The 112,526-nt window shown below is 69.8% G+C and carries 106 protein-coding genes and 3 pseudogenes (1 of these 109 running past the window's edge); 60 read left to right on the top strand and 49 right to left on the bottom strand.

Annotated elements, in window-relative coordinates:
* A protein-coding gene (locus VG296_RS31900; RefSeq protein WP_325572237.1) for a sensor histidine kinase crosses the window boundary here: on the bottom strand, positions 1 to 349 show its beginning. The gene continues 1,301 nt to the left of window position 1, outside the view; 349 of the gene's 1,650 nt are visible here — the first part of the coding sequence; it begins with the start codon at positions 347 to 349; its stop codon lies off the left edge, out of view.
* 209 nt (positions 350 to 558) lie between these two features.
* Here VG296_RS31900 and VG296_RS31895 point away from each other — a divergent pair, with 209 nt between their 5' ends.
* From VG296_RS31895 to VG296_RS31885, 3 genes are all read left to right on the top strand, one after another.
* A complete protein-coding gene (locus VG296_RS31895; protein ID WP_325572236.1) occupies positions 559 to 1,392 on the top strand; it encodes an ABC transporter ATP-binding protein in 834 nt (277 codons plus the stop codon).
* Entirely contained in the window at positions 1,389 to 2,270 is an 882-nt protein-coding gene (locus VG296_RS31890) for an ABC transporter permease (protein WP_325572235.1), read from the top strand. The genes VG296_RS31895 and VG296_RS31890 overlap by 4 nt, the downstream gene beginning before the upstream one ends.
* 65 nt (positions 2,271 to 2,335) lie before the next feature.
* On the top strand, positions 2,336 to 3,415 hold the full coding sequence (locus VG296_RS31885; protein ID WP_325572234.1) for an ABC transporter substrate-binding protein: 1,080 nt from the start codon (positions 2,336 to 2,338) through the stop codon (positions 3,413 to 3,415).
* Positions 3,416 to 3,706: 291 nt separating this feature from the next.
* Here the strand turns inward: VG296_RS31885 and VG296_RS33350 are convergent.
* Positions 3,707 to 3,838, bottom strand: a pseudogene (locus VG296_RS33350) (alkaline phosphatase family protein); the annotation flags it as partial.
* Here VG296_RS33350 and VG296_RS31880 point away from each other — a divergent pair.
* A complete protein-coding gene (locus VG296_RS31880) occupies positions 3,795 to 3,950 on the top strand; it encodes a hypothetical protein (protein ID WP_325572233.1) in 156 nt (51 codons plus the stop codon). The pseudogene VG296_RS33350 and the gene VG296_RS31880 sit on opposite strands and share 44 nt — an antisense overlap.
* Here the strand turns inward: VG296_RS31880 and VG296_RS33345 are convergent.
* Together VG296_RS33345 and VG296_RS31870 are read right to left on the bottom strand one after the other, a co-directional pair.
* Positions 3,892 to 4,529, bottom strand: a pseudogene (locus tag VG296_RS33345) (alkaline phosphatase family protein). The gene VG296_RS31880 and the pseudogene VG296_RS33345 sit on opposite strands and share 59 nt — an antisense overlap.
* Before the next feature lie 359 nt (positions 4,530 to 4,888).
* The gene (locus VG296_RS31870) at positions 4,889 to 5,218 is read right to left on the bottom strand and encodes a hypothetical protein (protein ID WP_325572231.1); all 330 of its coding nucleotides are present in this window, start codon (positions 5,216 to 5,218) and stop codon (positions 4,889 to 4,891) included.
* A gap of 42 nt (positions 5,219 to 5,260) precedes the next feature.
* Between VG296_RS31870 and VG296_RS31865 the strand changes: the two genes are divergently transcribed.
* From VG296_RS31865 to VG296_RS31850, 4 genes are read left to right on the top strand one after another with little or no spacing between them, the layout of a single operon-like run.
* Positions 5,261 to 6,289, top strand: a complete 1,029-nt coding sequence (locus VG296_RS31865) for an FAD:protein FMN transferase (protein ID WP_325572230.1) — start codon at positions 5,261 to 5,263, stop codon at positions 6,287 to 6,289.
* On the top strand, positions 6,286 to 6,879 hold the full coding sequence (locus tag VG296_RS31860) for a ferric reductase-like transmembrane domain-containing protein (RefSeq protein WP_325572229.1): 594 nt from the start codon (positions 6,286 to 6,288) through the stop codon (positions 6,877 to 6,879). The genes VG296_RS31865 and VG296_RS31860 overlap by 4 nt, the downstream gene beginning before the upstream one ends.
* The gene (locus VG296_RS31855; protein ID WP_325572228.1) at positions 6,876 to 8,183 is read left to right on the top strand and encodes an NADH-ubiquinone oxidoreductase-F iron-sulfur binding region domain-containing protein; all 1,308 of its coding nucleotides are present in this window, start codon (positions 6,876 to 6,878) and stop codon (positions 8,181 to 8,183) included. Before VG296_RS31860 ends, VG296_RS31855 begins: the two co-directional genes overlap by 4 nt.
* 13 nt (positions 8,184 to 8,196) lie before the next feature.
* On the top strand, positions 8,197 to 8,424 hold the full coding sequence (locus tag VG296_RS31850; protein ID WP_325572227.1) for a ferredoxin: 228 nt from the start codon (positions 8,197 to 8,199) through the stop codon (positions 8,422 to 8,424).
* A gap of 25 nt (positions 8,425 to 8,449) precedes the next feature.
* Here VG296_RS31850 and VG296_RS31845 read toward each other — a convergent pair whose 3' ends face one another.
* Both VG296_RS31845 and VG296_RS31840 read right to left on the bottom strand, forming a co-directional pair.
* Positions 8,450 to 9,124 (bottom strand): hypothetical protein, encoded by a 675-nt coding sequence (locus tag VG296_RS31845; protein WP_325572226.1) that lies wholly within the window; start codon positions 9,122 to 9,124, stop codon positions 8,450 to 8,452.
* An 83-nt stretch (positions 9,125 to 9,207) separates the two neighbouring features.
* Positions 9,208 to 10,518, bottom strand: coding sequence for an ROK family protein (locus tag VG296_RS31840; protein WP_325572225.1), 1,311 nt, complete (start codon positions 10,516 to 10,518; stop codon positions 9,208 to 9,210).
* 182 nt (positions 10,519 to 10,700) lie between these two features.
* Between VG296_RS31840 and VG296_RS31835 the strand changes: the two genes are divergently transcribed.
* From VG296_RS31835 to VG296_RS31810, 6 genes are all read left to right on the top strand, one after another.
* On the top strand, positions 10,701 to 12,281 hold the full coding sequence (locus VG296_RS31835; RefSeq protein ID WP_325572224.1) for an MFS transporter: 1,581 nt from the start codon (positions 10,701 to 10,703) through the stop codon (positions 12,279 to 12,281).
* A gap of 81 nt (positions 12,282 to 12,362) precedes the next feature.
* Entirely contained in the window at positions 12,363 to 14,138 is a 1,776-nt protein-coding gene (locus VG296_RS31830) for a tannase/feruloyl esterase family alpha/beta hydrolase (protein WP_325572223.1), read from the top strand.
* Positions 14,139 to 14,251: 113 nt separating this feature from the next.
* On the top strand, positions 14,252 to 14,998 hold the full coding sequence (locus tag VG296_RS31825) for a PIG-L deacetylase family protein (RefSeq protein WP_325572222.1): 747 nt from the start codon (positions 14,252 to 14,254) through the stop codon (positions 14,996 to 14,998).
* The gene (locus VG296_RS31820; RefSeq protein ID WP_325572221.1) at positions 14,995 to 15,690 is read left to right on the top strand and encodes a 4-carboxy-4-hydroxy-2-oxoadipate aldolase/oxaloacetate decarboxylase; all 696 of its coding nucleotides are present in this window, start codon (positions 14,995 to 14,997) and stop codon (positions 15,688 to 15,690) included. Before VG296_RS31825 ends, VG296_RS31820 begins: the two co-directional genes overlap by 4 nt.
* Positions 15,683 to 16,708, top strand: a complete 1,026-nt coding sequence (locus VG296_RS31815; protein WP_325572220.1) for a PrpF domain-containing protein — start codon at positions 15,683 to 15,685, stop codon at positions 16,706 to 16,708. The genes VG296_RS31820 and VG296_RS31815 overlap by 8 nt, the downstream gene beginning before the upstream one ends.
* Before the next feature lie 27 nt (positions 16,709 to 16,735).
* Complete coding sequence (locus tag VG296_RS31810) at positions 16,736 to 17,689, top strand: VOC family protein (RefSeq protein ID WP_325572219.1); 954 nt, start codon at positions 16,736 to 16,738, stop codon at positions 17,687 to 17,689.
* A 42-nt stretch (positions 17,690 to 17,731) separates the two neighbouring features.
* Here VG296_RS31810 and VG296_RS31805 read toward each other — a convergent pair whose 3' ends face one another.
* The 3 genes from VG296_RS31805 to VG296_RS31795 all read right to left on the bottom strand — a co-directional run bounded on the left by VG296_RS31805 (position 17,732) and on the right by VG296_RS31795 (position 19,671).
* Positions 17,732 to 18,295, bottom strand: a complete 564-nt coding sequence (locus VG296_RS31805) for a DUF1062 domain-containing protein (protein WP_325572218.1) — start codon at positions 18,293 to 18,295, stop codon at positions 17,732 to 17,734.
* A gap of 189 nt (positions 18,296 to 18,484) precedes the next feature.
* Entirely contained in the window at positions 18,485 to 19,225 is a 741-nt protein-coding gene (locus tag VG296_RS31800; protein ID WP_325572217.1) for a VOC family protein, read from the bottom strand.
* Positions 19,226 to 19,278: 53 nt separating this feature from the next.
* A complete protein-coding gene (locus VG296_RS31795) occupies positions 19,279 to 19,671 on the bottom strand; it encodes a cupredoxin domain-containing protein (protein WP_325572216.1) in 393 nt (130 codons plus the stop codon).
* Between the two features lie 151 nt (positions 19,672 to 19,822).
* Between VG296_RS31795 and VG296_RS31790 the strand changes: the two genes are divergently transcribed.
* Complete coding sequence (locus tag VG296_RS31790) at positions 19,823 to 20,272, top strand: hypothetical protein (RefSeq protein WP_325572215.1); 450 nt, start codon at positions 19,823 to 19,825, stop codon at positions 20,270 to 20,272.
* Here VG296_RS31790 and VG296_RS31785 read toward each other — a convergent pair.
* The gene (locus VG296_RS31785; protein ID WP_325572214.1) at positions 20,199 to 21,935 is read right to left on the bottom strand and encodes a cholesterol oxidase substrate-binding domain-containing protein; all 1,737 of its coding nucleotides are present in this window, start codon (positions 21,933 to 21,935) and stop codon (positions 20,199 to 20,201) included. The genes VG296_RS31790 and VG296_RS31785 overlap by 74 nt on opposite strands.
* Before the next feature lie 257 nt (positions 21,936 to 22,192).
* On the opposite strand from VG296_RS31785, the gene VG296_RS31780 reads away from it, so the two are divergent.
* Together VG296_RS31780 and VG296_RS31775 are read left to right on the top strand one after the other, a co-directional pair.
* Positions 22,193 to 22,555, top strand: coding sequence for a hypothetical protein (locus VG296_RS31780; protein ID WP_325572213.1), 363 nt, complete (start codon positions 22,193 to 22,195; stop codon positions 22,553 to 22,555).
* A gap of 11 nt (positions 22,556 to 22,566) precedes the next feature.
* The gene (locus VG296_RS31775) at positions 22,567 to 22,761 is read left to right on the top strand and encodes a hypothetical protein (RefSeq protein WP_325572212.1); all 195 of its coding nucleotides are present in this window, start codon (positions 22,567 to 22,569) and stop codon (positions 22,759 to 22,761) included.
* Here VG296_RS31775 and VG296_RS31770 read toward each other — a convergent pair.
* The 6 genes from VG296_RS31770 to VG296_RS31745 form a co-directional block, all read right to left on the bottom strand.
* Positions 22,754 to 23,689: a carbohydrate kinase gene (locus VG296_RS31770; RefSeq protein WP_325572211.1), complete on the bottom strand. Its 936-nt coding sequence runs from the start codon at positions 23,687 to 23,689 to the stop codon at positions 22,754 to 22,756. The genes VG296_RS31775 and VG296_RS31770 overlap by 8 nt on opposite strands.
* Positions 23,686 to 25,167, bottom strand: a complete 1,482-nt coding sequence (locus VG296_RS31765) for a mannitol dehydrogenase family protein (RefSeq protein ID WP_325572210.1) — start codon at positions 25,165 to 25,167, stop codon at positions 23,686 to 23,688. The genes VG296_RS31770 and VG296_RS31765 overlap by 4 nt, the downstream gene beginning before the upstream one ends.
* Before the next feature lie 69 nt (positions 25,168 to 25,236).
* Positions 25,237 to 26,097, bottom strand: a complete 861-nt coding sequence (locus VG296_RS31760) for a carbohydrate ABC transporter permease (protein ID WP_325572209.1) — start codon at positions 26,095 to 26,097, stop codon at positions 25,237 to 25,239.
* A 1-nt stretch (position 26,098) separates the two neighbouring features.
* Positions 26,099 to 27,043, bottom strand: a complete 945-nt coding sequence (locus VG296_RS31755) for a sugar ABC transporter permease (protein ID WP_325572208.1) — start codon at positions 27,041 to 27,043, stop codon at positions 26,099 to 26,101.
* Between the two features lie 78 nt (positions 27,044 to 27,121).
* Positions 27,122 to 28,507, bottom strand: coding sequence for a sugar ABC transporter substrate-binding protein (locus tag VG296_RS31750; protein WP_325572207.1), 1,386 nt, complete (start codon positions 28,505 to 28,507; stop codon positions 27,122 to 27,124).
* A gap of 103 nt (positions 28,508 to 28,610) precedes the next feature.
* Positions 28,611 to 29,372, bottom strand: a complete 762-nt coding sequence (locus VG296_RS31745; protein WP_325572206.1) for a DeoR/GlpR family DNA-binding transcription regulator — start codon at positions 29,370 to 29,372, stop codon at positions 28,611 to 28,613.
* A gap of 289 nt (positions 29,373 to 29,661) precedes the next feature.
* Here VG296_RS31745 and VG296_RS31740 point away from each other — a divergent pair, with 289 nt between their 5' ends.
* A complete protein-coding gene (locus VG296_RS31740) occupies positions 29,662 to 30,651 on the top strand; it encodes a Gfo/Idh/MocA family oxidoreductase (RefSeq protein WP_325572205.1) in 990 nt (329 codons plus the stop codon).
* A gap of 37 nt (positions 30,652 to 30,688) precedes the next feature.
* Here VG296_RS31740 and VG296_RS31735 read toward each other — a convergent pair whose 3' ends face one another.
* Positions 30,689 to 32,167 carry an NAD(P)/FAD-dependent oxidoreductase gene (locus VG296_RS31735; RefSeq protein WP_325572204.1) on the bottom strand — a complete coding sequence of 493 codons (1,479 nt, stop codon included), beginning with the start codon at positions 32,165 to 32,167 and terminating at the stop codon, positions 30,689 to 30,691.
* 229 nt (positions 32,168 to 32,396) lie between these two features.
* Here VG296_RS31735 and VG296_RS31730 point away from each other — a divergent pair, with 229 nt between their 5' ends.
* Positions 32,397 to 33,554 carry an RICIN domain-containing protein gene (locus VG296_RS31730; protein ID WP_325572203.1) on the top strand — a complete coding sequence of 386 codons (1,158 nt, stop codon included), beginning with the start codon at positions 32,397 to 32,399 and terminating at the stop codon, positions 33,552 to 33,554.
* A 21-nt stretch (positions 33,555 to 33,575) separates the two neighbouring features.
* Here VG296_RS31730 and VG296_RS31725 read toward each other — a convergent pair whose 3' ends face one another.
* A complete protein-coding gene (locus VG296_RS31725; RefSeq protein ID WP_325572202.1) occupies positions 33,576 to 34,217 on the bottom strand; it encodes a dihydrofolate reductase family protein in 642 nt (213 codons plus the stop codon).
* Between the two features lie 135 nt (positions 34,218 to 34,352).
* Here VG296_RS31725 and VG296_RS31720 point away from each other — a divergent pair, with 135 nt between their 5' ends.
* The 7 genes from VG296_RS31720 to VG296_RS31690 all read left to right on the top strand — a co-directional run bounded on the left by VG296_RS31720 (position 34,353) and on the right by VG296_RS31690 (position 42,612).
* Positions 34,353 to 36,089, top strand: a complete 1,737-nt coding sequence (locus tag VG296_RS31720; RefSeq protein ID WP_325572201.1) for an acyclic terpene utilization AtuA family protein — start codon at positions 34,353 to 34,355, stop codon at positions 36,087 to 36,089.
* Entirely contained in the window at positions 36,086 to 37,681 is a 1,596-nt protein-coding gene (locus VG296_RS31715) for an acyl-CoA carboxylase subunit beta (protein ID WP_325572200.1), read from the top strand. The genes VG296_RS31720 and VG296_RS31715 overlap by 4 nt, the downstream gene beginning before the upstream one ends.
* Before the next feature lie 10 nt (positions 37,682 to 37,691).
* Positions 37,692 to 39,623, top strand: coding sequence for an acetyl/propionyl/methylcrotonyl-CoA carboxylase subunit alpha (locus VG296_RS31710; RefSeq protein WP_325572199.1), 1,932 nt, complete (start codon positions 37,692 to 37,694; stop codon positions 39,621 to 39,623).
* Positions 39,620 to 40,783 carry an acyl-CoA dehydrogenase family protein gene (locus VG296_RS31705; RefSeq protein WP_325572198.1) on the top strand — a complete coding sequence of 388 codons (1,164 nt, stop codon included), beginning with the start codon at positions 39,620 to 39,622 and terminating at the stop codon, positions 40,781 to 40,783. The genes VG296_RS31710 and VG296_RS31705 overlap by 4 nt, the downstream gene beginning before the upstream one ends.
* Before the next feature lie 8 nt (positions 40,784 to 40,791).
* The gene (locus VG296_RS31700) at positions 40,792 to 41,568 is read left to right on the top strand and encodes an enoyl-CoA hydratase family protein (RefSeq protein ID WP_325572197.1); all 777 of its coding nucleotides are present in this window, start codon (positions 40,792 to 40,794) and stop codon (positions 41,566 to 41,568) included.
* Positions 41,556 to 42,188 carry a TetR/AcrR family transcriptional regulator gene (locus VG296_RS31695; protein WP_325572196.1) on the top strand — a complete coding sequence of 211 codons (633 nt, stop codon included), beginning with the start codon at positions 41,556 to 41,558 and terminating at the stop codon, positions 42,186 to 42,188. The genes VG296_RS31700 and VG296_RS31695 overlap by 13 nt, the downstream gene beginning before the upstream one ends.
* Before the next feature lie 88 nt (positions 42,189 to 42,276).
* Complete coding sequence (locus VG296_RS31690) at positions 42,277 to 42,612, top strand: MFS transporter (RefSeq protein WP_325572195.1); 336 nt, start codon at positions 42,277 to 42,279, stop codon at positions 42,610 to 42,612.
* A gap of 16 nt (positions 42,613 to 42,628) precedes the next feature.
* Here VG296_RS31690 and VG296_RS31685 read toward each other — a convergent pair whose 3' ends face one another.
* Positions 42,629 to 43,216, bottom strand: coding sequence for a TetR/AcrR family transcriptional regulator (locus VG296_RS31685; RefSeq protein ID WP_325572194.1), 588 nt, complete (start codon positions 43,214 to 43,216; stop codon positions 42,629 to 42,631).
* A gap of 97 nt (positions 43,217 to 43,313) precedes the next feature.
* Between VG296_RS31685 and VG296_RS31680 the strand changes: the two genes are divergently transcribed.
* Positions 43,314 to 44,177 (top strand): class I SAM-dependent methyltransferase, encoded by an 864-nt coding sequence (locus VG296_RS31680; protein WP_325572193.1) that lies wholly within the window; start codon positions 43,314 to 43,316, stop codon positions 44,175 to 44,177.
* A 57-nt stretch (positions 44,178 to 44,234) separates the two neighbouring features.
* On the opposite strand, the gene VG296_RS31675 is transcribed toward VG296_RS31680, so the two are convergent.
* The 3 genes from VG296_RS31675 to VG296_RS31665 all read right to left on the bottom strand — a co-directional run bounded on the left by VG296_RS31675 (position 44,235) and on the right by VG296_RS31665 (position 47,198).
* On the bottom strand, positions 44,235 to 45,221 hold the full coding sequence (locus VG296_RS31675) for an LLM class F420-dependent oxidoreductase (protein ID WP_325572192.1): 987 nt from the start codon (positions 45,219 to 45,221) through the stop codon (positions 44,235 to 44,237).
* A gap of 281 nt (positions 45,222 to 45,502) precedes the next feature.
* Positions 45,503 to 46,315, bottom strand: coding sequence for an Fpg/Nei family DNA glycosylase (locus tag VG296_RS31670; protein WP_325572191.1), 813 nt, complete (start codon positions 46,313 to 46,315; stop codon positions 45,503 to 45,505).
* 7 nt (positions 46,316 to 46,322) lie between these two features.
* Entirely contained in the window at positions 46,323 to 47,198 is an 876-nt protein-coding gene (locus VG296_RS31665) for a LysR family transcriptional regulator (protein ID WP_325572190.1), read from the bottom strand.
* A 117-nt stretch (positions 47,199 to 47,315) separates the two neighbouring features.
* Here VG296_RS31665 and VG296_RS31660 point away from each other — a divergent pair, with 117 nt between their 5' ends.
* From VG296_RS31660 to VG296_RS31650, 3 genes are all read left to right on the top strand, one after another.
* Positions 47,316 to 48,176 carry an aldo/keto reductase gene (locus tag VG296_RS31660; protein ID WP_325572189.1) on the top strand — a complete coding sequence of 287 codons (861 nt, stop codon included), beginning with the start codon at positions 47,316 to 47,318 and terminating at the stop codon, positions 48,174 to 48,176.
* A gap of 62 nt (positions 48,177 to 48,238) precedes the next feature.
* Positions 48,239 to 49,483: an MFS transporter gene (locus VG296_RS31655; protein ID WP_325572188.1), complete on the top strand. Its 1,245-nt coding sequence runs from the start codon at positions 48,239 to 48,241 to the stop codon at positions 49,481 to 49,483.
* Between the two features lie 21 nt (positions 49,484 to 49,504).
* Positions 49,505 to 50,128 (top strand): GNAT family N-acetyltransferase, encoded by a 624-nt coding sequence (locus tag VG296_RS31650; RefSeq protein ID WP_325572187.1) that lies wholly within the window; start codon positions 49,505 to 49,507, stop codon positions 50,126 to 50,128.
* Between the two features lie 16 nt (positions 50,129 to 50,144).
* On the opposite strand, the gene VG296_RS31645 is transcribed toward VG296_RS31650, so the two are convergent.
* Positions 50,145 to 53,156: a putative bifunctional diguanylate cyclase/phosphodiesterase gene (locus VG296_RS31645; protein ID WP_325572186.1), complete on the bottom strand. Its 3,012-nt coding sequence runs from the start codon at positions 53,154 to 53,156 to the stop codon at positions 50,145 to 50,147.
* Between the two features lie 274 nt (positions 53,157 to 53,430).
* Here VG296_RS31645 and VG296_RS33105 point away from each other — a divergent pair.
* Positions 53,431 to 55,035: pseudogene (locus tag VG296_RS33105) on the top strand (FMN-binding glutamate synthase family protein).
* A 54-nt stretch (positions 55,036 to 55,089) separates the two neighbouring features.
* Here the strand turns inward: VG296_RS33105 and aspS are convergent.
* A complete protein-coding gene (aspS, locus tag VG296_RS31620; protein WP_325572184.1) occupies positions 55,090 to 56,412 on the bottom strand; it encodes an aspartate--tRNA(Asn) ligase in 1,323 nt (440 codons plus the stop codon).
* A gap of 385 nt (positions 56,413 to 56,797) precedes the next feature.
* Between aspS and VG296_RS31615 the strand changes: the two genes are divergently transcribed.
* Together VG296_RS31615 and VG296_RS31610 are read left to right on the top strand one after the other, a co-directional pair.
* Positions 56,798 to 57,325: a gluconokinase gene (locus VG296_RS31615; RefSeq protein WP_325572183.1), complete on the top strand. Its 528-nt coding sequence runs from the start codon at positions 56,798 to 56,800 to the stop codon at positions 57,323 to 57,325.
* Between the two features lie 91 nt (positions 57,326 to 57,416).
* Entirely contained in the window at positions 57,417 to 58,472 is a 1,056-nt protein-coding gene (locus VG296_RS31610) for a chitinase (RefSeq protein ID WP_325572182.1), read from the top strand.
* On the opposite strand, the gene VG296_RS31605 is transcribed toward VG296_RS31610, so the two are convergent.
* The 4 genes from VG296_RS31605 to VG296_RS31590 form a co-directional block, all read right to left on the bottom strand.
* Positions 58,459 to 59,085, bottom strand: a complete 627-nt coding sequence (locus tag VG296_RS31605) for a phosphatase PAP2 family protein (RefSeq protein ID WP_325572181.1) — start codon at positions 59,083 to 59,085, stop codon at positions 58,459 to 58,461. The two genes, VG296_RS31610 and VG296_RS31605, sit on opposite strands and share 14 nt — an antisense overlap.
* Before the next feature lie 82 nt (positions 59,086 to 59,167).
* Entirely contained in the window at positions 59,168 to 59,815 is a 648-nt protein-coding gene (locus VG296_RS31600) for a DedA family protein (RefSeq protein WP_325572180.1), read from the bottom strand.
* Positions 59,816 to 60,342: 527 nt separating this feature from the next.
* Positions 60,343 to 61,683: a M56 family metallopeptidase gene (locus VG296_RS31595; RefSeq protein ID WP_325572179.1), complete on the bottom strand. Its 1,341-nt coding sequence runs from the start codon at positions 61,681 to 61,683 to the stop codon at positions 60,343 to 60,345.
* Positions 61,684 to 61,687: 4 nt separating this feature from the next.
* Entirely contained in the window at positions 61,688 to 62,092 is a 405-nt protein-coding gene (locus VG296_RS31590) for a BlaI/MecI/CopY family transcriptional regulator (RefSeq protein WP_325572259.1), read from the bottom strand.
* Positions 62,093 to 62,687: 595 nt separating this feature from the next.
* Between VG296_RS31590 and VG296_RS31585 the strand changes: the two genes are divergently transcribed.
* A complete protein-coding gene (locus VG296_RS31585; RefSeq protein WP_325572178.1) occupies positions 62,688 to 63,332 on the top strand; it encodes a VWA domain-containing protein in 645 nt (214 codons plus the stop codon).
* A 354-nt stretch (positions 63,333 to 63,686) separates the two neighbouring features.
* Here the strand turns inward: VG296_RS31585 and VG296_RS31580 are convergent, their stop codons facing one another.
* Entirely contained in the window at positions 63,687 to 64,391 is a 705-nt protein-coding gene (locus VG296_RS31580) for a TetR family transcriptional regulator (protein WP_325572177.1), read from the bottom strand.
* Between the two features lie 143 nt (positions 64,392 to 64,534).
* Between VG296_RS31580 and VG296_RS31575 the strand changes: the two genes are divergently transcribed.
* From VG296_RS31575 to VG296_RS31565, 3 genes are all read left to right on the top strand, one after another.
* A complete protein-coding gene (locus VG296_RS31575) occupies positions 64,535 to 64,708 on the top strand; it encodes a hypothetical protein (RefSeq protein WP_325572176.1) in 174 nt (57 codons plus the stop codon).
* Positions 64,701 to 65,117 (top strand): hypothetical protein, encoded by a 417-nt coding sequence (locus tag VG296_RS31570; protein ID WP_325572175.1) that lies wholly within the window; start codon positions 64,701 to 64,703, stop codon positions 65,115 to 65,117. Before VG296_RS31575 ends, VG296_RS31570 begins: the two co-directional genes overlap by 8 nt.
* Before the next feature lie 114 nt (positions 65,118 to 65,231).
* Positions 65,232 to 66,584 (top strand): CaiB/BaiF CoA-transferase family protein, encoded by a 1,353-nt coding sequence (locus VG296_RS31565; RefSeq protein WP_325572174.1) that lies wholly within the window; start codon positions 65,232 to 65,234, stop codon positions 66,582 to 66,584.
* 535 nt (positions 66,585 to 67,119) lie between these two features.
* Here VG296_RS31565 and VG296_RS31560 read toward each other — a convergent pair.
* The 3 genes from VG296_RS31560 to VG296_RS31550 all read right to left on the bottom strand — a co-directional run bounded on the left by VG296_RS31560 (position 67,120) and on the right by VG296_RS31550 (position 70,085).
* Complete coding sequence (locus VG296_RS31560) at positions 67,120 to 67,755, bottom strand: hypothetical protein (protein ID WP_325572173.1); 636 nt, start codon at positions 67,753 to 67,755, stop codon at positions 67,120 to 67,122.
* Positions 67,756 to 67,857: 102 nt separating this feature from the next.
* A complete protein-coding gene (locus tag VG296_RS31555; protein WP_325572172.1) occupies positions 67,858 to 69,309 on the bottom strand; it encodes a hypothetical protein in 1,452 nt (483 codons plus the stop codon).
* A gap of 167 nt (positions 69,310 to 69,476) precedes the next feature.
* Positions 69,477 to 70,085 carry a hypothetical protein gene (locus tag VG296_RS31550; protein ID WP_325572171.1) on the bottom strand — a complete coding sequence of 203 codons (609 nt, stop codon included), beginning with the start codon at positions 70,083 to 70,085 and terminating at the stop codon, positions 69,477 to 69,479.
* Between the two features lie 169 nt (positions 70,086 to 70,254).
* Between VG296_RS31550 and VG296_RS31545 the strand changes: the two genes are divergently transcribed.
* The 4 genes from VG296_RS31545 (at position 70,255) to VG296_RS31530 (ending at position 74,649) form a co-directional block, all read left to right on the top strand.
* On the top strand, positions 70,255 to 71,145 hold the full coding sequence (locus VG296_RS31545) for an aminoglycoside phosphotransferase family protein (RefSeq protein WP_325572170.1): 891 nt from the start codon (positions 70,255 to 70,257) through the stop codon (positions 71,143 to 71,145).
* Positions 71,146 to 71,257: 112 nt separating this feature from the next.
* Positions 71,258 to 72,850 (top strand): MFS transporter, encoded by a 1,593-nt coding sequence (locus VG296_RS31540; RefSeq protein WP_325572169.1) that lies wholly within the window; start codon positions 71,258 to 71,260, stop codon positions 72,848 to 72,850.
* Positions 72,851 to 72,943: 93 nt separating this feature from the next.
* Positions 72,944 to 73,408: an SRPBCC family protein gene (locus tag VG296_RS31535; protein WP_325572168.1), complete on the top strand. Its 465-nt coding sequence runs from the start codon at positions 72,944 to 72,946 to the stop codon at positions 73,406 to 73,408.
* Between the two features lie 71 nt (positions 73,409 to 73,479).
* Complete coding sequence (locus VG296_RS31530; RefSeq protein ID WP_325572167.1) at positions 73,480 to 74,649, top strand: hypothetical protein; 1,170 nt, start codon at positions 73,480 to 73,482, stop codon at positions 74,647 to 74,649.
* A 302-nt stretch (positions 74,650 to 74,951) separates the two neighbouring features.
* On the opposite strand, the gene VG296_RS31525 is transcribed toward VG296_RS31530, so the two are convergent.
* From VG296_RS31525 to VG296_RS31510, 4 genes are all read right to left on the bottom strand, one after another.
* Entirely contained in the window at positions 74,952 to 75,776 is an 825-nt protein-coding gene (locus VG296_RS31525) for an FAD:protein FMN transferase (protein ID WP_325572166.1), read from the bottom strand.
* 9 nt (positions 75,777 to 75,785) lie between these two features.
* Positions 75,786 to 76,304, bottom strand: coding sequence for an FMN-binding protein (locus VG296_RS31520; protein ID WP_325572165.1), 519 nt, complete (start codon positions 76,302 to 76,304; stop codon positions 75,786 to 75,788).
* Positions 76,305 to 76,316: 12 nt separating this feature from the next.
* Entirely contained in the window at positions 76,317 to 77,711 is a 1,395-nt protein-coding gene (locus VG296_RS31515) for a ferredoxin reductase family protein (protein ID WP_325572164.1), read from the bottom strand.
* A 78-nt stretch (positions 77,712 to 77,789) separates the two neighbouring features.
* Positions 77,790 to 78,449, bottom strand: coding sequence for a MerR family transcriptional regulator (locus VG296_RS31510; RefSeq protein ID WP_325572163.1), 660 nt, complete (start codon positions 78,447 to 78,449; stop codon positions 77,790 to 77,792).
* A gap of 79 nt (positions 78,450 to 78,528) precedes the next feature.
* On the opposite strand from VG296_RS31510, the gene VG296_RS31505 reads away from it, so the two are divergent.
* Positions 78,529 to 79,014 (top strand): DUF4188 domain-containing protein, encoded by a 486-nt coding sequence (locus VG296_RS31505; protein ID WP_325572162.1) that lies wholly within the window; start codon positions 78,529 to 78,531, stop codon positions 79,012 to 79,014.
* Between the two features lie 49 nt (positions 79,015 to 79,063).
* On the opposite strand, the gene VG296_RS31500 is transcribed toward VG296_RS31505, so the two are convergent.
* Positions 79,064 to 79,270, bottom strand: a complete 207-nt coding sequence (locus tag VG296_RS31500) for a zinc ribbon domain-containing protein (RefSeq protein ID WP_325572161.1) — start codon at positions 79,268 to 79,270, stop codon at positions 79,064 to 79,066.
* An 83-nt stretch (positions 79,271 to 79,353) separates the two neighbouring features.
* Here VG296_RS31500 and VG296_RS31495 point away from each other — a divergent pair, with 83 nt between their 5' ends.
* From VG296_RS31495 to VG296_RS31465, 7 genes are all read left to right on the top strand, one after another.
* Positions 79,354 to 82,197, top strand: a complete 2,844-nt coding sequence (locus tag VG296_RS31495) for a Na+/H+ antiporter subunit A (protein WP_325572160.1) — start codon at positions 79,354 to 79,356, stop codon at positions 82,195 to 82,197.
* Complete coding sequence (locus VG296_RS31490; protein WP_325572159.1) at positions 82,194 to 82,772, top strand: NADH-quinone oxidoreductase subunit K; 579 nt, start codon at positions 82,194 to 82,196, stop codon at positions 82,770 to 82,772. The genes VG296_RS31495 and VG296_RS31490 overlap by 4 nt, the downstream gene beginning before the upstream one ends.
* A 73-nt stretch (positions 82,773 to 82,845) precedes the next feature.
* The gene (locus VG296_RS31485; protein ID WP_349259774.1) at positions 82,846 to 84,465 is read left to right on the top strand and encodes a Na+/H+ antiporter subunit D; all 1,620 of its coding nucleotides are present in this window, start codon (positions 82,846 to 82,848) and stop codon (positions 84,463 to 84,465) included.
* A complete protein-coding gene (locus VG296_RS31480) occupies positions 84,462 to 85,001 on the top strand; it encodes a Na+/H+ antiporter subunit E (protein WP_325572157.1) in 540 nt (179 codons plus the stop codon). Before VG296_RS31485 ends, VG296_RS31480 begins: the two co-directional genes overlap by 4 nt.
* Before the next feature lie 3 nt (positions 85,002 to 85,004).
* Positions 85,005 to 85,385: a monovalent cation/H+ antiporter complex subunit F gene (locus VG296_RS31475; RefSeq protein ID WP_325572156.1), complete on the top strand. Its 381-nt coding sequence runs from the start codon at positions 85,005 to 85,007 to the stop codon at positions 85,383 to 85,385.
* On the top strand, positions 85,382 to 85,669 hold the full coding sequence (gene mnhG / locus VG296_RS31470) for a monovalent cation/H(+) antiporter subunit G (protein ID WP_325572155.1): 288 nt from the start codon (positions 85,382 to 85,384) through the stop codon (positions 85,667 to 85,669). Before VG296_RS31475 ends, mnhG begins: the two co-directional genes overlap by 4 nt.
* Positions 85,670 to 85,741: 72 nt before the next feature.
* Entirely contained in the window at positions 85,742 to 86,593 is an 852-nt protein-coding gene (locus VG296_RS31465; protein WP_325572154.1) for a DMT family transporter, read from the top strand.
* A gap of 3 nt (positions 86,594 to 86,596) precedes the next feature.
* Here the strand turns inward: VG296_RS31465 and VG296_RS31460 are convergent, their stop codons facing one another.
* Positions 86,597 to 87,520: a Ku protein gene (locus tag VG296_RS31460; RefSeq protein ID WP_325572153.1), complete on the bottom strand. Its 924-nt coding sequence runs from the start codon at positions 87,518 to 87,520 to the stop codon at positions 86,597 to 86,599.
* Positions 87,521 to 87,658: 138 nt separating this feature from the next.
* Here VG296_RS31460 and ligD point away from each other — a divergent pair, with 138 nt between their 5' ends.
* Complete coding sequence (ligD, locus tag VG296_RS31455) at positions 87,659 to 88,528, top strand: non-homologous end-joining DNA ligase (protein ID WP_325572152.1); 870 nt, start codon at positions 87,659 to 87,661, stop codon at positions 88,526 to 88,528.
* 42 nt (positions 88,529 to 88,570) lie between these two features.
* On the opposite strand, the gene VG296_RS31450 is transcribed toward ligD, so the two are convergent.
* The 3 genes from VG296_RS31450 to VG296_RS31440 all read right to left on the bottom strand — a co-directional run bounded on the left by VG296_RS31450 (position 88,571) and on the right by VG296_RS31440 (position 90,970).
* Positions 88,571 to 88,969: a hypothetical protein gene (locus VG296_RS31450; RefSeq protein ID WP_325572151.1), complete on the bottom strand. Its 399-nt coding sequence runs from the start codon at positions 88,967 to 88,969 to the stop codon at positions 88,571 to 88,573.
* A gap of 43 nt (positions 88,970 to 89,012) precedes the next feature.
* A complete protein-coding gene (locus VG296_RS31445) occupies positions 89,013 to 90,059 on the bottom strand; it encodes a LacI family DNA-binding transcriptional regulator (protein WP_325572150.1) in 1,047 nt (348 codons plus the stop codon).
* An 89-nt stretch (positions 90,060 to 90,148) separates the two neighbouring features.
* Complete coding sequence (locus tag VG296_RS31440) at positions 90,149 to 90,970, bottom strand: thioesterase family protein (RefSeq protein WP_325572149.1); 822 nt, start codon at positions 90,968 to 90,970, stop codon at positions 90,149 to 90,151.
* 120 nt (positions 90,971 to 91,090) lie between these two features.
* Between VG296_RS31440 and ung the strand changes: the two genes are divergently transcribed.
* Positions 91,091 to 91,795 carry a uracil-DNA glycosylase gene (gene ung, locus VG296_RS31435; protein WP_325572148.1) on the top strand — a complete coding sequence of 235 codons (705 nt, stop codon included), beginning with the start codon at positions 91,091 to 91,093 and terminating at the stop codon, positions 91,793 to 91,795.
* A gap of 80 nt (positions 91,796 to 91,875) precedes the next feature.
* Positions 91,876 to 92,550 carry a DUF4232 domain-containing protein gene (locus VG296_RS31430; protein WP_325572147.1) on the top strand — a complete coding sequence of 225 codons (675 nt, stop codon included), beginning with the start codon at positions 91,876 to 91,878 and terminating at the stop codon, positions 92,548 to 92,550.
* A 40-nt stretch (positions 92,551 to 92,590) separates the two neighbouring features.
* On the opposite strand, the gene VG296_RS31425 is transcribed toward VG296_RS31430, so the two are convergent.
* A complete protein-coding gene (locus VG296_RS31425; protein WP_325572146.1) occupies positions 92,591 to 93,331 on the bottom strand; it encodes a VIT1/CCC1 transporter family protein in 741 nt (246 codons plus the stop codon).
* Between the two features lie 102 nt (positions 93,332 to 93,433).
* On the bottom strand, positions 93,434 to 93,838 hold the full coding sequence (locus VG296_RS31420) for a hypothetical protein (RefSeq protein WP_325572145.1): 405 nt from the start codon (positions 93,836 to 93,838) through the stop codon (positions 93,434 to 93,436).
* A gap of 57 nt (positions 93,839 to 93,895) precedes the next feature.
* Between VG296_RS31420 and galE the strand changes: the two genes are divergently transcribed.
* The 3 genes from galE to VG296_RS31405 all read left to right on the top strand — a co-directional run bounded on the left by galE (position 93,896) and on the right by VG296_RS31405 (position 99,692).
* Positions 93,896 to 94,912, top strand: coding sequence for a UDP-glucose 4-epimerase GalE (gene galE / locus VG296_RS31415; protein ID WP_325572144.1), 1,017 nt, complete (start codon positions 93,896 to 93,898; stop codon positions 94,910 to 94,912).
* Positions 94,913 to 94,975: 63 nt separating this feature from the next.
* Positions 94,976 to 98,512, top strand: a complete 3,537-nt coding sequence (locus tag VG296_RS31410) for a GH92 family glycosyl hydrolase (protein WP_325572143.1) — start codon at positions 94,976 to 94,978, stop codon at positions 98,510 to 98,512.
* Between the two features lie 103 nt (positions 98,513 to 98,615).
* Positions 98,616 to 99,692: an NAD-dependent protein deacetylase gene (locus tag VG296_RS31405; protein ID WP_325572142.1), complete on the top strand. Its 1,077-nt coding sequence runs from the start codon at positions 98,616 to 98,618 to the stop codon at positions 99,690 to 99,692.
* On the opposite strand, the gene VG296_RS31400 is transcribed toward VG296_RS31405, so the two are convergent.
* The 5 genes from VG296_RS31400 to VG296_RS31380 form a co-directional block, all read right to left on the bottom strand.
* Positions 99,679 to 100,293 (bottom strand): uridine kinase family protein, encoded by a 615-nt coding sequence (locus tag VG296_RS31400; protein WP_325572141.1) that lies wholly within the window; start codon positions 100,291 to 100,293, stop codon positions 99,679 to 99,681. The two genes, VG296_RS31405 and VG296_RS31400, sit on opposite strands and share 14 nt — an antisense overlap.
* 119 nt (positions 100,294 to 100,412) lie before the next feature.
* On the bottom strand, positions 100,413 to 101,081 hold the full coding sequence (locus tag VG296_RS31395) for a GntR family transcriptional regulator (RefSeq protein ID WP_349259778.1): 669 nt from the start codon (positions 101,079 to 101,081) through the stop codon (positions 100,413 to 100,415).
* A gap of 26 nt (positions 101,082 to 101,107) precedes the next feature.
* Positions 101,108 to 101,863 carry an aspartate/glutamate racemase family protein gene (locus VG296_RS31390; RefSeq protein ID WP_325572139.1) on the bottom strand — a complete coding sequence of 252 codons (756 nt, stop codon included), beginning with the start codon at positions 101,861 to 101,863 and terminating at the stop codon, positions 101,108 to 101,110.
* 154 nt (positions 101,864 to 102,017) lie between these two features.
* A complete protein-coding gene (locus VG296_RS31385) occupies positions 102,018 to 103,511 on the bottom strand; it encodes an MFS transporter (RefSeq protein ID WP_325572138.1) in 1,494 nt (497 codons plus the stop codon).
* A 117-nt stretch (positions 103,512 to 103,628) separates the two neighbouring features.
* Positions 103,629 to 104,264, bottom strand: coding sequence for a helix-turn-helix domain-containing protein (locus VG296_RS31380; RefSeq protein ID WP_325572137.1), 636 nt, complete (start codon positions 104,262 to 104,264; stop codon positions 103,629 to 103,631).
* Positions 104,265 to 104,512: 248 nt separating this feature from the next.
* On the opposite strand from VG296_RS31380, the gene VG296_RS31375 reads away from it, so the two are divergent.
* From VG296_RS31375 to VG296_RS31355, 5 genes are all read left to right on the top strand, one after another.
* On the top strand, positions 104,513 to 107,791 hold the full coding sequence (locus VG296_RS31375) for a GH92 family glycosyl hydrolase (RefSeq protein ID WP_325572136.1): 3,279 nt from the start codon (positions 104,513 to 104,515) through the stop codon (positions 107,789 to 107,791).
* Positions 107,792 to 107,993: 202 nt separating this feature from the next.
* Positions 107,994 to 108,197, top strand: a complete 204-nt coding sequence (locus VG296_RS31370) for a hypothetical protein (RefSeq protein ID WP_325572135.1) — start codon at positions 107,994 to 107,996, stop codon at positions 108,195 to 108,197.
* A gap of 156 nt (positions 108,198 to 108,353) precedes the next feature.
* Positions 108,354 to 109,745 carry an APC family permease gene (locus tag VG296_RS31365; protein WP_349259777.1) on the top strand — a complete coding sequence of 464 codons (1,392 nt, stop codon included), beginning with the start codon at positions 108,354 to 108,356 and terminating at the stop codon, positions 109,743 to 109,745.
* A gap of 18 nt (positions 109,746 to 109,763) precedes the next feature.
* A complete protein-coding gene (locus VG296_RS31360; RefSeq protein WP_325572258.1) occupies positions 109,764 to 110,450 on the top strand; it encodes a FadR/GntR family transcriptional regulator in 687 nt (228 codons plus the stop codon).
* A gap of 61 nt (positions 110,451 to 110,511) precedes the next feature.
* The gene (locus VG296_RS31355; protein WP_325572133.1) at positions 110,512 to 111,384 is read left to right on the top strand and encodes an alpha/beta hydrolase; all 873 of its coding nucleotides are present in this window, start codon (positions 110,512 to 110,514) and stop codon (positions 111,382 to 111,384) included.
* On the opposite strand, the gene VG296_RS31350 is transcribed toward VG296_RS31355, so the two are convergent.
* Complete coding sequence (locus tag VG296_RS31350; protein ID WP_325572132.1) at positions 111,335 to 112,321, bottom strand: LysR family transcriptional regulator; 987 nt, start codon at positions 112,319 to 112,321, stop codon at positions 111,335 to 111,337. The two genes, VG296_RS31355 and VG296_RS31350, sit on opposite strands and share 50 nt — an antisense overlap.
* Positions 112,322 to 112,526: the final 205 nt, after the last annotated feature.

The raw sequence follows: 112,526 nt of genomic DNA, 5'->3' as shown, positions 1-112,526 counted from the left end.
TGGGCTCGGTGACCCGCTGGCCGATCTCCGCGGGGTCCGGGTGCGAGTGCCGCACCCGGTTCATGTCGATGACCACGATGTAGGTCGCGCCGGTGTCGCGCTGCATCTGCGCGGCGATCTGCTGCACGAGGTTCCCGCACGGCTGCGCGCCCGGGGTGAGGCACTCGCGGATCTCGGGATCGGCGGCCGCGGCCTGCGCGACGGTGAGCGCACGGTCCTCGTACTGCACGTCCAGCTGCGCCCGCTGCTCCTTGGCGAACAGCGCGAAGCCCACCAGCATCGTCGCCACCAGGATCAAAACCTGGCCGATGAAGATCTGGCTGGACAGCCGCCGCATGCCTCGTCGCATATTCCGGATTCTGCGAGGTCGCCGCCCCTCAGGGCAAGGAATGCGGAGAAAACTGTTTCAAGCCGTTATCCGGTTCCTCTCGTGCACTCAATGCACAAAACCTTCGGGAACGCGGAAAACGCGGGTTACCGCCGAAAGCGAGACCGTCCGCGGCACGCTGCCTAGCGTGAGCCTCCCCAGATCAATGGAGAGAAGGAGGCGGGTCCACGATGGCAACGCAGCCCGTGACCGGCGTACCCGGCGCCCGGATCGAGATATCCGGGGTGGCGAAGAGGTTCCTCACCCCGAGCGGCGACGTCTTCACCGCGATCAAGGACGTCGACTTCGAGGTGGAACCGGGCCAGTTCTGCGCCGTCGTCGGACCGACCGGCTGCGGCAAGTCGACCACCCTGAGCCTGGTCTCCGGGCTCGACAAGCCCAGCGAGGGCGAGGTGCGCGTCGCGGGCAAGCCGGTCGACGGCATCGCCGAGGGCGTCAGCTTCATGTTCCAGGCCGACGCGCTGCTGCCCTGGAAGACCGTTCTCGGCAACGTCGCGCTCGGCCCGAGCTTCCGCGGCGTGAAGAAGAAGGAGGCCGAGGCGGCGGCCCGCGACTGGCTGCGCCGGGTGGGCCTGGCCGGCTTCGAGGACCGGCACCCGCACCAGCTGTCCGGCGGCATGCGCAAGCGCGTGGCGATGGCCGCGGCGCTGATCAACGAGCCGCGGATCCTGCTGATGGACGAGCCCTTCGGCGCCCTGGACGTGCAGACGAAGGCGATCATGCAGACCGAGCTGATCGGGCTGTGGGAGCAGATGCGCCCCTCGGTGCTCTTCATCACGCACGACCTCGAGGAGGCCGTCGCCCTCGCGGACCGCGTCGTCGTGATGACCTCGGGGCCCGGCACGGTCAAGTCGGTGTTCGACATCGACCTGCCCCGCCCGCGCGGCGCCATCCAGGACATCCGCTTCCAGCCGGAGTTCCTCGAGCTGCACCAGCAGATCTGGGAGTCGCTGCGCGAGGAAGTCGAACGCGCTTACGCCAAGACCGCAGGAGTAGCAGCATGAGCCAGAACACGGTCGTGGCCGACGCCGTCCCGTCCGCCGCGAAGAAGACCGCCGACTCCGGCCGCCGGGTCGCCAGGTCCCGCCGACTGAAGATCATCGGCGCCCAGATCGTCCTCGCCGTGCTCATCATCGGTTCCTGGCAGGTGCTGACCGCGACCAAGGTCGTCGACCCGTTCTTCTACGGCCAGCCCAGCGGCATCGCGAAGCAGCTGAAGAACTACTTCACCGAGGGCAACCAGGCGACCGAGTTCGGCTCGTACTACTCGCAGATCCTCACGACGATGCGCGAGGCGGTCCTCGGCTTCCTGCTCGGCACCGTCGGCGGCATCGTGATCGGCGTGGGCCTGGGCGTGAGCCCCTTCATGGCCAGGGTGATCGGCCCGTACATCAAGATCTTCAACGCGATCCCGCGTATCGTGCTCGGCTCGATCTTCCTGGTCGCGTTCGGCCTCGGCCAGACGCCGAAGATCCTGCTGGCCGCCGTGCTGGTCTTCTTCGTGGTCTTCTTCAACGCCTTCCAGGGCGTGCGCGAGGTGGATCGCAACGTCCTGAACAACGCGCGGGTGCTCGGCGCCTCGAAGCTGCGCATCGTCAAGGACGTCACCCTGCCGTCCGCGCTGACCTGGATCATCGCCAGCCTGCACACCGCCTTCGGCTTCGCCATCGTCGGCGCGATCGTCGGCGAGGTGCTCGGCGCGCAGAGCGGGCTCGGCCTGGTCATCAGCACCGCGCAGAACCAGTTCAACCCGGACGGGGTGTTCGCCACGATGTTCGTCATCGCGGTGATCACGCTGATCGTCGAGTTCCTGCTCACCCGCCTCGAGCGGCGCCTGCTGTCCTGGCGTCCGCCGTCCCAGTCCGAGGCCGTGGCGATCTGACCGCGGCCGCGGGTCCCGAGTTCCACCCCGTCAGTCAACGAAGACACGGAAAGGTTCTGTGAACCATGTTCAAGAAGACAGCCATCGGTGCCGTCACGGCCTCCCTGGTGCTGGCCGGCGGCCTCACCGCCTGCTCGAGCTCGAGCAGCGGCGGCTCAGGCGCCGGCTCGATGCCGACGGTGAGCCTCATGGTCGGCGGTATCGACAAGCAGATCTACCTGCCGTATGAGCTCGCCCAGCAGCTCGGCTTCTACAAGAAGTACGGCGTCAACATGGTGCTGAGCACCGAGACGCAGGGCGGCATCGGCGCCGAGGAGGCGATGGCCTCCGGCCAGGTCGACATGGCCGGAGCGTGGTACATCCACACCATCGACTTCCAGACCAAGGGCAAGTCGGTCGTGGACATCGCTCAGTTGTCCGGCGCGCCGGGCGAGCGGGAGATGTGCGCCACGAACAGCGGGATCCACTCGGCCGCGCAGTGGTCCGGCAAGACGCTCGGCGTGACCGACCTCGGTTCCGGCACGGACGAGCTGACCCAGCTGCTGGCCTCGAAGGGCGGCCTGACGACGAGCCAGTACAGCCGGGTCGCGGTGAACGACGGCGCCACCGCCATCGCCGCGCTCAAGACCGGCAAGACCCAGTGCCTGATGACGACTCAGCCGACCGTGCTGCAGATCGAGCAGCAGGGTCTCGGCTACTCGGCGATCGACCTCGCCACCTCGTCCGGCGCCACCGCCGCGCTCGGCGGCACGTGGCCCTCGGCCGGCGTGCTCGCCACCACCGCCTGGGTCAGCGCGCACCAGACCGAGGCGCAGGACGTGGTCGACGCGCTGGTCGCGACGATGCACTGGATCTCGAGCCACTCGGCCGCCGACATCGCGAACGCGCTGCCGCAGGCCTACACGCAGAGCAACGGCTTCACCAAGGCCGAGTACATCACGGCTCTGACCCAGGACAAGGCCCAGTTCATGCCCGACGGCATCATGCCCGCCGGCGGCCCGGAGACGGTGCTCGCGACGGAGAAGACGATCGGCGTGAACACCTCCAATGTGAAGATGAGCGAGACGTTCACCAACACCTACGCGGAGGCGGCGAACAAGCTCGAGGGCTTCAAGACCACGACCACCCCGGAGCCCGCCAGCTGACCTCTGGCCAGTTGATCGGCCCGCATCGACGATCCCCACCGGCACCCCGCCCGCCAGCGGAGTCGCCGGTGGGGATCTCAGCGTTTCCCGTCGCCTGAGCGGCGAAGTTGAAGCACTGGTCAGGTCACTGAGCTTCGCGTTGCCGTCGCGCGGCGGGAAGGCCTTGCCGCCGGTCGCGTTGTTCGTCGAGTGAGTGCTGGTGTCGAACTGGTGGTTGATCGACGCGAGCGTCGGCAGGGCGAAGACGCACTCGATGAACTTGAGCACCGAGCTGTGGTCGGAGAACGCGGTGTCCACGTAGTCCGGCTTGGCGTAGGCGGAGACGATGAGCATCGGCACGCTCATACCGGGCCCGTAGGCGTCGAGTTGCGGCGGGGCGATGTGGTCGAAGAAGCCGCCGCCCTCGTCGTACGTCACGAAGATGGCGGTGCTCGACCACGCGGCCGACTTCTGCACCGCGGAGATGATCGACTGGTTCAGCTCGTTGTTCGCGCCGCCGGTCGCCCAGTTCTTGAACAGGGCGAGAATCGAGTAATTCGAAGGGCAGTGGAAGTTGTAGTTCTTGAACGTGATGCTGTTCGACTCAGCCGGTTCGGGTAGGTCTCGCTGAGCACTCCGCAGAAGTAGTTCGCGCAGAGCGTGTTCTTCGGCAGCAGCGAGTAGTAGTACGGCAGGTCCGCGGCCTGGAAGTAACCGAGGGCGTTCTTGCCAATGGTCGTGTCGAAGCCATTCATCTTTCCTGATTCCACTCGCTGTGGATCGCGCTCCACGAGTGGTTGGGGTCGTAGCCGTTGCCGGTCAGGTTCGTGAAGTGGAACGGCTTGACCGTTCCGCCGCTGCCGTTCGGATTCGACCAGCCGGCGGGTATGCCGTATCCGGACGGCAGCTTCGAGTACTTGCCGAAATACGTGTCGAAGGAGCGGTTCTCCTGGCAGCACACGATGATGTGCTTGATGGGGGTCGAGCCGGCCTGCGGCTTCGTGCCGGAGGCGGTCAGCGCCGAGGCGACCGGTGCGCCGAGCATCGGGGCGCCGACCCCGGCCAGGCCGGCCGCGCCGACCTGCTGCAGGAACCTGCGACGTGAGTAGACCGACGGATTGTCGGGCTGGTTCATGGGTGAACTCCAGAATGATGAGATATGCATTGAGGCAGCACACGGAAACGCGGCTCCGCGCAACAATCGGCGAGCGAAGGGCGGCGTTCAGAACGTAGGCGGCACGGCAAATGGCGTCAAGCGCGATTTCCGGTCAGAGCACTGTCGTAATCCGGACAAGGCGCATATCGGAAGCCGAAGGATCATCTCATGGCAAAGCTTTGCGAAACGGCCGCCAGAATCGCGGTGCGTAGCCGGAGCCGTCTTAACTGTTTCCCTACAATTTCCGGCGCGAACCGCCGCGGCCGCGAGTCCGCCGACCTGAGAGCACGCATAGATCTCGGAAGTCAGCCGGAGACCAGGCTGCATTCATGATCTTCTCATCCGGCCCGTGCAGCTTTGGAGTCACAGATCGATAACTTCCCTTGACGGAGTTGAGTCATGGACGCAGAAGGCGCCGCCCGCTCGGTGCGGCACGGCAGGGCGCGGGCCGCGACGATCACGGCGATCGTGGCCGCGAGCGGGATCGCGGGATCGCTCGCCGTGGCCGCCACCGTGCCCAAAGCGACGCACAGCAGCAGTTCGTCCTCGTCGACGGGCTCGAGTTCGTCCAGCAGCACGCTCACCACCTCCTCGTCCACGCCGACGGCGAGCAGCAGCACGGGTTCGAGCTCGACTACTTCGGGCTCCGGTTCCTCGAGCGGTTCCAATTCCTCCTCAGGCAGCAGCGACGCGAATTCAGGGAGCTCGTGATGACCATTCAGACGGAACCCCTCGCCCCGGCCGGCGCGGAATGGCGCGCGCTCGGCTGCTCGGTACGGCTCGTCGTCGCCGATCCGGGCAAGCTCGACCTGTGCCGGACCCGGCTGACGGCCTGGCTCGACGCGGTGGACGGCGCGTGCAGCCGGTTCCGCCGCGACTCGGAGATCTCCACGGTCTGCCGCGCCACCGGGCCGGTGCAGATCAGCCCGCTGCTGGCCGACGCGCTCGCCGCGGCGATCCGGGCGGCCAGGCTGACCGACGGGCTCGTCGACCCGACCGTCGGCGCCGCGATGGCCGCGGTCGGCTACGACCGCGACTTCGAGCTGATGGAGCCGGACGGCGCCCCGATCCGGGTCACGCTGCGGCCGGTGCCGGGCTGGCACCTGGTCGACCTCGAGCGGCCCGCCGACGGCGTGTCAGGCCCCTGTATCCTGCGGCTGCGCGAGGGGATCACGCTGGACCTCGGCGCCACCGCCAAGGCCTGGGCCGCCGACAGCGCCGCCACCGAGCTCGCCAAGGTCGCCGAGTGCGGCGTGCTGGTGGCGCTCGGCGGGGACATCGCCGTGGCCGGTCAGCCGCCGCTGCGCTCGGACGGCGAGCGGTGCTGGCGGATCACGGTGCGCGACCGCACCGACGTGCGCACCGCGGCCGGCGTGGCCACCGAGGTGCCGCAGTCCCCGGCCGAGCTGGGGCCGGAGGCCGAGATCAGCATCACGGACGGCGGCCTGGCCACCTCCGGCATCGCGTCGCGGCGCTGGCTGCGCGGCGGGGACCTGCTGCACCACATCCTCGACCCGCGCACCGGCCTGCCGGCGGCGACGCCCTGGCGCACGGTCAGCGTGGCCGCGGGCAACTGCCTGGACGCGAACACCGCGTCCACGGCCGCGATCCTGCTCGGCGTGAAGGCCCCGGCCTGGCTGACCATGCACGGACTGCCCGCGCGGCTGGTGCCGGAGAACGGCGGGCCGATCGTCTACACGCCCGGCTGGCCGCGGGACGCCGAGGTGGCGTGGGCATGAACTCGACAGTGCTCTGGTACACCTCGCAGGGCACCGGCATCGTCACCCTGGTGCTCTACACGATGGTGATGCTGCTCGGCATCGCCGTCGTCGGCCAGGGACGGCTGCCCGGGCTGCCGCGCTTCAGCGTCGTGGCCCTGCACCGCTCGATCTCGCTGCTGTCCATGGTCTTCCTCGCGGTGCACATCGGCACCGCGATCCTCGACAGCTACGTGAACATCTCGGTGATCTCGACGTTCATCCCGTTCGCCTCGAGCTACGAGCCGCTGTGGATCGGCCTCGGCGCCGTGGCGGTCGACCTGATGATCGCGCTCGTCGTCACCAGCCTGCTGCGCGACCGGATCAGCCCGCGCTTCTGGCGGGTGGTGCACTGGCTCGCCTACGCGTTCTGGCCCATCGCGATCGCGCACTCGATCGGCCTCGGCGCCGGTAGCGGCGCGGTGATGACCGGCTGGCAGCTCTGGCTGACGATCGCCTGCGTGCTCGCCGTCCTCGGCGCGCTCGGCTGGCGCATCGCGGTCCAGATCGAGCGGTCCCGCCGTACCCCGGCCCAAGTTCTGCAGACCACGAGGAGCGGAGTCCGCGTATGACAGCCACCGACAACGCCACCGAGACCGTCGTGCCGCAGACTCGGCACGCCGAAGCAGGACTACTGCCGACGCACCCGCTGAATTCTGCCGAGCACCGTGCGTATTACGGCGCGCTGCCGGATCCGGGCCGGCTGCCGCTCGGCGAGCTCGCCGCGCTGCTCGGTCACGCCGGGGTCCGCGGCCGCGGCGGCGCCGGGTTCCCGCTGTACCGCAAGATCGTCTCGGTCTCCGGCGCGGCGCGGGCCCGCCGGATCGCCCCGACGATCATCGCCAACGGCTGCGAGGGAGAACCGGCCAGCCACAAGGACAAGCACCTGCTCTGGCTGGCCCCGCACCTGGTGCTGGACGGCCTGGTGCTGCTCGGCCGGGAGCTGCGGGCGACGCGCGCGATCCTGGCGGTCGAGGCGGGCGCGCCGAACGGCCGGGGCGACCTCGTGCGCCGGTTGCGCGATGCCGTGAAGGAGCGCGACGTGCGGCACGACGGCGTGAGTATCGAGCTCGCCGAGGTGCCCGGCCGGTTCATCGCGGGCGAGTCCGCGGCGCTCGTCTCGACGCTGAACGGCGGCCCGGGCATGCCTTCGTACACCGAGCACTCGGTGCGCGAGCGCGGCGTCGGCGGCGCCCCGACCCTCGTGCAGAACGTCGAGACGGTCGCCCAGGTGGCCCTGATCGCGCGGTACGGAGCCGACTGGTTTCGCGGCTACGGCACCGCGGCCGAACCCGGCCCGCAGCTGTTCACGGTCTACCCGGGCCGGAACCGTCCGCGCGTCGTGCACAGCGCCGCGGGCGCGCGGCTCTGGCCGCTGATCTCCGATGCCGAGCCGGTCGAGGCCGTGCTCATCGGCGGGTATCACGGTTCGTGGATCCCCGCGCCGCCGGCCCGGCAGGCTCGGCTGACGGAGGCGGAGCTCGGCGTGCCGCTCGGCGCCGGTCTGATCGCCGCGCTGCCCAACGATCGCTGCGGCCTGGCCGAGACCGCGCACCTCGTGCGCTATCTGGCGCTCGAATCCGCCGGCCAGTGCGGTCCGTGCCTCAACGGACTGCCGCGCATCGCCGCCGCGCTGGAGCAGCTCGCCGACCCGCGCCGGGCCGCGCGCGACCAAGGCCTCGTCGAGAGGCTGGAACGCTGGTGCGGCATGATCGAGGGCCGCGGCCTTTGCCACCACCCGGACGGCAGCGCCCGCCTCGTCCGCAGTGCCCTGATGACGTTCCGAACCGAGATCGCGGCGCATCGCGCGGGCCTGTGCACCGGGGGAGACCGGCGTCCCCTGCTGCCCACCCCGACCCGCGAGCTCGTCCACTGAGGGAGGGTGTCTGATGCGAAACAACGCTGCAGCGGACCTGGCTGTGGACTGGGCCGCCTGCCAGGGGCACGGCCTGTGCGCCGAACTGCTCCCTGACCACATCACGCTCGACGACTGGGGTTATCCGATCGTCTCCGGACCGGTCTCCGCGGCGGCCGCGAAACGGGCGCGCCGGGCGGTGGTCGACTGCCCCGCGCTGGCGCTCAAGCTGAGGGCCGCGGATCGGGTCGGCGGCTCGTGAAGACGGATGGTGGCCACGCGCGAGATCACCAGCCGCTCGAATTCTCCAATTGCACGCTGAGCTGGCCCCGGGCGAGGCCGACGTTCACGCACTCCTGGTGCCGATCCAGCAGCACGCCCTCGGTGCGGCAACTGGTGCCGCTCTGCCATCCGCGGGCCACCGCGTGCGCATCGAGTTCCGCGATGATCGTGGCTTGGTCCTGCCCTTGGGCGCCCGCGACATCGATCTCCCGGAGACACAGAACCGTAGATCCGCCGCTGCAGTGCTCGTCCAAGTTGTCGACGACGGTCAAGCCGGACGGCAGCGGAAGTATGTCCGACGCGGGCGGCGTCGTGGACGGCAGCCCGTTGACGCCGTACACGAGCGCGGCGCCGACCGCGGCCAGCGTGGTCACGCCGCAGAACGCGTAGCACAGCACCAGGCCGGCCGTGGTCCGCCGACCGGCATTGTGTCGGCGGTGGCTCACCGGTGGGTGGGCGTTCGAAACCACGCCGACGAGCAGCGTCGCCGACGTCGCGAGCGCCAGCAGGACGAGCAGCGTCACGCGGGCGCCAGGGAATATCCAGTGTGCGGCCACCGATATCTCGCCCAGGAGCAGGGCGGCCAACACTCCGGCGATCTTCCAGCCCAGGGCCCGTGCGCGCACGGTCAATGCCCAGCACGGTAATGCCAGGCCGAGAAACACCACGACCACCACCATGAGGGCAACTGTGCCGTACGCGACGCGTCCGTGACGAGAGTCGGAGCGTTACGGCTTTCTCAGCGTTGGGAACGGACGGCCCGTCAGCCGCCGTCCGCATCCACCAGCGGCACGCTCGTCGGGTCGTCGAGGACCGTCTCGCAGCCGTAGCGCAGCGCGCCCCGCAGTGTGGCGTCCTCGCCGAGCAGGTCGGTGCTGATGACCGGCTCGTCGGTGGGTGTGACGGCGCGTCGGCCGGCGAGGTGGCGCAGCACGTTCGGGACGAGCCAGTCCGACCACGCCGCGAGATGCCCGCCGAGCACGACCTGCTCCGGGTCGGCGACGCGGCAGACCGCGGTGAGCGCCGTGGCCAACGCGCGGGCCCCGGTCTCCAGGGCACGCACCGCCGCCGGGTCGCCGCCGCGCAGCCGCCGGTCGAACTCGACCCGGCCCCGCTCGAGGTCCGCGTCGTACTCGTCCGGGTCCAGGCCGGCCGCGACCAGCAGCGCCCGGACACCGAGATAGGTGACGAGGCAGCCGTGGTCGCCGCACTTGCACGCCGGTCCGTCGAACGAGACCGGGATGTGCCCGAACTCTCCGGCCATGCCGTGGCCGCCGGTCTGCACCGAGCCGTCCACCACGAGGCCGCCGCCGATTCCGGTCCGCACGACGCGAAGGTAGGCGAACACCTTCGGGACCCGTCCGGTGCGGTCCACCAGCGCGCGGTACTCGGCGAACGCGGCCATGTTCGCCTCGTTCACGATGCTGATCGGACAGCTCACGGTCGGGTCCTGGGCGCGCACCAGTGAGCGCAGGTCCACCCGCCGCCAGCCGAGCAGGATCGAGTCAGCCACGACCTCGTCCTCCACCACCGCCCCCGGCACGGCGATGACCACGCGCGCGAGCTGCGCCCGCTTCCGGTCTCCCGCGCCGCGGACCTCGTTCCACGCCTCGTGCACGATCTCCGCGATCGCCCGGACGACCGGCCGCGGATCGCCGAACGCGGCGCCGTGCTCCCGCTCGTCCCGCCACAGCACCGCCCCGCTCAGGTCCGTGCCGGCGCTGACCAGCCGAGACTGCGTCACCTGGATCGCGATCGTCAGCACCCTGCCGGGCGCGAGCTCGAGCAGCCGGCGCGGCCTGCCGCGCGCGCCCGAGGAGGCGAGGCCCACCTCGTGCACCAGGCCGCTGCCGATCAGTTCGGCGGTCAGCGCGGTGATCGACGCGTGCACCAGGCCGGTCGCCTCGGCCAGCTCGGTCCGGGCGCACGGGCCGAACGCGGCGATGTGCCGCAGCACCAGGGAGAGGTTGCGGCGGCGTACGTCGGCGGAGCCGGTCGGGCTGTTCACGCCGCCGATTGTGGCCGATCCCGGAGTCCCGGAGGGCGCACCGGGGCCGATCACAATATTTCTCATGTCGAAGAATATAACCCCAGGCTCCGCACCTGCGGCGCAGCGGGCCCTCATCCGGCCTTCAGAATCCGCAGGGCATGTTGCGTAACCGTAATTTTCCGAAGGTTGAAATAAATAGGCGGCCCGCCAATACTCAGTGGCACCGGCAGCCCCCGTGCCGGTCTCACAACGACGTGAAGGACCCCATGACGACGCAAATTCGTGCATCAGGCACCGATGGCGGCGCGCTGCGCGCGGGCACGATCGCCGCCGCCCTGTTCGCCGTCTGCCTCGCGCAGATCGGCCTGGCCATGCCGGCCACGCTCAACGGAACCTTCCAGACGGTCTTCAACCCGACAGGCTCCGAGCTGACCTGGATATCCGACTGCTCACTGCTGCCGATCACCGTGATGGAGCTGACCTTCGGCGTGCTCGGCGACCTGTTCGGCCGCAAGAGACTGCTGATGGGCGGCGCGTTCCTGCTCGCGATCGGCGAGCTGATCTCCGGCAGCGCCCCCGCCTCGAACGTGCACGTGCTCTGGATCGGCCAGATCGTCGCCGGCCTCGGCTGCGCCGCGCTGTTCCCGACCACGCTCGCCATGCTGGTCGCGGGCGAGCGCTCGCACGCCAAGCGCGCCCGGATGATCGCGATCTGGGCGGCGATCCTGTCCACGGGCAACTTCCTGGCCCCGCTGCTCGGCGGCATCACGGCCACGTACTTCAACTGGCGCATCGCGTTCTTCGTCGTGCTCGTGCTCGCCCTCGGCGACATGGTGATCACCGGCTTCGCCGCCCAGGACTCGCGTTCCCCGCAGGGCCGCTCGCTCGACCCGGCCGGTCAGACCACGATCGCGCTCGGCCTGTTCGGGCTGCTGTTCGGCGTGATCCAGGGCACCGCGGACGGCTGGGGCAACGCGATGGTCGTCGCCGCGTTCGTCTTCTCGGCGGTCATGCTCGTCTCGTTCGTCGTCATCGAACTGCGCGTGCCGAACCCGCTGCTGCGCGTGGACCTGTTCAAGAACCGCAACTTCGCGCTCGCCTCCGCGGTCACCGTCGTCGGCATGTTCGCCTTCCTCGGCACCGCCTACGCCATCAGCATCCGGATGGGTCCGATCCAGGGCCAGTCCTCGATGCGCACGGCCGTCGCCTTTCTCCTACTGAGCGGCATCGCGCTGCCGCTGCTGCCGCTGACGCACAAGCTGATGGCCGTGCTCGCGCCGCGCTGGGTGCTCGGCCTCGGCTTCGCGCTGATGGCCGCGGGCAACCTGTGGGCCGGGCAGCTGCCGATCGACGACGCGACGCTGACCGCGATCATCGTGCCGATGGGCCTCGTCGGCATCGGGTTCGCCTTCGCCGTCTCCGCGGTCACCGCGGCCGTCGTGGAGACCGTGCCGCACAGCCTGGCCGGTATGGCGAGCGCCACCACCAGCATGCTGCGCGATTTCGGCTTCACCCTCGGCCCGGCGGTGATCGGCGCCGTCGCCACCGCGAAGGCGACCGGCCTGCTCGGCTCCGGCCTGTCCGGCGCCAACCTGAGCGCCGCGGATTCCGGTCAGGCGCACGGGATCCTGTCCGGCGGCGGCCCGATCGCCGTGCTGCACGCGGACTCGAACACGACGGTCAAGGGCATCGCCCACTCGGCCCTCGGCACCGCGTACGGCCTCGGCTTCACCGTCGCGGGCATCGCGGCGCTGGTCTGCGCGGTCGTCGCCGTCACACTGCTGCGCGGCTCGGCCGAGGAGACCGCCGAGGAGTTCGACCCGGCCGCCGCGGCGGCCGCCGCGTAGCACCCGTCGCGGTCTCCCAGGCCCGGTGCAACGGGCCTGGGAGGTGTCCTCCTGCTCAACGATGTGCACCCAAGGAGAACCTTGAGTACTTTACCCGTGCCTGACCAGGCCCGCGCCCGTCGTCGGCCGACGCTCGCGGCGCTCACCGCCGCGCTGATGCCGGCCGTCGGCCTGTGGGCGAGCGGCTCCGCGGCGGCGAGCGGCTCGACCGCCTCGGCGAGCGCCGTCACCCCGGCGATCAGCTGCTCCAGCGCGAGCAGTATCAATGTGCTGGCGCTGTCCGGCGCCAACACCGAGATCACCTCGGCGACCGCGGTCGCGGCGTCCGCGAATCCGGCCGGCTCGTGGGCCGCCTGCGAGGTACAGGGCATCATCGCCCCGGAAACCCACTTCACCCTCTACTTGCCCACCAGCACCTACGCGGGCGAGTACCTCCAGGAGGGCTGCGGCGGCGGCTGCGGCAGCGTGAACGTCAGCACACCGACCGCCGCCGCGGGCTGCACCCAGTCGACCGACGGCAACTTCGCCGTCGCCGCGGACGACGAGGGCCACGAGGGCGGCGGCTTCAGCGTCATGGCCTTCCAGGACCCGGAGCTGCGTTCCGTGTTCGGTTACGAGTCGGAGCACCAGCTCGCGCTCGCTTCGAAGGCGATCATCAAGGCCTTCTACGGCAGCGCGCCGAAGGACTCGTACTACGACGGCTGCTCGGACGGCGGGCGTGAGGCCCTGATCGAGGCCCAGCGCTATCCGACCGACTTCAACGGCATCGTCGCCGGTTCGCCCGCCTCGATCCAGACCGAGCTCAATGCCTTCGAAGAGGCCTGGAACGCGCAGGCCGACACCGCGTCCGACGGCAGCCCGATCCTGACCTCCGCGGACCTGGCGCCGCTGCACAACGACGTCCTCCAGGCCTGCGGCGGCTCCACCGCCGTCACCCTCGGCTACCTCGCCGATCCGCTGGCCTGCGACTGGAACCCGGCGAGCATCGAGTGCACGTCGGGCCAGACCTCGACGTCGACCGACTTCTGCCTGACGGCGGCTCAGGTCGAGACCGTGGACAAGCTCTACAACGGAGTGCGCGACTCCGGCGGCGACCTGCTCTACCCGGGCTACGAGACCCGCGGCTCGGAGCTCAACTGGTCCGGTTGGATCGTGCCGAGCGGCAACCAGGAGTCCGCGGCCGTCGACGCCAACATCGCGACCACCGCGTGGCAGAGCTGGATCACCCCGACCGGCACTTTCGACGGCACCGCGAACTACATGGACGTCAAGTTCACCAAGGCCGAGTTCGACAAGATCACCTCGGCTGATGACGGCAACCTCGAGGCGACCGACCCGAACCTGACAGCGTTCGAGAAGGCCGGCGGCAAGCTGATCCTGTGGGCCGGTTACGCCGACCCCGCGATCAACCCGGTCGGCACCATCTCGTACTACCAGTCCGTGGTGAAGACCATGGGCGGTCTGAGCGCGACCGAGCAGTTCGCCAAGCTGTACCTGCTGCCCGGCGTCGCGCACTGCGGCGGCGGCCAGGGCCCGTCGAGCATGGACGCGCTCACCGCCGTCACGGGCTGGGTGACGAAGGGCGAGGTGCCTAGCAGCCTGCTGACGAGCGCGACCGACAGCAGCGGGACCGTCACGGCGACCCGTCCGGTCTACGCCTACCCGGACATCGCGGTGGACACCACCGGCGGCTCGATCTATTCGGCCTCCAGCTATACCCCCGAGGTCTCGAAGGCCGAGCAGAACCTGAACGTCTCCTGGCTCGGCAGCTTCCGCTCCGGCTACGAGACGGTCAGCGGCTGGGTGAACGGCCAGTGGGTCACCCGTCCGGCGAACCTGGACTCCGGACAGCGCTAAGGCCCGGTGACCAGGAACCATGACACGCGAGGCGATCAGGGCGAGGGAGATGGCACCGGGCCATCGCCGAGGACGCGGACCGGGAACTGGAGAGAAGGATGAGAGTAAAGAAGATGACACAGGACACGACGCGTGACCAGGGTGCGCTCCTGGTGGTGAGCGCACACGCGGGCGACTTCGTCTGGCGTTCCGCCGGCGCCATCGCGCTGGCCGCCGAGCGCGGGCAGCGGGCGAAGGTGGTCTGCCTGTCCTACGGCGAACGCGGTGAATCCGCGAAGGCGTGGCTGGCCGGGAAGAAGCTCGACGAGATCAAGCAGATCCGCCGAGCCGAGGCCGAGGCCGCCGCCGAGGCGCTCGGAGCCGAGGTCGAGTTCTTCGACGTCGGCGACTACCCGCTGGTGGAGACCCACGAGACCGTGGACCGGCTGGTGCGCGTCTATCGGGAACTGCAGCCCTCGGTCGTGCTCACGCACACCCTCGTCGACCCGTACAACGGAGACCACCCTGCCGCGGCCCGGATGGCCCTCCAGGCGCGGATCCTGGCCCAGGCCATCGGCTATGAGGCCCCCGGCGACCCGCTCGGCGCGCCCCCGGTCTTCTCCTTCGAGCCGCACCAGAGCGAACAGTGCGACTTCAAGCCGAACCTGCTTCTCGACATCACCCCGGTGTGGGAGCGCAAGCAGAAGGCGATGCAGTGCCTGTCCGCGCAGCAGCACATGTGGGACTACTACACGGATCTCGCGAAGCGCCGCGGCGTGCAGCTCAAGCGCAACGCGGGCCCGAACCTCGGCCTCGCGCACGACACCCGGGCCGAAGCCTTTTTCCGGCACTTCCCGCAGACGACCCAGGAGCTGTCGTGAAGAACGTCGTGGTTACCGGCGTCCCGCGTCCGCCGATCGAACAGCTCGACAAGCTCGCGAGCTTCGGCGTGGCGACCGTACACGAAGCGCTCGGTCGCACCGGGTATCTGGGCCCCGAGCTTCGGCCGATCCAGCGGGGCGCGCGGATCGCGGGCAGCGTGGTCACCGCGCTGGTCTGGCCCGGCGACAACCTGATGATCCACGCGGCCGTCGAACAGTGCGCGCCGGGCGACGTGCTGGTCGTCGCTCCCACATCCCCTTGCACTGACGGATATTTCGGCGAGCTGCTGGCCACCTCGCTGGCCGCGCACGGTGTACGCGGCCTGGTCATCGATGCCGGCGTGCGCGACACGGCCGAGCTGCGTGAGATGGGCTTCCCCGTCTGGTCGCGGCACGTCAGTGCGCAGGGCACGGTCAAGGCCACCGCGGGCGCCGTCAACGTCCCGGTCGTCATCGGCGGCCAGACGGTTCACGCCGGTTCGGTGGTTCTGGCCGACGACGACGGCGTTCTCATTTTCCCGGCTCGTGATCTCCCGCACGCCATCGAAGCCGCCAATGCACGCGAGGCCGAGGAACAGGCGACCCGCGAGGCCCTTGCCGCCGGTGGGCTGGGCCTCGATCGCTACAACCTGCGCGCGCTCCTCAAGAACCTCGGTGTCGAGTACGTGACATACGAGGAATACCATGAGTGAGGACTCCGGCATTCCCTGCATCCTGATGCGCGGCGGCACGTCTAAGGGCCCGTACTTCCTCGCGTCCGACCTCCCCTCCGACACGGCCGAGCGCGACGACGTGATCATGCGCGTCATGGGCACCCCCGATCCCCGGCAGATCAACGGGATCGGCGGCGCGCACCCGCTCACCAGCAAGGTTGCCGTCGTGTCGCCGTCATCGGATCCTGATACCGACGTCGACTATCTCTTCCTGCAGGTCGGCGTCGCGGAAGCCTTCGTCACCGACAAGCAGAACTGCGGAAACATGCTCGCCGGGGTCGGGCCCTTTGCCGTGGAGCGCGGCCTGGTCCCGGCGGTGGCCCCGCGAACGAGCGTGCGCATCCACCTCGTCAACACCGGCGAGTCGGCCACCGCTACCTTCTCGACCCCCGACGGAAGCGTCGACTACTGCGCACCGATCCTGCTGTCCTTCGCCTCTCCTGCCGAGATCCTCCCGACCGGCAACGTCGTGGACGTGCTCGACGGCCTCGACGCGACCTGCATCGACAACGGCATGCCGACCGTCGTGCTGCGCGCCGGCGACCTCGGCGTATCCGGGTACGAATCCCCGGCAGAGCTCGAAGCGAACGAGGCGCTGACCACACGGATCGCCGTCATCCGCCAGCAGGCACTTGCCCTGATGGGTATCGGCGACGCCCCGTCCCTCCCCAAGATCTCGCTGCTCGCCCCGCCGCGCGACGGCGGCACCGTGAGCACGCGCACGTTCATCCCCGTGCGCGTCCACGAGGCCATCGGTGTGCTCGGGGCCGTCAGCGTGGCCACCGCGCTGCTGATTCCCGGCGCTGTCGGCGCCGAGTTGGCGCGGCTGCCCGCCGAGCCGCGCGCCCCGCTGCGCCTGGAGCACCCGGCCGGCTCGGTCGACGTCTCGGTCGAGCTCGACCCCGCCGCTGACCGGCCGCGCACCCGCAACGCGGGGCTGGTGCGCACCGCACGCAAGCTCTTCGAGGGCACCGTCTTCCCCCGCCCCGCCGCGTGACCGAACGAAGAACAGGAACCAGCGCCCATGACTCCGTCCGCATTCCACGAGGTCGCACACCTCGGCCACGTCGAACTGCTCACCCCGGAACTCGAGGCGAGCCGGCGATTCTTCACCGAGATCATGGGTCTGCGCGAGTGCGCCCGCGAAGGCGACTCGGTATATCTGCGCACGTACGACGACTACGAGCACCACAGCCTGATCCTCACCGGACACGAGACCTCGGGCATCCGCACGACTGCCCTGCGCACGTGGAGCGCCGAGGCCCTCAAGCGCCGCGTCGCGGCCGTCGAGGAGGCGGGCCACGGCATCGGCTGGCGCGACGGCAAGTTCGGTATCGGCCAGACGTACGCCTTCCGCGACCCCGACGGCCACGAGTTCGAGCTCTACTGGGAATCCGAGCACTATCAGGCCCCTGACGCTTCGCGTCCCGCGCTGAAGAACCAGGCCGAGGCCAAGCCCGGGTACGGCGTCGGCGTGCGGCGGCTCGACCACGTCAACTACCTGGCCGGCGAGGTCGAGCCCAGCGGCGTCTTCCAGCGCGAGGTCCTCGGCGCGCGCACCAGCGAGCAGATCCGGATGAACGACGGCCGGATCAGCGCTCAGTGGCACCACTTCGCCAACAAGTCCTACGACCTCGTCTACACGGAGGACTGGACGGGCAATTGCGGCCGCCTGCACCACATCGCCTTCGCGACCGACACGCGTGAGGAGATCCTGCGCGCCGCCGACGTCTTCCTCGACGCGGGCGTGTTCATCGAGACCGGGCCGCACAAGCACGCGATCCAGCAGACCTTCTTCCTGTACGTCTACGAACCCGGCGGCAACCGGATCGAGCTGTGCAACCCCGTCTCCCGCCTGCTGCTCGCACCCGACTGGGAGACGGTGACCTGGACGGAGGCCGAGCGTGCGAAGGGCCAGGCCTGGGGCCTGAAGACCATCGAGTCCTTCCACACGCACGGCACTCCGCCGATCGCCTAGGCAGTCGCTCACGCGAACGCTCGGACGAGCGCTCAGGCAAGATCATCCGATGGTGAACTCGAAGTCCTGATGCGCCTTCGCGTCCACGGCCATCGGCAGGCGGAGGCGGCCCTCCGCGACCATGCGTCGTACGGCGCCGCGGCTCAGGCCGAGCCCGAGCATGAGCAGCCGTTCGACGCGGATCGGCGCGGGCAGCTCGAAGCCGATCAGTACCTTGAGCAGCGTCGCGTCGTCGGGGGAGTAGAACGGCATGTCCGTCTCGAGCGTCCAGGCGCCGGTCCAGTCGAGGCGGTATCCGTGATTCGAGGCGAGTGACGCGCTCATCGTCAGTTCGCGCACCACGGCCGGGTCGTTCACCTCGTACGCCAACCGGCGCGCGGGATCCATCGACTGCACGTGCACGCGTTCGTGCACGGGCACCTTCGACGTCCGCCCGCAGGCCGCGCAGCAGATCAGCAGCCAGACGTCGAGGAGCTTGCCGTTCGCGTTCATCCGAATCTTGCCGGACGGATGATGACGAGTGCTGGAGCAGTCCACGCACGGCCGCACGATTGCGGGCAGGCCGGACTCGCGCACGGCCCAAAGGGCCTTGCGGTCAGTATTCATGGATGTGTGAGATTTCAGGCTTGGATCGAAACGATGCACACGCGGGCGCGATCGCGGACGCGGAGCCGGGTCGACAGGCTCAGAGTTCGATCGCGCGACAAGTCACTGCTGGTACGTGGCAGGTTTTACAGATCCATGCGCCTCATCGTGGCCGAGGCGGCAACCGCCGGGCAACCGATTTTCAGCCGGTTACTTCAGCGAGCCGGTCCGCGGCTCGCGGGCGGTGAGGCAGTAGCGGGCGCCGGACGGGTCGCGCATCACGATCCAGTGCGGGCCCTCGGCCTCGAACGTGGCGCCGAGCTTCTCGTGCGCGCTACGCGTGGCCGCGCGGTCCTGGCAGGCGAAGTCGAGGTGGGCGTCCCCGGGACGGGTCGGCGAGTCGAGGCGCTGAAGCAGGATGCGCACGGGCACGTCGGACCTCGGCGGCTTGACCACGCGGAACTCCGGATGCACGCCGCCGAGCACCGGCCAGCCGGTCAGCCCACCCCAGAACTCGGCCGCGGCCTCGAACCGGTCAGGCGCGATGTCGAGGCAGACCTGGTCCAGCCGCGTGCCCTCGAAGACGTCCGGCCGCCGGGCCTCGCCGTGCCAGCGGACCGCGCAGAACAGGTGGCCCGAGGGCGCCGCGAGCACCACCAGGTCACCTTCGTCCAGTACGACGCTCGCACCGAGTTCGACGGCCCGGGACGCCAGCGCCTGGACGTCCTCGACGGCGAGATCGAGGTGCGCGCCGCCGGGCCCCTCGTCGACGCCCTGGATCTTGACGCAGGCATCGCGGTGCGACCGTACCGGAGGCGCCAGCGTGGCGAACTCGCCGCCCGGTCCGCGTCTCGTCGACAACGACGTCCCCGTGGCCGCCGTCCAGAACGCCGCGGCCTGCTCGAAGCGCTCCTTCGGCCGGTCGATGAACGCGTAGACCCAACGGATCATGCTCGGCTCTCCGTTCCCCTGGTGAGTCGAGCGTACCGCTGTCCCGTCGCGGCCTAGCTGACAGTCAGCGTCCCGTGCATGTACGTGTGGATCGTGCAGATGTAGGCGTAGGTGCCCGCCTTGCTGGGCGCGGTGAAGGTGACCGTGGCGCCCGAGCCGATGTCGCCGGTGTCGAACGCGACCGGCGACGAGGTCGACGTGAGCGTGTGCGTGACGGAGTCCCCGTTGGTGACCGTCACCTTCGTGCCCGGAGCGACGGTCAAGGTCGCGGGGCTGAAGCTGAAGTTCTTGATCATGACGGTGTCCGCCGAGGCCGCCGTGGCGCTGCCGGCCGAGGTGCCGGCGGCGGTGGCGGCCGGGGTGCCGGACGACGAGCCGGAGGTGCTGGACGAGCAGCCGGCGAGCAGCAGGGCCGAGGCGACCAGGGTCACGGCCAGACGGCGCATCGGGACCTCCGAGAAGTGGGTGCGAGATGTCGTCTCCGACCTTGGGCAACCAACGGCCTCGGTCCGTGTCCGGCTCGCCTGAGCGCCGCGATCTTTCACCTGATCGGCGGAACAAATGAGCCGAAACGGTGCCGCATCCGTCTAGGCGGACATGAACCTCGTCCGAAGCCTCCTGCGCATCATCGCCGCGGCCGGTCTGGCCGTCGACGCGTATGTGCACGCCGACCTGGCCGGTCAGTTCGACGGCAACGGCACGCACCTGACCCAGGGCACGCTGTTCCGCCTGCAGGCCGCCCTCGCCGCGCTGGCCGCGTTGTGGATCCTGCTGCGCGGGCGGCGGCCGTCCGCCGCGTTCGCGCTGCTCATCTCCGTCAGCGCGCTCGGCGCCGTGCTGCTCTACCGGTACGTCGACGTCGGCGCGCTCGGCCCGCTGCCGAACATGTACGAACCGATCTGGTACACGGAGAAGGTCGTCACCGCCGTCGCCGAAGGCGTCGCGGCCCTGGCCAGCGCCGCGCTGCTGGTGCTCAGCCCGTCATCAGCGCGTCCAGGAACGCATTCCCGTAGACACCATGCGGGTCTAGCGACTCGTATGCAGTGAGGGCCGCCTGCCAGCCGTCGTTCAAGGCGTGCCCGCCCTGGACCGCCGCCGGGATCACGTCGTGCAGGAACGTGGTGCTGGTCCACGCGCCGTCCGGGCCGTAGGCCCAGCCCTTCGACCACTCCGGGTGCAGCGTCGCGGTGGCGTCGTTGAACTCCTGGAGAAGGAACTGCTCGAAGGCCTCGTAGAACCGCGTCGACGACGGCGTGCCCGGGAGGGTGAGCAGGTCGAGCCAGACGGCGACGTCGTAGTCGCGGTCCGGGCGCGGGCGGACCGCGGAGAGGATGGCCTCGCGGGCGCCGGGCACCTCGCAGTCGGAGGCGTCATCGAGCCCCGTGACGCGCACTTCCCACGGACCGTTGATCGGGAAGTCGCCCTCGGCCTGATACTCGGCGAGCGTGCGCTTCAGGTAGGCGTACGTCTTGGAGACGACTTCCTGGATGTCGGCTCGCCTCGTCAGCACGGCGTATCCGTTCGCCGTCACGCGCAGGGTGGTCGGACGGACGTAGAGCTGCGTGTTCTTCGCCCAGCCCCACAGGTCCGCGCTGTCCGTCACGAGCAGTCCCGTCGGCACCGTTGCCGAGATGACCTGCGCGAACAGCGGCGTGACCCACGTGTCGCCGGCCACGATCAGCTTGAGCAGCTCCGAGGCGACCTCGGGGATCTCGTCGGAGAACGGGTAGTTGAACGGGACCGTCGTCTCGCGCGAGGCGGCGGGCCTTTCCGGGGCCACGCTCCAGAGCTTGAGCCAGGGCGACTGCGTGTAGGGAAACCAGATCGTCTCGATCCGGCCGCACCCTTCGACGAGCGCTGCGAAACTGTGCTCGCCCGCGTGCTCCGGGGGCGCGAACAGCGTGTCGGCGGTGACGTCGGTCCGGCTGACGCAGCGCAGCCGCCGGTTCGGGGCGACGCGCAGCGTGGCCTGGACGATCAGCGCCCGGCCGAGATGCACGAGGAGAGCACGCATCTCAGAGTCCGAACGGTCAAAGTCGCGCGCCACGTAAGCGCCCTGCGACTCGTCCCAGACGATCGCCGTGACCGAGGTGATCAGGTTGCTGATGGTGCCGAAGGTCTGGCCCGGCACGTTCGGCTCGCCGTTCACCCGGATGGCCGTGCCGTGGCCGTCGATCGCCAGCACGCCGCCGAGCGAGAGGTCGCCGGGGGCCGGGCACGAGGCGACGCCGTAGCCGTGTCGCTCCAGCTCGGTGAGCAGGGCCGTCATGGTGACGCCGGTCCGCGCGGTGACGGTGGTCGGGCCGTGCGCGTCGGCTGAGACCTCGACGGAGGCCATGTGCTCGGTCAGATCGATCAGGATGCTGTCTCGGGTGCCGCCGTTCGTGATCGTCAGCGGGGACCAGCCGTGCCGCATCCCGGTCGGCCGCACGCGGATTCCCCTGGCATGCGCCCAGTTGACGACCGAGACGACCTGCTCCACTGTCCGCGGCGAACAGGTGAGTACGTCGTCCGCGCGGATCTCCTCGGACCAGTTGCGATACGCCTGGGTATAGCAGTCCACGTTCGGCGGGACGTCGGCGTCGGCCGCGGCGGGTATCCGGAACGCGGTCTGCCAGCCGAGCGCCGCCAGCCCGGAGACCGCCGCGGCGCGCAGCACCGTCCGGCGCGGCAACGGTCCCGCGAAGTGAGGGTTCTGCGATGTGGGCATGGCACCAGGGTTGCCGCAGGGCCGCGCGCGGACCCGCGTTTTCAGCTTTCCTCACGCGAACGGGTGAACGGGCCCGATTTCGATCGGGTCGAATCTGAGAATCTTCATCCGTTCGGCCGTGCCTCCATTCGGGTCTGTTGCGGTTGGCACCCCGTCAGCCGCCGCCGAATGATGGACCTTGTGCGCGGGAGCTCCTCCTCCCGCGCCCCCATCGACTGTCGCGAAGCAGCACCCTCGCGAAGAAGGCAGGCGGACGGATGGACGAGAAGACCACCGGCTACTGGACGGTCGCGCTCGGCGCGGCCACGGCCTCCGGCACCTGGGAGGGATTCCGCGTCAGTCCGCTGCGTCGCACTGCCGAACTGCACGTCGACGGAGCGCTCACGGTCGGCGAGGAACAGCGGGCGAAGCCGGGCGACTACGCGCTCGTACTCACCCATCCCGGACTCGGCGGGGACCGCGTGATCGTGGCCGGCAACGGCGGCACGATCGAGTTCGGGCACGACGTCGTCGAGGTCCTCGGGCGCGAGGGCGGGGTCGGCGCGCTCTGGCTCACGGACCTGTCGACGGGCGCGAAGAGCGAACTGTGTCAACTGCCGAAGGCCCCACGTACTGTTTGAGGCGATTCACCGTGGTACTTTCCCTGCCCCTTCTTGCCATACTCGGCGGCCTGCTCATGTTCTTCATGCGCAGCGACGGCCTCCGGATCAGCCACATGCTCGTGGCGGCGATGGTCGGCGCCCAGGTCTCGACGACCGTGATCGCGGCGCAGCTCAACACCGTGATCACGACCGCGAACCACCTGCTCAGCACGATGTTCACGTAGATCCGAGAGCCGTCGCGGCCCCGAGGTAGGCGTCGACCTCCTCGGCCGACGGCGCGTAGGCTCCGGCCCTCGTGCAGGCCAGGGCCGCGACCGCGACGGCGAAGCGCAGCGTCTCCTCGAGGTGCTCGCACACCGCGTCGAGCCCCACGGCGTCGAGCCTCGTCAGCAGCGCGCCCATGGCCGCGTCACCGGCGCCGATCGTGTCGACGACCTCGACTCTCGGAGCCGGAACGTGGACGCGGCGCCCGCCGCGCAAGAGCCCGACCGCCCCTTCGGCCCCCAGCGTGAGCACGATCAGCGTCGGGGCGCCGAGTCCGCCGCCGTCCAGCCACCTGCGCGCCGTCTCCTCCGGAGCGACGTCCGGAAAGGCCATGCGCAGGTCCTCGTCGCTGGCCTTGACGACATCCGCCCGCCGGACGAGACGTTCGAGCCGGCGGACGGCGTCGGGCTGATGCCCGAGCACGATCGATCGCAGATTGACATCGAACGTCACCGTCCCCGGCGCGCGCTCGATCCAGCGCTCGGCGACGTCCGCGCCCGGCGGCCAGTACGCGGCGAGCGACCCGATGTGCCGGATCTCGCCGGCATCCGGCCCGGCCTCGGGCAGGTCCGTCGCGGCGAAGTCGGCGGCACCCCGCAACCAGAAGTCGTAGCTCGCGGAGCCGTCGGCGTCGATCCTCGTGAGGGCGAGAGCCGAGGACGCGTCGAGTTGAACCGCGTGCCTCAGATCGACTCCGGCATCGCTGAGTCGATTGCGGAACGCCGTCCCGAACGCGTCCGAGCCGAAGCGTGCCGCGAAGCTCACCTCGGCACCGAGCCGCGCGGCCGCCACCGCCGTGTTCGCCGGGCCGCCGCCGAGGGCCGTGTACATCAGGCCCGACTCGGCCGGGAGCAGGTCGGCGACGTTCTCCCCGGAGACGATGATCATCTGCCCGGCGCCGCCAGCTCGGCGAGCGTCTGCGCGACGCCCACGGTGTGAATGCCGTCCGCGATCCGCAGATACTCCTCGGTGAATCGCTCGTTCTGTGCGAGGTCCCCGAACAGGTGCGTGAGCTTGATCAGCGCCAGCGGGTCACGCGGATACTTCCGCGCCGCGGTACCGACCTCGTCGGCGAGCCGGTCCACGACCTCGATCGGATTCCCCTGCTCGTCCACGCCCTCCGCGTAGCGGGCCCAGCTCGCGACGATCGCGGTCGCGTGCGAGATCGGGCCGCCGGTGCCGAGGTTGTGCCGGATCACCGGAAGCACCCACTTGGGGATCCGGTCCGAGCTCTCGGCGCACAGCCGGGCGATCGTGTCCCGGATTCCCGGATTGGCGAAGCGTTCCAGCAGTTCCGACTTGTACGCGTCCAGGTCGACCCCCGGCACCGGGAGCAGCGTCGGCGTCGCCTCGGCGTCCATGTATTCGCGCGTGTACCGCGCGAGCCGGGGATCCGTCGCGGCCTCGTGGACGTAGCGATGTCCGAGCAGGTGCCCGAAGTACGCGATGGCCTGGTGGCTGGCGTTGAGGAGCCTGAGTTTCATCAGCTCGTACGGCGCGACGTCGTCGACCAGTTGCACGCCGACCTGTTCGAACCGTGGACGGCCGAGGCTGAAGTCGTCCTCCAGCACCCACTGCGTGAACGGCTCGCAGATCACGGGCCAGTTGTCCTCGATGCCGAGCTCACGGTGCAGCTGCTCGCGGTCCTCGTCGGTGGTCGCCGGCGTGATCCGGTCGACCATCGAGTCGGGGAAGTGCACGTGGTCTCTCATCCACTGCGCCAGTTCGGGATCGCGAAGCTCGGCGAACGCCGTGAACATCGCGCGTGCGACATGGCCGTTGGACTGGATGTTGTCGCAGGACATCACCGTGAACGGCGGGATCCCGAGGCGTCGGCGGCGATCGAGCGCCTCGACGACGTAGCCGAAGACCGTCGACGGCGTGGCGCCCGGCCGCAGGTCCGCCGCCACGCCGGGCTCGTCCGCGATGAACTCGTGGGTGGTCTGGTTGAAGTTGTACCCGCCCTCGGTGATGGTGAGCGAGACGATCCGGGTCTGCTCCCGCGTGAGCATCTCGAGGACGTGCTGCGGATTGTCGGGTGCGTAGAGGTAGTCGACGATCGAGCCGATCACCCGCGGCTCGAGGGTTCCGTCGGGGTGCTTGACGACGAGCGTGTACAGGCCCTGCTGCGGGATGAGCGCCTTGTGCATCGCGAGGTCGGCGGGCATGACGCCGACGCCGCAGATGCCCCAGTCCATCGCGTTCCCCTGATTCATCAGGGAGTCGAGGTACGCGGCCTGGTGCGCGCGGTGGAAGCCGCCGACGCCGAAGTGGACGATGCCGACCGTGACGGCCGAGCGGTCGTATCCGGGGCCGGACAGGACCGCCTGGAGGCCGTCGGGGTTGTCGGCGTGGTGCGAGAGCATGCGGAAGCCTCCCTGTGTTCGAGGGCTGAGAAGTGGTACGTGACGAGTTGCGGCGGCGCGGGGCGCCGGCTATTTCACGGCGCCCATGGACAGGCCGCGGACGAGCTTGTCCTGCGCGGCCCAGCCGGCGATCAGCACCGGTAGGCAGGCCACGGTCGCGGCCGCCGAGAGATGGGCGAGGAACTGTCCCTCGGGCGCGACGAAGCCGACCAGGTAGATGGGCACGGTCGCGCCGTTGGTCGTGGTGAGGTTCACCGCGAGGAAGAACTCGTTCCAGGAGAAGATGAAGCAGAGCAGCGCGGCCGCGGCCAGTCCCGGCGTGATCAGCGGGATGACGACCGAGCGCAGCTGGCGCGGCAGTTTGGCGCCGTCCACCTGCGCGGCCTCGATGACCGAGATCGGCACCTCGAGCAGGAACGAGCGCAGCATCCATACCGCGATCGGCAGGTTCATCGCCGAGTACAGCAGGATCAGCAGCCGTTGCGTGTCCAGGATGTTCAGGTCGCGGGCGAGGATGAACAGCGGGATGATCGCGCCGACGATCGGCAGCATCTTCGTCGAGATGAAGAAGAAAAGCACATCCCGCCACTTCCGGATCGGCCGGATCGCGAGCGCGTAGGCCGCCGGCAGCGCGAGGGCGATCACGATGATCGTGCTGCCCACCGAGATCAGGACGGAGTGTTCGAGGAAGCCGCGCAGCCCGGCCGTGCCCGGCGTGCCGTACCAGACCGACTGGTACTCGTAGAGCGTGGGACGGAAGACGAACTGCGGCGTCGGGGTGTTCGCGGAGGTCTCGGTCTTGAACCCGGTCAACGCCATCCAGAGCACCGGGAAGAAGAACACGAGGACGATGACCCAGGTCAGCAGGCCCAGTCCGAGCCGGGTGGCGAGCTTCGAGCGGCGGTCGGCGAATGTCAGCGGTGCTCTCATGTCAGCCTCGGCTCATCGCGTCGTCGCTGAAGATGGACGAGATCGTGCGTAGCGCCAGGGTCGCGATGATGATCGTGGCGACGACGACCACCACCGACATGGCCGAGGCACGGCCGATGTCATAGGCCTGGAAAGCCACCTGGTAGATGTAGTAGGGCAGGTTCGTGGTGTCCGTCGCCGGGCCGCCCTGGGTGATCAGGTAGATCGAGTCGAAGGCCTGCACGATGTAGATCGAGCCGAGCAGGATGCCGAGTTCGAGGTACATCCGCAGGTGCGGCAGCGTCAGCGCGCGGAAGATGCGCCACGCGCCCGCGCCGTCCACCCGCGCCGCCTCGAGGATCTCCTCGTTCTGACTCTGCAGGCCGGCCAGGATGATCAGCACCATGAACGGCGTCCACTGCCAGGTCAGGAACGTGATGATGGTCAGCTGCGAGTGCGTCCCGATCCAGTTCACGTTGTGCACGCCGAAGGGCTTGAGTACGTAGTTGAGCACGCCGAACGTCGTGTCCAGGATCGAGTACTTCCAGATCAGCGCGGCCGCCGCCGACATCACCAGGAACGGGCTGATGATCAGCGTCCGCAGCAGGCCGCGTCCGAACACGCGGCGGTTGAGCAGGATCGCGATCCCGAGTCCCAGCAGCACCGAGGCGATCACCGGCACGGCCGTGAATTCCAGCGTGTTGAGCGCGGCCGTGCGGAAGATCGGGTCCGAGAAGACTTCCCGGTAGTTGGCCACGGTCGGGAACTGCCGCGGACGGTTCGGGTAGTTCAGGTTGTACTTCTGGAAGCTGTACCAGAGTGTCAGCAGGAACGGGATCTGCGTGACGACGATCGTGAAGATCATCGCCGGGAGCAGCGGCAGGCGCTTGAGCCACGCGGCGCCGCGCCGTCTGCTTCGCGGTGGCGCCAGCGCGAGCTTGCGCGGCGCGGTGGTCAGGACAGTCACAAGCGGGCCTTTCGTTCGAAGAACGGAACCGAGGGACGCGCCGGGCGGGTAGTGCGGACCCGCCCGGCGCTGCTCGCGTCAGCTCTTGTAGCCCGCGTTGATCACGGCCTGCTGCGCGATCTGCTGGCTGGTGTTCAGTGCCGCCGACACCGATTCCTGCCCGTCGATCGCGGCGGTGATCTGCGCCGAGACCTGCTGACCGAAGTCCTCGAACTCGGGGATGCCGACGTACTGCACGCCGGGCACCGGCTGCGGGGCCACACCGGGCTGGCTGATGTTGACCGAGTCGATCTGCTGCAGCGTCAGGTTCGCGAACGCCCCGGCCGCCTTCTGGTACTCAGGGTTCTGGTACGTCGAGGTCCGGGTCCCGGGCGGCACCGCGGCCCAGCCGTTCTTCGAGGCGTCGTACGCGATGTACTGCTTCGAGGTGGCCCAGTTCATGAACTGCTCGGCCGCCGACTGGTGCTTCGACGAGGACTCCAGGGCCAGTGCCCAGGTCCACAGCCATCCGGAGGACTTGGTCAGGTCGACCGGCGCCGGCGCGAAGCCGACGTTCCCGTCGATCGGGCTGCCGGTCGCGTCCACCGTGGAGGCGCCGACCGTGGCGTCGTACCACATGGCGGCCTGGCCCTGCTCGAACAGGTTCAGGCACTGGTTGAAGCTGTCGTTGCCCGCGCCGGGCTCACCGTCCTGCTTGACCAGGTTGACGTAGAAGTTCACCGCGGCCTCGGTGGCCGGCGAGGTGAGCTTCGCGTTCCAGCTCTTGTCGAACCAGGCGCCGCCCATCGTGTTGATCACCGTGTCCAGCGAGGCGAGGTTGTCGCCCCAGCCGGTCAGGCCGCGCAGGCAGATGCCTGCCACGTTCTTCGACGGGCTGTTCGCCTTGGCCGCGAGCTGCGCGATCTGCGCCCAGGTCGGGTTGGCCGGCATGGTCAGCCCGTCCGCGGCGAAGATCTTCTTGTTGTACATCATGAACGAGGACTCGCCGTAGAACGGCAGCGCGTAGAGCTGGCCCTTCGTGCTGAGGGCGTCCTTGATCGGCGCGAGCAGGTCGTTGACGTCGTAGGAGGCGTCCTGGCCCACCTCGGTGTTCAGGCCGTCGATCCAGCCGTTGTCGGCCCACGACGCGATGTCGTTCGGGCCGATCATGACCACGTCGTACTGCCCGCCGTGCGCCGCGACGTCCTTCTCCACGTCGGCGCGCTCGGTGTTCTCGTCATAGGTGACGAACTTGACCTTGATCCCCGGATGTGAAGCCTCGAACCCGCCGGCGGTCAGGTTCTCGATCGTGGTCATCAACGGGTTCGCGGTGACCGCGACGGTGATCGTCTGGGTACCGCTGCTGGAACCTGATGACGAGCTGTTCGGATTCGAACACGCGCTCGCGGTGGCGGCGAGGAGCGCCGCGGCGGCTGCGGCCGCGGGCCAGACGCGACGATGACGCGTCGTGCTTGTTAGACTCATGACCTGTATTCCTCCAGCTGTAGGTTGCGTTCTTCACCAGGGCGTTCTGCGTCGTCGGGATACGGGGCGGTCGGTGGCAGCCGGCCGCCCATTCCTTTTCCCGTCAGGCTCGGGTCACATCGATGCCTTGCTCGTGGAGGTGCACGGCCTGCTCGGCGGGCAGGCCGTCGTCTGTGATGAAGCGTTCGAAGTCCTTCAGGCGCGCGAACTGGACGAACGAGTCGACGCCGTACTTGGAACTGTCCGCGATGAGGATCCTGCGTCGCGACACGCGCATCGCCATCGTCTTGACCGCGGCGACGGCGCTGTCCGGCACCGTGACCCCGCGGTCGAGGCTGATGCCGTTGCCGCCGATGAACGCCAGATCGAGCACCAGGGTCTCCAGCATCGAGACCGCCCAGTGGTCGACGGCGCCCAGGGTCTTCGCCCGGACGCGCCCGCCGACGACAAGAACCGTCAGTTCGGGGCGTTCGACCAGGGCCTTGGCGGTCGCCAGCGATGGGGTGACCACCGTGAGCGGCCGGTCCGGCGGCAGGTGCTCGCCGACCAGCGAGGGCAGAAAGCCCTCGTCGAGGTAGACGGACTCCGCGGACTTGACGTAGGTCACCGCGGCCGCGGCGATCCGGTTCTTCTGCGCCTGGTGCCGGGTGGATCGCACCGCCAGCGCGCTCTCGAAGCTCAGCCGCTCCACGGCCACCGCGCCGCCGTAGACCCGGCGCAGCAGGCCCTGGCGCTCCAGATCCTTCAGGTCCCGCCGGATCGTCTCCGGGGCGAGACCGAGTTCCTTCGAGGTCTGCGCGACATCCACCCGGCCGGTGCGCCGCGCGTTCTCGAGAAGCATCTGACGACGTTCGATCACGTACATGCCGAGCGACGCTCCCTTCCTCGCGAGCAGTCGAATGGGCGTATGGGCCGTGCGGTTTCCGGTCCGTTCTTGCCCGGATGAGGCGAGTTTCGTTCGGGTTACCGGCAGTCGCAATACGCCGACGGTCTCGGTCGGATAACGGAAGTGCCCGATTGCGCCCGTTCCGGCCCGGGGTGTGCCCAGGGAGTGCCCGTAATCCGATCGCGGCGGGCGCGGGGCTTACCCCGGCCGCCGGTGGCGCGATAGCCTTCCGGCGTATCGGGAGCGATCACAACGAAGGAGCAGAGCCGTGGCCGACCGAATCCGCTGGGGTATCGCCGGAACCGGCGGCATCGCCGCCCGCTTCGCCGAGGACCTCGGCCTGCTGCCCGATGCGGAGATCGTCGCCGTCGGCTCGCGCAGCCAGTCCGCCGCCGACGCGTTCGGCGACCGGTTCGGGGTCGCGCATCGGCACGTCGGCTATGCGGCGCTGGCCGCCGACCCCGAGGTCGACGCGATCTATGTCGCCGTGCCGCACTCCGGGCACTGCGAGGCGACGCTCGCCGCGATCGCCGGGGGGAAGGCCGTGCTGGTCGAGAAGCCCTTCTCGGTCAACGCCGCCGAGGCCGAGCGGATGATCGGCGCGGCCCGCGCGGCCGGGACCTTCCTCATGGAGGCCATGTGGGTGCGCTGGCTGCCGCACTTCCAGCTGGTGCGCACGCTGCTCGACGAGGGCAGGATCGGCCGCGTGCGGCAGGTCATCTCGGACCGCGGCGAGACGCTCAGCACGGACCCGCTGCACCGCATCAACAACCCGCTACTCGCCGGCGGCGCACTGCTCGACCTCGGCATCTACCCGGTCTCGTTCGCGTCGATGGCGGTCGGCGGTCGGGAACCCGAGGGAGTCGAGGCGGCGGCGCGCATGACGGAGACCGGCGTGGACGCGCAGACCTCGATGATCTTCACGTACCCCGACGGCACGCAGACCGTCATCTCCACCGCGCTCGACGCCCGCAGCGCGAACACGGCCGTGATCACCGGCACCGAGGGCCGCATCGTGCTGCGTGAGCCCTGGGGCCGGATCTGCCCGGTCGAGGTGATCCGCAACGACGGCACCGCGCACACCACGCTGCTGCCGCACTCCGGCATCGGCCTGCGGCACCAGGCGGGCGAGGTCGGCCTCCGGCTGCGCGCCGGCGAGCTGGAGAGCCCGGTGATCACGCTCGACGAGACGCTCACCGTCATGCGCACGCTCGACCGGGTACGCGAGCGGATCGGGCTCGCGTACCCGGGGGAGTAGACCCCAGGGCGCCGACTGCTCAGGACTCGCGCGCGACTCAGGACTCGCGCGGCTCCCGGCTCTCCAGCAGCCGGAGCCAGATCTCTGACACGGTCGGGTACGAGGGGACGGCGTGCCGCAGCAGCTCAAGCGGCACCTGGCCGATCACCGCGACCGTCGCCGCGTGCACCAGTTCGGCGACCTCCGGGCCGACGAAGGTCGCGCCGACGAGCGTGTCCGCCTCGCGGTCGATCACCAGTTTCGCCCGGCCGCGGTAGTCCTGGCGCTGGATCGAGGTCGCGGCCAGCGCGCCGAGGTCGTACTCGACGGTCTCCACGTCGATCCCCGCCTCCCGCGCCTCGCGCTCGCTCCGGCCCACGGCCGCGACCTGCGGGTCGGTGAAGATGACCTGCGGCACCGCCCGCGAGTCGGCCAGGTCGCGGTAGCGGACGCTGTCCATCGCGCCGCCCTCGGCGCGCGCCGCGATCACCGCTCCGCACACCCGGGCCTGGTACTTGCCCATGTGGGTGAGCAGCGCCAGCCCGTTGATGTCGCCGACCGCGTAGAGCCAGTCGCCGTTCACCTCGCGCACGGTCAGCTGCTCGTCGACCGGGATGTGCGTCTTCTGCTCCGCGAGCTTGCCGAGCCCGACCGTGTCGAGGCCGATGTCGGTCGTCGCGGGCGTGCGCCCGGCCGCGACCAGCACCTCGTCCACGACCAGATCCTCGCCGTCGACGGTGATCGTGACCGGGCCGCCGTGGATCCGGCCGACGCCCGCGTCGTTGACGGTCTCCCGCTCGACCCGCTCCACCTTGGCGTTCGTCCGGACGCGCACGCCGGCCTGCTCGAGCCGCTCGGCGACGAGCTCGTGCGCGAACGCCTCGGTGCGCGGCAGCAGGCGCGGCGCGGACTGCAGGATCGTGACGTCCGCGCCGAGCGCGCTCAGCCAGGTGGCCGCCTCGCAGCCGACCACGCCGCCGCCGATGACCGCGACGCGGCGCGGCACCTCGGTCAGGTTCGTCGCGTCCCGGGAGATCCACGGACGGGCCTGCCGCAGGCCGGGGACCGCCGGGACGGCCGCCGTGGTGCCGGTGGCCAGCACGACCGCCTGCCGGGCCTCGATGGCGCGCACGGTGCCGTCCGGCTCGGTCACCTCGACCGTGCGCACCCCGGTGAGCCGGCCGTGGCCGCGGATCACGTCGATCCCGACGCCGTGCGCCCAGTCCACCTGGCCGGAGTCGTCGCGGTTGTTCACGATCGCGTCCCGGCGTTTCAGGATGCCCGTCGGGTCCAGGCGGGTGCCTAAGACGCCGGGGAGGTGGTGCGCGGCGGAGAGCACCTCGACCGGCCGCAGCAGCGCCTTGCTCGGCATGCACGCCCAGTACGAGCATTCGCCGCCGACCAGTTCCGCCTCGACCAGCACGGCGGTTCGTTCGCTGCCCTGGATGGCGTACTGCGCCGCGTTCTCCCCAACCGGACCAGCGCCGATGACGACGACGTCCCACGTATCGGTGTCCTGCGCCTGGAGTTCGTTCATAGGTCACGCCTCCTTGGGGTCAATCTAATGGAAATCGGAATATTCCGTCAGCGGATGCGCCGGGGTGGAGACAGGGGGTCTCCGGGTGTCCTTAGAATGCCTCGGACACTTACACCGGTGTCCGTGGACGAGGACGAAGGACGGGCGGCCAGTGAGCGGCGAACCTTGGCGACCTGACGGCGGCGGCTCCGATGCCGATGCCTGGAATGCGGAGCAGCCGGCGCAGCACGTGGGAGAGTCAGAGCCGACTCAGCACATCGCCGCCGAGCAGCCCACTCAGCTGATGGCGCATCAGCAGCCCACGCAGTACATCCCGCCGCAGGCGTCCGGGCCCAACGTCGATCCGACGCAGTACATCCCGCCGCAGCCGTCACAGGCGCCGCGATCCGCGTCCCACGCGTCCAACGCCGATCCGACGCAGTACATCCCGCCGCAGGTCGCCGCACCCGGGCCCGCCGTCGGGCCCACGCAGTACATCCCGCCACAGTCTCCTTCTCCCGCGTCGAACTGGGGCACGCCGGGGGGCTACGAACCCACCTCCGTCATGCCGCCGGTCGCCGATCCGCGTGACGCGTACGGCTCTCCGGCTCCCACACAGTACTTCCCAGCAGTAAACCAGCCTCAGTACCCTTCCACAGCCCCAGCGGATCACGGCTCTTACGACCTGCCCGGAAGGGGCGGCGGGAGCCGCGGCGGCGGCGACTCGCGGCTTCCGTCCTTCGTGCGCGATCACCCGGCCGAGATCGGGCTCGGCGCGGCCGCGGTGGTCGCGGCCTTGGTCGTGGGCGTGCTGCTCTCGCTCGGGGGCAACAACAACTCCGCGAACACGGCGGCCGCGGGCAGCACCGCCTCGACGCAGAGCTCTGCCGGCGCCTCCGCCTCGGCGAGCGCGTCCGCGACCTCGAACACGATCAGCATCCCGACCGACAGCGCCGCCACCAGCGCGTCGCCCAGCGCCTCCGCCTCGGCCTCGGCGTCGAGCACCCAGACGCTCGGCATGGGCACGCCGGGCCCGGTGCTGAACGAGGCCTCCGGGCTCTGCCTCGCCAGCAGCGACGGCTCGTTCGGCAACGGCGCCAACGTCCAGATCGCCTCGTGCACCGGCGATCCGACCCAGCAGTGGACGCTCACCAGCGGCGGCCAGATCACCATCAACAACGGCGCCGACTGCCTGGACGACTACGGCTACGGCAACAGCGCCGGGACCGAGGTCGACGTGTGGAACTGCAACGGCGGCTCCAACCAGGAGTGGACCGTGCAGTCCAACGGCATGATCGTCGGCAAGTACTCAGGCCTCTGCGCCGACCTGTCCGGCGGCGCGACGGCTCAGGGCACGAACGTCGAGTTGCAGAACTGCGGCAGCGACTCGACGCAGTTGTGGAACTGAGTCGCCTGAGTCAGACCCGGGTCACCTGCTGAACACCATGTGCGTCACGCCGCTGGGCGAGGAGAAGGACTCGACCTCGAAGCGCTGCTCGAGTGCTTCCTGATCCACCCACAGCCGCTCGCCGCGCCCGAGCAGGATCGGCACGATCACCACGTGCAGGTGGTCGATCAGGTCTGCGGAGAGGAACTGGCGCACGACGTTCGGGCCGCCGCCGATGCGCACGTCCTGGCCCTCCGCCGCCTCGCGCGCCTGCCGTAGCGCCTCCTGCGGCGTCGCGTCGATGAAGTGGAAGGTCGTTCCGCCGGCCATCTGGATCGACGGCCGGGTGTGGTGCGTGAGCACGAAGACCGGCGTGTGGAACGGCGGGTCCTCGCCCCACCAGCCCTGCCACTCGTGGTCCTCCCACTTCCCGCGCTGCGGCCCGAACTTGTTGCGCCCCATGATCTCGGCGCCGATGCCGGGACCCCACTGGCTCGCCATCGCGTCGTCCGCTCCGGTGGATCCGCCCTCGGCGCCGTGCATGCTACGCCAGGCGTGCGTGCCGAAGAACCACTCCATCAACCGCGTGCCCGCGTGCCCGAACGGCGATTCCTTGCTCTGCCCAGCGCCGGCCGCGTAGCCGTCCAGCGAGACCGCGAGATTGTGCACCCTTACCCGGGACATCGTCATCACCTCGGGGCCCACCGTAACGGCGCCCGGCCGGCGGCGCAGAGAAACAAGCAAGCGCGCTTGATTTTTTCCCGTACCGCTGCGAGGGTGGGCGGCGGGGGAGGTCCCCGGAGCGAGGAGGCAGGACTGATGGCGGATCAGCGCGCGGGGGACGCGTCGGTGCTGCGGATCGGCAACGCCTCCGGCTTCTACGGCGACCGCTTCGCCGCCGTCCGGGAGCAGCTCGAGGGCGGCCCGCTCGACGTGCTGACCGGCGACTACCTGGCCGAGCTGACGATGGCGATCCTCGCCGCGGACCGACGCGAGGACCCGGCGCTCGGCTATGCGAAGACCTTCTTACGCCAGATGAGTGACTGCCTCGCGATCGCGGCGGCGCGCGGCGTGCGGATCGTGACCAACGCGGGCGGCCTCAACCCGGCCGGGCTCGCCGAGGAGCTGCGCAAGCTCGCCCCGCGGCTCGGCGTCGAGGTCGATGTCGCCTCCGTGGAGGGCGACGACCTGCTGCGACGCGCCGACGAGCTGGGCTTCTCCGCGCGTCCCGGACTGCTCGCGGCCAATGCGTACCTCGGCGCGTTCGGCATCGCGGAGGCGCTCCGCGCGGGCGCGGACGTCGTCGTCACCGGCCGGGTCACGGACGCCTCGCTGGTCGTCGGCCCCGCGATCGCACGATTCGGCTGGACGAGTGACGACCTCGACGCGCTCGCGGGCGCCACCGTGGCCGGACACGTCCTGGAGTGCGGCACGCAGGCGACCGGCGGCAACTTCTCCTTCTTCACCGAGATCGACGCGCGTCGCCCCGGATTCCCGATCGCCGAGCTGCATGCCGACGGCAGCAGCGTGATCACCAAGCATCCCGGGACCGGCGGCGCGGTCACGGTCGAGACGGTCACGGCCCAGCTGCTCTACGAGACCTCGGGTGCGCGGTATGCGGGCCCTGATGTGACGACGCGGCTGGACTCGCTGCGCCTGCGCCAGGCCGGGCCCGATCGCGTGCACATCTCGGGAGCGCGCGGCGAGGCGCCGCCGCCGACGCTCAAGGTCGGGCTGAACCGGCAGGGCGGCTTCCGCAGCCAGGTCGGGTTCGTGCTGACCGGCCTGGAGATCGAGGCGAAGGCCGCGCTGGTCCGCGCGCAGATGGAGGCGTCGTTCACCGACCGTCGGCCGGCCGAGGTCCGCTGGACGCTGGACCGAACGGACCGGCCCGACGCGCCGACCGAGCAACAAGCCAGCGCCCTGCTACGTCTCGTCGTGCGGGACCGGGACGCGCGGCTCGTCGGGCGCGCGGTGAGCAGCGCGGCGGTCGAGCTGGCGCTCGCCGGATTCCCGGGCTTCCATCTGACCGCACCACCCGGCGAGGCGGCCCCGTACGGCGTCTTCGAGGCCGAATTCGTCAGCGCGGCAGAGGTCGAACACAACGCGGTGCTCACGGACGGCCGTCGCGTCGCCGTGCGGCCGCCGGTGGTCACGCGCGCCGTCGAGCCGCTGCCCGAGCCCGAGCTCCCGGAGACCGGGACGGCAGGCCCGACGCGCCGCGCGCCGCTGGGATTGGTCGCCGGGGCACGCAGCGGGGATAAGGGCGGCGACGCGAACATCGGAGTGTGGGCCCGGACGGATGAGGGCTGGCGTTGGCTGGCGCACGCTCTCACAACGGAAAAGCTGCGTGAGCTGCTGCCCGAGGCGTCCGCGCTGCCGGTCACGCGGCATGTGCTGCCGAACCTGCGAGCCGTGAACTTCGTCGTCGAGGGGCTGCTCGGCGAGGGGGTCGGCGCGCAGGCACGCTTCGATCCGCAGGCCAAGGCCGTGGCCGAGTGGCTACGCGCGCGGCACATGGACATTCCCTGCGCTCTGATAGGGCACGTGCGATGACGATTCTGACCACGCAGCTGGACCCCTCGAGCGGGCAGTATCAGGCGAATCGGCGCGACATGCTCGCCAAGCTCGATGCTCTCGACGCCGAACACGCGAAGGCGCTCGCGGGAGGCGGCCCGAAGTACGTCGAGCGGCACCGGAAGCGCGAAAAGCTCCTCGCTCGCGAACGGATCGAGCTGCTGATCGATCCCGACGGACCGTTCCTGGAACTCTCGCCGCTCGCCGCGTGGGGCTCTGAGTATCCGGTCGGCGCGGCGATCGTCACCGGGATCGGTGTCGTCGAGGGCGTCGAGTGCGTGATCACCGCCAGCGATCCGACCGTACGCGGCGGCGCGAGCAATCCGTGGACGCTGCGGAAAGCCCTGCGTGCCAACGAGATCGCGCGCGCGAACAGGCTTCCGCTGATCAACCTCGTCGAGTCCGCGGGCGCCGATCTGCCCGGCCAGAAGGACGTGTTCATCCCCGGCGGCGCGCTCTTTAGAGACCTGACGCGGCTCTCCGCCGCCGGGATTCCCACCGTCGCCGTCGTCTTCGGCAACTCGACCGCCGGCGGCGCGTACATCCCGGGCATGTCAGACCACGTGGTCATGATCAAGGAGCGCTCGAAGGTCTTTCTGGGCGGCCCGCCGCTGGTCAAGATGGCGACCGGTGAGGAGTCCGACGACGAGTCGCTGGGCGGCGCCGAGATGCACGCTCGCGACTCCGGCCTCGCGGACTACTTCGCCCTCGACGAGCCGGACGCGATACGCACGGCCCGGCGCATCGTGCGCCGCCTGAACTGGACCAAGCTCGGCCCGTCGGGGGGTCTCGCCGCCGCTCCCAAGCACGACGAGGACGAACTCCTCGGCCTGGTGCCCGGCGACCTGAAGTCCGCCTTCGACCCGCGCGAGCTGATCGCCAGAACGGTCGACGCATCAGAGTTCGACGAGTTCAAGCCGCTCTACGGCCCGAGCCTCGCGACCGGCTGGGCGACGATCCACGGATATCCCGTCGGCATCCTCGCCAACGCGCGCGGCGTACTGTTCAGCGAAGAGGCGCAGAAGGCCACGCAGTTCATCCAACTGGCCAACCAGCGTGACATTCCGCTCATCTTCTTGCACAACACGACCGGTTACATGGTCGGCCGCGAATACGAGCGGGGCGGAATCATCAAGCACGGCGCCATGATGATCAACGCGGTCTCGAACAGCAAGGTTCCGCACATATCGATCCTGCTGGGGGCGTCGTACGGCGCGGGCCACTACGGGATGTGCGGCCGCGCTTTCGAACCCAGATTCCTGTTCACCTGGCCCAGCGCGAAGTCGGCGGTCATGGGTCCGCAGCAGCTCGCGGGCGTGCTCTCGATCGTGTCACGACAGTCGGCCGCGGCGGCCGGACGGCCGTTCGACGAGGAGGCCGACTCCGCGATGCGGGCCATGGTCGAGCAGCAGATCGAGTCCGAGTCGCTGCCCGCGTTCCTCTCCGGCCGCCTGTACGACGACGGCGTGATCGACCCGCGCGACACCCGCACAGTGCTCGGGCTGTGCCTGTCCGCGGTGCACGGCGCACCCGTCGAGGGCGCGCGCGGCTACGGCGTCTACCGGATGTGAGGCAGCCACGATGTTGAAAGCACTGCTGGTGGCCAACCGAGGCGAGATCGCTCGCCGCATCTTCCGCACGTGCCGCGAAGTGGGCATCGCGACAGTCGCGGTCTACTCCGATGCCGACGCGCGCGCCCCGCACGTGCGCGAGGCCGATCTCGCTGTCCGGTTGCCCGGCTCCGCTTCCTCGGACACCTACCTGCGCGGTGATCTGATCGTCCGCGCGGCGCTGGACGCCGGAGCCGACGCCGTGCACCCGGGCTACGGCTTCCAGTCCGAGAACGCCGGCTTCGCGCAGGCTGTCATCGAGGCGGGCCTGACCTGGATCGGTCCGTCTCCCGCGGCCATCGAGGATATGGGCTCGAAGACGCGAGCCAAGGAGCTGATGGTGGCCGCCGGAGTTCCGGTGCTCGGCGCCGTCCACCCGGAGACGGCGACGCCCGCGGACCTTCCGCTGCTGATCAAAGCCGCGGCAGGCGGCGGAGGACGCGGTATGCGGATCGTTCGCGAGCTGAGCGAGCTACCGGATGCCCTCGCGAGGGCACGAGCCGAGGCGGCCGCGTCGTTCGACTCCGATGAAGTGTTCTGCGAACCGTACGTCGAACGCGGCCGACACGTCGAGGTGCAGATCCTCGCGGATGCCGCGGGCACGGTCTGGACACTCGGCGAACGTGACTGTTCCCTCCAGCGCCGCCACCAGAAAGTCATCGAGGAGACCCCGGCGCCCGGGGGCCTGAGGGACGAGACGCGTCGCGCGCTGGCGGACGCGGCGGCGGCCGGCGCCAAGGCGATCGACTATCTGGGCGCCGGGACCGCGGAGTTCTTGCTCGCGCCAGACGGCCGGTTCTTCTTCCTGGAAATGAACACCCGCCTCCAGGTCGAGCACCCGGTCACCGAGTGCGTCACCGGGCTCGACCTCGTCGCGTGGCAGTTGCGCATCGCCGAGGGCCGCACGCTCCCGCCCGAACCACCGACGCCGCGCGGCCACGCGATCGAGGCGCGCCTGTACGCCGAGGATCCCGCGCACGACTGGCAGCCGCGCACCGGAACCGTGTGTCGCTTCGATATCCCCGAACTCACGGGCATTCGGGTCGACAGCGGCGTCGAAGCGGGCTCGGTCGTCGGTGTCGAGTACGACGCGATGCTCGCCAAGGTGATCGCGTGGGCCGAGACCCGCGAGGAGGCGGCACGCCTGCTGGGCCACGCGCTCGGCAGGGCACGAATCCACGGCCTGACGACGAGCCGCGAGCTTCTGGTCAATGTCGTGAGTCACCCGGCGTTCCTGGACGGCGACGTGCACACGGCGTTCCTGTCGGACCATGCCGAAGAGCTCCTCGCCGCCCCGAGCATCAGCCCGCTGGCACCACTCGCGGCCGCGCTCGCCGACGCCGCGTCGTACGCGGGTCCGCAACCGTCCGGCCTGCCGAGCGGCTGGCGCAACCTGGCCTCGCAACCGCAGGTCAAGCGGTACCTCGACGTGGACGGCACCGAGCACGAGGCCCGCTATCGGCTCACCCGAGACGGCCTGCGAGCGGACGGCCTGCCGGAGGTCCGCCTCATCTCCAACACACCGGACCGCGTGATCCTCGAGGAGCGCGGCGTCCGTCGAACCTTCGACGTCGCAATGTACGACGATGCCGTGTACGTGGACGGCCCGGGGACGAGCGTCGCGCTCACCCGCGTCTCGCGCTTCCCGGACCCGGCGGCCAAGGTCGATCCAGGCTCGCTGCTCGCACCCATGCCGGGAACCGTCGCTCGCGTCGCAGCAGTCGAAGGTGCAACGGTCACCGCCGGTCAGCCGCTGCTCTGGCTGGAGGCGATGAAGATGGAGCACCTCGTCAGCTCACCGACGGACGGCGTCCTGACCCAGTTGCACGTCCAGCCAGGCCAGCAGGTGTCGGTCGGCACGATTCTCGCCGTCGTAGAACCCAAGGAGGGTCCGCAGTCATGACCGTCTTCCCCTTCGAAAGCGAGGAACGCCGCGCGCTGCGTGCCGCGGTCTCCGCGCTGGGGCGCCGCTACGGCGCGACCTACCTGCAAGACAGGGCGCGTGCCGGAGAGAACACGAACGAACTGTGGCTGGAGGCTGGCAAGCTCGGCTATCTCGGCGTCAGCATTCCCGCCGAGTACGGCGGCGGGGGAGGAGGCATCGCAGACCTCGTCATCGTCCTCGAGGAACTGGCGACCGCCGGCTGCCCGCTGCTGCTGCTCGTCGTGACCCCGGCGATCTGCGGCAGCATCATCTCGCGCTTCGGGACCGAGGAGCAGAAGCAGCGCTATCTGCCCGGATTCGCAGACGGCACCGTACGCATGGCCTTCGGCATCACCGAGCCGGACGCGGGTTCGAACTCGCACGCCATCACGACCACGGCCCGCCGCGACGGCGACGACTGGATCCTGAACGGTCGCAAGGTTTTCATATCGGGCGTCGACAACTGCCGGTCGACGCTGATCGTCGCCCGCACCGAGGACGCGAGAACTGGAAAGCTCAAGCCCGCCCTGTTCATCGTCCCGAGCGACGCGGCAGGGTTCGAATACCGCGAGATCCCGATGGAGCTCATCACGCCGGACCGGCAGTTCGAGCTCTACCTCGACGACGTGCGCCTGCCCGCCGACGCGCTCGTCGGTGAGGAGGACGCCGGGCTCGACCAGATGTTCGCCGGTCTCAACCCCGAACGGATCATGGTCGCCTCCTACGCCAACGGCATCGCCCGCTACGCGCTCGACAAGGCCGTCGCGTACGCCAAGGAGCGGACGGTCTTCCGGGGCCCGATCGGGGCGCACCAAGGCCTCGCGCACCCCCTCGCACAGTGCCGGATCGAGGTCGAACTCGCGCGTCTGATGACGCAGAAGGCTGCGCTTCTCAACGACGCCGGCGACGACTTCGGCGCTGGTGAGGCGGCGAATATGGCCAAGTACGCGGCGGCCGAGGCGGCGACGCACGCCGTCGACCAGGCGGTCCAGACGCTCGGTGGCAACGGCCTCACCCAGGAGTATGGTTTAGCTGCGTTGATCAACGTGGCGCGCGTCACCCGAGTCGCCCCGGTGAGTCGTGAGATGATCCTGAACTTCGTCGCGCAGCACACGCTCGGGCTGCCGAAGTCGTACTAGGGAGTGTTGTGTCCGAACAGCTCGAACCACTGGTCCGCCGAAGCCTGGAGCGCGGCGTCGTCACCCTGACGCTCGACTCCCCGGCGAACCGGAACGCCCTGTCGACCCGCCTCGTCGCCGAGCTCACCGAGGGCTTGGCGCAGGCGGACGGCGACAAGGAGGTGCGCGCCGTCGTGCTGACCCACACGGGCTCGGTCTTCTGCGCGGGCGCGGATCTGAACGAGGCGACCTCCGGCGACCCGGCGAGCGGCCCGCGGAACCTGGTTCAGCTGATGCGCACGATCGTCGAGCTCGGCAAGCCGGTCCTCGCGAAGATCGACGGCCACGTGCGCGCGGGCGGCCTCGGCCTGATCGGCGCGTGCGACATCGCGGTCTCCGGGCCCAAGTCCACCTTCGCGTTCACCGAGGTCAAGCTCGGCCTCGCTCCCGCGGTGATCTCGCTGCCGCTGCTGCCGCGCCTCGACCCGCGCGCCGCGGCCTCGTGGTACCTCACCGGCGCGGTGTTCGACTCGCGCGAGGCCGAGCGGATCGGCCTCGTCACGCGCGCCGAGGCGGACGCCGACGGGCTGGCGGCGGCCTGCGAGGAATTCCTCGACAGCCTGCGCAAGGCCTCGCCGCAGGGTCTCGCCGAGACGAAGCACTTGGTCACGGCCGATGTCCTGGCGAGTTTCGACGAGCACCGCGACGCGATGATCGAGACCTCCACCCGGCTGTTCGGCTCGCCCGAGGCGCAGGAGGGCATGCGCGCCTTCCTGGAGCGGCGTCCGCCGTCATGGGCGCGGTAGTGGGCCATGTCGCGGAGGCGGCGCCGCGTGAGCCGCAGCAGGACCGCAGCCGCGCGACCCGCCAGCGCCTTCTGGAAGCCGCCATCGAGTGCCTGGCCGAACACGGTTGGGCGGGCAGCACGGTGGCGGTCGTGGCCGAGCGCGCCGGCGTGACCCGCGGGGCGCTCCAGCACCACTTCCCGACCCGCGAGGACCTCTTCACGGCGGCGATCGAGCACGTCGCGGTCGAGCGGCTGGCGTACTTGCGCGGCAAACAGGCCACGCTGCCCGCGCGCGGTCCGGCGCGCACCGAGGCCGTGGTGGACATGTTCGTGCGGATGTACATGGACCAGCCCTTCAGGGCCGCGCTGCATCTCTGGGTCGCGGCGGCCACTGAGGAGCCGCTGCGCGAACGCGTCGTCGCGCTGGAGAACAAGGTCGGCCGTGAGGCGCACCGCGCGGCGGTCGCGTTCCTCGGCGTCGACGAGCACGCGGCCGGAGCACGCGAAGCGGTCCAGGCGACGCTGGACATGGCCCGCGGCCTCGGCCTCGCGAACCTCCTCACGGACGACTCGGCCCGCCGCGCCCGCGTCATCCGCCGCTGGGCCGTGATCCTCGACGCAGCCCTCGCCGAGGACTAGCTCCAACGCCGTTCAATTTGGCCGCACGGCCCCGGCGGGTACGGGGCTGGGTGGGGTTGCACCACTGACGAGTGGGATGCTGTCCGCCATGCGAATATCCCCGTCCGCCCGCGAGCCCGGCACTCTGGCCCGCTCGACCGCGCTGCTCGTGGCCGGGGCCACGTTCATGGAGCTGCTCGACGGGACGGCGCTGACCACGGCCGCGCCGCGGGTCGCGGCGGCCCTGGGCGAGTCCTCGGCCGCGATCGCGGTGCCGATCAGCGCCTGCCTGGTCACGGTCGCCGCGTTCATCCCGCTCGGCGGCTGGGCGGTGGACCGGTACGGCGGGCGGCGGGTCTTCGCGGTGGCGGTGGTCGTGTTCACCCTCGCCTCGGCCTTGTGCGCGGCCGCGCCGTCCCCGGCCGCACTGGTCGGTGGGCTGTAGAGGCGCTGGCATTAGCTCAGCGCAGTGCTCCACCGATCACCGACACGACCACCCGACGTAACGACTCCTCGTCGGGTGACCCGCCGTCACCTCCCGCGTAGTCCAGGTGCGACGTGCCCAGCAGCGAGAGCGCGAGCATGTCCGCGTCGGCATCCGGCGCCAGCCGCCCGAGGTCGCGTTCCGCCGCGAGATACGAGGCGATCATCCGCATCGCCTCCGCGATCACCGGGAAGCCGCGCGGCCGGCGCTCGCGGATCCGTCTCCGCAGTTCGTCCCGCGCGACCATCAGCGCCATGACGTGCACCGCGATCGAGTTGAAGACCCCTGCCAGCGCGGCGACGAGGTTGTCGGTCACCGTGGCCGTCCCCGCGAAATCCTGCAGCAGTGCGGACTGAGCCCGCATCCGCTGCGCGCGATCCAGGATCAGCTCCACGAGGAACGCGTCGAAGTCCGCGAAGTGCCGGTGCAGCACGCCCTTCGCGACGCCCGCCTCCGCGGCCAGGGACCGGCTCGTGAGCCCGTTCGGCCCGTCGCGCAGCAGGATTCGCTCCGCCGCGTCGAACAGCTGCTCGCGCGCGTCCCGGATCGCCACACCTGTCGGCAACGCGCACCGCTCCTTCTCCGCACCGTCTTCTTCGCACCACCCTGGGCGCCCACCTTACCGCTTGCCTAATGGGCGGCTGCCCACTTAGAGTGGGCGCATGCCCATTCTACCTGAATCAGCGTCCGAGCTGCACCGATACCGCGATGTGGCGGAGTCCTTCGGCATCGACGCGGAACGCTATGACCGCGCCCGGCCGACGTACCCCGCGGACCTCGTGCAACGGATCGTCGCCGCCAGCCCCGGCCGCGACGTGCTCGACGTCGGCATCGGAACCGGCATCTCCGGGCGGCTCTTCCAGGCCGCCGGATGCACCGTGCTGGGCGTCGAAGTGGACGAGCGGATGGCCGAGTTCGTACGACGTGCCGGCATCGAGGTCGAGGTATCGAAGTTCGAGGACTGGGATCCGGCCGGACGGACCTTCGACGCGGTCATCGCCGCGCAGGCGTGGCACTGGGTCGATCCCATCGCGGGCGCGGCGAAGGCGGCGCGGGTGCTGCGGCCCGGGGGAGTGTTCGCCGCGTTCTGGAACGTGCATCTGCCCGAGCCCGACGCGGCCGAGGCGTTCGGCGAGATCACTCACCGCCTCGCCCCCGAGTTGCCGCAGTTCTACCGCAGGGGCATGGGACACGACCGCACGTTCTCGGCGTACCGCGATAAGACGGAGCAGGGCCTTCGTGCGGCCGGGCATGCTTTCGGCGAGCCCGAGACGTGGCTGTTCGACTGGGACACGACCTATACGCGCGACGGGTGGCTCGACGTCGTCCCGACACACGGCGGGTTCGCGCAGCTGCCGCCGGAGCGCACCGCCGAACTCCTCGCCGCGCTCGGTGCCGCGATCGACGAGCTGGGCGGGAGCATCGAGGTGCATTTCACGACGGTGGCGGTGACAGCGAAAATGACGGCGACACGGTTCCCCTCGTCCCCTGTCCGAGGGGAACCGGAAGATCCGTCAGCTGAGTAAGCTACCGGCGCGCACCGACAGAGCCGGGGAGCACACGCCGGAGGGCCGACGGAAGAACTACGCCAGTTCGGGCGCGACGTGCCGGTTGAACAGCTCGATGCCGGACTTGTCGTACGCGGCCTCGGCGAAGTTGAGGATCGCGTACGACATGCCGAGCTTCTGGATCTCGGTCAGCCTCTCCGCGATCTGCTCGGGCGTGCCGACGAGCGGGCCGTCCGCGATCCCCTGGGACGAGCGCTCCACCGCGCCCGCCGAGACCAGCGGCTCGAGGTGCGAGCGGTACCAGGCGAGCCGGTCCTGCACGTCCTTCTCGGTCTCGCCGATGACGACGTTGTAGTTCGCCGAGCGCACGATCGCGTCGTAGTCCGTGCCGACCTCGCGGCAGTGCTCGGCGAGCAGCTCCGACTTGCGCGTGAAGACCTCGGGCGTGCCGTCGAAGTTGGTGTACGCCGCGTACTTGGCCGCGATGCGCAGCGTCTTCTTCTCGCCGCCGCCCGCGATCCACAGCGGAATGCCGCCCTCCTGCAGCGGCAGCGGACGGCAGATCGCGCCGTCCACCTGGTACTGCTTGCCGTCCAGCGTCGCCACGCCCTCGGTCCACAGCTGGCGCATGATCTGCACGCCCTCGTCGAGCTGCGTCAGCCGCTCGCCGGCCGTCGGGAAGCCGTAGCCGTACGCGCGCCATTCGTGCTCGTACCAGCCCGCGCCGATACCCATCTCGACGCGGCCGCCCGAGATGATGTCGACGGTCGCCGCGACCTTCGCCAGATAGGCCGGGTTGCGGTAGCCCATACACGTGCACATCTGGCCGAGCCGGACCCGCGAGGTGGTCGCGGCCAGGGCGGCCATCAGCGTCCACGCCTCGTGCGTGGCGTCCTCGGTCGGCTCCGGGACGGTATGGAAGTGGTCGAAGACCCAGATCGACTCGTAGGGACCGGCCTCGGCGAGGCGGGCCACGTCGAGCATCGTGGTCCAGTGGTCAGCGGGGGCGATGCCGGCGAGGTCGAGCCGCCAGCCCTGGGGAATGAACAGTCCGAAGCGCATGAGCCACAGCTTAGTTCCATGGTCAACCATCTTTGATCAGCGAGAGGTCTCGACCAATCGCCCGTTCAGGATCTTCTGGGGCTCGGTCCCTGCTGGCAGCGCGTGCACCAGTAGGTGGCGCGTTCCTCGCCTGCGGCGCCCTGATCTGCGGAGCGCACCGGCGTTGCGCCCGTTCAGGATCTTCTGGGGCTCGGTCCCTGCTGGCAGAGCGGGCACCAGTAGGTGGCGCGTTCCTCGCCTGCCGCGCCTTGATCTGCGGAGCGCACCGGCGTTCCGCCCGTTCAGGATCTTCTGGGGCTCGGTCCCTGCTGGCAGCGCGGGCACCAGTAGGTGACGCGTTCCTCGCCTGCCGCGCCCTGATCCGCGGAGCGCACCGGCGTTCCGCATCTCAGGCACTGGCCACGCCTGCGGCCGTACACCCACAGGGTTCGCCCGGTCCGCGTCTCGCCGGTGGTGATCCGCATGGGCCGGTCCCGGTTGGCCATCAGGAGCCGGTGCGCCCGGTCGACCAGCCGCGCCAGGTCGGTCACCTCGGCGACCGGCGTCCACGGCGTGACCCCGCTCAGGAAGCAGAGTTCTGATTTGTAGACGTTGCCTATCCCGGCCAGATCGCGCTGGTCCAGCAGTGCCTCGCCGATCGGCCGCGCCGGATCCGCCGACAGCCGGCGCACCGCCTCCGCCGCCGCGGCCGTGTCCCAATCGGGATCGAGCAGGTCGGGCCCGAGGTGCCCCACGGCCCGCTGCTCGTCAGCCGTTCGGAGCAGTTCTAAGACCGGCAGCCGGTATCCGACCGCCGTTCGGGCGGCGGTGCCGAGGATGGCACGGATCTGATGTGCGGGGCCGCCGCGCCACGACTCGCCGGACTCGAAGATCCGCCACGAGCCCTCCATCCGCAGGTGCGAGTGCAGCGTCCAGCCGTTGCCGAACCGCATCAGCAGATGTTTTCCACGCGGCCGCACCGACTCGACGACACCGCCGGAGAGATCGACCGTGGCCAGCTTGGGCACACGCAGATCACACCGCGTCAGCTCTCGGCCGGCCAGCGCGTCGTCCAGCCGCGCGGCCGTCTGCCAGACCGTGTCTCCTTCGGGCACGTCCCCATCATCGCATCGGCGCAACGTGCACTTGGCCCAGCAATGCCGCGGCGGCGGGACTGGGCGGATCGGCCGTGACGCTGACCGTCTCCCACGCCGGGACCTCTCCGTCGAGGGGGATGAAGCGCACCTGGTCGGTCTTGACGGAGAACGAGCTCGGCACCAGCGCCACACCGAGCCCGCAGGCCACGAGATCGAGCAGCGAGTGCACGTCCGTCACCTCCAGCGCGACACGCCGCTCGACCCCGGCCGCCGCCAGTACCCGGTCGGCGAGGTCGCGCGAGCCCCAGGTCAGCGGGAAGTCGACGAACTGCTCGTCGAGCAGATCCGCCAACTTGGCCCGGTCCTTCGCCGCGGCGGGATGTTCGGGTGCGCAGGCCAGGACCAGATTCTCGCTGTCGAGCGGGCTGACGACCACGTTCTCCGGCTCACGCGTCGGCCGCGAGACGAACGCGATGTCCAGGCGTCCGGTGCGCACGAACTCGACCAGTTCGTCCGAGCCGCCCTGTCGCAGCCGGATCTCGACGGCGGGATGCTCGCTGAGGAAACCCGCGAGCAAGGTCGGCAGATGGACCGCGTGCAGACACTGCAGCGAGCCGATCGACAGCGAACCGCGGAGCAGTCCTTGGACCGCGGCCACGGCCTCCTTCGCCGCATTGCTCGCGGACAGCGCCCGCAGAGCCTCGACGAGCAGCGCCTGCCCGGCGGCCGTGAGCTGCACCTGCCGTGTGCTGCGCAGGAACAGCGTGGCCCCCAATTCCTTCTCCAGCGAACGAATCGACGCCGACAGGCCCGACTGGGCGATGTGCAGGCGTTGCGCCGCACGAGTGAAGTGGCACTCCTGCGCCACGGCGACGAAGTGCTCGAGCTGCCTGAGCTCCATGGTCCACCCACCTATCAGCGCGAGCGCTTAGTGAGATCAGTATTTTCTGTTGGACAGACTAATCCCGGAGGGCGAGGCTGGAGAAGCGAGAACGAACTACCTTGGAGGAGCTCCGTCATGCAGACTCGTTGGATCGGGGACCGGGCGGTCAGCGCGATCGGACTCGGCGGCATGCCGATGTCGATCGAGGGGCGGCCGGACGAGCGGCGTTCCGTCGCCGCGATCCACGCCGCCCTCGACGCCGGCGTCACGCTGATCGACACCGCGGACGCCTACCACCGCGACGCCAACGAGGTCGGGCACAACGAGTCCCTGATCGCGGGCGCCCTCGCGAGCTACGGCGGCGACACGTCCGGCGTGCTCGTCGCCACCAAGGGCGGCCACCTGCGCCCCGGCGACGGTTCGTGGACCCAGAACGGCGACCCGGCGTACCTCAAGCAGGCCTGTGAGGCCTCGCTCAAGCGGCTCGGCGTCGAGGCCATCGGGCTCTACCAGTTCCACCGGCCGGACCCGCGCGTCCCGTTCGCCGATTCGGTCGGCGCGCTGCGCGAACTGCTGGACGAGGGCAAGATCGTGCGCGCGGGCCTGTCCAACGTCGACCCCGAGCAGATCAGGCAGGCGCGCGAGATCCTCGGCGACGACCTGGTCAGCGTGCAGAACCAGTTCTCGCCGGCGTTCCGCTCCAGCGAGCCGGAGCTCTACCTGTGCAACGAGCTCGGCCTCGCCTTCCTGCCGTGGAGCCCGTTCGGCGGCATCACCCGCGCCGCCGGCCTCGGGGACCGCTTCGCCGTCTTCGCGGAGGTCGCCACCGCGCACGGCGTGAGCCCTCAGCAGGTCTGCCTCGCCTGGCTGCTGGCCAAGTCGCCGGTCGTCATCCCGATTCCCGGATCCTCGCGTCCCGAGACGATCCGCGACTCCGTCGCCGCCGACTCGCTCGAGCTCAGCGCCGCGGAACTCCTCCGGCTGGACGCCGCATAGACTCGATTTCCCTGGCCGACAGCGCTGTCGCCGACCTTCGCCTCGAACTCACAGTCAGAAAGTTGGCCAGCGCAATGCTCACCGGCGCCTCCCGCCGTGCCCTGCTCGCTCTCGCCGTCGGCGGATTCGCCATCGGCACCGGCGAATTCGTGATGATGGGCCTCCTGCCGCAGGTGGCCTCGGACCTGTCCGTCTCGATCCCGCAGGCCGGGCAGCTGATCTCGGTCTACGCGCTGGGTGTGGTCGTCGGCGCGCCGCTGCTGACGGCCGCCTCAGTCCGCTTCCAACGCAAGACAGTGCTCCTCGTACTGATGAGCTGGTTCGCCGCGGGCAACCTGCTTTCGGCCGCCGCGCCCACGTACAGCCTTGTGATGCTCGGCCGCTTCGTCTCCGGCCTGCCGCACGGCGCCTTCTTCGGCGCGGGCGCGGTCGTCGCCGGATCGCTCGTCGAGCGCAACCGCGCGAACAGCGCCATGGCCGTGATGTTCGCGGGCCTGACCGTGGCGAACATCGTCGGCGTCCCGCTGACCACGATCCTCGGTCAGCACACCGGTTGGCGCGCGGTCTACGCGATCGTCGGCGTGATCGGGCTGCTGGCCGTGATCGCGATCGCGATCGCGGTGCCCGCCAAGGCCGCGCAGGAACAAGCCGAGCAGAACGTCTCGATCGTGCACGAGCTTCGCGCGTTCGCCAAGCCGGAGGTCTGGCTCGTGCTCGGCGTCGCGATGCTGGGCGGCGGCGGACTGTTCGCCACCTTCAGCTATATCACGCCGATGATGACGAACGTGACGCACTACGCCGACTCCAGCATCACCTGGCTGCTGGTTCTCTTCGGACTCGGCATGACGGTCGGCAACCTCGCCGGTGCCCGAATGGCCGACCGCTTCCCGACACACACGCTGCTGATCTCGCTCGGCGCGGAGATAGCCGTCGCCGTCGCGTTCCTCGCGGCCGACCACAACCGCGTCACCGCCGCGATCGCCATCTTCCTCTTCCCGCTCACCGCGCTCGCCGGTCTGCCCACGCTGCAGGGCCGCATCATCGCGCTCGCCGGAGGCGCCCCCAATCTCGCCGCCGCCTCGATCCAGGCCGCGTTCAACATCGCCAACTCGCTCGGCGCGTACCTCGCCGGCCTGGCGATCTCCGCAGGCCACGGATACGGCTCGGCCAACGCCGTCGCCGCGGTCCTGGTCGTGATCGGTCTGGGCCTGGCGATAGCCGCCACGCTCGTCGAGCGCCGTCGCAACGGCAACGCCGCGGCTTTGTCGGAGCCCCGTGATAGAAGTCAATACGCTGAAGTGAATTGACGGGCAACGGGTGGTGAGTGGATGGCGCGCAAGACGGAAGCGGGTTCCGGTGTGAGAGTCGTGCCCGCGAACGACGCTTCGTGGGAGGACCTGCAGGCGGTGTTCGGCGAGCGCGGGGACGCGCACGGCTGCCAGTGCCAGCGCTACAAGATGGGCAACGCGCACTGGGCGCCCGCGCCGTTCGAGGCGCGGGCGCAGGCGTTACGCCGGGAGACCGAATGCGGCCACGCCGACGCCGAGTCCACGACGGGCCTGATCGCCTACCTCGACGAAGAGCCGGCGGGCTGGGTGAACGTCGAGCCGCGCGTCGCGTTCCCCGGGCTGCGCAAGACCCGCATCCCGTGGTCCGAACGCGTCGAGGACGAGGACGACCCGGGCGTGTGGTCGGTGACCTGCTTCGCCGTGCGCGCGGGTTTTCGAAGGCGCGGGGTCACGTACCCGCTCGCCGCGGCCGCCGTGGATTTCGCCCGCGAACGCGGGGCCCGGGCGCTGGAGGGGTATCCGATGGTGCCCGAGCCGGGGCAGGAGATCAGCTGGGGCGAGCTGTTCGTGGGCAAGCGGAGCGTGTTCGCCGCGGCGGGCTTCCGGGAGGTGAGCAGGCCGACGAAACGACGGGTCGTCATGCGGATCGATTTCGAGGGCTGAGAACTGTGACGACAATCTATGACGACGCGAAGCCGATGGTGGAGGGCGAGTAGTGGTTGCCGTTCACCCGAGCGTGCGGAGGCGTGGCTCCAGGGCCGAGCAGTTGCATGGCCTTGGCCAACGGGACCGGCCGCGAGTACAGGTACCCCTGTCCGTAGTGGCACGAGGTGTCCATCAGCATCCGCTCCTGGCCACTGGTCTCGATGCCCTCGGCCACGACGCGCATGCCCACCGCGGCCGCGATGCCGACGATGCCACGCACGACTTCGGCGCGGGCCGTGGAGGTCTCGATGGTGTCGATGAAGGACTTGTCCACCTTCAGAATGTCGAACGGCATGTCCGGCAGGTAGCTCAGTGCCGAGTGCCCCGTGCCGAAGTCGTCGATGGCCAGCGTCACGCCCATCGACTTCAGGTCCCGGAGCGCGTCCAACGTCCGGCCGGTGCCGTCGATCACCGAGCTTTCGGTGATCTCCAGGCACAGGGCATCGGCCGGGACGCCGTTCGACTCGAGCGCGGAGGCGACGTCAGCGGTGAAGTCCGGCTCCGCCAGCTGCAACGCCGAGACGTTCACCGCCACGCGCAGCGGGCACTTCCGCGACACGATTTGCCTGAGCTGTGCCAGATCCGCCACCGCCTGACGCAACGCCCAGCGGCCCAGCGGCACGATCAGACCCGTCTCCTCGGCCAACGGAACGAAGGAGTCCGGCGGGATCGCCCCCTGCAGCGGGTGTTGCCACCTGGACAGCGCCTCGAAGGCGACCACGATGCCCGTGCGCAGGTCGACGACCGGCTGGTAGTGCAGGTTCAGCGCGTTCGCGGCGAGTGCGGACGAGAGGTCCTTGCGCAGCGCGAATCGGCTGACCGCCCGCTCCGACATCGAGAGCTGATACGCGCGCCACGGCCTGCGCCGGTCGGCCTTCGCCTCGGCCATCGCCAACCCGGCCCGGCTGATCGCGTCGTGCGGGTTCGCGATCGCGACCAGCGGCACCGCGCCGACGATCACCTCCGGCGTGACGAGCTCGGTGTCCACCTCGACCGCCCGGGACAGCTCCATCTGCAGCCGCCGGGCCAGCGACTCCGCGTCATGGCAGCCGACGTCCGCGGGCACCGCGAGCGCCCCGAAGACCGCGCCGGTGATCCGCGCCGGGGAGCCGGTCAGCGTCTCGAGCCGCCGGGCAAGCGCGACCGTGACCTTGTTGAGTATGTCCAGGCCTCGCAGGTTATTGATGTCCCAGAGATTGTTGATCTGCAGCAGCGCGACGACCGGGGCCTCGCCGGGCGCCGACGGCCGGGGATCCGCGAGCGCCGCCTCGATCTGCGCGACGAAGCGGTGGCTGTTGCCGATGTCGGTCACCGCGTCGTGGAACGCCAGGTACTCCAGCTTGCGCTGCATCCGCTTCTGCTCGGTCACGTCCCGGACCGTCAGCACCATGCCGCGCACCGTCGGATCCTCGCGCAGGTCCGCGAAGCGCACCTCCAGCTCCAGCAGTCCGTCGGCCCGCACGACGGTCCAGTACTCGGGCACCTGATCGTCGGTCTCGCCGTACGGCAGGTTCAGCCGGTGCCGCACGGCCTGCGCGTTCTCCGCGCCGAACACGTCCTCGGCCGTGGCGCGCGAATGATCCACGTCGCCGAACAGGTCGCGCGCCGAGGGGCTGGCGAAACGGACCGCTCCGCTACCCGAAACAATCATGATCACGTCGGCGGCGTTGCGCACCAGCGTCCGGAACTGCGCCTCGCCGGCCCGCCGGGACCGCTCGGCGGTCAGCCGCACCCGGTCGAGGGCGTGGTTCGCCTGCCCGGCGAGCATCTCCAGCGCCACCCGCCCGGCCACCAGCAGGGACAGCTCACCGGCCACCCCGATCGCGAGCTGAGCCTTCTCAGCGTTCTGACCCGGCGGGACGACGGTGATGTGCGGTCGGCTGCCGAGAACGCGGTGTATCCGGGCGACCGGGCGCGCGTCGTCGGTCGCCTGCTCGGCCGCCTGCCGGTCCGTGTCGAGCGTGGCCGCCGCGTTGGGTCCCTCGGGGCCGTTCGCGCACACCACGATGCCGCCGTGCCGCCGCGTGCTCGGGCACGACTCGACGGCCGCCATCGTGGACGCCAGCACGCGTGTGGTGTCCGGGGCCCCGGACAGCGCGACGGCGATCGAGCGGATCGCCTCGTCCGCCTTCGAGCGGCGCCGGACATCGCGCAGCAGCAGACAGACCGTGGCGAGGAGCAGCAGCAGTACGAGATTCGCGAAGCCCGGCCTGGCGATCTCCAGCGGCGGCCCGAGTAGCGCGATGACCAGCAGGGTGGCGGACGCGAGCGTCGGCCGGGGCAGCGGCGCCGAACCGTACGGGGTCGCGGACCACCCCGGCGGCGCCGTGTCCGGGGACGGCGGCTCCTTGGCCACCGAAGCCGGCATGATCGCGAAGCTGCCGAGCACGGCCAGCCCGCTCAGCCACAGCAGGCGCATGGCCGTGAGAAAGCCGCTCGGCAGGCCGTGCGGACTGTTGTGCGCGAGCAGGAAACCGATGACCGCCAGCAGCAGCATCTGCGCGCTGGCAGCGAGCAGCCAGATCCGCAGCGGCGGCGCGGGCCGTTCGCGGCGCAGCTCCCGGCGCAGCGCGACCAGTGCTACCACGTCGCAAACCGCGTACGCCGCCACCATCGTCAGCCACGAGTCCGCGTGCGCGGAGTCGCGGGTGAGCAGCAGAACCAGTTGCGTCCAGATCAACGAGGTGAGCGTCACGAGCAGAACCAGCAGGTCCACGTCGCCGAGCCAGGTCGAGCGGCGGATCCGTCCGGTGATCGTGAGCATCACGGCGGTCGCGGTGACCAGATATCCGACCATGACCTTCCCCGTCGCCAGCGGACCGCCGAAGGCGAGCGCATGGCCGTGATTGATGATCGCGATGACGATCCAGACGGCGGTGATCATCAAAAGGCCGGTCGCGGTGAACCAGGCCCAGCGGCGCGCGGAGCGGTTCACCGCCACGCACACCGTGGTCAGCGCGATGGCCGCCGCGGCCGGCCACGTCACGAGGCGGGCAGCGGGCGAAAACGCCCCCACGACCAGGAGCGCTGTGAGGCAGATCCCATACCGGATGATCCGGTGCAGAGTTCGGTCCTCGATGTGGGACAAGGCGGATCAGCCTCCCAAGCACAGCGAGTTTCGGATATTCACCACATATCCGGAGGTCAGGCTCGAGTGACTATACCAGCACATATTGTAGTGTCCAGAATTAATGAGAAATCAGTGAGGTCACGATTCGACCGAGTCCCGGCGTGCACTAACGTTCAGCCCCATGGGCCTGATGATTCTGCCGGGACTACTGCTGCTCTCGGCGGCCGCGATCGCGGTGACGACGGCTTTTTCGCTCTGGTGGCTGCTCGCGGCCGTGCCGCTGACACTTCTTTCGTTACTCGGAGTGCGCGACTATTTACAGCGCGAACACGCCATCCTGCGCAGCTATCCGGTGCTCGGGCACTTGCGCTTCCTGCTCGAGCGGATACGCCCCGAACTGCAGCAGTATTTCATTGAGCGGAACTACGACGGACGGCCCTACGACCGGGATACCCGATCGGTGATCTACCAGCGCGCCAAGGGCACTCACGGCGAGCAGGCCTTCGGCACCGAGCGGGACGTCGAGCAGTCCGGCTACGAGTTCGTCGTGCACTCGGCCGCTCCGCGCGAGCCCGAGCCGGCGCAGCCGCGCGTACGCGTCGGCGGCCCGGATCGCACGAAGCCTTATGACATGTGACATGGCTCTGCTGAATGCCTCCGCGATGAGTTTCGGCGCGCTCAGTGCGCATGCCATTAGAGCCTTTAGTCGTGGCGCCGCACTCGGCGGATTCGCACATGACAGCGGTGAGGGCGGCATATCCGCGCACCACCGCGAGGGCGGCGACCTGATCCGGGAGATCGGCGGCGGCTACTTCGGCGCGCGTACCGCGGATGGCCATTTCGACCCGGACAATTTTCGGGACAAAGCCGCGGACCCGCAGGTCAAGTGGGTATTCCTAAAGCTCAGCTAGGATGCGAAACCGGGCATAGGCGGCGTACTGCCCGGCGCGAAGGTGACCCCTGAGATCGCCGGGATCCGCCGTATTCCGCTCGGCGTCAAATGCGTCAGCCCGTCCGGACACAAGGTTCTTCAGCACGCCGCGTGAACTCGTGCTCTTCATCGCCCGGATGCGCGAACTCGCCGACGGTAAACCGACCGGCTTCAAGCTCTGCGTCGGATCGCGAGGCGAAATCCTCGGCATCTGCAAGGCGATGGTCGACGAGGGCGTGACTCCGGACTTCATCGTCGTGGACGGGTCGGAGGGCGGCACCGGCGCGGCGCCGCTCGAATTCGCGGACTACGTCGGCATGCCGCTGACCGACGGCCTGATCACGCTGCACAACGCGCTCGTCGGCACCGGCCTGCGCGACCGCGTCAAGATCGGCGCCAGCGGCAAGGTCGCCACCGGCATGGACATCGTCAAGGGGATCGCCCAGGGCGCCGACTACACCAACGCGGCCCGCGCGATGATGATGGCCATCGGCTGCATCCAGGCCCAGAAATGCCAGACCGACCACTGCCCGGCCGGCCGTCGCCACGCAGGATCCGCGCCGTTGCCGGGCCCTGGACGTGACCGACAAGAGCGAGCGGGTGCGCCGCTACCAGCAGGCCGCGGTCGCGGAGGCGCAGCAGATCATCGCATCGATGGGACTCGAGGGACCGCACCAGCTCTCGCCCGGGATGCTGATGCGCCGGATCGACCACCACGCGGTCAGCACCTTCGCAGAGATCTTCGAATGGCTCGAGCCCGGCCAGCTGCTCGCCGAACCTTCGCACAGCTGGGCCGCGGACTGCGAGGCCGCGCATCCGGACCGCTTCGGCCTGGTCCCGATCCTCACGGCCTCCGTCCGCTGAATATCACGGAGCCTGTCAGGGAGCTGCCTGGAATGAGACAGCTCCCTGAGCCGGTCAGGGACTGAGCCGCGTGATGTCGCGCGGGAAAAGCGTCGCGAGCCGCACGTTCTCCACGCCGATCAGCCTCGCCACCCAGCGCTCCAATCCCAGCGCGAACCCGCCGTGCGGCGGCATCCCGTGCTGGAACGCCTGCAGGTAGCCCTCGTACGCCTCGACGCCCTCACCACGTGCCGCGAGCGCCGCGACGTAGTCCTCGTACCTGTGCAGCCGCTGCCCGCCGGTCACGATCTCCAGTCCGCGAAACAGCAGGTCGAAGCTGTTCGAGTACTCCGGCCGGTCCGGCTCCGGATGCGTATAGAACGGCCTTTTGCGCAGCGGATACCCGGTGACGAACAGAAATTCGCTCCCGTGCTCGCGCATCGCCCACTCGCACAGCCACCGCTCGTGCGCCGGAGCCAGGTCGGGCTCGCCGCGCGGGTCCTCGGCGGTGTGCGCGGCCAGCAGCTTCTGCGCGTCCGCGAAATGAATCTCCGGGATCCGCGACGGAATCGCAGGCAGTCGCGCCTCCAACAGCTCGCACTCCGCGCCGGCCCGCTCGCGCACCGCGCCGATCATCCCGGCCACGGCCGCGCTCAGCACGCCCATCACGTCGTGGTGGTCCCTGATGAAGCCCAGTTCGGCGTCCAGCGACGTGTACTGCGCAAGGTGACGCGCCGTGTCGCTCGGCTCGGCGCGGAAGACCGGGCCCGTCTCGTATACGCGCTCGAACACCCCGACCATCATCTGCTTGAAGAACTGCGGGGACTGCGCGAGGTACGCGCGGGTGCCGAAATAGTCGATCCCGAAGACGTTCGCCCCGGTCTCGGTCGCCGAACCCACGATCTTCGGCGTGTGGATCTCGGTGAAACCGAGCCCGTCCAGCGCAGCGCGATACCCGGCCACGGACGCGGCCGCGATCACGTGCGGAGCGCGCAGCCGCGGGTGCCGCAGGGCGACGGGGGCGTGGTCCAGGATCGTCGGCAGCGTCGCGGGAACGGTCGGCCGATACAGGTCGAAGGGCGTGGGCGCGGCGCGGCTGGAGAGCACGGTCACGCTCGGCTCGGTCAGTTCGAGGCCGCCGGGTGCCTGCTCGTTCGCGGTCGCCACGCCGCTGACCCGCAGCACGGTCTCCTCGCCGACGCCCTCGACGGCGGCGAGTTGCTCGGGCGTGGTCAGCACGGCCTGGACCAGGCCGGTGCGGTCGCGCAGGACGAGGAAGGTGACGGATTTCAGGGTGCGCCGCCGATGCAGCCAGCCCTCGACGGTCACCGGCTCGCCCGCGTGTTCGGGCAGTCGGGCCGCGAGCACGCGGGTGGCGGAAGTGGTGGAGATCAACATCACAGGCCTTCACATGTGTGGTGATCCCTTGGGAGTGCGGGCGAGAAGGGGACTCGCGGTGCCACCGCACTTTCGCCGCCGCTGCCGGGTGGTGGGCGGCGGCCTCGAAACGGCCCGATGACGGGGGCCGGCCGGCGGGGCATCGGTCGCCGTGCGGCTCCGTTCCTCCCCGCACTCGGGAGGGTCTTCGCCGGCCGGGGCAGGTCCACCCTCTCAGCCTCGGGGCGGCTCTCTCCGCATGCCTGGTCGGTCGGCTACTCGTCTCCGTCAGCGCGTTGCGAAGACGCTACTGCATGCTCACCCACCGGTACAAACACATTCTTTCGCGCGGTGGACTCGACCCTGTTCGTGGCCCCGTCGTTCCAAGGGCGTAGAGTCACCGATCATGTCGATACCCGTGCCCGTACTGCTCGTGTGCGGCGTGTCCGGCAGCGGCAAGACGACGATCGGCACGCTGCTCGCGAAGCGCCTCGGCTGGGCGTACGCCGAGGCCGACGCGTTCCATCCCGCCGCGAACGTCGCCAAAATGGCCTCGGGCCGGCCGCTGACCGATGCCGACCGGGCTCCGTGGCTGGCCGCCATCGGCGCGTTCATAGACGAGACGACGGCCGCCGGAAGGTCCGCCGTCGTCAGCTGCTCGGCACTCAAGCGCACGTACCGCGACGAGTTGCGATCGGGGCGGTCGTCGGCACGGGCGAACCTGCGCTTCGTGTTCCTGGATGTGCCGTACGACGTGGTCAGCGAGCGCCTGCGGGCTCGCGAGGGGCATTTCTTCCCGGCGGATCTGCTGGCGAGTCAGTACCGTGATCTCGAGGCGCCCGCACCCGAGGAGCACGTGCTGGACGTGCCGATCTCCGCGGACATGACACCGGACGCGACCGTGGCCCGGATCCTCGCGTCGCTCGCCGCCTGAACCCCCACCCTTGACACCCCGTGGCGTGGATCCTAGAGTCCCCCGCACGCGTAAGGAAACCTTCCTTATGCGTTGCTGCATAGGGAGATCCGTGAACCCACTCCGCACCGCCGGCACGGTGCTGGCCGCGGCCGTCCTCGCTGCCGCCGGACCCGCCGTCGCCTCCGCCGCCTCCTCGGCTCATCAGGGCACGGACTGGCAGGCGCGCCCGCTGCCCGCACACATCTTCGCCCCGTACTTCGAGGGCTACACCACCGACGACCCGGCCGTGCTCGCGGCCGAGTCCGGCGACAAATACCTCACGCTCGCGTTCATCCAGACCCCGGCCCCAGGGTCCTGCGACATCGACTGGAACGGCAACGCGTCTACCCCGATCGCGTACTCCACATACGGCAAGTCGATCGACGAGATCCGCGCCCACGGCGGCGACGTCATCCCGTCCTTCGGCGGCGCCGCCGCCGACTACAACGGCATGGAGATCGCCGACAGCTGCACCGACGTCGCGAAGATCGCCGCCGACTACGAGCAGGTCATCACCACCTACGGCGTCACCCGGCTCGACTTCGACGTCGAGGGCAACTCGCAGTCGAACAAGGCGGGTATCGACCGGCGCAACCAGGCGATCGCGCTCGTCGAGAAGTGGGCCGCATGCCAGCACCGCACCGTGCAGTTCGTGTACACGATCGGCACGAACGTGAGTGGGCTCGACGTCCCGGACGGCGAATACGTGCTGCAGAGCGCCGTCGCCAACCACGCCCGCATCGACATCGTCAACATCATGACGTTCGACTACTATGACGGCCAGCCGCACGAGATGGCCCAGGACACCGTCACCGCGGCCACCGCCGTCGTCGACCAGCTCAAGACGATCTACCCGCACAAGTCCACCGAGCAGTTGTGGCACATGCTCGGCATCACCGAGATGGCCGGCATCGACGACTACGGCCCGCCCGAGGTCTTCACCACGGCCGACGCCGCGTACGTGAAGAGCTGGGCGACCAGGACCGGCATCGCCGAGCTCTCATTCTGGGCCCTGGAGCGGGACAACGGCGGCTGCGTCGGCACCGCCGGTGCCGACAACTGCTCCGGCGTGGCGCAGTCCACCTGGGAGTTCAGCCACGAGTTCGAATCCTTCAACCGCTGGTAGAGCACTGATCCGAGGATCTCTCGGCCTCGGCCAGGCCGCCCGCGCGGCGCGTCACGCGGGCGACCAGGCCGAGGCCGCTCACCAGCCGCCAGCCGCCGAGCACGATCAGGCCGCTGAGAAGCATCGCTGCGATCACGTCGTGCGGATAGTGCTGCCCGAGATAGACCCGCGAGAAGCCCTCCACCAGCGCCAGGGCCGTGCCGATCGCGCCGAGTCGGCGGTCGATCAGCCACAGTCCGGCCGCGAACGCCGCCGCCACGATCGTGTGGTCCGACGGAAACGAGTAGTCCGTCGGCCCGGGACACGCCTGGACGGTCGTCACATGCTGGAGCGCGAGGCAGGGCCGCGCCTCGCGGAAGACCTGCTTGAGCAGCAGCCCGCAGGCCACGCTGAGCCCGCTACCGATCAGGGTCCATACGGCGGCCGCAAGCCGTACCCGGTCGTCGCGCCGCCACGCCCAGAAGCCCGCGCCGACGACGGTGCCCGCCAGGATCACGATCAGAGCCACCGTCAGGAAGCTCATCGTCCCGTCCAGCCACCGCGTGTGCTGGGCGAAATCAGTGACGTCGCGATACCAGCCGTCGTCGATTGAAGTCACATTGTTCGAAGTCACGTTGCTCAAGGTCGTGCCCTGTCCAAGGTCGCGCTGTTCAAGGTCGCATTGTTCAAGATCGTGCTCATGGCGCCCTCCGCTCTCAGCCCTCGCTGCGCTTACCCTCTCCATCACGGCGCGAGCGGAATATTTCGAGCGCGAGCGGGATCAGCGAGACGACGACGATCACCGCGATGATCGGCAGCAGGTACTTGTCGATGCTCGGGATGCTGGAGCCGAGCGCGTACCCGGCGAGGGTGACGCCGATCGACCAGACCAGGCCGCCGGCCGCCTGCCAGATCGCGAATGTGCGGGTGGGCACCTCGAGGATCCCGGCGAGCGGGTTGAGCACCGTGCGCACGACCGGGATGAAGCGCGCGAGCACGATCGCCTTGCCGTGCCCGTACTGGTCCAGGATCTCCTCCGCCCGGTCCACGCCGCGCTGCAGGTGCTTGTTGCTGCTGCGCGCGAGCAGCGTCCGCCCGCCGCGCTTCCCAAGCCAGTAGCCCGCCTGCGCCCCGAGCAGCGCCCCCGCCGCCGCGGCCGGCAGCACCGCCCCGAGATTGAGGTGCACGCTTCCGCTGGCCGACGTCGTGCACAGCAGCCCGGCCGTGAACAGCAGCGAATCGCCCGGCAGGAAGAACCCGATCAGCAGGCCCGTCTCCGCGAACAGGACAAGAAAGACGCCGAAGGCGCCCAGGCTGGACAGATAACCGTTCGCGCTGAGCGGATTGAACGCCAGGTCGTGCATGGGCGGAAGCCTCCGGACGAGTCGAAATCAAATCTACACTGCTGTAGAACTTCTACAGCAGTGTAGAGGATCAGGACCGTGCCGGGGGACGATAGCGGCGCGGCGCGCTTGTGCGGATTCTGTGAAGGGGTGAAGTGGGAGGCCGGGGCCGGTGTGGGGGAGGGGGCGAGAGGGCTGGACGAGACCCGCCGAGGGTTCGCGCCGACCGGCGCTGTGGCTCCGCCCCGCACTCCTGACCGTGCACTCCTGAGCGCGCACTTCTGACCGTGCGCTTCTGACCGTGCACTCCTGAGCGCTCACCGCTAACCGTTAGCTCCTGCCCGTGCTTCGCTCCGCTGTGGCGTGCCGACCGACCGGCGGCTCCGCTCCGCACTCCTGAGCGCGCACTTCTGACCATGCACTCCTGAGCGCTCACCGCTAACCCCTAACCCCTAACCCCTCAGCCCATGCTTCGCTCCGCCGTGGGGTGCCGACCGACCCGCGGCTCCGCTCCGCACTCCTGCCGCTCACCGCTAACCCCTAGCCCCTCAGCCCATGCTTCGCTCCGCGGTGGCGTGCGCGAGCGAGAGCAGATCCTGCAGGTGGTCCGCCGCCACCAGCGCGCAGATCGCCACCGCACCGAGGAAGAGCAGGGTCGCCGTCAGCGTCGGCAGCCCGCGCCGCGGCGTAGGCGCGGACGTCAGCAGCGCCGCCACCCGCCGCGGCACCGGCCCGGCCCCCGCCAACTGATCATCGCGCCCGGCCCCCCACCCGAACCGCCGTCGTCCCGCCGCGCCGACCGTCTGTTCGTCGTGTCCGCCACGCCGTGCGAATCGCCGTCGTCCCGCCGCGGCGACCGTCTGTTCGCCGTACTCCGCCTGCTGTCCGAGTCGCTGCTGTGCGGTTCCGGTGCCCGGCTGGTCGTCGTGTCCGCCGCGCCACTCGAATCGGCGTCGTCCCGGCGCGCCGACCGTCTGTTCGTCGTGCTCCGCCTGCTGTCCGAATCGCCGCTGTGCGGTTCCGGTGCCCGGCCGGTCGTCGTGTCTGCGGAACCATCCCAGTCGCCGTTGTCCCGACTCGTCGAGTCCGGCCATCCGCCGACGGCCACTTACTCGCGCACAGGTTTCCGAGTCGACCATCCCGAGGGCACCGGCTATTGCGGTACCGGTCCCGGCCTTGGTCGCCTTGGCCGCGAGCGCCGCGCTGGCGATAGCGCGCGCCACAAGTTGCCGGTCGCCGACGGCCGCCGCGGCTGACTCGTCCGCCCAGCGCTCGACCGAATACTCGACCGCCGACGCGAGCGGCCTGACCAGTGGATTCGCCGCTGCGGCGAGGCGTGCGACCGCGGTGAACCAGTGATGGCGGCCAGTCAGGTGCGCGCGTTCGTGGGCGAGCAGCGCCGCCCGGCCGCGGTCGTCCAGTACGCCGAGCATCCCCGTCGACACGACGATCCGCCCCGGCCGTCCCGGCACCGCGTAAGCATCGGCAGCCGCGTCGCCCGTGACGACGAGCTCCGCACGCCCGGGGAGCGACTGCGCGTGCTGCCACGCGTTGGCCAACGCCCGCCCCCGCCGCACGGCGAACGCCGCCGCCGCGAGCAGCGCCGCGCCCAGCGCGATCGCCGCCACCAGCGACGTCCATCCGCCCGGCAGTCCCGCGCCCACGACGATGGACGAGGACCAGTGCCCGAGCCGCGCGAGCCACGTCATGCGCACCAGGGGCGAGAGAACAAGCAGGCCGAGCGCACCGCAACTCGTCCCCGCGAGCAGCAGCGCGCCACCTGCCATCAGCCACGTGGCGAGTTGAGGCTGCACCCGCGCGGACACGGCGCGGGCCAGCGGTCCCGCCGCGAGCGGGAACAGGAGGGACAAGAGAATCAGGACGCGCATTCGTTCACCGCCGCTCGCGGCCGTTCCCCTCGGGCCCGCCGTCGTCGGCCGCCGATTCGGCTCCGGCCACTCCGGCCAGCAGGGACCGCAACAGTTCCTCGTCCCGCTCCGAAAGATCCGCCACGAAGCGCGACAGCACCGCCTCCCGATCCGCCGACCGGTCGAGCAACTGCGAAAGTCGCCGCGCCGCCAGGCCGGCCTCGTCCGCGACCGGCGCGTACCGATACGCCCGTCCGTCGCGCTCCCGGGTGAGCGAGCCCTTCTCGTGCAGCCGAGTGAGGATCGTGACGACCGTGCTGTACGACAGCGCGGATCCAGCCTCGTCGTTGCGCGCCAGCAGCTCACGCACCTCGCCCGGGCTCAGCGCCGCCGCCGCGCTCCACAGCACGCCCAGCACAGCCGACTCCAGTGCCCCCGCCGCCCGCCGCCCCGCTGCGCTCTGCTCGAGTGCTCCAGCACCCCGTCGCCCGTCCGACTCAAGTGCTCCGTCCGTCCGCGACCCATCCAACTCCAGCGCCCCCGCAGTTCGTCGCCCGTCCGAGTCCAGCGGTCCCGCCGTCCGCGGCCCAGCCGCGGTCTGCTCGTGTGCTGCCGTAGCCCGTCGCCGGTCCGAGTCCAGCGGTCCCGCCGTCCGTGGTTGATCCGACTCCACCAGCGCCCCGGTAGCCCGTCGCCCGTCCGCCGGCAGCGGTCCCGCCGTCCGCGGCCCGGTTCCAGCCAGCTTGAGTGCGCCCGCGTCGCGTCGCCTGTCCGACTCCAGCGCTCCGGTGGGCCGCCGCTCGGCTGCGGTCTGCTCGGGCACTCGGCCGCCGTCCGGCTGGTCGGCCGTCGGCCCACTCGCCGCGCCGGGCTTGCCGCCACGCTGCTCGCGTCGCACGCGTCCTCCCGCCTGAAGTTTGCCTGCCCCTGCCGCCGAAGTGCTACGGGCTTGTAGAAGATTCGGAATCTTCAGTCTGCCACACGCGTCAACCGCACTGTCGCGCGCGGCGGAGCACAATCGAGCCATGACGAACCCTGACTACCGGCACATCATCACGATCGTCGACCGCTCAGGCTCGATGCACGCCTGCAAAGAGGCGACCGAAGAGGGCATCAACGGACTGTTCGCGGGCCAGGCCAAGGACACCGGGGACGGAAGTCGGGCCACTGCGTCGCTGTACCAGTTCGACACCGAGCACGACATTGTCTTCGCGCAGGTACCCCTCGACGAGGTCCCGTCCTACCGCCTCGTCCCACGCGGCGGCACCGCCCTGCTCGACGCTATCGGCTTTGCGTTCGCGCAGGAGGGGGAGTGGCTCGCGTCGCTCGAGGATCACCAGCGCCCCAGCATGGTCATCGCCGTCATTGCGACCGACGGCATGGAGAACGCGTCACGCGAGTACAGCCGTCCGCAGATCCAGGAGATCATCACGCATCAGCAGGATTTCTACAGCTGGCAGACGCTGTTCATCGGAGCCAACATGGACGCCGTCAGGGTGGCGGCAGGCTATGGCATCCCCGCCCAGCAGGCGATGACCTTCCGAGCCTCGCCCGCCGGCGCCGCGAGCTCCCTGGACTCCGTGCACAGCGCGCTGTCTCGTGGCCGCGCGGGACAGGGCTACGGCTTCACCCCGGCTGAGCGCGCCGCCGCTCTCGACGACGGCAACTAGGCATTCAGGCAAGCGGGCAATCAGGAAAATAGATAACTAAGCATCCTGATCAGCTCCGGCACCGGCTCAGTCAACGGCGGCCGGGCACGACAGCGCATCCTCGTGCCATCCGTGGATCGGCTTAGCAGCCGACGGCTGCGGGGCAATGGCGGCATGCCCTTGTGCAATCCGTGGAATACCTTGCCTGTCGACGGCCGCGGTGCAACGGCGGCGCGTCCTCGTGCGATCGGTCGACCGGCTTACCTGTCGGCAGTCGCGCTACGGCACGTCCTCGTGCAATTCGTGGACAGGCTCACCAGTCGACGCCCGTGGCGTCACGGCGGCGCGTTCTTGGGCGGTCTGTTAGCCGACTGCTCACTCGTCGGCGGGTGGGCGTTCGGTGAGCCAGTGCTCGCGGCCGACGGAGACGATCCGCAGTTGGGTCAGGGCCTCGGCGATGATGCGCTCTTCGGCGGCGAGGTCGTTGACGTCTGCGTCGAGCAGGTCGGCCGCCGTCAGCATGATCACGTTGACGTAGAGGCGACCGAGCACGCGCATGTCCCCGTCGTCCCAGCCCTCCGACCCGGGCTGGAGCCGCAGGTCCTCGACGAGCTCGTCGATGTACGTGTCGAGCTGGGCGGCGATGGCCTCGCGCACGGCCGCGACGCCGCCGTGCCGCTCGCGTGCGATGAAGCGGAAGTGCGGCATGTCGGCGCGGACGTGCTCCGCCACCACGTCCACCGTCCGCCGCATTATGTCCTCGGTCTCGGCCTCCGGGGTGCGGATGTCCCGGATCAACTCGTGCATGCAGCCGAGCGACTCCTCGACCAGGGCCACGCCGAGCTCGCCGAGGTCCGCGAAGTGCCGGTAGAACGCCGCCGGAGCGATGCCCGCCTCGCGCGTCACCTCGCGTAGACCCAGGCTGCTGAGACTCTGCCGCTCCATCAGCCGAAGCGCCGCGTCCAAAAGGGTCTGACGCGTCGCCAGCTTCTTCGCGCTGCGCACGCCCAACCCCGCCGCGGCGGTCGTCGGCGCGCTCGCTGCGATCGGCGCAGTGCTCGATGTCTCGCTCGCGGGCATCCTGTGACTCAACTCACTCGGTGAACGACTGTTTGCTGTCTTCGGGAAGGGTACACTGGATTTCAGTGAACAAGTGTTACGGAATCTGAAATCACCATCGAAGATCACCGTCTTCGAGGATAGTTCGGGAGAGGGGAAGCATCATGGTCGCGTTGATGATCGCGATGGTGTTGCTCGCCGTGTTCGTCGGTGCACTGGCCTTCGTCACGAGCCCGGTCGGACTCACGCTGGCAGCCGTCATCGCCGCCTGGCTGCTGATCTACGCGGGCCGCAGCCTGCTGGCCCGCCGCGGCGAAGAGGCGGCGCGCCGTGGCTGAGCAGCAGCACACCGCTGGCGCCACACAGCTCGCCGAGCGTCCGGCCCACGCCGGATCGCCTGCTGAGCCCGCCGCTAGCGCCACCACCACTAACACCACCGCCAAGTCGTCCAACACTCCGCGTCGGCCCGGCGGCTCGTCCAACACGCCGGGCACGGGAACGAAGCCGATCCCGTTCGCGGCCGTCTCGTTCGTGAGCGGGCTGGTCGGCCTGCTCGTCGCCAACCTGGTGCTCGGCCCGCTCGCCATCGTGCTCGGCGCGATCGGCCTGCGCGCCGACAAGAACCGCCGCGTCCGCGCGGTGCTCGGCATCCTGCTCGGCGTCGCCGACATCGCCGTATTGCTGTTCCTCGCGGCCCACTCGGGCGCGCACCACGGCTCGCTGAGCTGGAACTTCTTCAGCCGCTGAGCCGACCGAGGCCACCTGGCCGTCCGCGGGAGATTTCCCGCGGGCGGCTTCGTGCATTCGGGGCAGCACCACGCGGACGCGCCGAGACTGAGGCCCCGGCTCTACGCTGGCGGGATGGCGAGCCCGGGTGGACACGACGGACCGTTGGCAGGGCTGCGCGTTCTGGAGATCGCGAGCCTCGCGCCCGCACCTTTCGCGTGCACGGTGCTCTCCGACCTCGGTGCGGAGGTTCTGAGGGTCGACCGCGCTCCCGTGGCGCCACCATCGTCGCAGTCGCAGTCGCAGTCGCAGTCGCAGTCGCAGTCGCAGTCGGATTCGGATTCGGATTCGGAGACGCGGTCGCAGGCGCAGATGCGGTCGGAGACGCGGCCGCTGACGCGTTCGTCGGACGCCGCGCGCCAGGCGCATGGCGCCGCATCTGCCGCGAGTGCACCTGCGACTGCCGGAGGTTCAGGTGCGGCTGCGGATCCGTTGAGCCGGGGGCGGCGGTCGGTGGCCGTGGACCTCAAGAATCCGCGGGGCGCCGAGACTGTTCTGCGGCTCGCCGAGCGAGCCGACGTCTTCGTCGAGGGGTTCCGTCCCGGTGTCTGCGAACGGCTGGGGATCGGACCGGAGCCCTGCCTGGCCCGCAATCCGCGGCTCGTCTACGCGCGGATGACCGGGTACGGGCAGGACGGTCCGCTGGCACAGCGTGCCGGGCACGACATCAACTACCTGTCGTTGGCGGGTGCGCTCGAGCCGCTCGGCCCGGCGTCCGGACCTCCGCTTCCGCCGCTGAACTACCTGGCCGACTTCGGCGGCGGCGGGATGTTGCTCGTCGTCGGGATCCTGGCGGCGCTCTGGGAGCGCGAGCGCTCCGGTGCTGGTCAGGTCGTCGACGCGGCGATGGTCGAAGGTACCGCAATGATCACCTCCATTCTGCATACGTTGCGTGGCGCGGGGCTTTGGGACGAGCGTCGCGGGCGGAATCTGTTCGATGGATCAGCTCCCTTCTATGCCGCGTATGAGTGCTCGGACGGGCGGTTCATCGCGGTCGGCGCGCTGGAACCGCAGTTCTGGGCGGAGTTGTTGGCCGGGCTGAGACTGCCGGACGCCGCCGAGCTTGTGCGACGCCAGCATGATCGGGATAGCTGGCCTGAGGTTCAGGCTCGTCTGGCCGCGATCTTCCGCATGCGGACACGAGACGAGTGGGCGGCACACTTCGCAGAATCAGATGCCTGCGTCACACCCGTGCTCGGCCCGTTCGAAGCGCACGAGCACCCGCACAATGCGGCTCGCGGCACGTTCGTGGAGGTGGACGGCCAGCGAGGGCCTCAGCCCGGACCCGCGCCGCGGTTTTCGCGCACGCCGGGCCGTGTCGTCTCACCGCCGCCTTTCGCCGGTCAGCATACGGATGAGGCCTTGGGAGAGTGGGGCCTGTCCGTGGAGGACATCGGCGCGCTAAGGGAGCAGGGGGTCGTCAGCTAGCGGATCCACAGCGCGACGGACGACGTTCGGGCCACGGCGGGACGACGGTGGAACTACGGCGCGGCGACGGTGGCGTGCGCAGCCGTCGCCAGCGAGGTAGCGCCGAGGGGCCCTCTCCAGCAGCACCAGCGCCCGCGATGGAGCGGTGGCGGCGGCCGTCGCTGGCGATGGCGAGTGCCGATGGAGTGCTGGTGCAGACGAGTACCGACGATGTGGCGCCGATGGAGCGGTAGTGGTAGAGGTAGCCGTCGCTGGTGATGCGAGTGCTGGTGGAGTGCTGGTGCCGACGGTTGCTGGCGATGCCGCGCCGATGGAGCGGTAGCGGCGGCGGTCGCTGGCGATGCATGCCGGTGGAGTGCTAGTGGCGACGTTTGCTGGCGATGTGGTGCCGACGGGGCGGTAGCGGTAGCCGTCGCTGGTGATGCGAGTGCCAGTGGGGTGCTGGTGCCGACAGTTGCTGGCGATACTGCGCTGATGGGGCGGTATCGGTATCGGTAGCCGTCGCCGTCGCTGGGGATGCTGCGCGGGTGGAGTGTTAACGGGGTGCGGGGCGGTCTAGGCTCCAGTGGCGGCTGGTCGAGGTGATCCAGCCGTTGCCGTCTTGCCTGGGGCGGACCGCGAAGCGGGAGATCGTGCGCTGGCCGCCTTCGAGGTCCGTGTAGAGCAGGTCGACGCCGAAGGGCAGTCGGTGCTCGGAGTCCTCGCAGAGGGCGGCGAAGGCGGGGTCGTCCTCGCTGCGGATAGCCGCGTGCCAGTAGCCCACGTCGTTGGCCGGGATGTAAAGGTCGCGGGTCTGCGGACGGAAGTCCTCGGTGGGCCGGGTCGGCTCGGTGGCCATGCGTACCCGCTCGCTCGGGTCCCAGCCTTGAAGCACCGCGAGGCCGGTGTTCACGTTGCGGAGCGAGATCGCGAGGTAGAGCGTGCCGTCGATGAGCTCGATGTAGGCGCCGCCGCCCTCGAGCATCACGTGGTGGCCGTCGACCCAGATCACCTTGTCCGGGCGATCCTCGAGCCGGGACGGGAGCAGCACAGGCCTGATGCTCGCCAACACGGCGCGTTCGGCCGCCTGCGCGGAACGGTTCGCGCTGCGGATCGAGGTGAAGGCGGCGGCCGCGAGCACGAGGGTGCCTGCGGCGGTGGCCAGGTTGGAGAGGGAGGCCCACGAGGTCACAGGGTGAAGTGTAGATGGTCATGTTCTCTTCTCGATGGGTGAGAGGTGAGAGAAGTCGGTGGTGGTGCGGGGCTGGGAGTGGAGTCGGGAGCGGGTCGGGGGTCACGGGCAGGAGGAGCAGGCATCGGGTTCTAGGGGGAAGGCGGCGCGGAAGCGGGTGCCGGGCTCGGGTGGGGTGGCTTCGCCGCTGGGGGCCGTGCAGGTGAAGGCGAAGAGTTGGCCTTCACTCATGGGCTGCGGGATCAGGCTGCCGAGGCGCCAGCCGCGGAGGATGGAATCGCGGGGGTCCGAATGAGCGGGGATGGGAGGGGAGCCAGCGGGGGCGGAATTGGGAGTAGGTATGGCACGGAATGCGGCGGCAGTGGGGGTTTCTGCGGAGGGCGTGGCATCGAGCGCGGCGGCGTGGGTTGCGGCGGCTGCTGCGGCGGGTGTGGCCCCGAGCGTGGCCGCGTGGGTTGCTGCGGTGGGCGTTGCTGCGGTGGGTGTGGCACTGTGCGCGGCGGCGGGGGCGCAAGCGGAAGCGGGTGTGGCACTGTGCGCGGCGGCGGGGGCGCAAGCGGAAGCGGGGGTGGCACCGTGCGCGGCGGGGGGAGCGGAAGCGGAAGTCGGCGTGGCACCGTGCGCGGCGGGGGTTGCTGCCGCGGGCGTGGCACCGAGCGCGGGGGCGGAAGCGGAGGCCGGCGTGGTACCGAGCGCGGCGGCAGGGCGTGCTGCCGCGGGCGTGGCACCGTGCGCGGCGGGGGTTGCTGCGGCGGGCGTGGCGCTGGGGCTGTCCTTGGCCTTGGGTTTGCGGCGGGGCGGGAAGAAGGCGGGGTGCGACCTTGATCGCAGCGTCAGGGTGCCGGGGCGCTCGGCGAGGCTCGCTATCGCCAGCAGGACTACGGTCATCTGCTCACCGCCGTCGTCCGGGAAGGCGATCACCTTGCCGCATCTCGAATACGGCAAGGTGTAGTCGAGGTCTCCTTCCGGGTGGGTGACGTGGATGTGGAGGTCATGCTGGCCGTCGCCGGCGCCGTCGGCGATGGCCATGAGGATGTGCGCGGCTTGGGACATTGCGCGCTGGGCGGCCTCGTGCGGGTTCTCGTGCAGATCCGCCGCGCTGTAGAGGGTGGGCATCGCCGCCGCCTGGAGAGTCTCGGCGCGGACGTGGGCCCGGAGGTGCTCTAGGACCTGAGTTATCGGCTCGCCGGTCCATGGGCGGGTGAGCGGGCCCAGTTCGGCGACGAACCTCTCGTACTCCTTGAGCGCGCGCGGGCTGTCCCGCGGCAGGCCCGCGGCGTCGGCGCGGGTCTCGAACTGATCCGGCATCAGCGGGCCCACGAGCACCTGTCTGCCTGCGCGTGCCGCCGCGCGCAGGCGTCGTTCGATGTCGACGAGGTAGGACTGGTAGCTCTTGAACTCGAAGAGCGGGTTCTGTTCGGCGAGGGCCCGCCATTCGTCCTCGTCGGCGAGGATCGCGATGCCGGTGACGTGGGCGGCCTTGGCCCGGCCGCGCTTGCCCGCGAGGTTCGCCGCGGTGCTGAGGTACGTGTCGATTCTGGTGGTCTTGCCCATGGTCGCCTGACCCGCCCATCTGGTCTTCGGGGTCCGCGGGTGCGGACCCCTGCTGAAGACCAGCGTGCGGGCCGATGCCCCGCCACGGCGGGGGAGAGCCGGTATTTCAGGCAGAGAGAGTCAATGTAGGTATGTATGACCGGAGCGTCACGGGTAGCCCGGCTGGGCTATTCGTCGGATCCGGGCGGCCAGTCGGTGCCCATCGGCAGCGTCGCCGTCGCCTCGAGCGGGCTCGGCGCCGGTTCGGCTGAGCTCGATGACGAGGTGCCGCCACCGCCGAAGACGCACGCGACCACACCCGCGATCGCACCGACGATGAAGCCGAGCGAAAGGCCTTGCGGCACGCTGTCCTGGAACGCCTTCGCCGCCGGCCCGGCGATTCCCGCGAACGCCAGCGGGGTGCACGCGGCGGCCGCGATGCCGCCCGCGAGCGTCACCATGCCCCACGTCGTGAACAGCGTCGCCAGGCGCCCGCTGCCCCTCGTCGCCCAGGCCACCAGGAGCGCCGTGCCGAGGACGAACACGACGTTGAACACCAGCGGGGCCAGGTAGTGATCCAGGTTGTTCGCCCCACTCGGCTCACTGAACCGCCAACCGGTCAGCAGCAAGGGCTGGAACAGCACCCCCGTCCAGCCGCTCAGGCCGTCGCTGCCCGCCCGCGCGGTGCGCCAACTCTCCAGAGCCTGGTTGCCCAGGCCGGCCGTCACCAAGAGCGTGATCAGCGTGGCGCTGCTCGTCGCCCCCGCGCGGACGCGTGCCAGCGGTATGGTCGCCATCCTCCTCGCCTCCTCCATCGGGAAATCCTCGCCGCACGCAAGGGGATGGCCCCCGCGGCCCGACGGCTTGGTGCCCCGCGCGCGTGATCGCAGAACCCTTGGCCAGGTGACGATCGGGGAACGTTCCACTTCGCGCGCCCAGCGGCCAAGATCCCGGTACGGTGCGGGGATGGACGTGACGGACGTGATCGACGAAGACCTCGTACTCGGGCTGCTCCGCGAGCAGCGGCCGGATCTCGCGGGCCTGCCGCTGCGGCGCGTCGGCCGCGGCTGGGACAACGAGCTCTGGCGGCTCGGCGACGAACTGGCGGTGCGCATCCCGCGGACGGAGCGTGCGCCCGAACTGCTGCGCAAGGAACACCGCTGGCTGCCCGAGATCGCCTCCCGACTGCCCCTGCCGGTGCCCACGCCGCTGTACCTCGGCGAGCCGTCCGCACTCTTCCCGCAGCCGTGGACGGTCGTGGCCTGGGTCGCGGGCGAACCGGCCGACGGCGCGGAGATCAAGAATGCGGAATCCGCGGCGACATTGGCCGAATTTCTCAGAGCCTTGCATAGTGAGGAACCCCTGATTGCTCAGGGTGATCGCAGCAAAGGCGACGGTCTTCGTAAAGCCTCCTGTGAATTCGGTGACGATTTGATCGAGCTGATCGGTGATGATCAGGCCCGGATGCTCGGGGAAATCCTGCGGGACGGGCAGGAGGCACCCGAATGGCAGGGCCCGCGCGTCTGGGTGCATGGCGATCTTCACCCCGCGAATGTCGTCACGAAGGACTGCGCGCTCACCGGGGTGATCGATTTCGGCGAACTCGGCCCGGGCGATCCGGCCGCCGACCTCGGTGCCGTCTGGACCCTGCTGCCATCGGGTTCCACCTCGGCGTTCTTCGAAAACTACGGCGAGGTCGACGAGGCCACGATGCGCCGCGCCCGCGCCGGCGCGATCTACACCGGCGTCTTTGTCGTGCAGATGGCCCTCAATGGATTGCGCGGACTTCCCGGCGGCAAACCGGGATGGCTCGCCGCTGGACGAAAAGCCCTTGATCGGATTGTCGAGGTGTGTTAGTCAGAAGGGTCAGGGGTGGTGGTGGCCCTGCCCGCAAGATCGGGTATTCCCGCTGCTACCTTCAATGAAGGGGCGCGCCAATCGGGGGCGCCGTGCGGCGAAGGAGCCGTCCGTGTCCGAAACGTCAGAGACCTTCGACCCCGTCATATCCAATACCGCGGACGCGGCTCCGGCCGTGGACACCGCCCTCGCGCCGGACGCGACCGCGCCCGATCCCCGGCGCTGGTGGAGCCTCGTCGTCATCGCGCTCAGCCAGTTGATGATCGTGCTCGATATCACGGTCGTGACCATCGCGCTGCCCTCCGCGCAGGCCGCCCTGCACATCGCCCCGGCCGACAAGCAGTGGGTGATGACCGCCTACACCCTCGCCTTCGGCGGGCTGCTGCTGCTCGGCGGCAAGATCGTCGACTTCGTGGGGCGGAAGAACACACTGATCATCGGCTTGATCGGTTTCGCGGGGGCCTCGGCGCTCGGCGGCGCGGCGGTCAGCGGCGGCATGCTCTTCGGCGCCCGCGCGGTGCAGGGCTGCTTCGGCGCGATCCTCGCCCCGGCCGCGCTTTCGCTGCTCACCACCACCTTCACCGATCCGGACGAGCGGGCGAAGGCCTTCGGCGTCTTCGGCGCCATCGCGGGCGCGGGCAGCGCGATCGGACTGATCCTCGGTGGTGTGATCACCAACTACCTGACCTGGCGTTGGACCATGTACGTCAATGTCATCATCGCGATCGTCGCGGTGGCCGGCTCGATCATGCTCGTCGTGGACCGCGCGCCGCGGCACGTCGTGAAGATCGACTACGCGGGGACCGCGCTCGGCTGCGGCGGTCTGCTCGCCCTCGTCTACGGCTTCACCAAGGCCGCGAGCGACGGCTGGAGCAACACGACGACGCTCGTCCTGTTCGCCGTCGCGATCGTCGCTCTCGTGCTGTTCGGTATCGTGCAGAACCGGGTGAGCGCACCGCTGTTGCCGCCGCACATCGTTGTTGAACGCAACCGAGGCGGCAGTTTCGCGTTGATGGCCCTCGCTGCGATCTCCATGTTCGGCGTCTTCCTCTTCCTGACCTACTACCTCCAGGGGATCAAGGGATATTCGGCACTGCGCACCGGCTTCGCGTTCCTGCCGATGAGCGCGACGCTGATCTTCGTGTCCGTGGCGATCGCCGCGCGCCTGCTGACGAAGCTGCCGCCCCGGATGCTGCTCGTGCCCGGCATGCTGATCGCGGCCGGCGGCATGGCGTGGATGACGAAGATCTCGGTCGGCGGCTCGTACGCGACCCAGGTACTTCCGGCCGAGATCCTGCTCGGCCTCGGATTCGGCCTCACCTTCATGCCGGTGTTCGCGACCGCGACCTCGGGTGTCGCGCCGCAGGACGCGGGCGTGACCTCGGCGGCGCTGAACACCGCGCAGCAGGTCGGCGGCTCGATCGGCACGGCGCTGCTGAACACCATCGCGGTCTCGGCGACCTCTACCTACCTGACCACGCGTCTGCTGCCGCCGGCATCCGTCGCGCAGAACCCGGTGACCGCCAGAACCCTGAAGCCGCAGGTGCTGCTCGGGGAGGCGCAGGCCCAGGTACACGGCTACGTGCTGGCGACATGGGCCGCCTTCGGCTTCCTGGTACTCGCGGCCGTCATCGGCGGAATCCTGATCAACGCCGGGCCGATGTCCGAGGAGAACATCCAGGCAGGCATGGGCGGCGGGGGCTGAACAAGGCTGTCCGACGCAGGCACTAGGCTTGGCACCGGTCGGCCGCAGACAGCGGGCGGCCGGTGCCGAATCCCGCTTTTCGAGGAGCCCCGCATGTCCCAGGTCCGCGCCGTGGCCGCCGCGCATATCCACGCCCCGGTCAAGCAGGTGACCGACGCGCTCGCCGACTATGCGACCGTGCGGCCGGAAATCCTGCCCGCGAACTACTCGGACTACGCCGTGCGGACCGGCGGCGTCGGTGCCGGAACCGTCGTGCACTGGAAGCTCGCCGCCACCGAGAAGCGGATCCGCGACTGCGAGATCACGGTGACCTCCCCGGAGGAGGGCGTGCTGGTGGAGTCGGACGCCAACTCCTCGATGGTGACCACGTACACGGTCGTCGCCTCGGATGACGGCCACGCGAGCATCGTCGTCGAGACCGTGTGGAACGGCGCCGGCGGCATCGGTGGCTTCTTCGAGCGGACCTTCGCGCCCCGGGCGCTGGTGAAGATCTACGACGAGACGCTGGCGAAGCTGGCCGCGCGGGTGCAGACCGACGACTCCCTGGAACAGGACTAAGCACGTCGTGGAACAGGACTAAGCACGTCGCGGCGGGTGACGCGGCGTCAGGGCCGGTATTCTGCTGGGCCATGAGCGCCGCCGAACCCGCTGCCGCCGCGACCAGTCTCGCCGCGGACGCCGCCCTGCCGAACCGACCCTGCCTGTACTGCGGACGTCCGGTGCCGCAGCGGGCGAGCGCCGGGCGGCCGTTCCAATACTGCCGGGACAACGACGACGCCTGCCTCAAGGCCGCGCGAAACTCCCGTCAGCGGGAGCGGCACGCGCCCGGCCTGCCGGGACAACTCGCCCAGACCTGGGAGCTGGTGGACCGGCTGGACCAGGCCGCGGCGCTGCTCGCCAACTCGATCAACGGCGAGTTGTCGGCCGCGGGCGTCGAGTCGAGGATCGCCGCAGCGCGTGCGGAGGCCGCCGCGCAATCCGCGACCGCCGCGGCGGAGGCGCGTGACGCTCAGGCTGCCGCCGAATCCGCACGTGCCGACACGCAGACGGCGATCGCGCGGGCGGAGCAGGAGAGCGCGCGCCGCGAAGAGGCCGAGCAAGAGGCTCGTGACGCGCAGGCCGCCGCGGCGCAGGCACTGGACGAGGCGGCTCAGGCGGCCGTCCGCGAGGCCGAGGCGACGCAGCGTTGCACGCAGGCGCAGCACGAAGCTCGCGAGCACGCGGCCGAGGCGCGGCAGGCAGAGCAGGACGCGCGTGACGCCGAGTCAGCGCGGGACACGGCGTTGGGCCGGGCCGTGGCCGCACAGAGCGAGGCGGAGCAGGCCAAGGAACAGTCGGTGCGGGAGGCTGCGGCGCGCGAGCGAGCCGAGGCGGCGGCACGTCAGGCCTCTGTCGAACGTTCCGAAGCGCTGGTGGAAGCCGAGCGGGCGCGGGCCGCGGCGGACATGCAGCGTGAGCGCGCCGAGGCCGAGGCCGCGAGGGCGGCGTCGGCGGACGAGCGCGCCGCCGGGCTCGGCCACTCACTCCAGGCGGCGCACGCGGAGACGATGGAGGCACGGCTGCAGGGCCAGCAGGCGTACGCGGAGCGGGACGCGGCCGTGGCGCAGTTGAAGTCGGTCCAGGACGAGGTCGCGCGGCTGCGGGCTCAGCTGGATGCGGAGCGGGCGCGGGCCGATGAACTGACGGGGCGTCTGTTGGATCTCAGTGCTCGATTGACGCAGGTTCCTGCTCAGGCCGCCGCGCAGGCCGAGACGTCGGATCTTGCGCAGGCCGACGCCGAGGTCGAGGTCGAGAAGTAGAAGGCAGAAAGAGGGGAACCCCGCGCCGGGCATGGCTCGGTGCGGGGTTCCGGTGTTTGTGGTGCGGCCTTCGCTTGGGGTGTGGCCGGGAAAGGGGGAACCCCGCGCCGGGCAGTGCGCGGGGTTCCGGTGTTTGTGGTGCGGCCTTCGCTTGGGGGAGCGTTTGTCACCACGGTCCGGCGGCCGCGGTTGCGACCTCCGATGCCTCCATCACATCGTGTCGGACGACCCTATCCAAGCCCGTTTCTCGACGATCACCCCCCAGAGTGACCGAATGTCCTCTGGAAGTCCCCTCCGTGTCCTCAGCTGGGCCGCAATAGTCCGTGCAGCGCGGGCGCGTAGTCCTCGAAACCTTCCGTCCACCACACGCCCTGCGCGTCGTCCACGGTGCAGCCCTGATACGGTCCGCGCGCGCCGAGGTTCGCCAGGAACGCCCGAGCCCGCTCGCCGAGCGCGAGCACCGCCGTCGCGTAGCCGTCGGCCAACGCGAGGTCCGGTCCGACGACCGTCACCTGCGCAATGCCCTCGGCCGGGCGACGACGCAGCGGATCCCAAATGTGCTCACCGCGCTGGCGGGTGCCGGACGTCGCCACGGCTCCGTCCGCGACCGTGAGTCGCGCGATGATCTGGTCCGGCCGGTGCGGGTCCTCGACGCCCACGCTCCACGTCGCGACGCCGTCCGTCCGCAGTCGCACGTCGCCGCCCGCGTTCAGCAGGTGCGCCGTGACGCCACGCTCGACGAGCAGGTCGGAGGCACGTTCCGCCGCCCAGCCCTTGACCGCGCCGCTGGGGTCGAAGTTCGGGGGATCGCCCACGAGCCACGCGTCGAACGCGCCGTCGGATTCGTGGCGCAGTTGCGCACACAGGCCGAGCACCTCGCGGAAGTCCTCCGCCTCGTGCGCCGCGAGGTCTGGCTGGTGGTCGAGGTCCGCGGGGCCGAGCAGTCCCTCGCGGATCCTCGAGACCGGGCTGCCCGGGATGAACGGGGAGTAGATCTCTTCGATTCGGCCCAGCAGCTCGCACGCTTCCTGCCACGCACGCTCGAACAGACCTGGATCGACCGAATCGGGCGCCGCGATCGAGAAGACGGTGCCCATCAACGGCTTCGCGTCACGGAGCAGGGCCACGGTCGCCTCCTAGAGGCCTGCCTGGTCAAGCGCGGACTGCAGGGACTGGGCGTAGCCCTGCGAGGTGTACGTCGCGCCCGAGATGACGTCGATATTCGCACTCTGTTTCGACAGCGCCTCGGACTTCAGTTCGGGCACCGCGATCTGCACGATCTGGTCTTCGTAGCCGCCGCGGTCGGGGACTTGCAGGACGACGACATTGGTCAGCTTGCCGCCACTGACCACGGCCTGGACCTGCACGTCTCCGTACTGGGTGCTCTCCGCGGCGCCGGTGAACGTGCCGCTCTTGCCGCCCGATCCGGTCTTCGCCGCTGAAGCCGGCCCCGAAGCGGCCGCGGATCCCGACGCGCCGGCCGACGGCGCGGGCGTGCCGCCGGCCGTCGTCGAGGCTTGGTTGTTGCTCGTACCGCCGCTGAGGGCGCTGCCGCCGAGCGCGGTGGTGCCCGTCGTGGTGGCGCGCGACTTGAACGACAGCAGCAGGCCGAGGCCCACTGCCGTGAGCACTAGCGCTAGTACGACTTTTCGCATGACCTTCCCTGTCTAGAAGTCGAAGGACTCGATGTGAATTCGGCGGTTCGGCACCTTCGCGCGATGCAGGCCCCTGCGTGCCGAGTGCACGAGGCCGGGCGGACCGCAGAGGTACACGTCGCGCTCGGCGAGGTCCGGCACGAGCTTGCGCAGCTCGGCGGCGGAGAGCGGGTCCGGCTTGGTGTGGCGGGGACCGAGCAGCGGGAACAGCCCGAAGCCGCGTTGCCGGGCGATCTCGGCCAGTTCCTCATAGAGCGGCAGTTCGGCCGGGGTGGACCCGCGGTAGAGCAGTACCGCCGAGCCCCCGCCGCCCGGCAGTGACTCGAACAGCGCGCGCAACGGCGTGATCCCGACGCCGCCCGCGATCATGAGCACCTTGCCACCCGTACTCGGGTCGAGCCGCCGCGCCGTGAACGCGCCGTACGGTCCTTCGAACCAGACCCTCGTGCCCGGACGCAGCTTCCTCAGCGCTCTGCTCCCATCGCCGAGGTCCTTGACCGTGATCCGCATACGCCGGTTCTCCGGCGCCGCGGAGAGCGAGTACGGATGCGACTGCCACCAGTGCGCACGATCAAGGAATCGCCAGCGCAGGAACTGGCCGGGCTGGATCCGCAGCTGGTTCAGATTACGACCCGTCAGGTGCAGCGAGACGACGCCCTTCGACTCGCGCACGACGCCCGCCACCCGCACGTCGTGCCGCAGCGAGCGGCGGATCGGCACCAGAATGCGGAAGTAGACCAGCAGCACGGCGACCAGCACGTGCGCGGTGACCCAGATCATCCGGTTGCGCGCCGAGGTCGAGAACTCGGCGCCGTTGGCGAACTCGTGCGAGAAGGCCAGGCCGATCGCCAGATAGACGTAAAGATGGATGTAGTACCAGGACTCGTAGGCCATCCGGCGACGTACGGCCCGCGCCGAAACGATGCCGACCCAGATCAGCAGGCCGAGCGCGGCCGTGGCCATCAACACGTCGGGATAGCCGAGTTCGAGCGTGACGGTCTCGCTGACCGGGTTCGTGTGCGCCGTCAGCGCGTAACCGAGGATGATCAGCAGGGCGTGGCAAACGGCGAGCGAGACCGTGTACTCGCCGAGCGCCCGGTGTACGCGCGTCAGCACGTCCGAGCCGACCCGGTGTTCGAGCAGCGGTATTCGGGCCATCAGCGCGACGAGTACGAGTAGCAGATACGCGGCGAGCATGCCGAGCACGCGGCCGGCGCCCGTGACGAGACCCGCGGAATTCGACAGCGAGCCCGGCGTCGTGTCCTGCCACCAGATGGACACCACATAGACGGCGCCGAGCCCGATCGTGGCGACGAGGGCGTAGGTCCACACACGGCCAGGCCGCGGCAGCACGGTGGTGCCGGCGGCGGGCCGGGCGGCACGATGCCCCGGCGTGGTCGTCGTCATGTTCCCACTTTGCCTCAGCCGTCTGAATGAAATGGCCTTCAGACTGGAGAATCGGCTAAGAAAAGATGTTGGAACTCGTTAAGCGCCGGTGGCCTCGCCGGCCTCGCCGCCTTCGAGCAGTTCGGTGGAGACGCTCTGCTGGGCCAGCAGCCGCAGCGCGTTGAGCAGGGACTCGCCGAGGACGGTGCCGATGACGACGCCGCGCACGATCTGGTCTTCGGAGCCCATCGAGAGCACGGCCTCGACCTCCCGGCGCGCCATCGGCTCGACCGCTTCGAAATAGACGTCGATCAAGGGGTAGAGCTCCGGCATGTCCGTGGCGACCACGGCGGCGACCGCGTCGGCCGCTTGCTCCAGCGCCGCGCAGTGCTGTTCGTGGACTTGCCAGCCACGCTGCTTCGCCATGTCCAGCACGAGGGCGCGCGCATCGTTCCACGCGGGCTCGCCACGGTTCGGCGCGGCACGCCGGGTGACGGCGTCGTGCGCGGCGCCGAGCACGTCGTTGAGCGGGAGCCGCGGGTTGTCGGACGCGGCGAGCACGGCGTGCACGTCGGCGACGCTCAGGCGGCCGACCTCGACGAGGGCGCGGATGAGGCGGAGCCGGGCGAGGTGCTCCGGCCCGTATTCGGCCTGGTTGCGCGCCGTTCGCTCGCCCGCGGGCAGCAGGCCCTCACGCAGGTAGTACTTCACCGTGGGCAGCGGCACGCCGCTCGCCGCCGACAACTCGCTGATCCGCACGCTCGTCACGCTCCTCTCTTGACAGGCTACCCGGAGGGAATGGATAGTGAAGCTATCCGCTATCCATGAGGGGGCAGAAATGGCCAAGGTCGTGGCCGGCCGCATGTCGGCCGATATCGAGGGGGACTTCGTGGTCTTCCTGATCGGAATGCGCTTCAACCGCCCATGGCGCGTCGCGAAGAACGTGTTCGCGTTCACGGCCATGCCGCGCATGCTCAACTACCTGCGCAAGCACCCCGAGGCGGGGCTGCTGCACGCGATGCTCGCGATCGGGCCCGATGGTCCGGTCGTCATCCAATACTGGCGCAGCGTGGAGCAGTTGGAGGCCTTCGCGCGCGACGCGCGGGCGCCGCACCACCCGGCGTGGAAGACCTGGAACCGGCTCATCGGGTATCAGAAGCCGTACGTCGGCATCTGGCACGAGTCGTACCAGGTCAAGGCCGGTCAGTACGAGTGCCTGTACGGCAACATGCCGCGCTTCGGGCTCGCGCGTGCCGCCGAGCACGTGCCGATCGAGCGCAAGGGGAGCACGGCCGCCGAGCGACGCGGCGTGACGGCGGGCTGACAGGGGCCGGTTGAGGGCCGCCGGAGAACGGCGTCCTGGGGCGAAAAGCCTACGAGCAGCAAGCCCCGCCGCAGCAGCCGCCACCGGCCGCGGGCGCCGGGCCGCCGGCGCGGCCGCCGACCGAGATCGCGGAGAAGAGCTTGACCGTGTCCGTGTGCCCCGCGGGGCACGTCGTCGGCGAGTTCGCCTCGGCCATGGGACGGGTCTGCTCGAACGTGGCGCCGCAGGAGCGGCAGCGGTACTCGTATCGCGCCATGCCTTGAGTCTATGGGCTGAGACCGGGACTGGCCACGGCGTGTCGCATCTATGAATAAATAGGGTGTAACGGATAATCAGGACGTGCTGTGGTTGGTAGCCGTGCATGCTCTGGGTGCCATCCTCGCGCCGTTGCTGGTGCGCAAGCTCGGCCGCTCGGCGTTCCTCGTCCTCGCGCTGGCCCCGGCCGCGGCCTTCGTCTGGGCCCTGACGCAGACCTCGCGGATCATCGACGGTCCTCCGATCGAGCAGGTCACGCAGTGGGTCCCGGCGTACGGCGTGTCCCTCGCCTTCCGCCTCGACCCGCTCGGGCTCGTCCTGCTCTACCTCGCCGGCGGGATCGGCGCGCTCGTGCTGGTGTACTGCGCGCGCTATTTCGACTCGGACGAGCCGGGCCTCGGGTTGTTCGCCTGCTCGCTGACCGGTTTCGCCGGTGCGATGATCGGACTTGTCCTGGCCGACGATCTGATCCTGCTGTTCGTGTTCTGGGAACTGACGACCATCCTGTCGTTCCTGCTCATCGGCCACTACGCGGACCGGTCCACGGCGCGCCGGAGCGCCCTGCGAGCGGTGACCGTCACCACCTTCGGCGGGCTCGCGCTGCTCGCGGGCGTGGTGATCCTCGGCCAGGACGCGGGCACCTACCGGCTGTCCGCGATTCTGGCCGGCCCGCCGCACGGCAAGGCAGTCACCGCCGCGCTCGTGCTGATCCTCGTCGGCTGCTTCGCCAAGTCCGCCGTCTTCCCCTTCAGCCAGTGGCTGCCCGGCGCGATGGCCGCTCCGACTCCGGTCAGCGCGTACCTGCACGCCGCGGCGATGGTCAAGGCGGGCGTCTACCTCATCGCACGCCTCGCCCCGGCGTACGGCGCCGACCCGACCTGGCAACGGCTCTGTCTCGCCTTCGGCGGCGCGACGATGCTGCTCGGCGGAATCAGGGCACTACGCGAGAACGACCTCAAACGCGTGCTCGCCTTCGGCACCGTCAGCCAACTCGGCTTCCTCACCGCCGTGCTCGGCGCCGGACAACGCGACACGGCGTACGCAGGCCTCGCGATGCTCCTCGCGCACGCCGTGTTCAAGGCCCCGCTCTTCCTCGGCGTCGGCATCATCGACCACTGCACCGGCACCCGTGACCTGCGCAAACTCTCCGGCCTCGCGGGCTCGCTGCCCGCGCTCTGCGTCGTCATGTGCCTTGCCGCCGTCTCGATGGCCGGGATCCCGCCGCTGCTCGGTTTCGCGGCGAAGGAATCAGTTCTCGACTCGTTCGTCGTCGGCGCGCGGCACGGGTCGCACGCCGACCCGTTCGTCCTCGCCGTCCTCGTCGCGGGTTCCGCGCTCACCGTCGCGTACACGTGCCGCGTGGTGTGGGGCGCGTTCGCCCGCAAGCCGGGAGTCGAGGACACTCCGGTGCACGCGGCGGCGTGGCTCACGCTCGGCCCCGCAGCGCTGCTCGCCCTCGCCGGGCTCGCTCTCGGCATCGGCGCGCCGTTGCTCGACGACTTGCTCTCCGGATACGCCGACGCCGTGCCGGGGCAGCACCACGTCCATCTGTACGCGGCCGGATGGAGCGGATTCGGCCTACCGCTGCTGCTCTCCGCGATCGCCTGGGCCGCCGGCGGCGCGCTCTTCATCGCGCGCGAACCGCTGCTGCGCTTTCACAAGAGTCACAAGCTCCCCGAGGGCGAGGACATCGTCAACAACCTGCTGCTCGCGATCGAACGCGCATCGCTGCAGATCACGGGCTCCGTCCAGCGCGGGTCGCTCCCGGTCTACGTCGGCAGCGTCTTCCTCAGCGCGGTCGCGCTCGGCGCCTGGGCCCTGGCCTACGGCGCGCCCTGGCACCTGCCGCACCCGGCGCCATGGTGGTCCTCGCGCACGCAACTGGCCGTCGCGATCCTCACCTGCCTCGCCGCGATCTGCGTGCCGCTGCTGACCGGACGGCTCGCCGCCGCGCTGGTCACCGGCGTCAGCGGCTTCGCGGTCGCAGTCCTCTTCCTCGTAGAGGACGCGCCCGACCTCGCCTTCACGCAGCTCGCCGCCGAGACCGTCTCGCTGATCGTGTTCGTGCTCGTACTGCGCCGCCTCGACCCGAGTTTCGTGCGCACGCAGCGGATCAGCCGCCGCGCCGCGCACCTGTTGCTCGCCGTCTCGGCCGGGACCGTGCTCAGCGCGCTGACGTACGTCGGCGCAGCCGCGCGCCGTGCCCCGCCAGTCGCAACCGGATACACCGAGCTGGCCCACGAATCCGGGCTCGAGAACGTCATCTCCGCGATCATCGTCGACTTCCGCTCCTGGGACACACTCGGCGAAAGCAGCGTCATCGCGATCTGCGCGGCCGGGGTCACGAGCCTCGTCTTCGCGCGACGCGCGGCGAGCGCGTTCGTCCGCCGACCGCCGCGTGCCACGGCGCCCGGGGACGGCGGCTGGCTCGCCGCACGCCCCGCCGCCGTTCTCCAGCGCTCGCTGCAACTCGAGGTCGTCGCGCGGCTGACCTATCACACGATTCTGCTCGTCTCGCTCTACCTGCTCCTGCACGGCGAATACGGACTCGGCGGCGGCTTCGTCGCGGGCCTGCTCGCCGGGCTCGGCCTGACGATGCGTTATCTCGCCGGCGGGCGCTACGAACTCGCCGCGGCGGCACCGGTCGACGCAGGCGTCCTGCTGGGTCTCGGTATGGCGCTGTCCTCCGGAACGGCGCTTCTCGGCTACGCGTGGGGCAACACGGTGCTCGCGCCCGGGCACTTCACCGTCCACCTCCCGGTCACCGGCAACCTCACCGTGCACAGCTCACTGCTGTTCGACATCGGCGTGTACGTCCTGGTCTTCGGCCTGGTCCTGGACATCCTGCGGTCCTTCGGCTCCGAGCTCGACCGGCACATCGCCGCCGACCGCAGAGCCGCTGCCGAACCCGCGCGGGAGGGAGCGTGAACGCGGCCAGCCTCAGCCTGATCTTCACCGGCGGACTGCTGGTGACCTGCGGCGTCTACCAGCTGATGGCGCAGAGCCTGACCCGCCTCGTTCTCGGCCTGATCATGACCGGCAACGGGCTCAACGTGCTGATCCTCGCGGCCGGCGGCCTCGGCCCCGCCGACGTGCTCACCCAGGCGATGATCCTCACCGCCATCGTGATCACGCTCGGCATGTCCGCGTTCCTTCTCGCCCTGGCGTACCGCAATTGGCAGCTCAACGGCGACGACCTCGTGCAGGACGACGTAGAGGACCGCCGCATCGCCCGCGCCGCGCACCGCGAGGACCTGCGTGGCGATCTGCGGACGCAGCGTGCCGCGTACCGCGCGGATCGGCGGGCGGCGCTCGAAGCCTCGCGTGCGCGCAAGCACGAACTACGCGAAGCCCTCCGCGAGGCACGACGTGAGCTGCGGGCCCGGTCCCGGCTGCAGCGGGCCATCGCCGCGCGCGCCGAAGACTACGAATACCTCGAAGAGGAGACCGAGTCGGACACCGACTTCGAACGCCCGCCCACGAACAGAGGAGGTGGCACGTGAGCGAGCTTGCGAGGGAACCAATGGGCACAGTTCGCGCGCGAATGCGCCCATCGAGTGCTGGCGAGGCGGCCGCATGAGGGCATTGGTGCCACTCCCGGTTCTGCTCCCGCTCTTCGCGGTCGGCGTCAAATTCGTGCTCGGACCACGCCGCATCCGAATGCAGACGTTCATCTCGCTCGCGGTCCTGTCGGCGGACACGGTCATCAGCACAGTGCTGCTCGTCGAGGCCGACCGGCATGGCCCAATCGTCGTACAAGTCGGGAATTTCGCTGCTCCGCTCGGGATCAGCCTCGTCGTCGACCGCTTCTCCGGACTGATGCTCGCGGTCTCCTCCGCGGTGACCCTCTGCGTGCTGCTCTATTCGCAAAGCCAGCGGTCCGCCGACGAGAACGAGGATGAGACCGGGGCGCCGCTGGCGATCTTCTATCCGACCTACCTCGTGCTCGCCGCCGGGATCGCGGACAGCTTCCTCGCCGGAGACCTGTTCAATCTCTACGTCGGCTTCGAGGTCATGCTGACGGCCAGCTACGTGCTCATGACCATCGGCGGGAGCGACGCTCGAATCCGCCACGGCGCCGTCTACATCATGGTCGGCGCCGCGTCCTCACTGCTGTTCGTCGCCGCGATCGCCGTCGCGTACGCGGCATGCGGCACCGTCAACCTGGCCGACCTCGCCGTCCGCCTCGCCACGGTCGCGCCCGCCGCGCGCCTGGCCGTGCAAGTACTGCTGATCACGGTATTCGCGGTCAAGGCGGCGGTCTTCCCGCTCTCCGCCTGGCTACCCGACTCATATCCAACCGCGCCCGCGCCGGTGACCGCCGTGTTCGCCGGATTACTCACGAAGGTCGGCGTCTACTCGCTGATCCGCACGCAGACGCTGCTGTTCCCGCACGAGCGGCAGGCACCGCTGCTCTACACCGTCGCCGCGCTCTCGATGATCATCGGGATCCTCGGCGCCGTCGCGCAGGCGGACCTGAAGCGGCTGCTGTCGTTCACGCTCGTCAGCCATGTCGGATTCCTCGTGCTGGGCCTCGCGATCGGGTCGGTCCGCGCGCTGTCGGGCGCGCTGTTCTACGCGATCACGCACATCACCGTGCAGACCACGTTGTTCCTGGTCACCGGGCTGATCGAACGGCGCGAGGGGACCGCCGACTTCGGCCGCCTCGCCGGACTCGCACGGCTGGCCCCGGTGCTCGGCCTGCTGTTCTTCATCCCGGCGATGAATCTCGCCGGGATCCCGCCGCTGTCCGGCTTCGTGGCCAAGCTCGCGCTGCTCCAGGCCGCGGCCGCGGACGGCGGCGTCGGCGCGTACATCCTGCTCGGCGCGATGCTGGTCACCAGCCTGCTGACGTTGTACGCGATGACGAAGGTCTGGGCGCGGGCATTCTGGCGCGCACCCGGCGAGGGCCTGGGCAAGCTCGCCGACCGGCAGATCATCCTGCCCGGCTCCGAATCGATCGCCGTGATCCGCAGCACGGTCGGCGACGCGCGCGGGATCGGCGGCCGACGCATCTCCACCAGCGAGAGCTACCCGATCGGCATGCTCGGCGCGACCATCGCGCTCATCCTGCTCAGCCTCGCCTACACCGTCTGGGCCGGACCGATCGCCGAATACACCCAGCGTGCCGCGGCCGAGCTGCTGGACCCGAACGCGTATATCAATGCCGTGCGCGCCGTGGGAGGTACGCATTGAGACAGTTCCGCGGAATCAGCGCACGAGCGACGAGTCCGATCGCGGTCGTGTGGCTGCTCGGCGTCTGGCTGCTGCTGTGGGGGAGTGTCAGCCCGCTGGCGATCGGCAGCGGCCTGCTCATCGCAGTCGGGCTGCTCTGGTTCACGCCGCAACCGGCCGTCGAGATCGGGCTTCGTTTCCGGCCGCTCGCCGCTCTCAGCCTGCTGCTTTTCGTCACGCTCGACCTGTTCATCTCGAGCTGTCGTGTCGCCTGGCACGTCCTCACGCCGCGGCTGCCCGAGTCGGCGATCTACGACGTGCCGCTGCGGGTGCGCGGCGGCCTGATGATCAGCATGGTCGCGGTCGCGGTCACGGCCGTCCCCGGCAGCACGGTCGTCGACGCGCGCCCGGAGGACGGCGTGCTGGAGATCCATGTCTTCGACGCGTCGTCACCCGAGGCCGAGCACAACCTTCGTCGCGACGTGCGGTTGCTGGAACTGCGGATCACGGCCGCGTTCGGATCGCGCGCCGAACGCCAACGCGTGCTGGAGGGCTGAGGAATGACCATGGACAACGTCTGCCTCTACGGCGCGGCCGGGTTGCTGGTCGTGTCCGCGGCGTTGGTGCTCGTGCGCACGGTGATCGGGCCGACGGTGTTCGACCGCGCTGTCGGCCTGGACACGCTTTCCGCGATCTGCCTGGCCGCGATCGCGGTCGACGCCGCGCAGCACCACGACGGCGAATACCTGCCGATCCTGCTGCTGCTCGCGCTCGTCGGGTTCACCGGCTCGGTCGCCCTCGCGCGCTTCGGGGGCGGCGGCGAGGAGATCTCCGGCGACGACGGCTGCATCGGCCCCGGCGACCTCGATTCGCTGGCCGGAACACTCCCCGAACCGCTGCCGGAAACCGAGTTGGAGAAGCGCCGCGAGGAGGGGCTTTGAGCGCCGGGCAGATCGCGGATGACATCGGCGACGTGGTGATCCTCGGGGGCGCCTTCTGGTCGCTGATGGGCGGGATCGGACTGCTGCGGCTGCCGGACGTGCTCACCCGGATGCACGCGGCCACGAAGCCACAGGTGCTCGGACTGCTGATGATGCTGCTCGGCGTCGCGCTGCGGCTGCGCACCGCCGACGACATCACGACCCTGATCCTGGTCGGGCTGTTCCAGACCTGGACGGTGCCGGTCGCCGCGCACATGGTGGCCCGGGCCGCGCGGCGCCGCTGAGCCGACGACGGTGCCGAATCAGGACGGTAGGGGGCGGTAGACTCCCGGTAACTTACATTTCGGGAGTCTCACATGCCGTCGCTGCTCGCGGTGCTCGCCTCCGCGATCTGGGGAAGCAGCGACTTCGTCGGCGCCACGCTCTCCAAGCGTCGGCCGTCCACCGCGGTCGTCTTCCTCGGCGTCGTGCTCGCGACGACCGTGCTGCTGCTCGGCATCCCGCTCGTTCACCCGCCGTTCGGCGCCTACCAGTGGTACGGCGTCGCGGCCGGGACGGGCGGCGCGATCGCCCTGGCGTGCTTCTACAAGGCGATGGCCGCCGGCCCCATGTCGCTGGTCGCTCCGCTCTCGGCGACCAGCGCGGCCATCCCCGTGCTCTGGTCGATCGCACGCGGCGGCACCGTCGACCTGCTGCAGGGCTTCGGCATCATGGTCGCCTTCATCGGAGTCGTTCTCGCCTCAGGCCCGGAGTTGCGCGAGGGCAGCCTCGTCAGTCGCTCCACGCTGCTCTACACACTCGCCTCGGCCATCGGCTTCGGCTTGTACTACATCTTCTTCGCGCTCGGCTCGGCCACCAGCGTCTACGGCACGCTGCTCAGCCAGCGCATCGCCGGTGCCCTGATCCTCGCTCCGGTCGCGCTGCGTGGGCTGAACCGCGGCAAGAGCCTGGTCAACGGCCTGCAGTGGTCGCCGAAAATCGCCACGCTGTTCGTCTTCAACAGCCTCGGCGACGTCGCGGCCAACGGTATATACGGCATCGCGACCCGGCACGCCGGCCACAATCTGCCAGTGGTCATGGCGCTGTCCGGGCTCTACCCCGTGGTCAGCACGGTCCTGGCCTGGGCGCTGCTGAAGGAGCGCCTGCGCGCGGTGCAGAACGTCGGGATCTTCGCCGCGTTGGTCGGCGTGCTCCTGCTCAATGCCTGAACGCTAGCCGGCCTTACGCGGGCTCGTGGTCTTCTTGGCCGGGGCTGCCGTTTTCTTCGCGGGAGCCGCCGTCTTCTTCGCAGCGGCGGTTTTCCTCGCGGCGGTCTTCGCAGCCGTCTTCTTCGCCGGAGCGGGGCTGCTGCCCGTGGAGTTCTTGCGGGAGCGCTCGGACTCGATCGCGCGGCTGAGGATGTCGGTGATGTCGATGACGTTCGACTCCTCGACCTGCGGGGCCGGCGCCTTGGGCTTGGCGCCGTGCTGCTTGGCCTCGACCAGCGCCTCCATCGCTTCGCGGTACTCGTCGTGCAGGTCGTCGATGGAAAAGCCCTTGGTCACCTCCTCCAGCAGCGACTGAGCCATGCGCAACTCATTGGCGTGCACGTTGTCGCTGGGGGTACGGAGGTCCGCGCGGCGCACCTCGTCCGGCCAGAGCATCGTGTGCAGCACGAGCAGGTCGTCGACGACGCGCAGCAGCGCCAGGGACTCCTTGGTGGTCAAGGTGACTTTCGCGACGGCCGCCTTGCCCGCCTCGCGCATCGCCTCACGCAAAAGGACATACGGCTTGTCCGGAGCGCGCTTGCCGAGGCCGACGTAGTAGGCCTGGTCGAACTGCATCGGATCGAACGTGCCGGCGTCGACGAATCCCTGAACGTCGATCACGTGCAGGCTGGGCATCGGCAGGTCCTCGAGATCGTCCGCGGTGAGGATCACCTGCTCGCCCTCGTCGACGTCGACCCCCTTCGCGATCTCGTCGTACGGCACTTCCTTTTCCTCGAGCTCGCACACCCGCCGGTAGCGGATGCGTCCGCCGTCCCTCTCGTGAACCTGGTACGTCTTCGGGCCGGTGTGGACCTCGGTGGCCTTGTACAGCTGCACCGGCACCGAGAACAGGTTGACTGTGATCGATCCTGACCATGAGGCTCGCATACATGCCTCCATGTACGGGGATTCCCAGGTTATTTTCCGGACCCGCGATCTGCCACTTTTCGCCGGGTGGACAGTGCCTCATGGTCAGCGCCTCGGTGCGGCGATGCCGGTTCCACCGCGCGGCCATACCCTGGATTCATGCCCGACCGGATCCGCGCGCAGGTAGGGGACCGGCAGGTCACGGTCTCCCACCTGGACAAGCACCTGTGGGCGGACTTCACCAAGGCCCGGGTGCTGGACTATTACCTGAAGGTCGCGGACGTCCTGATCCCGCACGTGCGCCGTCGCCCGGCCAGCTTCGTACGCTGCCCGGCCGGAGTGGACGGACCGAGGTTCTTCACGCACGAGGTTCCGGACGGGCTGCCGGGATGGGTCGCCACCATCGAGAAGCGCCGGCACAACCATCTCGCGCTCGACGACGCCGCGACCTTGATCGCGGCGGTCAACGCGTACTGCCTGGAACTGCACGTTCCCCAGTGGACGGCGGAGATCGGCCCGGACCTGCACGATCGGATCGTGTTCGACCTCGACCCGGGAGAGGGGGCTGACATCACCACCTGCGCCAAGGTCGCGCAGCTCGTCCGCCGCCAGCTGCGCGCCGACGGCTTGAACTCCGTGCCCGTCACCAGCGGCGGCCTCGGCATGCACGTATACGTCGCACTCGATCCGCCCTGGCATGCAGATGACGCGGTCGGTTACGCCAGGGAGGTCGCGCAGCACCTCACCGCCGGGCACCGCGAACTGATCACGCACGTGCGCGGACCAAGCGCCCGCGCGGGCGGACGCGTCCTGGTGGACTGGGCGCAGAACCACACCAAGTCGACGACCGCCTCGCCGTACACGCTGCGCGTCCGCGACCACGGTCCGGCCGTGGCCGCGCCGCTGACCTGGCACGAAGTGGAAACCGGCGGCTCGGGCACCTTCGTGTTCACGCCGACAGACGTCATCGACCGGATCGCCGAGCACGGTGATCTCGCGCTCGGCCTGCTCGATCCGGCGCCGTTCTAACTTCCGCCGTTCTAACTTGCGCCGTTCTAGCCCTGCGCCGTTCTAGCCTGGCGGCGGCCAGAGCCGCGCGTCGTCGATGAGCGACCTCGCCTCGACCCACAGCGCAGACGGCACGGGCCCCTTCACCACGTACCAATGCACCTCAGGGCGTACCGGCCAGCCCATCGTCGTGCTCAGATCCTCTTCGAACAACGGCTGCAGAGGGGGTGGGAGTTCCAGGCTCCACCACTCGAGGAAGCTCGTCATACGCAGCGCCGCCGTGTCGTCGATGCAGATCACGGCCTCGGGGACGACGGACTTCGGCAGGCTGCGTTCGGAGGCGCTCAGGGTGAGGTGCACGACCTTGGGCTCGTAACTCAGGTCGGGCGGGGAGAGCGCCTTGATCTCGCCGTCCTCGACGATCCGCTCCCAGTGCGCGCGGCTCGTGAAGTGGTACAGCATGCCTCCAAGCCTCGCCCCCGCGCGGCCGGTCGGCATCCGGGCGCTACCGCCCGGCGCCGCAGGACTGGCGGATGACGAGGCGGGTCGGGGTACGAATCGGCGTGATGGGCGGGGTAGCTTCAGCCGAGTCCACAGCCCTCTTGTCGACGAAGGCGAGCAGGGTGTCGACGGCGGCCGCGCCCAGGGCCAGCGAGTCCTGGGCGACGGTCGTCAGCGCCGGACGTACCAGACCGGCGGCCTCGATGTCGTCGAAGCCGACCACCGCGATATCGCCGGGGACATCGAGCCCCGCGTCGGCGAAGGCGTGCATGGCGCCGAGGGCCATTTCGTCGCCTGCCACGAAAACCGCGGTCGGGCGGCGGGATTTCGGGAGCTTGGCGAGCCTGGTGCCGCAGGCGTAGCCGCTGTCCATGAAGAAGTCACCGTTTTGTACGAACGCGTCCGGGAGTTTGAGCCCGAGCTCGCCGACCGCCTGCTCGAAGCCCTCCAGCCGGTGTACCGCGGGCATCAGCTCGACGGGGCCGGTGATGGTGGCGATGCGGCGGTGGCCGAGGGCGTGCAGGTGCCGGACCGCCTCGACGGCCCCGGCGCGGTTGTCGGAGGTGACGCAGCCCGCGCGCGGACCGGCGACCTCGGCGTCGACGGCGACGCACGGCAGGCCGGACTCGAACAATGCGTGCAGCGCGGAGAGGTGGCCGTCGAGGCCCATCACGATGACGCCGTCGAGTTGGAACTCTCGGGCGGTTTCGAGGTACGCGCGCGGGCCCTGGCGGTCGACGTCGACGTTGAGCAGGATCAGGTGGCGCCCGGCGTCGTTGAGCGCCTGCTTGATCCCGACGAGCAGGGACAGCAGGAAGGGATGCCTGCGGCCGACGGTCTCGTATCCGCTGTCCCACAGCACGCCGACGGCGTCGGACCGGCCGCGGACCAGGGCGCGCGCGGACTGGCTGGGGCGGTAGCCGAGGCGCTCTGCGGTCTGCTGGATCTGCCGCCGCGTCTCGACGCTCACCTCGGGATGCCCGTTCAGCGCCCGGGACACGGTCGCCACGGACACGCCGCACTCCCGGGCCAGATCCTTGATCCCCGCCATGGTGACCGCCCCCGTCCCGCTCCGCTGATCGAAAACGTTTACGGCAGCCACTTTATCGCAGCATTTCAGAGCGGTACTTCAAGGCAGCGCTAACCGCCCGCGCCGTGCGGTTCGACGTACAGCGCTTGCATGCAGTAGCCGAATACGCCACCCCGATCGCCGAGCCGGGTCAGCGTCGTGCCGCCGCCCGCCGCGTCGAGGGACGTGTTGGCGTCCAGCGAGATCCACTCGCCCGCCGGCTCACGCAGGAAGCTGAGATTCAGGTCGAGGTTGCTGAACAGGTGCGTGCGGAAGTCGAAGACCGAGCTGAAGCCGCTGGCCCCGTCCGAGATGAGCACGGACTTCTGTGTCGGACTCGTCGGCTCGGCGGCGAGCAGCGGCAGCCGGGGACGCACCCAGACCTGGGCCGGCCCGGGCGTCGCGGCATGGCCCGACACGTACCGGAACTCCATCGCCGCGATCCAGCCGTGGTCCAGATGACGGCTCAGTTCGTCGTCCGCCTCGTCGGTCTTGAGCGAATCGGGATCGGGGAACGGTTGCGCGGAGGCGGGATCGGGCACCTCGTGCACGAGATCAGGAGCCTGACGCCGCCACCACGCGCGGGCCGTGAGCACGGTCCGGTCGCCGGCGGTGATCTCGGCGGCGAGCAACTGCGCGCGCTTGCCCGGCTTCACGACTTCGGTGCGCACGGTCAGCGGCACGACCGGGACCGGGGCGAGGAAGTCCAGCGAGAAGCGCGCGATGTGGCCGCCGTCCGCGGGTGCGAGCCGTTCGAGCTCGCGCACGGCCAGGGCGCTGGGCGGTCCGCCGTGCTGCATCTCCGTGGACCACGGCCCCTGGGTGGCCTCGTTCGAGCGGAACGTCGCCGCGCCCGTCGTAGTCCGGTCGATCTCCTCGTAGAACGCCGACATCAAGCCTCCTGGCCGTTACGGATCGCGTAGCACCGAGATAGGGCTACCGTACGGTTCACGCGCGAGCTGCGCACGCGCTGCGGCCCCGCGTTGTCGGCGCGGGCCGCTACGGTATCCCGCGTGACTACCGATGAGCTGACTACGCCGACCGGCCTGCACCTTCCCGCGCTGCCGGAGTCCTGGCGGAAGGTACTCGGCGAGGAGACCGCGAAGCCCTACTACGCGAAGCTGGACGCCTTCGTGGCCACCGAGCGTGCGGACCACCAGGTGTTCCCGCCGCGTGAAGAGGTCTTCGCGGCGCTCGAGGCCACCCCCTATGAGGACGTGCGCGTGGTGCTGCTCGGTCAGGACCCTTATCATGATGACGGCCAGGCGCACGGGCTCTGCTTCTCGGTGCGGCCCGGCGTCCGGGTGCCGCCGTCGCTGCGCAACATGTACAAGGAGCTCAACGCCGACCTCGGGCTGCCGATCCCCAAGGACGGCGACCTGCGGCCGTGGACGAAGCAGGGCGTGCTGCTGCTCAACACGGTGCTCACGGTGCGCGCCCACGAGGCCAACTCGCACAAGAAGAAGGGCTGGGAGACCTTCACCGACGCGGTGATCCGCGCGGTGAGCGACCGCGAGCAGCCCGCCGTGTTCGTGCTCTGGGGCGGCCCGGCGAAAACGAAAAAGGCGCTGATCGACACCGAGCGGCACCGCGTGCTCGAGGGCACGCACCCCTCGCCGCTCTCGGCCAGCAAAGGCTTCCACGGCTCGCGGCCGTACTCGGCGATCAACACGGCGCTCGCGGAGCTGGGCTACCCGCCGCTCGACTGGTCGCTCTGACGAAGACGGCGGCCGGGACGGGGTGAAAGTCGAGTCAACCGTTCGGCGTGATCATGCGTCTGTTGCGGTGGAGGTATTCGATGAACAAGGGACAGTTCGCCCTGCTTACGGCCGCCCTCGGCCTGATGACGATGGGCGGGGCGGGCTACATCGCGTATGCGAGCACGACGCCGCACAGTTCGAGCGGCGCCGGCTCGTCGGCGAACGGGCAGCCGACCAGCGGCGGCGGGGGAGCGATCTCGGTGCCGAGCGGCGCGTCGAGCGGGACGCCGACTCCGAGCGACTCCGGCAGCGGGGACGCCGGGCCCGGCGGCCGGGCCTGCCAGAACGGGGACGTCCAGGTCACCGAGCAGCCGGGCCAGGGCGCCGCGGGGCATGTCTCGCTGCTGCTCGTGTTCCAGAACACCAGCGGTAACATCTGCACCCTGCACGGCTACCCGGGGGCCTCGCTCGTCGATCAGAAGGGCAAGGACCTGCTCGACGCGACGCGCACGCTGGCCGGGCACATGGGCGGCGCGGTCGGTCTGGCCAAGGCCCCGGTCGTGCTGCTGGCGCCCGGCGCGCAGGCCTCGGCGGTGCTGGAGTGGAGCGATGTGACCACCGCGTCGGGCTGTCAGGTGCAGAACGCGGCCGGCCTCCTGGTCACGCCGCCGAACACGACGCAGAGCACGTCACTGTCGATCTCCTCGGGCACCGAGGTCTGCGGGGAGTTCGAGATCCACCCCGTACTCAAGGGCGTGCTCAGCCAGCCCTAGGCGCTCCGAAGCCGCTCATACCGGGGCCGCTGACGCGGCGTCAGCCGACGCTCTGCCCGATGACATGGCCGATCAGGAACGTCGCGCCCGCGGCGACCACGGCCAGGGCGAGCTGTCGCAGGGCGCTGCGCCACACCGGTCGCGACGTGAGCCGGCCGACCGCGCCCCCGCCCACCAGCGCGCCGAGCGCGGCGAGCACGAGGGCGAGCCAGAGCGCGTGCCCGCCGAAGAGGTAGGGCGCGAGCGGGATGATCGCGCCGACGGTGAACGCGGCGAACGAGGCGCCCGCGGCCGTCCACGGCGAGGGCAGGTCATGCGGATCGACGCCGAGCTCCTCGCGCACGTGCATCGTGAGCCCCTGGTCCGGCTGCGCGGAGACCTGCGCGGCCACCTGCCGGGCCAGGTCCTGGTCCACGCCCTGCGCGACGAACGCGGCGGCCAGCTCGGCCTGCTCGCCGATCGGGTTGCGGCGCAGCTCGTGCCGCTCCTTGGCCACCTCGGCCTGGACCAGCTCGTTCTGCGAGCTGACCGAGACATACTCGCCGGTGGCCATCGAGAACGCCCCGGCGACCAGGCCCGCGAGACCGGTCAGCGCCACGGTGTGCGAGGAGCCGCCGCCCGCGCCGACACCGCTGATCAGCGAGACGTTGGTGACCAGTCCGTCCATCGCGCCGAAGACCGCGGGACGCAGCCAGCCGCCGTTCACGTCCCGGTGGTGGTGCGCGGGGGGCGGGCCCGGATTCCGGACGTGCGAGTGCTTGTCTGCGGTCGTGGTCGCCATATGCTTTATGATATCCGAATAACGCCGACTCCCCAAAAGGCAATTCCCTTAGGGGAGGCTTGCCTTAATCGGCTTAGGAAAGGCTGTCCTGACTAATTCGGATCACCTGGCGGCGGGTGTGAAGTCCGCGACGGTGCTCGTCTTCCGGCCGTTCAGCAGCCGGTCGCGTACGGTTTCCGGGTCGTCGCCGAGCTCGTATTCGAAATACAGATCGACCGTTCCGGCGCCCGCGAGTTCCGCCAGTTCGGCATTCGGGTCTTCGAGGTAGGCGACGCGGTGATGATTCATCACCGCGAGCGAACGGCTCGATTCACCGCGAAACGTGGTTCCGAAATACACCGTCCACGTCGTCCAGCCGCCCGCGTGCACGTGGTGGTAGCGCATCGCGTCCACGGCCCACAGCACCTGCGCCAGGGTCGCGTCGGCGGCCGCGTCGAGGTCGGCATAGTGCGGGGCGCTCGCGTCGTCGCCCATCGTGACGCTCGCCCGCGTCAAGGTGATCCGCATGAACAGCGACGTTATCGAAACGCAACCGGATCCGCCAGGCGAGGCGTCAGCGAGGACATGAAGGTACTCATCACAGGCGGTGCGGGGTTCATCGGCAGCACGATCGCTTCGGCGGTGCTCGACCACGGCGGCGTTCCGGTCATCCTGGACAGCCTCGTCACCGGCCGCGAGTCCTTCACCGAGGGGCGGGTGTTCTACCGGGGCGACGTGGCGGACGGCGCGCTGATCGACCGGATCTTCGCCGGGCATCCGGAGATCGAGGCCGTCGTGCACTGCGCGGCGCTGATCGTCGTGCCCGACTCGGTGAGCGAGCCGCTGCGCTACTACCGGGAGAACGTCGGCAAGACGATCGAGCTGCTGCAGCACCTTGAGCGCAACGGCTGTCGCAGGGTGCTGTTCAGCTCCTCGGCGTCGATGTACCAGGCGGGCGCCGACTTCACGGTCGACGAGGACTCCGAGCTCGATCCCGGCAGTCCGTACGCCGCAACGAAGACGATGGTCGACCGCATCCTCGCCGACGCGGTCCGCGGAGGCAGCGGGCTGCGCGCCGTCTCGCTGCGCTACTTCAATCCGATCGGCGCCGACCCGAAGATGCGCACCGGACTGCAGCTGCTGAACCCGTCGCACGCGCTCGGCAAGATGGTCGAGGCGTGGGAGCAGGGCGAGTTCTTCCGCCTTACCGGCGTCGACTGGCCGACCAGCGACGGTACCGGGATCCGCGACTACATCCACGTGTGGGACCTGGCGCAGGCCCACGTCGCGGCCCTGACGCGCTTCGACCAGCTGGTCGGCGGCGGCCGGGACGGCGAGCGGCCCGCGCACGTCGTCATCAACCTCGGCACCGGGAAGGGCGTCACGGTCCGTCAGTTGGCCGAGGCCTTCGAGACCGTCACCGGCACCCCGCTGCGCACCGAGGACGCCCCGCGCCGCCCGGGCGACGTGGTCGGCGCCTACACCCGCTGCGACCGGTCGGCCGAACTGCTCGACTGGCACGCGAAGTACGAGCTCGAGGACGGCATCCGGCACGCGCTGGAGTGGCGCCGCCGACTGCTGGAGCTCACGGCAGAGAGCTGATTCACGCCTGGTAGACGGCGGGAGGGCCTTGACAGAGTCCTCCCGGCTGTCTATCAAAGGGCTGTGACAACGTTGTCCTTCCGGCGCGCCCACCGCGCCCCGCTCACTGCCCTCTTCTCGTTCACCGCGATAGCCGCGCTGACCTTCGCGACGCTGATCGCCCCCTCATCCGCACAGGCCGCCCAAACCGCCGCGAGCTCCGACTCAGTCGTCAGCGATCCCGCCGCACTCGTCGACACGATGGTCGGCACCGGAAGCGGCGGCGCGGTGGTCGGACAGGTGGACACCTATCCAGGGGCCTCGGCGCCGTTCGGCATGATCCAGTGGAGTCCCGACACGAGCTCGCGGCCCGACGGCGGCGGGTATTCGTATACCGACTCGAGCATCACCGGTTTCAGCCTCACGCACTTCTCCGGGCCCGGCTGCGCGATCGCGGGCGACTTCCCGATCCTGCCGCTGACCGGTGCCATCCCGTCCGACCCGACCTCCGCTTCCGCGAGCTTCGACCACAGCACCGAAGTTGCCCACCCCGGCTCCTACGCCGTGACCGCGGGCGGCGTTCGGACTCAGCTCGCTGTGACGGCGCGCACCGGCGTCGCGTCGTTCACCTACCCGGCCACATCGCAGGCGCAGTTGCTGATCAAGGCTGCGGACAGCGCCAGTGGCAGTTCGTCCGCTGGTTTCCAGGCCGTCGGAACGGACGAGATCACCGGTGCCGTGACGAGCGGGCACTTCTGCGGCCAGCCGAACAGCTACACGATCTATTTCGCGGCACGCTTCTCCCGCGCCTTCACCGCGTCGGGCTCGTGGGGCGCGAGCGGCTCGTCCGTCGCAGGAGGCTGGCTGACCTTCGACACGCGGCGCGACCAGAGCGTCGGCATGCAGGTCGCCGTCTCGTACGTGAGCACGGCCGGAGCCCTCGGCAACCTCGACGCCGAGGCGCACACCTGGAATGTGGGCAAGGTCGCCGCGCAGGCCACGGCCGCCTGGAACCGCCAGCTCGGCACGATCGGTATCTCCGGCGGCACGCGCACGCAGCAGCAGACCTTTTACACCGCGCTCTATCACGCCTCGCTCGAACCGAGCCTGTTCAACGACGCGTCGGGCGCCTACCTCGGCTTCGACGACAAGGTCCACCACGTCCAACCGGGTCACAATCAGTACGCCGACTACTCCGATTGGGATATCTACCGCTCCGAGGTTCCGCTGATCGCGACGATCGATCCGGGCATCGCGTCGGACATGGCCGCGTCGCTCGTCAACGACGCGGCACAGGGCGGCGCGCTACCGAAATGGCCGATCGCCAACGCGTACACCGGCGTCATGAACGGCGACTCCTCCGACCCGATCCTCGCCGACGCCTACGCGTTCGGCGCCCGCGATTTCGACGCGTCGGCCGCGCTCGCCGACATGGTCAAGGGCGCCGACGGCACATCGTCGACCGGCCAGGGCTGGTTCGTCGAGCGACCGAACGCCGCCGCGTACATCGCCAAAGGATATGTGCCGAACGTCGGCTCGGACTCGATCAGCCCGGTGCCGAACGGAGCCTCCGAGACGCTCGAATACTCCCTCGACGACTTCGCCATCTCGCGCCTCGCCGCCGACCTCGGCCGGCACTCGACCGCCGCGGCCTTCACCGGTCGCTCACAGAACTGGGCGAACGTCTTCGACACCGCGGACGGCTACGTCGAACCTCGCGACGCGAACGGCGCGTTCCCCAGCGGCCCGGCCGTCCCGACGCTGACCGGCTTCGGGCAGAACGGATTCCAGGAGGGCAACGCGGCTCAGTACACGTGGATGGTCCCGCAGAATCTGCAGGGTCTGATCCAGGGCCTCGGCGGCGACCAGGCCGCGGCCGCCCGCCTCGACAACTTCTTCAGTCAGCTCGACGTCGGCCCGAATGAGCCGTACGAGTGGGCCGGCAACGAGATCTCGCTCGACACCCCCTGGGTCTACGACAGCGTCGGCGAGCCGTGGAAGACGCAGCAGGCCGTGCAGGAAATCAGCAGCCGGCTCTACGCGCTCACGCCCGGTGGTGAGCCCGGCAACGACGACCTCGGCGCGATGAGCTCGTGGTACGTCTGGGCCGCGCTCGGCGTGTACCCGCAGACCCCGGGTGAGCCGATGCTCGTGCTCGGAACGCCGCAGTTCGCGCATGAGGTGATCCACGGCGCGTACGGCCCGCTCGTGATCAACGCGCGCGGCGCCGGAGACACCTACGTACAGAGCCTCGCCGTGGACGGCCAGAGCACGAACAAGACCTGGATCGATCTCAGTCGGACGCATGAGCTCGACTTCACCCTCTCCACCAGCCCGAATACGCACTGGGGTACGGGATCGGCCGATGCGCCGCCGTCCTTCGGCGCCGGCCCGGTCAGCTTCCCGCCGAGCACCCACGCCGCGCTCGACGTGACGCCCGGTCAGATCCGCATAGCGCCGGGCTCCAGCACGACCGTCACGGTCGAGGAGGACAACACGCTGGGCACATCCGGCCCCGCCGCCGTCACGTGGACCGCCACGGCCCCAGCCGGGCTCTCGGCGAGTCCCGCCACCTCCACGCTCACGGCCGGCGCCGGAAAGACCACGAGCACGACGGCCACCATCACCGCCGCCTCCGGCACGGCCACCGGCTACTACCAGGTCGAACTCGCCGCGCACGCGTCGAACGGCGCGGTTCTGCCGGACGTGTCGCTGCTGGTCACGGTCGCGGCGGCGGGCGAGAGCATCCCGACCGCATACGTCTCCAACTACAGCGACAACACCGTCACCCCGGTGGACACGCGCACCCACAACGCAGGTCCGGCGATCCCGGTCGGCGGCGGCCCAGACGGCATGATCGTCGCGGGCGGGAAACTGTTCGTGGCCAACAACAACACGAACAACGTGACCGTGATCGACACGAGCACGAACGCCGTCCTCGCGAACGTCCCGGTCGGTTCGGTCGCGGCCGACGTCGCCGCGACGCCGGACGGGAAAACCGTGTGGGTCACCAACTTCGGTGACGGCACCGTCCAGCCGATCGACGTCGCCACGCTCGCCGCGGGCAAGCCGGTCACGGTCGGCGGCCAGCCCGAGCGCCTGGCCGTCAGCCCGGACGGAACGCGACTGTGGGTCGCGAACCAGGGCTCCGGCACGGTGAGCGACGTGAACCTGGCCACTGACACGGTTAGTCATACGATCGCGGTCGGCGCGGCCCCGTTCGGCGTAGCCGTTACCCCGGACAGCGGCAAGGTGTTCGTCACCAACGGCGGCGGTTCCTCCGTTTCGGTGATCGACGCCGCGACCGACGCGGTGACCGCGACCATCCCGGTCGGTGCGGGACCGCAGTACGTGCAGATCTCGCCGAACGGTCAGACGGCCTACGTCGCGGACTCCGGCACGGGAGGGATTACGCCGATCGACGTGAGCACGCTGACCGCGGGCTCGTTCATCGCGACAGGGTCCGGCGCGTACGCGGTCGGGTTCAGCCCGGACGGGACGACGGCCTGGGTCGTCGACTCGAACGTCAACAACGTCGTGCCGATCACCGTGGCAGGCGGCGTCGCGGGCAGTCCGGTGACCGTGGGCGACGTGCCGGACGGGGTGACCGTCACGAACTGACCGAGCACGATCTGAGTACGAACTGACCGGGCGGACAGATCCGCCACCGTATACCTCGGTAAGGGCCGCCGAGCGTCGGCGCGAGCGACGTATCCTTGATGGCATGCGCGTTCGCCCGATGCTCGAGCCGCCCGCCGAGGCGGAGCGGCCCGCCCCCGACCAGCAGCTCAGCGCCGTGGAGTCCAGTGCGGAGTCCACCGTGGTGCTCAATGCGGCGGAGTCCACTGTGGTGTCTAATGCCGCGGACCTCGATGCAGTGGACATCGACGCGGCGGAGCCCACGGCCGAAGATGAGCTCGCGGACATCTCGGCGATGCTGGTTCGGCGCGAGGTCGCGGTACTGACCGGAGCCGGGCTCTCCACCGACTCGGGCATCCCGGACTACCGTGGCGTGACCGGCAGCCTGCGTCGACACACCCCGATGACCTACCAGGACTTCGTCGCCACCGCGGCCGGACGGCAGCGGTACTGGGCCCGCAGCTACCTCGGCTGGCGCACGATCGTCGGCGCGCAGCCGAACACCGGGCACTTCGCGGTCGCCGCGCTGGAGGCCGCGGGCTACGTCTCGGGCGTGATCACGCAGAACGTGGACGGGCTGCACCGTGCCGCGGGCTCTGCGGACGCGATCGAGCTGCACGGCGGGCTCGACCGCGTCATCTGCCTGAGCTGCGGCGCGCTGAGCACGCGCGAGGACCTGGACGAGCGGCTGCACGCGGCGAACCCCGGTTTCCGGGACCGTGCCGAGAGCGGCCGGATCAACCCGGACGGCGACGTAGAGCTCGACGACACACTCGTCGCCGGATTCCGCATCGCCTCGTGTACGGACTGCGGCACCGGGATCCTGAAACCGGACGTGGTGTTTTTCGGCGAGAACGTACCGCGACCGCGCGTACAGCAGTGTTATGACCTGATCGACCGCTCGCGCGCGCTGCTCGTCCTCGGCTCCTCGCTGACCGTCATGTCGGGTCTGCGCTTCGTCCGCCACGCGGCCAAGGCCTACAAGCCGGTCGCGATCATCAACCAGGGCCAGACGCGCGGCGACGCGCAGGCCGCCGTCCGCGCGAACCGGCCGCTCGGCCCCGCGCTCAGCCGCCTCGCCGCCGAACTCAACGCTCCGCTCGTCACTGCTTCCGTCGTCACAGATTCCATCGGCACAGCTTCGACCGTCACCGCCCCTTGACGACGAGATCGAGCCGGGTCCACGGGTCGGTCGCCGCGAAGTAGTACTTCTCCGAAGCCTGCCAACGCTGCTCCCAGTCGCCGGGCCCGTGATCGTGGCCGCGCGCGAGCATCCGCTCCATCGCGAGATCGAACGGCGTGTCCACGAACACGGTCAGGTCGTAGTAGCCCTCAAGCTCCGGTCGAACGGCTTGCACGCCTTCGACGATGACGAACCCGGTGTGCGGCACGCTGTGCAACTCACCCGGGACGATCCGCCCGCTCGGCCAGTCGTAACGGCGGTACGACGCGGAGTGCCCGGAGGTCAGCGGCGCGAGCACCTCCTCGCGCAACCGCTCCCAGTCGTAGTAGAGCTCGTACCCCTCGGCCGGGCCCAGCCTCAGCCGCTCCTCGGGGTCCATCTCGCGGTAGAAGTCGTCGCCGTTCACGATGGTCGCCGCCGTCGCCCCGTCCGGGCCGCCGAGCAATTCGGCCAGCTCCCGGGCCAGCGCCGACTTCCCCGAACCGCCGGTGCCGTCGATCCCGATCAGTGCGAAGCCGTCGAGCGTGCGCGAGGAGACCTCCGCAGCGATGAGTGTTGCTGATTCACGTGCAGAGGTCACATTGCATGATTGTTGCGGGGGCAAGCCTTCTGCGCCAGCCGGTACCAAGATTTCGTTGAAAACCGGACCGGCCACGGCTCGTGCTACGACCTCTGCCGCTGCCCGTGCCGCGGCTCGGGTTACAGCTCGTCACATTCGAACAGCCGATTGATATGCCCGCCGAGCTCCGACCAGTGCCGGGCCGAGAGGTCGGCGGCGGCACGGGCATCGGCGCGGGCGCAGAAGGTGAGCAGGCGGTCGTGGTGCTCGACCGTGTTGCGGCCGCCGAGCAGGGTGGTGAACTTGCGGTACAGGATCCGGTGGATCTGCGGGTGCAATTGCTCGACGACGCGCCGCAGCACGGGATTGTCGGCGACAGCCAGAGGCACGGCGTGGAAGCGGTCGTCGGCCTCCAGCGCGGCGTCGGTGTCCTCGGCGGCGACCGCGCGCTCGAAGTCGCGGTTCGCCTGGCGCATCCGCTCGAGATCCTGCTTCGTCAACAGCGGCACCGCGGTCTCGACGGCGAGCCGGTCGAGGGACCGCAGCACCGCGAGCGTCTTCTCCACGTCGTGCCGATTCAGGGACGTGACACGCGTGTAGACGCCCGGCTTCGCCTCGACGAGACCGCTCTCGACGAGCCGGGCCAGCGCCTCGCGGACCGGGGTTCGGCTCAGGCCGAGGCGCTCGGCGAGCTCGGCGTCCCTGACCCGTTCGCCGGGCGCCAGTTCGCCGCGCACGATCGAGTCGCGCAGCCGCTGGAAGACCTCGTCGCTGAGCAACCGCCGGGCGACCGGGCTGTTCAGTGTCAGGGTGCGCACGCCGCCCGTCCGCCCGTTCACGCCGCGGGTTCCGGCTGCTGCCGCGCGGCGTACCCGCGCGAGCGGCGGATGAGTGCCTGTGCCAGCACGACGGCCGGGTCGAGCAGCGGCACCGGGATCGCGCCCGGCGCCAGGCCCAGCGGGATCTCCGTGCACCCGGCGATGATCGCCTGCGCGCCCCGGTCCACCAGCCGCATCGCCGCGCGCCGCAAGGGTTCGGCGGCCGCTATGCCGCGCTCGCCCGCCTTGACCGCGCGAATCGCGGCCGTCACCTCTTCGTCCTGGCTGGCCGGGTCCGGCAGCAGGATGTCGATGCCGACGGGCCCCAGCCACTGCCGGTACAGGCCCGCGCGCACCGTGCCCGTGGTCGCCAGCAGCCCGGCCGTGCGCACCGGCGGCTCCAGGGTGACCAGGTGCCTGGCGACCTCGTCGATCATGTGGATGATCGGCAGCCCGACGCGGTCGGCGATGCGCGGCACGAAGGCGTGCGCGGTGTTGCACGGGATCGCGATCACGGTGGCGCCCGCCTTGCGCAGCACCCGGCAGCCGTGCAGCAGCCACGGCGTCGGGTCGGGGCCGAGGCCGAGCAGCGCCTCGGTGCGATCCGGGATCGTCGGGTCCGACCAGATGACCGCCCGCAGATGGTCCTGGTCGCTGTGCACCGGCGTCATCGAGACGAGTTTGCTGTAGAAGTCGGCCGTGGCCGCCGGGCCCATTCCGCCCAGGATGCCGATGATCTCTCCCGAGCCGGACCGGCCGGCGTGGCCGTTCACCACAGTGCGCCTCCCGTCGAAGCGGACCCGCGGCTGCCCATGCCCGCGCCCGGCGCCAATATATTGCACTCTGCGTATCACAGTGCAATCGGCGGCGAACGCCAGGGCCGGGCGCGCAGACTACCGCGCCCGGCGTAACCGCTTGGGTCGATTCTTACTCGGCTGCCGCTCGTGCGCCCGCATTCTGACGCGGCGCCGGTTCCCCGGCCAGGTCGGGCGCCTCACCTGACACTTCGTCAGCGGCGGCCTGATGGCGACGCACCGTCGGGATCAGCAGCGCGGACAGCGCGGCGAACAGCGAGGCCGCCGCGAGCAGCCAGAACACATGCGTGTAGCCGGAGTCCTTCGGGATCGGATGGGCCGTCGTGACACCGGACGCCAGCACGCTCGCGGCCACGCTGCTGCCGATGGCGCCGCCGATCGTGCGGATGTTGGCGTTCATGCCGCTGGCCACACCGACCTGCGCGGGCGGGACCGACTGGACCACGATCGCGGACATCGAGGAGAACGCCAGGCCGATGCCGATGCCGAGCAGCGCCGAAGCCAGGTAGATCTGCCAGCTCGCGTTGTGCCCGAGCGCGAGCGCGACGAAGCTGGGGATGCTGACCACGCAGCCGAGCAGCAGCACGGCCTTGAGTCCGATGCGCTGGGCGAGCGGCGCTGCGGCGATGCCGAACAGGAACATGCCGATCGTCATCGGCAGCAGGTAGATGCCGGACTGGGTGACGCTGGCGCTCAGGCCGTAGCCCGCGAGCGCCTTCGGGGTCTGCACCAGCTGCGGCAGGAAGGTCATGATCGCGTACATGCCGACGCCGAACAGCAGCGCGACCAGGTTCGTGGTCCACACGGCCGGGGCGCGCATCATCCGCATGTCGATCAGCGGCTGACTCGACCTCAGCTCGGTCCAGATCCACAGCGGCAGGCAGACGGCCGCGCCGACGAACAGCGCGAGCACCTTCGGCGAACCCCAGCCCCAGGTCGGGCCCTCGCTGACGCCGAGCAGCAGCATGACCAGCCACGCGGACAGCAGCGTGGCCGCGCCCCAACTGATTCGGCCGGGCGTGCGCACCGGCGATTCGGGAACCCACAGCCAGCACGCGACGGTGGCGACCGCGGTCAGGATCATCGGTATCCAGAACAACCAGTGGTAGTTCAGGTGCGTCACGATCGGCCCGGCGATCAGCAGGCCGATGCCGGCGCCGACGGCCATGGTGGCCGAGCCGAGGCCGATCGCCGAGTTCACCTTCGCGGCCGGGAACTCGTCGCGGATGATGCCGAAGGACAGCGGGAGCAGGCCGCCGCCGAGGCCCTGGATGACGCGGGCGATGATCATCAGGCCGACCGAGTGCGAGACGGCGGCGAGACCGGAACCGGCGGTGAGGGCGAGCAGCGTGATGATCAGCATCCGCTCCTTGCCGACCTTGTCGCCGATCCGGCCGAGGATCGGGGTGGCCACGGACGCGGACAGCAGATACGCCGTCATCAGCCACGTCACCGTGTCCTGCGTCGTGTGCAGATCCACGATCAGCGTCGCGAGCACCGGCGCCACGAGCGACTGCAGCACCGAGTAGGCGGAGATGCCGATCAACAGGACCGCGAATATGACGTTGTAGTGGGGACGTGCGGAGTCCGCCGGTCGTCTGCGCATGGTCAGTCTCCAGGGAAGAAGTGCAGGAGAGGGGGCGAGCGGCGGACGACGCTGTCCTGCCCGGTGATCACCTTAGCTGTTATTGGCGCACCGCGACAAATATGTATCAGGCATGTGTCAGCCGTCGATCGCGGCCAGCCCCATCCGCGCCGCCGCCCGCAGGGTGTCCTCGAGCGAGGGGCCGAGGGCGCCGGGCGGACGGCTGGCGTAATGCCGCAGCGCCTGGTGCGACGCGCCGAGAATCATCGAGGCGTTGACCTTCATCCGCAGGTCGTCGCCCGGCAGTCCGAGTCGTTCGCCGAGCACGTCGGCGAGCGGCTGGACCGCCTCGCTGAAGCAGCGCACCCAGACGGTGTCGAGCGCGGGCTCGGTGCAGGTGAGCCGGAGCAGGTCGAGGATCAGCAGGATGCGCGGGGCGGACGTGTCGCTGAACCAGCCCGCGTCCTCGGCCACGCCGACCAGCGGGCGATCGACCGGCCACTCCCGTACCAGGCGGGTGAACCGGCCCAGGCCCACGGACAGCAGCGGTGCCGCGCACGCCTCCTTGCTCGGGAAGTACCGCCAGAGCGTGCGCGTGGAGATGCCCGCGGCCTCGGCGATCTGCGCGGCCGACGTGCCGTCCACGCCGTGCTCGGTGAACAGCCGCACCGCCGCCATCGCGATCTCGAGCCGGATCTCCTCCTTGCGCGACTCGCTCAGCGGCGGCCTGCCGCCCCGCCGCGCCGGAGCCGTCTCGGTCGCGGTCTGCATCATCCGTGCCGCCTTCCGTACCCGTCCGTCACCATCCGCACCGCAGTTCTGCACCTCCATCTTAATGGCACAGACTGCCGGAAAGTCGAAGGCCGTTCGGACCGGGACCGATCGCCGCCCTGTCGCCGCCGCTCCGCCGACTCGGCTCCGCCGCGCCACCGCGGCCCGGCACGGCGGCCCTTGTCGGATGAGGAATCGTCAGCTAGAACCTCTGAGGACGCAATGACAACGTAGTCATCCGGAGGTCCGGCATGCATCCACCCACGGCACGTCCGCGATTCCGCGCCCTCGTCGCAGTGGCCTGCCTGAGTCTGCTCGGTATCGCCGCAGGTCCGGCGCGGGCCGCCGCGACGCAGGGAACGAATCTCGTGAGTGATCCGGCCTCGCTGGTGAACCCGATGATCGGCACCGGTTCCGGCGGCGCGACCGTCGGGCAGGTCGACACGTATCCGGGGGCGACCGCGCCGTTCGGCATGCTGAGCTTCAGCCCCGACACGCCCTCGCGGCCGGACGGCGGCGGCTACGACTACGCCGACGCCTCGACGCTCGGATTCAGCCTGACGCACATGTCAGGGCCCGGATGCAGCGCGTTCGGCGACTTCCCGATCCTGCCGACCGTGGGCGCGATCGGCGACAATCCGACGTCCGCGACCGACTCCTTCTCGCACGGATCCGAGAGCGCGAGCCCCGGCTCGTACGCGGTCACCCTGAATCCGTCGACGTCGTCCGCGATCCAGACCAAGCTCGCCGCGACCGGGCGCACCGGCATCGCGCAGTTCGCATATCCGCCGAGCACGTCCTCGAACGTGCTGTTCAAGATGGGCGATTCCGAATCGGGCAACGTCTCGGCGAGTGCTTCCGTCCTCAACAACCACGAGGTCGCCGGCACCGAGACCGCGGGCCAGTTCTGCGGGGCGCCGACGACTTACCCGGTCTACTTCGCCGCCGACTTCGACCGCTCGTTCTCGTCCTACGGCACCTGGCAGAACGCGCCGACCGGCGCGAACGCCTTCACCGAGCCGACCGGCGACCTCGGCTGGAGCTACCACGAGATCAACAGCGGCGGCAGCACACCGACGATCGGCGCGACGACCACGTCGGAGGGAACGAGCGCGGTCTCCTGGCAGCAGTCCGACGCACTGGCGAACACGTGGATCCAGGCCACGCCGCCCACGCTGACGCAGGGCGATTCCTACGAGGCCGGCGTCACGCTCTCCGGCAGCGGCGATGTCTATCTCGACTTCTACAACGGCCAGCAGGACGTCGACAGCAAGGCCGTCACTCTCACTTCGACGCCCGTCACGCTGACGATCGCCTCGACCGTCCCCACCGGCAGCATCAACACGCCGCAGTTCCAGGTGCGCACCGCCTCCGAGGGCGCGGTGAACCTCGTGGCCTCGAACGTCTCGCTGCGTCAGGAGTCCGTCGTCACCACGCCCGGCGCCTCGACGCCGGCGAGCACCTCGGGCCTGCAGTCCGGCGCGTACGTCAGCTTCGATACGACCACCCACAGCCAGGTCACGATGAAGGTCGCGATCTCCTACGTCAGCCAGGCCGACGCGCAGACCAACCTCGAAGCGGAGGACAGCGGCTGGAGTGAGAGCCACGTGGCTCAGAGCACATACAAGCAGTGGGACCAGCTGCTGAGCCGCATCCGGATCGGCGGTGGAACGAGCGATCAGCAGGCTGAGTTCTACACAGCGCTCTACCACGCCCTGCTCGAACCGAGCATCTTCTCCGACGCGAACGGCGACTACCTCGGCTTCGACGGCAACGTCCACCGCACATCGCACGGCCAGACTCAGTACGCGAACTTCTCCGGCTGGGACATCTACCGATCCGAAATACCCCTGCTGGCAGCCGTCGCGCCAGAGCAGACGAGCGAGATGGTCACCTCGCTGCTCAACGACGAAGCGCAGGGCGGCTGGCTGCCTAAGTGGGGCTTCGCGAACGACTACACGCAGGTCATGAACGGGGACGCCGCCGATCCGATCATCGCCGAAGCCTACGCGTTCGGCGCCCGCGACTTCGACACGGAGGCCGCGCTCGCCGCGATGGTCAAGGGCGCCTCGACCGTGCCGACGAGCAGCGACCTCGGTCAGGGCTTCTACGTCGAACGGCCGCAGTTGTCCGACTATCTGTCGCTCGGCTACGTGCCGAACACCCAGGAGAGCGACCTGTCCCCGGAGGACAACGGCGCCTCCGAGACCCTCGAGTACGCGAGCGCCGACTTCGCGATCTCGCAGCTCGCGGCGGACCTGGGCCAGTCCTCGACCGCGCGGGCGTACCTGCAGCGCTCGCAGAACTGGACGAACAACTTCAACACCGACACCGGCTACATCCAGCCCCGCGACGGCTCGGGCCAGTTCCCTGAGTTCGGGCCGACGACGGACGGCATGGGCAGCTTCGGCCAGTCCGGCTTCCAAGAGGGCGACGCGGCGCAGTACACGTGGATGGTCCCGCAGGACATCGGAGGCCTGGTCACGGCGATGGGCGGCGACTCGGCCGCGATCACCCGGCTCGACAGCTTCTTCCAGCAGTTCAACGCGGGCCCGAACGCGCCGAACTACTGGGCAGGCAACGAGCCCTCGCTCGGCACGCCGTGGATCTACGACTACGCGGGCGCGCCGTACAAGACCGAGGCGACCGTGCACGCGCTGCTGAACGACGTGTACTCGAATACCCCCGGAGGCGAGCCCGGCAACGACGATCTCGGCGCCATGAGCTCGTGGTACGTCTGGTCCGCGCTAGGCCTGTACCCGCAGACTCCGGGCACCTCGGTGCTCGACCTCGGCGCGCCGATCTTCCCGAAGGCGCTGATCACGCTCGCGGGCGGCCGGCAGGTCGTCATGAACGCGCCGGGAGCAACGGCGAGCACGTATGTCAGTGATCTGAAGGTCAATGGCACGGACTGGTCGAAGGTCTGGCTGCCCGGTCTCGCCACCCCCGGCACGACAGAGCTCGACTACACCATGACGAGCACCGCCGACCAGTCCTGGGGAGCCGCCGCGGCCGACGCGCCGCCGTCGTACTCCTCCGGCACGCCGCAGTTCCCGCCCGGCCGCAAGCCGACGATCCTCGTCCCAACCGGCGCGAACCTGCTCGGCGACACCCCGACCGGCCAGCTGAACTGGCAGGGCCCGGTGGAGAACGGCGTCGGCTCCGTGCCCGGCACGATCACACCGACGACCACGTCACAGGGCGCGAGCGCCGCCGAATGGACCGAGCCGAACGCCGATCCGAACACCTGGATCTGGGTCGATCCGGCGTCCCAACTGCCGGCCGGTCAGTACTATCAGGGCTCGGTCACGCTACAGGGCACCGGCTCCGTCTACGTCGACTTCTGGACCGGCCAACAGGACCTCGTGAGCGAAACCGTCCAGCTGACCAGCACACCGCAGACGCTCACCGTCCAGGGCGAAGTGCCCGACGCCGCCGGCACTCACCTGCAGGTGCGCACCGCCGACTCCGGCCCGGTCGATCTCTACGCCAGCAACGCATCGATCCAAGAACTGACACCTCAGCAGTAGCGAAGCGAGAACAAGGCGAGAGCAAGGCGAGAACACAGTGAAGGCGGGCCCGGGAGATCCGAGCCCGCCTTCACTGTGCTGCTGTTCCGCGCCGCTGATCCCGGCTGCTGATCCGGGGGAGTGAATCCGCGCCGCCGCACCGGGTGTCGGGAGCGCGCGCCGAGCCCGGCGGCGCATGCTGGCTCCTTGGAGGTGCGGTGTGATGAACGTGCGGCGCATTGCGGTGGTGGTCGTGGTCCGTCGCGTCGGGCTGCTCATCTTGATCGTCTGCTGCCTCGTCGTGCCCGTGGTCTCCATCCTCACCAACGCCTTCTCCGCGCCTGACAAGGGCTCAATGCAGAACTACTGCCCGGATCCGACCACGCCGTGCGAGCTGCCGCCGGTGATCCCGACCGGCCATCCCTGAGCGAACTCCGCGCACCCCCTTGTATATCTGATCGCCTTGAACTATTTTCTCGGCACGACCTCCGCCCCTCCGCCCCCGAGGAGTCACGCCGTGCCCGAGACCATAACCTCCGATCGCCCGACCAGCGAGCAACGCCTACGCGGCGGCACGCTCGGCATGGTCGACATCGCCGCCGCGACCATGGCCAACATCGGCCCGGCGATGAGCTTCTTCTTCGGCTTCGGCTTCCTGGCCGTGACCGCGGGCGTCGCCTCGCCCCTGACGATCCTGGCCGCGGGCATCGCGGTCGCCCTGCTCGGCAACACGCTCGCCCAGTTCTCGAAGGCGCACCCCTCGGCGGGCAGCTTCATCACCTTCGTCGGAAAGACCTTCGGCCCGACCAGCGCGGTGACCACGGCCCTGCTCGCCGGACTCGGCTACATCATCGCGATGGCCTCGGTCATCGCCGTCTCCGGCGGCTTCCTGGAGACCACGCTGAACCACTACTTCAAGTGGAACGTGCCGTGGATCATCTGGACCCTGCTGCTCACCGCGCTCGCCGTCGCGCTGATGATCCGCGGCGTCGCCGTCTCCACCAAGATCGCCGGATTCTTCTTCGGCATCGAGATGGTCGTCCTGATCGCGGTTTCGGTGATCGCGCTGGTCAAGCACTCCGGGCACCTGTCGTTCACGCCCTTCGAGCCCAGCCACATCACCAACGGCTTCAGCGGACTCGCCGCGGGCTTCCCGCTCGCCGTCTACCTGTTCATCGGCTGGGAGAACTCGGCCGCGCTCGCCGAGGAGACCGACAACCCGCGGCGCAACGTCGGACGCGCGGTCTTCCTGTCCATCGGCGTCATGTCCGTCAGTTATCTGCTCTTCTCCTATGCGACGCTCACCGGCTTCGGCTACAGCATCAGCGCGATCGGCAATTCGGCGGTGCCGTTCATCGACGTCGCGCAGGGCACCTTCGCCGTTCTCGCCTTCTTCGCCTACCTCGCCGGCCTGACCTCCACCGTCGGTTCGCTGATCGCCGGCGTGAACTCGCAGGCCCGACTCGTGTTCAACGCCGGACGCGAAGGCCTGCTGCCCTCCGCGATCGGTGAGGTGCACCCGACCCGGCGCACGCCCACCAAGGCGATCATCACCTTCGTCGGGATCTCGCTGCTGATCATCGGCGGCTGGGGCCTCGGCCACATCATCGGCGGACACGCGGGCGGCTCGATGGATCCGGTGAGCTTCTTCGCCGAGTCCTCGACCATGGGCACGATCCTGATCCTGCTTGTGTATCTGGCCTCGAACATCGCGCTGCCGTTCTACTACCGGCACTACCGGCCGAGCGAGTTCCAGTGGCTGCGGCACGCGGTGCTGCCCGCGATCGGCGCCGCGGCGATCCTGGTGCCGCTGTACTACCTGGTCAAACCCGGTCAGCCGGATCCGTACGACTGGTTCCCGTACCTCGCGCTCGGCATCCTGGTCGCGTCGCTGGGCTACGCGGCGGTGCTGGTGCGCCGCGATCCGACGCTCGGCGAGCGGGTCGGCTCGATCGTCGCGGACCATCATTCGTAGAGTTGCGACGTGGCGACGATGAACAAGACGGGCAAGTTCGGGCCCTACAGCGCGACGGGACACGCCCTCGCGCTGCCCGGCCCCGGTGCGCAGAGCGGGGCCGAACTCGTCCGCTCCCGCATCGCCCTGCACGTCGCGCTCGCCACGGTCCGACCCGGTGACCGGCTTCCGGACGTGGGCGTGCTGGCCGAGCAGTTGGGCATCGGCGAGATGACCGTGCGCCGGGCGCTGGAGGGCATGTGCCAGGACGGCCTGCTCGACCGGCGCCGCGGCCGGACCGGCGGCACGTTCGTCTCCGCCGACTGGTCACACGTCGCCGCCGCGCACCACGACGCGGAGGGCGCCGCGTCGATCGCGGGATTCCTGCTGCTGCTCGAATGCGGCCTGGTCGCGCACGCCTCCGGCGAGGTGGACGACGAACAGTTGGCGGGCCTGCGCAAACTGGCCGAGGATCTGGACGCCACGGCCGACCCGGACCGGCTGCGCGAAGTGGAGACGCGTTTCCATCTGGATCTCGCCGAAGCACTGGGAGGCCGCGGCATGCGCGAGGTGACGGCGGACCTGCTCGGCCGGCTGTGCCTCCTGCGCCCGGCGGCCGAGCCGGACACGATCCGTCGCCAGAACCTCTGCCACGTCGACCTGCTCGTGCACCTGACCGAGGGCGCCACGGACGCGGCCGTCCGCGCAGTCAAGGAACATATGTGAGCAGGCTTCGGTGTCTGCGATGTATAGACACCATGGCCGCGGCGGCACCATACTTGCCGCCGTGACGCCCATCGATCTCGCCGACGGCCGTGAGCTGGACATCCAGGTCACCGGGCCGCAGGACGGCATACCGCTCGTGATGCACCATGGCACTCCGGGAAGCATCGTCTGCTTCCGGGTCGTGGAGGAGGCCGTGCATCGCAGAGGCCTGCGGCTGGTGACGTACTCCCGCGCTGGCTACGGGACGTCCACGCGGAAGCCGGGTCGAACGGTCGCGGACATCGCGGCCGACGTGACGGCCGTGCTCGATCACATCGGCGCGGAGCGCTGCGTGACACTGGGCTGGTCCGGAGGCGGACCGCACGCGCTGGCCTCGGCCGCGCTACTGCCGGGCCGGGTCGTCGCCGCGACGACGATCGCGAGCGTCGGCCCGTACGGCATCGACGACCTGGACTTCTTGGCGGGCATGGGCCAGGGCAACATCGAGGAGTTCGGCGCCGCGCTCGCCGGGGAGCCGAAGCTGGCCGCGGCGCTCGACGAGGCCGCCGTGGAACTGCGTGGCGCCGGACCGGACGAGGTCGTGGCGTCGATGTCCACGCTGCTGCCCGACGAGGATCGCGCCGTGGTGGTCGGAGAGGTGGGCGAGGAGTTGGCCGCGCAGATCACCGAGGGCGTGCGGCTCGGCGCGGGCGGTTGGATCGACGACGACCTGGCGTTCGTGAACCACTGGGGTTTCTCAGTGGACGACATCACCGTGCCGGTATTCGTCTGGCAGGGAGACAGGGACCTGATGGTCCCGTTCGCGCACGGCCGCTGGCTGGCCGACCGGATCCCGGGCGCCGTCGCGCACCTGTTGCCGGGCGAGGGGCACATCTCGGTCTTCATCAACCGGGTGGACGAGATTCTCGGCGAGCTCGCCGCCGCCCTGAGCTGACTGCCTGGGCCGAGCTCAGGACGTGGTCGCGGAACGCGGCGGAGGCGGGCGGCAGTTCACGGTCGGTGAGCCAGGCCAGGCCGAGCTCACGCGTGCTGTTCACGTCCGTGACGTGCAGTTGCGGCGCCGGATCGGTCCCGGCGGCTTCCGCGTCCGATGTATCCGCCGTCGATCGTGACGTTGTCGGTGTCGGGGACGACGTGGCGCGCGGCGGCGGCAGCAGTGCCACGCCGAGGCCCGCCGCGACCAGCGCGCGCAGCGTCTCCACCTCCTCGCCCTCGAACGTGATCTTCGGGCTGAACCCGGCCTCGGCGCACAGCCGCTCGGTGAGCACCCGCAGCGCGTAGCCGCTGCGCAGCAGGATGAACGGCTCGTCGGCGACCTCCGCGAGCCGGATCCGCTTGCGGCGGGCGAGCCGATGCCGCGGCGGCACGGTCAGCAGCAGCGGTTCGACGAGCAGCCGACGCCACGTCACGCGCGGGTGCGCGAACGTCGGGCTGGTGATGATCAGGTCCGCCGCGCCGTCCACCAGCTCCTGCAGAATCGACGCCTCGCCGTGCTGGTGCAGCTCGAACCGCACCTGCGGATGCGCTTCGCGGAAGCTGCTGACCAGTGGCGGAACCAGCCAGGTACCGAGCGTGTGCAGGAACGCGAGCGGCACCAGACCGTGCGCCGGATCGACGAGCTCTGTGACCGCGCGCAGCCCGAGATCGTACTGATCGAGCGCCTGGTCCACGTGCTCCCTGAACAAGCGCCCGGCCGGCGTCGGGATGAGTGTGCGCCCGGAGCGGGTCAGCAGCGGCGTACCGACCTCGACTTCCAGCCTGGCCAGCGCACGCGAGAGCGCGGGCTGCGTGATCCGCGCGCGCTCTGCGGTCTCCGTCACAGTCGCGCCGTCCGCCACCTCCCGAAACCAGCGCAGAACCTGCAGCTCCATGCAATCCATGTTCTCACAGCATGGATCACGTGAGAAACAGGCATTGGACGCATGGCGACAGTCGGTGGATCATTGGACACAGAGCCCATCGCGCTCACCCTGCGGCAGCGCAGCCGACGGTCCAACAGTCGCCAAGACCCGTCGATCCCGCTGCCGCAGTCAGGAGAGCCGCGATCGTGACCATCGCCGCCGAACGCCGAGCCAC

Origin of the sequence: Actinospica sp., from assembly GCF_035552695.1 — a bacterium.
Taxonomy (GTDB): Bacteria; Actinomycetota; Actinomycetes; order Streptomycetales; family Catenulisporaceae; genus Actinospica.
Note: the sequence above shows the minus strand (reverse complement) of the source record. Positions and strands in the feature narration are given on the sequence as shown.

Bases quoted from the DNA above. Each gene is read 5' to 3' on its own strand.
- VG296_RS31595 (WP_325572179.1), bottom strand. From the start codon at position 61,683: ATGCGCGTCCTGATTCTCTTGTCCCTCCTGTTCCCGCTCGCGGCGGGA.
- VG296_RS31840 (WP_325572225.1), bottom strand. From the start codon at position 10,518: ATGAGAAATATTGTGATCGGCCCCGGTGCGCCCTCCGGGACTCCGGGA.
- VG296_RS31375 (WP_325572136.1), top strand. From the start codon at position 104,513: ATGCATCCACCCACGGCACGTCCGCGATTCCGCGCCCTCGTCGCAGTG.
- VG296_RS31735 (WP_325572204.1), bottom strand. From the start codon at position 32,167: ATGAACGAACTCCAGGCGCAGGACACCGATACGTGGGACGTCGTCGTC.
- VG296_RS31580 (WP_325572177.1), bottom strand. From the start codon at position 64,391: ATGCCCGCGAGCGAGACATCGAGCACTGCGCCGATCGCAGCGAGCGCG.
- VG296_RS31880 (WP_325572233.1), top strand. From the start codon at position 3,795: ATGTGGTCGAAGAAGCCGCCGCCCTCGTCGTACGTCACGAAGATGGCG.
- VG296_RS31360 (WP_325572258.1), top strand. From the start codon at position 109,764: ATGAACAAGACGGGCAAGTTCGGGCCCTACAGCGCGACGGGACACGCC.
- VG296_RS31520 (WP_325572165.1), bottom strand. From the start codon at position 76,304: ATGCGAAAAGTCGTACTAGCGCTAGTGCTCACGGCAGTGGGCCTCGGC.
- VG296_RS31770 (WP_325572211.1), bottom strand. From the start codon at position 23,689: ATGATCATCGTCTCCGGGGAGAACGTCGCCGACCTGCTCCCGGCCGAG.
- VG296_RS31760 (WP_325572209.1), bottom strand. From the start codon at position 26,097: ATGAGAGCACCGCTGACATTCGCCGACCGCCGCTCGAAGCTCGCCACC.
- VG296_RS31515 (WP_325572164.1), bottom strand. From the start codon at position 77,711: ATGACGACGACCACGCCGGGGCATCGTGCCGCCCGGCCCGCCGCCGGC.
- VG296_RS31890 (WP_325572235.1), top strand. From the start codon at position 1,389: ATGAGCCAGAACACGGTCGTGGCCGACGCCGTCCCGTCCGCCGCGAAG.
- VG296_RS31795 (WP_325572216.1), bottom strand. From the start codon at position 19,671: ATGCGCCGTCTGGCCGTGACCCTGGTCGCCTCGGCCCTGCTGCTCGCC.
- VG296_RS31365 (WP_349259777.1), top strand. From the start codon at position 108,354: ATGGTCGACATCGCCGCCGCGACCATGGCCAACATCGGCCCGGCGATG.
- VG296_RS31440 (WP_325572149.1), bottom strand. From the start codon at position 90,970: ATGTCGGCGTTCTACGAGGAGATCGACCGGACTACGACGGGCGCGGCG.
- VG296_RS31535 (WP_325572168.1), top strand. From the start codon at position 72,944: ATGTCCCAGGTCCGCGCCGTGGCCGCCGCGCATATCCACGCCCCGGTC.
- VG296_RS31805 (WP_325572218.1), bottom strand. From the start codon at position 18,295: ATGAATACTGACCGCAAGGCCCTTTGGGCCGTGCGCGAGTCCGGCCTG.
- VG296_RS31825 (WP_325572222.1), top strand. From the start codon at position 14,252: ATGACACAGGACACGACGCGTGACCAGGGTGCGCTCCTGGTGGTGAGC.
- VG296_RS31465 (WP_325572154.1), top strand. From the start codon at position 85,742: ATGCCGTCGCTGCTCGCGGTGCTCGCCTCCGCGATCTGGGGAAGCAGC.
- VG296_RS31835 (WP_325572224.1), top strand. From the start codon at position 10,701: ATGACGACGCAAATTCGTGCATCAGGCACCGATGGCGGCGCGCTGCGC.
- VG296_RS31860 (WP_325572229.1), top strand. From the start codon at position 6,286: ATGAACTCGACAGTGCTCTGGTACACCTCGCAGGGCACCGGCATCGTC.
- VG296_RS31450 (WP_325572151.1), bottom strand. From the start codon at position 88,969: ATGCTGTACCACTTCACGAGCCGCGCGCACTGGGAGCGGATCGTCGAG.
- VG296_RS31370 (WP_325572135.1), top strand. From the start codon at position 107,994: ATGAACGTGCGGCGCATTGCGGTGGTGGTCGTGGTCCGTCGCGTCGGG.
- VG296_RS31850 (WP_325572227.1), top strand. From the start codon at position 8,197: ATGCGAAACAACGCTGCAGCGGACCTGGCTGTGGACTGGGCCGCCTGC.
- VG296_RS31505 (WP_325572162.1), top strand. From the start codon at position 78,529: ATGGCCAAGGTCGTGGCCGGCCGCATGTCGGCCGATATCGAGGGGGAC.
- VG296_RS31380 (WP_325572137.1), bottom strand. From the start codon at position 104,264: ATGATGCAGACCGCGACCGAGACGGCTCCGGCGCGGCGGGGCGGCAGG.
- VG296_RS31845 (WP_325572226.1), bottom strand. From the start codon at position 9,124: ATGGTGGTGGTCGTGGTGTTTCTCGGCCTGGCATTACCGTGCTGGGCA.
- VG296_RS31815 (WP_325572220.1), top strand. From the start codon at position 15,683: ATGAGTGAGGACTCCGGCATTCCCTGCATCCTGATGCGCGGCGGCACG.
- VG296_RS31750 (WP_325572207.1), bottom strand. From the start codon at position 28,507: ATGAGTCTAACAAGCACGACGCGTCATCGTCGCGTCTGGCCCGCGGCC.
- VG296_RS31895 (WP_325572236.1), top strand. From the start codon at position 559: ATGGCAACGCAGCCCGTGACCGGCGTACCCGGCGCCCGGATCGAGATA.
- VG296_RS31530 (WP_325572167.1), top strand. From the start codon at position 73,480: ATGAGCGCCGCCGAACCCGCTGCCGCCGCGACCAGTCTCGCCGCGGAC.
- VG296_RS31430 (WP_325572147.1), top strand. From the start codon at position 91,876: ATGAACAAGGGACAGTTCGCCCTGCTTACGGCCGCCCTCGGCCTGATG.
- VG296_RS31385 (WP_325572138.1), bottom strand. From the start codon at position 103,511: ATGCGCAGACGACCGGCGGACTCCGCACGTCCCCACTACAACGTCATA.
- VG296_RS31765 (WP_325572210.1), bottom strand. From the start codon at position 25,167: ATGCTCTCGCACCACGCCGACAACCCCGACGGCCTCCAGGCGGTCCTG.
- VG296_RS31575 (WP_325572176.1), top strand. From the start codon at position 64,535: ATGGTCGCGTTGATGATCGCGATGGTGTTGCTCGCCGTGTTCGTCGGT.
- VG296_RS31690 (WP_325572195.1), top strand. From the start codon at position 42,277: ATGCGAATATCCCCGTCCGCCCGCGAGCCCGGCACTCTGGCCCGCTCG.
- VG296_RS31500 (WP_325572161.1), bottom strand. From the start codon at position 79,270: ATGGCGCGATACGAGTACCGCTGCCGCTCCTGCGGCGCCACGTTCGAG.
- VG296_RS31790 (WP_325572215.1), top strand. From the start codon at position 19,823: ATGAACCTCGTCCGAAGCCTCCTGCGCATCATCGCCGCGGCCGGTCTG.
- VG296_RS31810 (WP_325572219.1), top strand. From the start codon at position 16,736: ATGACTCCGTCCGCATTCCACGAGGTCGCACACCTCGGCCACGTCGAA.
- VG296_RS31545 (WP_325572170.1), top strand. From the start codon at position 70,255: ATGGACGTGACGGACGTGATCGACGAAGACCTCGTACTCGGGCTGCTC.
- ligD (WP_325572152.1), top strand. From the start codon at position 87,659: ATGCCCGACCGGATCCGCGCGCAGGTAGGGGACCGGCAGGTCACGGTC.
- galE (WP_325572144.1), top strand. From the start codon at position 93,896: ATGAAGGTACTCATCACAGGCGGTGCGGGGTTCATCGGCAGCACGATC.
- VG296_RS31720 (WP_325572201.1), top strand. From the start codon at position 34,353: ATGGCGGATCAGCGCGCGGGGGACGCGTCGGTGCTGCGGATCGGCAAC.
- VG296_RS31745 (WP_325572206.1), bottom strand. From the start codon at position 29,372: ATGTACGTGATCGAACGTCGTCAGATGCTTCTCGAGAACGCGCGGCGC.
- VG296_RS31460 (WP_325572153.1), bottom strand. From the start codon at position 87,520: ATGCGAGCCTCATGGTCAGGATCGATCACAGTCAACCTGTTCTCGGTG.
- VG296_RS31715 (WP_325572200.1), top strand. From the start codon at position 36,086: ATGACGATTCTGACCACGCAGCTGGACCCCTCGAGCGGGCAGTATCAG.
- VG296_RS31650 (WP_325572187.1), top strand. From the start codon at position 49,505: ATGGCGCGCAAGACGGAAGCGGGTTCCGGTGTGAGAGTCGTGCCCGCG.
- VG296_RS31555 (WP_325572172.1), bottom strand. From the start codon at position 69,309: ATGGGCAAGACCACCAGAATCGACACGTACCTCAGCACCGCGGCGAAC.
- VG296_RS31695 (WP_325572196.1), top strand. From the start codon at position 41,556: ATGGGCGCGGTAGTGGGCCATGTCGCGGAGGCGGCGCCGCGTGAGCCG.
- VG296_RS31550 (WP_325572171.1), bottom strand. From the start codon at position 70,085: ATGGCGACCATACCGCTGGCACGCGTCCGCGCGGGGGCGACGAGCAGC.
- VG296_RS31565 (WP_325572174.1), top strand. From the start codon at position 65,232: ATGGCGAGCCCGGGTGGACACGACGGACCGTTGGCAGGGCTGCGCGTT.
- VG296_RS31485 (WP_349259774.1), top strand. From the start codon at position 82,846: ATGAGGGCATTGGTGCCACTCCCGGTTCTGCTCCCGCTCTTCGCGGTC.
- VG296_RS31710 (WP_325572199.1), top strand. From the start codon at position 37,692: ATGTTGAAAGCACTGCTGGTGGCCAACCGAGGCGAGATCGCTCGCCGC.
- VG296_RS31675 (WP_325572192.1), bottom strand. From the start codon at position 45,221: ATGCGCTTCGGACTGTTCATTCCCCAGGGCTGGCGGCTCGACCTCGCC.
- VG296_RS31885 (WP_325572234.1), top strand. From the start codon at position 2,336: ATGTTCAAGAAGACAGCCATCGGTGCCGTCACGGCCTCCCTGGTGCTG.
- VG296_RS31785 (WP_325572214.1), bottom strand. From the start codon at position 21,935: ATGCCCACATCGCAGAACCCTCACTTCGCGGGACCGTTGCCGCGCCGG.
- VG296_RS31725 (WP_325572202.1), bottom strand. From the start codon at position 34,217: ATGTCCCGGGTAAGGGTGCACAATCTCGCGGTCTCGCTGGACGGCTAC.
- VG296_RS31680 (WP_325572193.1), top strand. From the start codon at position 43,314: ATGCCCATTCTACCTGAATCAGCGTCCGAGCTGCACCGATACCGCGAT.
- VG296_RS31405 (WP_325572142.1), top strand. From the start codon at position 98,616: ATGCGCGTTCGCCCGATGCTCGAGCCGCCCGCCGAGGCGGAGCGGCCC.
- VG296_RS31665 (WP_325572190.1), bottom strand. From the start codon at position 47,198: ATGGAGCTCAGGCAGCTCGAGCACTTCGTCGCCGTGGCGCAGGAGTGC.
- VG296_RS31615 (WP_325572183.1), top strand. From the start codon at position 56,798: ATGTCGATACCCGTGCCCGTACTGCTCGTGTGCGGCGTGTCCGGCAGC.
- VG296_RS31425 (WP_325572146.1), bottom strand. From the start codon at position 93,331: ATGGCGACCACGACCGCAGACAAGCACTCGCACGTCCGGAATCCGGGC.
- VG296_RS31445 (WP_325572150.1), bottom strand. From the start codon at position 90,059: ATGGCGGGGATCAAGGATCTGGCCCGGGAGTGCGGCGTGTCCGTGGCG.
- VG296_RS31800 (WP_325572217.1), bottom strand. From the start codon at position 19,225: ATGATCCGTTGGGTCTACGCGTTCATCGACCGGCCGAAGGAGCGCTTC.
- VG296_RS31780 (WP_325572213.1), top strand. From the start codon at position 22,193: ATGGACGAGAAGACCACCGGCTACTGGACGGTCGCGCTCGGCGCGGCC.
- VG296_RS31705 (WP_325572198.1), top strand. From the start codon at position 39,620: ATGACCGTCTTCCCCTTCGAAAGCGAGGAACGCCGCGCGCTGCGTGCC.
- VG296_RS31865 (WP_325572230.1), top strand. From the start codon at position 5,261: ATGACCATTCAGACGGAACCCCTCGCCCCGGCCGGCGCGGAATGGCGC.
- VG296_RS31855 (WP_325572228.1), top strand. From the start codon at position 6,876: ATGACAGCCACCGACAACGCCACCGAGACCGTCGTGCCGCAGACTCGG.
- VG296_RS31420 (WP_325572145.1), bottom strand. From the start codon at position 93,838: ATGCGGATCACCTTGACGCGGGCGAGCGTCACGATGGGCGACGACGCG.
- aspS (WP_325572184.1), bottom strand. From the start codon at position 56,412: ATGTTGATCTCCACCACTTCCGCCACCCGCGTGCTCGCGGCCCGACTG.
- VG296_RS31660 (WP_325572189.1), top strand. From the start codon at position 47,316: ATGCAGACTCGTTGGATCGGGGACCGGGCGGTCAGCGCGATCGGACTC.
- VG296_RS31350 (WP_325572132.1), bottom strand. From the start codon at position 112,321: ATGGAGCTGCAGGTTCTGCGCTGGTTTCGGGAGGTGGCGGACGGCGCG.
- VG296_RS31475 (WP_325572156.1), top strand. From the start codon at position 85,005: ATGACCATGGACAACGTCTGCCTCTACGGCGCGGCCGGGTTGCTGGTC.
- VG296_RS31585 (WP_325572178.1), top strand. From the start codon at position 62,688: ATGACGAACCCTGACTACCGGCACATCATCACGATCGTCGACCGCTCA.
- VG296_RS31600 (WP_325572180.1), bottom strand. From the start codon at position 59,815: ATGCACGACCTGGCGTTCAATCCGCTCAGCGCGAACGGTTATCTGTCC.